At 37.5% G+C, this 90331-nt stretch carries 75 protein-coding genes and 1 rRNA gene (1 of these 76 running past the window's edge); 35 read left to right on the top strand and 41 right to left on the bottom strand.

Annotated features, from left to right (window positions below):
- From arsM to DKG80_RS15720, 3 genes are all read left to right on the top strand, one after another.
- On the top strand, positions 1-928 hold the 3' portion of the coding sequence (arsM, locus tag DKG80_RS15710) for an arsenosugar biosynthesis arsenite methyltransferase ArsM (protein ID WP_109832315.1). The gene continues 44 nt to the left of window position 1, outside the view; 928 of the gene's 972 nt are visible here — the last part of the coding sequence; its start codon lies off the left edge, out of view; it ends in the stop codon at positions 926-928.
- An 82-nt stretch (positions 929-1010) separates the two neighbouring features.
- The gene (locus DKG80_RS15715) at positions 1011-1973 is read left to right on the top strand and encodes a formylglycine-generating enzyme family protein (protein ID WP_109832316.1); all 963 of its coding nucleotides are present in this window, start codon (positions 1011-1013) and stop codon (positions 1971-1973) included.
- A 315-nt stretch (positions 1974-2288) separates the two neighbouring features.
- A complete protein-coding gene (locus DKG80_RS15720; RefSeq protein ID WP_109832317.1) occupies positions 2289-2930 on the top strand; it encodes a peroxiredoxin in 642 nt (213 codons plus the stop codon).
- Between the two features lie 37 nt (positions 2931-2967).
- Here the strand turns inward: DKG80_RS15720 and DKG80_RS15725 are convergent, their stop codons facing one another.
- The 4 genes from DKG80_RS15725 to DKG80_RS15740 form a co-directional block, all read right to left on the bottom strand.
- On the bottom strand, positions 2968-3339 hold the full coding sequence (locus tag DKG80_RS15725; RefSeq protein ID WP_109832318.1) for a CoA-binding protein: 372 nt from the start codon (positions 3337-3339) through the stop codon (positions 2968-2970).
- A gap of 494 nt (positions 3340-3833) precedes the next feature.
- On the bottom strand, positions 3834-5390 hold the full coding sequence (locus DKG80_RS15730; protein ID WP_109832319.1) for an NAD(P)/FAD-dependent oxidoreductase: 1557 nt from the start codon (positions 5388-5390) through the stop codon (positions 3834-3836).
- Positions 5390-7225 (bottom strand): toxin-antitoxin system YwqK family antitoxin, encoded by a 1836-nt coding sequence (locus DKG80_RS15735; protein WP_162555919.1) that lies wholly within the window; start codon positions 7223-7225, stop codon positions 5390-5392. Before DKG80_RS15735 ends, DKG80_RS15730 begins: the two co-directional genes overlap by 1 nt.
- Before the next feature lie 356 nt (positions 7226-7581).
- A complete protein-coding gene (locus DKG80_RS15740; protein ID WP_109832321.1) occupies positions 7582-10341 on the bottom strand; it encodes a TonB-dependent receptor in 2760 nt (919 codons plus the stop codon).
- A 387-nt stretch (positions 10342-10728) separates the two neighbouring features.
- On the opposite strand from DKG80_RS15740, the gene DKG80_RS15745 reads away from it, so the two are divergent.
- Positions 10729-11907, top strand: coding sequence for an acyl-CoA dehydrogenase family protein (locus DKG80_RS15745; protein ID WP_109832322.1), 1179 nt, complete (start codon positions 10729-10731; stop codon positions 11905-11907).
- A gap of 37 nt (positions 11908-11944) precedes the next feature.
- Here DKG80_RS15745 and DKG80_RS15750 read toward each other — a convergent pair whose 3' ends face one another.
- Positions 11945-12478 (bottom strand): DUF2911 domain-containing protein, encoded by a 534-nt coding sequence (locus tag DKG80_RS15750; protein ID WP_109832323.1) that lies wholly within the window; start codon positions 12476-12478, stop codon positions 11945-11947.
- Between the two features lie 367 nt (positions 12479-12845).
- Between DKG80_RS15750 and DKG80_RS15755 the strand changes: the two genes are divergently transcribed.
- From DKG80_RS15755 to DKG80_RS15770, 4 genes are all read left to right on the top strand, one after another.
- Positions 12846-13487, top strand: a complete 642-nt coding sequence (locus DKG80_RS15755; protein WP_109832324.1) for a DUF4290 domain-containing protein — start codon at positions 12846-12848, stop codon at positions 13485-13487.
- A 20-nt stretch (positions 13488-13507) separates the two neighbouring features.
- Positions 13508-14812, top strand: a complete 1305-nt coding sequence (murA, locus tag DKG80_RS15760) for a UDP-N-acetylglucosamine 1-carboxyvinyltransferase (protein WP_109832325.1) — start codon at positions 13508-13510, stop codon at positions 14810-14812.
- 15 nt (positions 14813-14827) lie between these two features.
- Positions 14828-15712: an SdiA-regulated domain-containing protein gene (locus tag DKG80_RS15765; protein ID WP_162555920.1), complete on the top strand. Its 885-nt coding sequence runs from the start codon at positions 14828-14830 to the stop codon at positions 15710-15712.
- A gap of 80 nt (positions 15713-15792) precedes the next feature.
- The gene (locus tag DKG80_RS15770; RefSeq protein WP_109832327.1) at positions 15793-16950 is read left to right on the top strand and encodes a class I SAM-dependent methyltransferase; all 1158 of its coding nucleotides are present in this window, start codon (positions 15793-15795) and stop codon (positions 16948-16950) included.
- Between the two features lie 769 nt (positions 16951-17719).
- On the opposite strand, the gene DKG80_RS15775 is transcribed toward DKG80_RS15770, so the two are convergent.
- A complete protein-coding gene (locus DKG80_RS15775; protein WP_109832328.1) occupies positions 17720-18292 on the bottom strand; it encodes a DinB family protein in 573 nt (190 codons plus the stop codon).
- Between the two features lie 63 nt (positions 18293-18355).
- Positions 18356-18946 carry a Crp/Fnr family transcriptional regulator gene (locus DKG80_RS15780; RefSeq protein WP_245907020.1) on the bottom strand — a complete coding sequence of 197 codons (591 nt, stop codon included), beginning with the start codon at positions 18944-18946 and terminating at the stop codon, positions 18356-18358.
- A gap of 107 nt (positions 18947-19053) precedes the next feature.
- Between DKG80_RS15780 and DKG80_RS15785 the strand changes: the two genes are divergently transcribed.
- The 5 genes from DKG80_RS15785 to DKG80_RS15805 all read left to right on the top strand — a co-directional run bounded on the left by DKG80_RS15785 (position 19054) and on the right by DKG80_RS15805 (position 25637).
- Positions 19054-20721, top strand: coding sequence for an alanine/glycine:cation symporter family protein (locus DKG80_RS15785; protein ID WP_109832330.1), 1668 nt, complete (start codon positions 19054-19056; stop codon positions 20719-20721).
- A 208-nt stretch (positions 20722-20929) separates the two neighbouring features.
- Positions 20930-21448 (top strand): YfiR family protein, encoded by a 519-nt coding sequence (locus DKG80_RS15790; RefSeq protein ID WP_109832331.1) that lies wholly within the window; start codon positions 20930-20932, stop codon positions 21446-21448.
- Positions 21449-21823: 375 nt separating this feature from the next.
- The gene (locus DKG80_RS15795; protein WP_109832332.1) at positions 21824-22291 is read left to right on the top strand and encodes a hypothetical protein; all 468 of its coding nucleotides are present in this window, start codon (positions 21824-21826) and stop codon (positions 22289-22291) included.
- Between the two features lie 282 nt (positions 22292-22573).
- Positions 22574-23083 (top strand): YfiR family protein, encoded by a 510-nt coding sequence (locus DKG80_RS15800; protein ID WP_109832333.1) that lies wholly within the window; start codon positions 22574-22576, stop codon positions 23081-23083.
- Positions 23084-23102: 19 nt separating this feature from the next.
- Positions 23103-25637, top strand: coding sequence for a TonB-dependent receptor plug domain-containing protein (locus tag DKG80_RS15805; RefSeq protein ID WP_109832334.1), 2535 nt, complete (start codon positions 23103-23105; stop codon positions 25635-25637).
- A gap of 184 nt (positions 25638-25821) precedes the next feature.
- On the opposite strand, the gene DKG80_RS15810 is transcribed toward DKG80_RS15805, so the two are convergent.
- Entirely contained in the window at positions 25822-28044 is a 2223-nt protein-coding gene (locus DKG80_RS15810; RefSeq protein ID WP_109832335.1) for an NADP-dependent isocitrate dehydrogenase, read from the bottom strand.
- Positions 28045-28320: 276 nt separating this feature from the next.
- Between DKG80_RS15810 and DKG80_RS15815 the strand changes: the two genes are divergently transcribed.
- Together DKG80_RS15815 and DKG80_RS15820 are read left to right on the top strand one after the other, a co-directional pair.
- Complete coding sequence (locus tag DKG80_RS15815; RefSeq protein WP_109832336.1) at positions 28321-29751, top strand: BspA family leucine-rich repeat surface protein; 1431 nt, start codon at positions 28321-28323, stop codon at positions 29749-29751.
- A gap of 166 nt (positions 29752-29917) precedes the next feature.
- On the top strand, positions 29918-31327 hold the full coding sequence (locus DKG80_RS15820; RefSeq protein WP_109832337.1) for an NHL repeat-containing protein: 1410 nt from the start codon (positions 29918-29920) through the stop codon (positions 31325-31327).
- A gap of 224 nt (positions 31328-31551) precedes the next feature.
- On the opposite strand, the gene DKG80_RS15825 is transcribed toward DKG80_RS15820, so the two are convergent.
- Positions 31552-36396 (bottom strand): T9SS type A sorting domain-containing protein, encoded by a 4845-nt coding sequence (locus DKG80_RS15825; RefSeq protein WP_109832338.1) that lies wholly within the window; start codon positions 36394-36396, stop codon positions 31552-31554.
- A gap of 361 nt (positions 36397-36757) precedes the next feature.
- Complete coding sequence (locus DKG80_RS15830) at positions 36758-38134, bottom strand: SGNH/GDSL hydrolase family protein (protein ID WP_162555921.1); 1377 nt, start codon at positions 38132-38134, stop codon at positions 36758-36760.
- 670 nt (positions 38135-38804) lie between these two features.
- Here DKG80_RS15830 and DKG80_RS15835 point away from each other — a divergent pair.
- Complete coding sequence (locus DKG80_RS15835; RefSeq protein WP_109832340.1) at positions 38805-39158, top strand: hypothetical protein; 354 nt, start codon at positions 38805-38807, stop codon at positions 39156-39158.
- Between the two features lie 98 nt (positions 39159-39256).
- Here the strand turns inward: DKG80_RS15835 and panB are convergent, their stop codons facing one another.
- From panB to sufB, 9 genes are all read right to left on the bottom strand, one after another.
- On the bottom strand, positions 39257-40075 hold the full coding sequence (gene panB / locus DKG80_RS15840) for a 3-methyl-2-oxobutanoate hydroxymethyltransferase (RefSeq protein WP_109832341.1): 819 nt from the start codon (positions 40073-40075) through the stop codon (positions 39257-39259).
- Positions 40076-40135: 60 nt separating this feature from the next.
- Positions 40136-40693, bottom strand: a complete 558-nt coding sequence (locus tag DKG80_RS15845) for a thioredoxin family protein (RefSeq protein ID WP_109832342.1) — start codon at positions 40691-40693, stop codon at positions 40136-40138.
- 90 nt (positions 40694-40783) lie between these two features.
- Positions 40784-41200 (bottom strand): BrxA/BrxB family bacilliredoxin, encoded by a 417-nt coding sequence (locus DKG80_RS15850; RefSeq protein WP_109832343.1) that lies wholly within the window; start codon positions 41198-41200, stop codon positions 40784-40786.
- 80 nt (positions 41201-41280) lie between these two features.
- On the bottom strand, positions 41281-41592 hold the full coding sequence (locus DKG80_RS15855) for an iron-sulfur cluster assembly protein (protein WP_109832344.1): 312 nt from the start codon (positions 41590-41592) through the stop codon (positions 41281-41283).
- A 4-nt stretch (positions 41593-41596) separates the two neighbouring features.
- Positions 41597-42022 (bottom strand): SufE family protein, encoded by a 426-nt coding sequence (locus DKG80_RS15860; protein WP_109832345.1) that lies wholly within the window; start codon positions 42020-42022, stop codon positions 41597-41599.
- A complete protein-coding gene (locus tag DKG80_RS15865; RefSeq protein ID WP_109832346.1) occupies positions 42022-43254 on the bottom strand; it encodes a cysteine desulfurase in 1233 nt (410 codons plus the stop codon). The genes DKG80_RS15860 and DKG80_RS15865 overlap by 1 nt, the downstream gene beginning before the upstream one ends.
- Positions 43255-43261: 7 nt before the next feature.
- Complete coding sequence (gene sufD, locus DKG80_RS15870; protein ID WP_109832347.1) at positions 43262-44560, bottom strand: Fe-S cluster assembly protein SufD; 1299 nt, start codon at positions 44558-44560, stop codon at positions 43262-43264.
- Positions 44560-45315 carry a Fe-S cluster assembly ATPase SufC gene (sufC, locus tag DKG80_RS15875; RefSeq protein WP_109832348.1) on the bottom strand — a complete coding sequence of 252 codons (756 nt, stop codon included), beginning with the start codon at positions 45313-45315 and terminating at the stop codon, positions 44560-44562. The genes sufD and sufC overlap by 1 nt, the downstream gene beginning before the upstream one ends.
- Positions 45316-45365: 50 nt before the next feature.
- Complete coding sequence (gene sufB, locus DKG80_RS15880) at positions 45366-46811, bottom strand: Fe-S cluster assembly protein SufB (protein WP_109832349.1); 1446 nt, start codon at positions 46809-46811, stop codon at positions 45366-45368.
- Positions 46812-46966: 155 nt separating this feature from the next.
- Between sufB and DKG80_RS15885 the strand changes: the two genes are divergently transcribed.
- From DKG80_RS15885 to DKG80_RS15895, 3 genes are all read left to right on the top strand, one after another.
- A complete protein-coding gene (locus tag DKG80_RS15885) occupies positions 46967-47758 on the top strand; it encodes a VOC family protein (protein WP_162555922.1) in 792 nt (263 codons plus the stop codon).
- A gap of 10 nt (positions 47759-47768) precedes the next feature.
- Positions 47769-48956, top strand: a complete 1188-nt coding sequence (locus tag DKG80_RS15890) for a tetratricopeptide repeat protein (RefSeq protein ID WP_109832351.1) — start codon at positions 47769-47771, stop codon at positions 48954-48956.
- 138 nt (positions 48957-49094) lie between these two features.
- Positions 49095-50186 (top strand): AI-2E family transporter, encoded by a 1092-nt coding sequence (locus DKG80_RS15895; RefSeq protein WP_109832352.1) that lies wholly within the window; start codon positions 49095-49097, stop codon positions 50184-50186.
- 106 nt (positions 50187-50292) lie between these two features.
- On the opposite strand, the gene DKG80_RS15900 is transcribed toward DKG80_RS15895, so the two are convergent.
- The 4 genes from DKG80_RS15900 to DKG80_RS15915 form a co-directional block, all read right to left on the bottom strand.
- Positions 50293-50538 (bottom strand): type B 50S ribosomal protein L31, encoded by a 246-nt coding sequence (locus tag DKG80_RS15900; RefSeq protein ID WP_109832353.1) that lies wholly within the window; start codon positions 50536-50538, stop codon positions 50293-50295.
- A 156-nt stretch (positions 50539-50694) separates the two neighbouring features.
- Complete coding sequence (locus DKG80_RS15905; RefSeq protein ID WP_221409144.1) at positions 50695-50877, bottom strand: PspC domain-containing protein; 183 nt, start codon at positions 50875-50877, stop codon at positions 50695-50697.
- Positions 50878-50948: 71 nt separating this feature from the next.
- On the bottom strand, positions 50949-52832 hold the full coding sequence (locus DKG80_RS15910; RefSeq protein ID WP_109832355.1) for an ABC-F family ATP-binding cassette domain-containing protein: 1884 nt from the start codon (positions 52830-52832) through the stop codon (positions 50949-50951).
- 65 nt (positions 52833-52897) lie between these two features.
- Positions 52898-53176: a sll1863 family stress response protein gene (locus tag DKG80_RS15915; protein ID WP_109832356.1), complete on the bottom strand. Its 279-nt coding sequence runs from the start codon at positions 53174-53176 to the stop codon at positions 52898-52900.
- 114 nt (positions 53177-53290) lie between these two features.
- Here DKG80_RS15915 and DKG80_RS15920 point away from each other — a divergent pair, with 114 nt between their 5' ends.
- Positions 53291-53923 carry a uridine kinase family protein gene (locus DKG80_RS15920; protein WP_109832357.1) on the top strand — a complete coding sequence of 211 codons (633 nt, stop codon included), beginning with the start codon at positions 53291-53293 and terminating at the stop codon, positions 53921-53923.
- Here the strand turns inward: DKG80_RS15920 and DKG80_RS15925 are convergent.
- Entirely contained in the window at positions 53920-54756 is an 837-nt protein-coding gene (locus DKG80_RS15925) for a 1,4-dihydroxy-2-naphthoyl-CoA synthase (RefSeq protein ID WP_109832358.1), read from the bottom strand. The two genes, DKG80_RS15920 and DKG80_RS15925, sit on opposite strands and share 4 nt — an antisense overlap.
- 425 nt (positions 54757-55181) lie before the next feature.
- Between DKG80_RS15925 and mfd the strand changes: the two genes are divergently transcribed.
- Genes mfd through DKG80_RS15940 form a run of 3 tightly spaced genes read left to right on the top strand, consistent with a single transcriptional unit; the run spans position 55182 to position 60350 of the window.
- Positions 55182-58541, top strand: coding sequence for a transcription-repair coupling factor (gene mfd / locus DKG80_RS15930; protein ID WP_109832359.1), 3360 nt, complete (start codon positions 55182-55184; stop codon positions 58539-58541).
- The gene (locus tag DKG80_RS15935; RefSeq protein ID WP_109832360.1) at positions 58538-58948 is read left to right on the top strand and encodes a gamma-glutamylcyclotransferase family protein; all 411 of its coding nucleotides are present in this window, start codon (positions 58538-58540) and stop codon (positions 58946-58948) included. The genes mfd and DKG80_RS15935 overlap by 4 nt, the downstream gene beginning before the upstream one ends.
- Before the next feature lies 1 nt (position 58949).
- Positions 58950-60350: a S41 family peptidase gene (locus DKG80_RS15940; RefSeq protein WP_109832361.1), complete on the top strand. Its 1401-nt coding sequence runs from the start codon at positions 58950-58952 to the stop codon at positions 60348-60350.
- A 20-nt stretch (positions 60351-60370) separates the two neighbouring features.
- Here the strand turns inward: DKG80_RS15940 and DKG80_RS15945 are convergent, their stop codons facing one another.
- Positions 60371-60841 (bottom strand): CAP domain-containing protein, encoded by a 471-nt coding sequence (locus tag DKG80_RS15945; RefSeq protein WP_162555923.1) that lies wholly within the window; start codon positions 60839-60841, stop codon positions 60371-60373.
- A gap of 195 nt (positions 60842-61036) precedes the next feature.
- Here DKG80_RS15945 and DKG80_RS15950 point away from each other — a divergent pair, with 195 nt between their 5' ends.
- The gene (locus DKG80_RS15950) at positions 61037-61969 is read left to right on the top strand and encodes a DUF4197 domain-containing protein (RefSeq protein ID WP_109832363.1); all 933 of its coding nucleotides are present in this window, start codon (positions 61037-61039) and stop codon (positions 61967-61969) included.
- Positions 61970-62051: 82 nt separating this feature from the next.
- On the opposite strand, the gene DKG80_RS15955 is transcribed toward DKG80_RS15950, so the two are convergent.
- Together DKG80_RS15955 and DKG80_RS15960 are read right to left on the bottom strand one after the other, a co-directional pair.
- Positions 62052-62861, bottom strand: a complete 810-nt coding sequence (locus DKG80_RS15955) for a hypothetical protein (protein ID WP_109832364.1) — start codon at positions 62859-62861, stop codon at positions 62052-62054.
- A gap of 130 nt (positions 62862-62991) precedes the next feature.
- Complete coding sequence (locus tag DKG80_RS15960) at positions 62992-63618, bottom strand: rhomboid family intramembrane serine protease (RefSeq protein ID WP_109832365.1); 627 nt, start codon at positions 63616-63618, stop codon at positions 62992-62994.
- A gap of 127 nt (positions 63619-63745) precedes the next feature.
- Between DKG80_RS15960 and DKG80_RS21190 the strand changes: the two genes are divergently transcribed.
- The 6 genes from DKG80_RS21190 (at position 63746) to DKG80_RS15985 (ending at position 67886) form a co-directional block, all read left to right on the top strand.
- Positions 63746-63946, top strand: a complete 201-nt coding sequence (locus DKG80_RS21190) for a hypothetical protein (RefSeq protein WP_162555924.1) — start codon at positions 63746-63748, stop codon at positions 63944-63946.
- Positions 63947-64288: 342 nt separating this feature from the next.
- On the top strand, positions 64289-64576 hold the full coding sequence (locus DKG80_RS15965) for a hypothetical protein (RefSeq protein ID WP_109832366.1): 288 nt from the start codon (positions 64289-64291) through the stop codon (positions 64574-64576).
- Positions 64577-65401: 825 nt separating this feature from the next.
- Positions 65402-66298 (top strand): EamA family transporter, encoded by an 897-nt coding sequence (locus tag DKG80_RS15970; protein WP_109832367.1) that lies wholly within the window; start codon positions 65402-65404, stop codon positions 66296-66298.
- Positions 66299-66372: 74 nt separating this feature from the next.
- Positions 66373-66963, top strand: a complete 591-nt coding sequence (locus DKG80_RS15975) for a Crp/Fnr family transcriptional regulator (protein ID WP_109832368.1) — start codon at positions 66373-66375, stop codon at positions 66961-66963.
- Positions 66964-67140: 177 nt separating this feature from the next.
- A complete protein-coding gene (locus DKG80_RS15980; RefSeq protein ID WP_185140175.1) occupies positions 67141-67545 on the top strand; it encodes a group III truncated hemoglobin in 405 nt (134 codons plus the stop codon).
- 11 nt (positions 67546-67556) lie between these two features.
- A complete protein-coding gene (locus DKG80_RS15985) occupies positions 67557-67886 on the top strand; it encodes a cupin domain-containing protein (RefSeq protein ID WP_109832369.1) in 330 nt (109 codons plus the stop codon).
- Positions 67887-67901: 15 nt separating this feature from the next.
- Here DKG80_RS15985 and DKG80_RS15990 read toward each other — a convergent pair whose 3' ends face one another.
- From DKG80_RS15990 to DKG80_RS16010, 5 genes are all read right to left on the bottom strand, one after another.
- Entirely contained in the window at positions 67902-68204 is a 303-nt protein-coding gene (locus DKG80_RS15990) for a DUF1330 domain-containing protein (protein ID WP_109832370.1), read from the bottom strand.
- Positions 68205-68207: 3 nt separating this feature from the next.
- Entirely contained in the window at positions 68208-69185 is a 978-nt protein-coding gene (locus DKG80_RS15995) for a polyprenyl synthetase family protein (RefSeq protein WP_109832371.1), read from the bottom strand.
- A 98-nt stretch (positions 69186-69283) separates the two neighbouring features.
- Positions 69284-71464 carry a ribonuclease R gene (rnr, locus tag DKG80_RS16000; RefSeq protein ID WP_109832372.1) on the bottom strand — a complete coding sequence of 727 codons (2181 nt, stop codon included), beginning with the start codon at positions 71462-71464 and terminating at the stop codon, positions 69284-69286.
- Positions 71465-71745: 281 nt separating this feature from the next.
- Positions 71746-72465 carry a 3'-5' exonuclease gene (locus DKG80_RS16005; protein WP_109832373.1) on the bottom strand — a complete coding sequence of 240 codons (720 nt, stop codon included), beginning with the start codon at positions 72463-72465 and terminating at the stop codon, positions 71746-71748.
- 4 nt (positions 72466-72469) lie between these two features.
- The gene (locus tag DKG80_RS16010; RefSeq protein WP_109832374.1) at positions 72470-73363 is read right to left on the bottom strand and encodes an MBL fold metallo-hydrolase; all 894 of its coding nucleotides are present in this window, start codon (positions 73361-73363) and stop codon (positions 72470-72472) included.
- A gap of 343 nt (positions 73364-73706) precedes the next feature.
- Between DKG80_RS16010 and DKG80_RS16015 the strand changes: the two genes are divergently transcribed.
- Complete coding sequence (locus DKG80_RS16015; RefSeq protein WP_109832375.1) at positions 73707-73955, top strand: hypothetical protein; 249 nt, start codon at positions 73707-73709, stop codon at positions 73953-73955.
- On the opposite strand, the gene DKG80_RS16020 is transcribed toward DKG80_RS16015, so the two are convergent.
- From DKG80_RS16020 to dxs, 4 genes are all read right to left on the bottom strand, one after another.
- Positions 73952-74395 (bottom strand): hypothetical protein, encoded by a 444-nt coding sequence (locus DKG80_RS16020; RefSeq protein ID WP_109832376.1) that lies wholly within the window; start codon positions 74393-74395, stop codon positions 73952-73954. The genes DKG80_RS16015 and DKG80_RS16020 overlap by 4 nt on opposite strands.
- 34 nt (positions 74396-74429) lie before the next feature.
- Positions 74430-75896 (bottom strand): MltF family protein, encoded by a 1467-nt coding sequence (locus DKG80_RS16025; RefSeq protein ID WP_109832377.1) that lies wholly within the window; start codon positions 75894-75896, stop codon positions 74430-74432.
- Between the two features lie 115 nt (positions 75897-76011).
- Complete coding sequence (locus DKG80_RS16030; RefSeq protein WP_109832378.1) at positions 76012-76785, bottom strand: alpha/beta fold hydrolase; 774 nt, start codon at positions 76783-76785, stop codon at positions 76012-76014.
- 6 nt (positions 76786-76791) lie between these two features.
- On the bottom strand, positions 76792-78705 hold the full coding sequence (gene dxs, locus DKG80_RS16035) for a 1-deoxy-D-xylulose-5-phosphate synthase (protein WP_109832379.1): 1914 nt from the start codon (positions 78703-78705) through the stop codon (positions 76792-76794).
- Positions 78706-78827: 122 nt separating this feature from the next.
- Here dxs and DKG80_RS16040 point away from each other — a divergent pair, with 122 nt between their 5' ends.
- Entirely contained in the window at positions 78828-79925 is a 1098-nt protein-coding gene (locus DKG80_RS16040; protein ID WP_109832380.1) for a glycoside hydrolase family 3 protein, read from the top strand.
- Between the two features lie 12 nt (positions 79926-79937).
- On the opposite strand, the gene DKG80_RS16045 is transcribed toward DKG80_RS16040, so the two are convergent.
- On the bottom strand, positions 79938-80654 hold the full coding sequence (locus DKG80_RS16045) for a DUF1223 domain-containing protein (RefSeq protein WP_109832381.1): 717 nt from the start codon (positions 80652-80654) through the stop codon (positions 79938-79940).
- A gap of 128 nt (positions 80655-80782) precedes the next feature.
- Between DKG80_RS16045 and dinB the strand changes: the two genes are divergently transcribed.
- Positions 80783-82000 (top strand): DNA polymerase IV, encoded by a 1218-nt coding sequence (dinB, locus tag DKG80_RS16050; protein WP_109832382.1) that lies wholly within the window; start codon positions 80783-80785, stop codon positions 81998-82000.
- Positions 82001-82051: 51 nt separating this feature from the next.
- Complete coding sequence (locus DKG80_RS16055; protein WP_109832383.1) at positions 82052-85087, top strand: DNA polymerase III subunit alpha; 3036 nt, start codon at positions 82052-82054, stop codon at positions 85085-85087.
- Positions 85088-85120: 33 nt separating this feature from the next.
- On the opposite strand, the gene DKG80_RS16060 is transcribed toward DKG80_RS16055, so the two are convergent.
- Both DKG80_RS16060 and DKG80_RS16065 read right to left on the bottom strand, forming a co-directional pair.
- Positions 85121-85810, bottom strand: coding sequence for a response regulator transcription factor (locus tag DKG80_RS16060; protein ID WP_109832384.1), 690 nt, complete (start codon positions 85808-85810; stop codon positions 85121-85123).
- A gap of 2 nt (positions 85811-85812) precedes the next feature.
- Positions 85813-87051, bottom strand: coding sequence for a sensor histidine kinase (locus tag DKG80_RS16065; RefSeq protein WP_109832385.1), 1239 nt, complete (start codon positions 87049-87051; stop codon positions 85813-85815).
- A 153-nt stretch (positions 87052-87204) separates the two neighbouring features.
- Here DKG80_RS16065 and DKG80_RS16070 point away from each other — a divergent pair, with 153 nt between their 5' ends.
- A complete protein-coding gene (locus tag DKG80_RS16070) occupies positions 87205-87585 on the top strand; it encodes a DUF1573 domain-containing protein (RefSeq protein ID WP_109832386.1) in 381 nt (126 codons plus the stop codon).
- A 79-nt stretch (positions 87586-87664) separates the two neighbouring features.
- On the opposite strand, the gene DKG80_RS16075 is transcribed toward DKG80_RS16070, so the two are convergent.
- Positions 87665-89887 carry a SulP family inorganic anion transporter gene (locus DKG80_RS16075; RefSeq protein WP_109832387.1) on the bottom strand — a complete coding sequence of 741 codons (2223 nt, stop codon included), beginning with the start codon at positions 89885-89887 and terminating at the stop codon, positions 87665-87667.
- 363 nt (positions 89888-90250) lie between these two features.
- Positions 90251-90331, bottom strand: a 5S ribosomal RNA gene (rrf, locus tag DKG80_RS21490); the annotation flags it as partial.

Genomic DNA, 90331 nt, shown 5'->3' on the forward strand with positions numbered 1-90331 from the left:
CGCAATCACTCCTGATGTCGGCTTATGTTGTACGACATCACCCATCTGGCAGCTTCCAGGCTTGAGTATTCCTAATAAAATGCAGCAAATGAATTATGGCTGTGGAACTACAGTTCACCCTAGAGATTTAGCAAACAATCCAAAAGTGCTGTATGTAGGAGTAGGTGGTGGAATGGAGCTTCTTCAGTTTTCTTATTTCAATAGACAAATTCAAGGAGTAATCGGTGTAGATGTAGTAGATGAAATGCTCAAGGCTTCTGCTCAAAACTTTGTAAAGGCAGAAGAAGAAAATGATTGGTTCCAAAAAGACTTTATAGACCTGCGTAAAGGTGATGCTCTCAATTTACCGATTGAAGATAATTCAGTGGATGTTGCTGCTCAGAATTGCCTCTTTAACATTTTCAAAGCAGATGATTTAAAGAAAGCTCTTGATGAAATGTTTAGAGTATTAAAGCCTCATGGTCGTCTGGTGATGTCTGACCCTATCTGCAACCAGTTTATGCCCAAGTATTTAAGAGAAGATGAGAAACTTAGAGCTCTTTGTCTAAGTGGCGCTATTCCTATGGATGATTATATAAAAATGCTAACTGATGCAGGGTTTGGGACGATAGAAGTAAGAGCTAAGCGCCCATATCGAATCTTATCTCCTAATCATTACGACATAGATCACAACATCATCATCGAAAGTCTGGAAGTAGCAGCTATCAAAGACCCTATGCCTGAAGATGGACCTTGTATATTCACTGGTAAAGCGGCAATATTCTATGGTAATGATGAGTATTTCGATGACAAAAAGGGACATGTTTTGATGCAAAACCAACCTTTGGCTGTCTGTGATAAAACGGCTGCTGCGTTGGCTAGCCTTCAAAGAGACGACATACATATCACAGATTCTACCTACTTCTACGATGGCGGTGGTTGTTGTTAATGAAGAAGGTCTAAGTTTTAATTAAAATGTTTAGAAATTTGAAGATGGACAACTTACAAATTAACTCCTTCTTTAGTCTCTTATGAAAAGTATCGCCTTTTGTGTTTTTTTAATAATTCCACTTTCGCTCTCGAGTCAAAAAAGGGGAAAACTTCCTAACCCTCCTAATGGAATCTACCTATACGATAACCTGTTTATTGATCAAACTGAAGTAGCCAATATTCATTGGTTAGAGTTTTTGTATTTCATAAAGCGAGATTCGTCTGAAGAGTACTATGATAAAATGCTTCCAAACAAAATGGTAGAGCAAAGTCTAGTCTACTTAAAGGAAGGTGATTTTGTGATGCATTCTTTCATTGTTAAGGACAATGAAAGAAGGATGACAGAATTTCTTTGTTGTGACTATTTCAAAAATCACTATTTCAGAAACCACCCAATAATTGGTGTTTCAAAATGGCAAGCTGAACAATTCTGTAAATGGAGAAGTACCGTAGTCAACGATCGTTGGAGAAAAAATAGACCTAAGAATCATGAGGCAAAAAAGAAAAAGATTGGTTTTAAAGTAGTTTACAGACTACCTACTAAAGAAGAATGGGAATATTCAGCACAAGCATGCGTAGACAAAGAAACATTTCCATTCGGTATATCAAAGCTACCCAAAACAACTAAATGGCATGAAACCATTCGAAGAAATACACTTTCAAAAAACTCACTAAACAAACAAGAAAAAGAAGCGCTTAAAAAATTCCTCTCTTTGGAAGAGAGTAAATTTAATTTGATGTATGAAAGACCTCAATTTATTAATTATGGCGCTATAACAATTGGCCCTTGGCACACACGTGCTAGTCCACCCAATAATTTTGAAATATACTCTATGCTTGACAACGTCTCAGAATTTGTTCAAGAAGACGAGCTCGTCAAGGGAGGAAGCTGGATTCACAATCGAGATCAAGTCGATATATGCAGAGATTATTCTTTTAAACAAAAGACAGCTCCTTGGGTTGGTTTTAGATGTGTAGCTGAGATAATTAAAATCGATGAATAAGGATCTAACTCCTTTTTATTCAAGATCATCAAGCTATAAAAAACTAGTATTTACAAACATGTTTTCGAGGCAACTTGATTCTTCTTTCAACATTACTAAATGATTTCAAAGAAATTAAAGAGTTCTTTCTCTCAAGAACTGAATTGAAAATCTGGAATTTCAAATAAGCGATTTTCGCGAAGCCATAATAATTCGAAACACCAATATAGCTTTTACGTTTCAACCATTCAACTGAACAACATCTATCCACCTGATAATACCGATGGTATCTCAGGTTGGGTATTTTCAATTACCAACACATAAACAATCAATTAAATGAGTACTATCAGACTAGGTGATATAGCACCTAATTTCACTGCACAAACTACAGAAGGGGAAATCGATTTTCACCAATGGCTAGGAGAAGGGTGGGGAATATTATTTTCTCACCCTGCGGATTACACTCCTGTATGTACTACTGAGCTAGGAACTGTAGCAAAGTATAAGGCAGAATTTGACAAGAGAAATGTAAAAGTAGCAGCACTAAGTGTTGATGGTTTAGAGTCTCACAAAGGCTGGATCAAGGACATCAATGAAACACAGAATACTACTGTAAACTTTCCTATCATCGCCGATGAGAACAGAAAGGTATCTGAGCTTTACGACATGATTCACCCTAATGCAGATGATAAATTGACAGTAAGATCTGTATTTGTAATCGGTAATGATAAGAAGGTGAAATTAATTATCACTTATCCTGCTTCTACCGGTAGAAACTTTGATGAATTATTGAGAGTGATCGACTCACTACAACTTACAGCTTATCACAAAGTAGCTACTCCAGCTAACTGGAACAATGGTGATGATTGTGTAGTAGTTCCAGCTATTGCGACCGCGGACATTCCAGAGATATTTCCAAAAGGTTATACCGAGGTTAAGCCTTACTTAAGACTTACTCCTCAGCCAAATTTGGATTAGTGATATTAAAAAAGGAGCATCGAAAGATGTTCCTTTTTTAATATAACCCGTTACCCAGCATCACTAAGGTACAACCTTCTACTACCTCTATTCCCCGAGCTTCAGCTGCATTTTTTAACCCTTCATGCTCAGTCCCGGGATTCATAATGATTCTTTTTGGAGCTAAATCCAAGATATAGTCCTTCCATTGATCGAGATTCTGAGTACCAACATACAGCGTAACAGTATCTACGTCTTTGATTATAGGCTTTTCTCGAAGGTCTTGAAAAGCCTGACCATGTTGTTCGCCTTTTTTGATACTTACTAAACTGATAGGATGTCCTGCTCCAGCTAACCGCTCCACAGCCATGTGGGCATATCTCGAAGGATTAGTAGACGCTCCGAGTACGACTGTATGTTTTTTATCCACCGTTACTTTTTAAAGATTATTCTATATTTTTTTTCTAATAGTATAGTCTCATTCTTTTACGCATTGCCAGATAGATCGTTTCGTATATTGTTTGATATCAAACAGTCAGATAGACAAGAGCTAACTAGCCAATATTCTCTCATCAATACTCAGATGTAAACTTAAAAGAGTAAAACATTGCCGTAATCTATCGACATCAGAAACTACTTTCTTTGTCGCAACACTGCGACAGCTAAACCAGAATCTTTTTTTCTTGTCGCTATACTTCTGCAACAAAAACGAGAGCTATTTTCCTTGTCGCTGACTGAGGCTAAGAAAACAGCTCTCATTTTTCATGCGGCCGTATGAGGTTAAAAAGACAACGGTCGTTTTTGACGAGGACGCATGAGGCTAAGAAACTGAGGTTCATTTTTCGTCCCACAGTATGAGGCATTAAAAACGAGAAGATTTTTTCCTGTCGCCACTCAGCGACAACAGAACAAACGAGGTATTAGTTATTTTAAATACTGATTAATTAATGCTTCAGCACATTTTTCACCATCAATCGCAGCGGACATGATTCCTCCAGCATATCCAGCCCCTTCTCCACATGGATATAGACGCTTTAGTTCTATATGTTCGAATGTATCTCGATCCCTTGGAATATGAATCGGAGACGAAGTTCTACTTTCGACACCTACTATTAAAGCCTCATTTGTCAAATACCCTTTCGACTTATTACCAAAGTCCTTGAAACCATTCTTGAGACGTTGATTGATACTTTCAGGCAGGAAATCTGAGAATTTTACTGAGTTGAGTCCCGGCTGATAAGAGCACTCTGGTAAATCCTGCGACTGTTTGTTACTCACAAAGTCAGCTAATCTCTGCGCTGGAGCGACTTGAGTCTCTCCACCCGCACGCCAAGCAGCTTTCTCGACATCCGCTTGAAAGTTGAGCGCTCTGAACTCCCCATTATTTTCGTACTTTTCGAGATCTTCATTTTCGATAGCTACTACAATTCCCGAATTGGCATACTTAGAGTCCCGTCTTGAAGGGCTCATGCCATTAACTACCAATTCGCCTGGCTCAGTAGCAGCTGGAACAATAAACCCTCCTGGACACATACAGAACGAAAACACTCCGCGGCGAATTTCTTGGTAATTCGTTTGTGTGACCAAACTATACGCAGCAGCTGGCAAGTATTCTCCCCTAGAATCACAGTGATATTGAATTTTGTCGATGACAGTTTGTGGGTGCTCTACCCTGACGCCTAGAGCAAATGGTTTTGATTCTATTTTGACCTTGTGTCGATCTAGTAGTCTAAATATATCTCGAGCCGAATGTCCGGTAGCTAAGATCACTCCCAGCCCCTCAAAAGTATATCCACTAGCTGTTTTCACTCCTTTCAACACTCCATTTTGAACGATCAAGTCTTCAACTCTAGTATCGAAATGTATCTCACCTCCTCTAGATAATATGGTCTCTCTGATATCAGCTATGACCTTTGGTAATTTATTAGTTCCGATATGAGGATGAGTTTCTACAAGAATTTTCTCCGTAGATCCATAAGTCACCAACATCTCCAAAATACGACGAACATCGCCTCGCTTTTTTGATCTAGTATAGAGCTTACCATCAGAGTATGTCCCTGCTCCTCCTTCACCAAAACAATAATTAGAATCTGGATTGACGACATGGTCCTTATTGATGGCTGCGAGATCTCTTCGACGAGCACGTACGTCCTTTCCTCTTTCGAGAATGATAGGTTTAACCCCCATCTCTAGACACTTCAAGGCTGCAAACATTCCTGCTGGCCCAGCACCTACTATAATAACTTCTGGTTTTCCTGAGACATCCTCTGAAGGCTTTTGATATTCTATTGCCCACGGATCCTCTTGATCATACAAACCAATTTCTACATTAACTTGTACCTTACGAGATCTAGCATCAATCGATCTCTTGAGTAGTTTCCAGTGTGTATCTCCTTTGACTTTGGCAGAAATAAACTGCTCAAATGCCTCCTCATCCAACGCTATCTCTGGCTTGAGCCTATATTTTAAAATCTTCGACATTACTTGCGCGAAGGTACAGGGGTTGTATGGTATTTTTTAAAACCTAGGTAACCAATATTGATCCCAAAGAAAACGGGGACATAAATATTGGTCTGATGGATATCGTTAAAATATCTATCATAGACCAAATCTGAGTATCTCTTTTGATAGTCCTTCACTCCCAAACCAAAACCAAAATACACGTCCAAAGTGATCCCTGCATTTCCCGGGCTTTGTGTCAATCTATCTCCTATTATTAATCCATAGAAATAGTTTCGCACGTCAGCACTTACCACTTCCGAACCTACTTCTGTATCTGGTAGTGCATCATATTTCAGATATTTATAACCTACCAGATGACCGAAATAAAACATACCATAGTTTTCATCTGGAAAATAAAACTTCTGCTTTAGCAGCACTTCAAATCCATTATTGTATAAATCTCCCGGATCTATCCCTGCATGACTTTTATAAAAAGGTTTTCTATAATGAATATATTCCAGCTCATACCCTAAGCGCTCTTGTCTATAATATTCTATACCAATTGGTAAAAGACCAAACAATGAAAACACAGGATTACCTCCTATAATGACACCCTCATACTCATTGACTACTGGTGTAAAAAAACGTGATCTATTGTTTTTGAATTTGTAATCAGGCTTATCATATTCCAGTTTTCTACCCGGAGTCACATCTTCATCATGTTCCCATACATCATTTTCCTCACGGTAGACTGGGTGATATTTACCCGCTATCTCACCATCATGATCATACAGTATCCATTCGCCTACTCTACGGCCGTTTGAGATTCTACCTTCCATCTTTATCGAGCCGTCTAGATAATACCCCTCATAGTCGCCTATTCCTTTTTCAAAATCAGCTATTCCTTCGACATGTCCTTCCTCATCATAGTATGTCCAATGACCGTCATTCTGTCCGTCTTTGAAATGGCCCGTTACTTTTAACTTACCACTTGTATAATACTCCTTATACTCACCCGTTCCTTCATCCAGATCACCAATACCTTTTGTCTCTCCTGTCTCATAAAACATTTTCCAGTAGCCATCCTTCATCCCATTCTTCTTAAGACCCTCAGAGCTTTTAGCACCACTTTCGTAATAATAAATCCAGTTACCTATAGTATTTCCTTTATCAAAACCACCCTCGGCTGATAAGGCTCCGTTCTTATAGTAATACTTCCATGTCCCAGTCTTGATACCATCATCATAGTACCCCTCAGCCATTTTCTCACCTGTCTGATAGTAGTAAGTCCATAAACTATCACTTTTTCCAAGATGATTCAGCCCGACCATTTTAAGGTCTCCAGAAACATAATATTCTTTGTAAAGGCCACTTCCATTGTTAAACTCAGCCTTAGCTTTTATTCCTCCACCTTCATAGTAGTATATCCATGAACTTTCCTTTTCTCCTTCGAAATACTCCCCTTCAGATTTAATATTTCCGTTTTCATAGAAATATGTCCAATGCCCCCCTTTTACACCATCATCCAGAATCCCTTCTGATCGCTTATTACCATTTTCGTAGAAGTACTCCCAGATACCCAAAGTCTTTCCTCTCATGAAAGACCCCGTACTCTTTAAATTACCATTTTCATAGAAATACTCCCAGACACCAGTAGCCTTGTTGAAACCGTAGTCTCCAATGGATTTAATCTTTCCAGAAAGATAGTAGGAAGTAAAAGGTCCATCCAGATGATTGCGTATCGTATCGTAGACATAAAACTCCTCCTTGACCACTGTCTTTTCAGCATCATAATATGTCCTCCTCTTGACAGATTGAGCATTCGCCAATGAAGTAATAATCATGAAAAAACTAAGAACTACGAATCGTCTCACCAGAAGCAATGTGTTTTATAGAAATGGACAACCGTAAAAATGAGCATATTCTATGTATTAGAAAATACTTACGGATTCTAATGCACATTAACTCATCTAAGAAAATGTCCTTCAATACTCAACATCAGGGCTCTTCCTTATGCTTTCGCCAATGAATGGAATTATATGATAAAGTAACATAGCCTCGAGTATGCCTAAACGTTGTTTATTAATCTAATTGAGATTACCACCTTACGGCTTTTTGAAACGATTCATATCTCTAAATAGCAATTGAATGCAAGACAAAAAAAGAGGCCACCAACGATGGCAGCCTCTCTATTCTTGTTTTATGTAAACGTTAACCTATTAAATATTTATCAGAATCTATAGTTAGCTGATAAGCTGAACATAGTACCTAATTGGCTGAAATGATAGCCATCGTAGGTCATCTGAGAATATCTTTGATTGAATGTGATCAAGTTTGAGTTTTCTTTCACCTGATCTGGATCTGCTAGTATTGCTTTTCCAGCATCATTCAACGCAACAAACTTCCACTCTGGTAATACATTGAAGATGTTATTGACATTAAAAGCCAAAGTCAATTTCTCTATTGGATGGTAAGTCACTGCCAAATCAGTTACTACCTTAGGATCAAACTCTGTCTTCAAGTTTTCGTTCAAACCGTCCTGTCTAAATTCAGTCTTTCCAAAATAAGTATTGTTAAGAGCAAACCCGATCTTATCCAACTCATAGTTAATTCCTAAAATCCACTTCGTTACTGGTCTTGAAGTAAAGAATAGTGCTTCCTGAGTAGCATTTGCCACTGACTGTCCAGTTAATTCAGCGAATGCTGGGTTTTTAACACTACCTATTCTCTCATTTTGAAGAGTATAGTTTCCTGATAAGTTAAAATTAAACGTTCCAGGTCCTACTTCTAAATCACTATAACTAATAACGACATCTAAACCTGAAGTACGAGTATCCAATGCATTGACAAAGAAACTAACATCAGACAACCCCTCAAATGCACTACCCGTTGGAGGTGTCAATTCAGTACTCAAAATAATTCTATCTCGCACTTCTATGTTATAATAATCAACTGTGATATTCAAATCACCTAATCGAGATCCAAATCCAAACGTAAAGTTAGTAGACTCTTCAGCATCAAGTTTAGGTACACCTAATAGTCTAGCTTCACGAGACACATTATTGATCAAACCTCCTACTTGTATTCCTTGACCTGGCACGAAAGAATACTGTGCTCTTTGAGTATATATCTGATGTAGTGTAGGTGCTCTGAAACCTGTAGAGTATGATCCTCTTAGGATTAGCCCCTCATCAAATAATTTATATCTAGAACTTGCTTTCCATACAAATGCCTCTCCAAAGTCACTATAGTTCTCAAGACGTACAGTACCATTGATCAAAAAATCTTCTGTGATATCATATAGTACATCTGCATATCCCCCGAAATTATATCTATCAAACTTTCCTGAGTTTTCTGGAGTATTCCCTGCAAAAGAGTCAGCACCACCACCATCATATGAAGCTAATTCTCCTTCTATGATTTCAAAGTTTTCTATTCTGAACTCAGAACCAAAAGCAAGAGCCAATTTATCAGTTACCTGCTTAGAAATATCAATATTACCTACATTGTGAGTGAACTTAGTCCCTCCTGGATCAAATGATACTTTACTATTTTCTCTATACAACTCTACCCCTGCGACAAAGCTGGTGTCTGTTGCTGTAATATCCGCTGTAGGAGGAGACAAAACCGAGTTCCCATTGTGAGAGTTATTTACTCTATAGGTTTGCATATTACCCCCTGTAGTGAAACTCACATCAGTATTCCAGTCATTGATTTTAGACTTGATACCTATCGTTCCATTGTAATCCGATAGATTACCCTCAAAGGTAGGCAGATAACCTACATACTGACCATCAGGACCATTAGGATAGAAAGCTGCTAAATATGGAAACTCATCCAAGGTTCTCCAGTAAGGTGTTCTATAATTGGCAAAACTGTTTACCTTCTTGTAGACATAGGCAGCATTCATATATAGCTCAGTAGATTCATTTAAATCATAACCACTATTCAATGCAAATTTTGAAGCAGTAGTCTCAGGAGAACCATTAACATTACCTGCATCAGGATACTGTGCTAGGAAGTTTTCTACCTCAGCCCTTCTAGATTCATCACCATCAAGGAAATCTTGAAGTTCACCATCAGCATCTACTGTACCTGGTCTGTTTGCCAAACCAACTTGTGAGAAGTCAGCAGTGTAATTGATGAATCCTTTTTCTTTGCCTAATGCAGCACCTCCGTTGATGCTTAAGCCTATCATTTCACCGTCTCCTTCACTAGTGATACCTGTTCTTAGGGTAGCAGAAGTACCTTCAGCATCATCCTTCATGATGATGTTCATCACACCAGCAATCGCATCTGATCCATATTGTGCAGATGCACCGTCTCTTAGGATCTGTACCTGCTTGATAGCGTCTGTAGGAATTGCAGAGATATCAGCACCTGTTTCACCACGTCCCGGAGAAGTTTGTGTATACAGTAATGAACTTAAGTTTTTACGTTTACCATTCACCAATATCAATGTCCTACTGGGTCCCATATTTCGGATCTCATATGGATCTAATAAAGATGTAGCATCGTTTACAGGAGTCTGTACAGTATTGAAAGAAGGTATTTTATACTGGAGAGCCTTATCAAAAGTAGGCTGACCAGTAGCAGTCAATTCTTTGGCTGAAACCTTATCTACCGGAACGGGTGTATCTACGGTACTTCGAGGAATACTCCTCGTACCTACGATCACCATCTCTTCCAATTCAGTTGTAGAGGGATCTAATTTGACATTAATAACTGTTTGACTACCAACTACAACTTCTGTTAAAGTGTAGCCCACAAAAGAGAACACAAGTGTGCTTTTCTCATCTGCATTTATAGAATATTTCCCGTCATAATTGGTAATGGTACCATCAGAGGATCCTTTAATAACAACACTGGTTCCAGGAACAGGCTCACCTGTTTGTGCATCAGTGACCACACCGGAAACTGAATTCCCTTGACCAAAAGCTGATGCAAAGAATCCACAGATATAAATAAATGTAATTAGCGTTTTTCTCATAGAAATTGGGTATTTAGTATTATGTATATATTATGAGGCACAAGTTAACCGATCAACTTGTTGTAAAACAGGCCTATAAACAGATGTTCTAAAGATTAAAGGTAGATAAAAACCTGCGTTTTAACATCTAACGGTTGGATATATTATTTCCTCTTCTTACCAAAATGCTTATGTTCTAACCAGCCTCTTACTCACCCAATGTTAATTTTAAAGGGTCCTATGTTAACATATCATTTTGATTACTAAACCGTTCAAAAGACTGAACACTTAACACACTTATTATTCAAAACGGTTTTATTTCTGTAAATTGAAATTAGCCAGCTCAGAGCACTTTCACCATCCATCCACATAAAAGAGAATACTCCAAGCCCATAATTACTTTGAAATATGAAGACAGACGATTTCAATTCTCCCGACTTTTACCAAATAGATGACCTACTCTCTGATGAACATAAAATAATTCGCTCTTCTATTAGGGATTTCGTAAAAACAGAAATCACTCCACATATAGAAAGCTGGTATGAAGAAGCAATATTCCCTGAACACATTGTTGAAAGGCTTGGAAGTATCGGAGCATTCGGCCCTTATCTCCCAAGTAAATATGGGGGTGCTGGACTCGACTACCTTTCGTACGGACTCATTATGCAAGAAATCGAACGAGGCGACTCAGGCATGAGATCTACTGCCTCTGTTCAAAGCTCATTAGTGATGTATCCCATTTTTAAGTTTGGTTCAGAAGAACAGAAGGGAAAGTATCTCCCAAAACTTGCCTCAGGTGAAATGCTTGGTTGTTTTGGGCTGACTGAACCCGATCATGGGTCAGACCCATCTAGCATGAAGACACATTACAAAGAAGAAGGAGAACACATCATATTAGATGGTTCGAAAATGTGGATCTCGAATGCTGCTTTAGCTGATATCGCAATTGTCTGGGCAAAAAATGAGGCTGGTAGGATTCATGGTATAATTGTAGAACGAGGAATGGAAGGTTTCAGTACTCCATCTACACATGGCAAGTGGTCTCTTCGGGCTAGCAGTACTGGCGAGCTAGTATTCCAAAACGTCAAAGTACCCAAATCAAATATTCTCCCTAACAAATCTGGTTTAGGAGCACCTTTAATGTGTCTTGACTCCGCTCGGTATGGTATCGCTTGGGGAGCAATAGGAGCAGCTATGGACTGCTATGAAGCAGCAAGAAAATATGCTAGTGAGCGAAAACAGTTTGGTAAACCCATCTCAAAATTTCAGTTAACGCAAAAGAAATTAGCAGAGATGCTCACCGAAATTACAAAAGCTCAATTACTAAACTTAAGGCTCGGACAACTGATGAACGACGGCAATGCTTCAACTTATCAAATATCAATGGCCAAAAGAAACAATGTGAATACTGCTCTGAATATAGCCCGAGAATCGAGACAAATTCTTGGAGCAATGGGAATAACCAATCAATTCCCTATCATGAGACACATGATGAACTTAGAATCAGTCGTCACCTATGAGGGAACTCATGATATTCACCTTTTAATATTAGGAAAAGAAATTACTGGTGAGTCTGCCTTCTTTTGATCTCATGCAAGATGACAACACAATAGGTTTGAATGAACTACTCCAACTCTATAGGTACTTCTACCTGAGTATCATCCCACGCAAACCTTAGTTTAATATTATCTCCTTCTTTGAGTAATTCAATGATGAACTGTTCGATTTCTTTCTTTGTCTCAATCACTGGAGCTTTAACTCTAACCACATCTAAAGAGTAATCCGGTTCATAATACCCCCAATTTTCCAATTCGGAATTCAAAGCAACCGTCCAATTATCTTCACCCGGAATAGTATAAAGTCTGTATGTCCCAGCTTTTACACGCTCTCCTCCAAATTTCACATTAGTAGAAAAATTGATTCTAGTAGGTTCATTTGCTCCAGTCCGCCAGTATTCCCCAAAAGGCACTAGTTCTCCGAAAATTTCTCGTCCTTTCTTGTATGGTCTACAATAATCAACTTTGATCGTCGTAGCATTGGAAGTCAGCTTCGAAACCCCTTCTGGGCTATGTGTACGTGTAGTCGATAAAGTGTATCCTGCATATATAAAAAGCCCTACTACTATTCCTAGCAGAGACCAAAGTAAGTACTTAAGCATTTGATTGATTGTCTTGTTAAGGTTTGATTGCGCGAAATTAAGTCATCAAAATTAATCGAGTTATATTTTCTCTTGATTTGATCCTTTTTTATTGTGCGAGATTATAAGTTATTATTCAATATTTAAAGAAGTGTAATTATTCCGGAAACCGCTATAATGAATAGGATTTCTACTAATATACGCTTCAAGTTATATAATTTAAAAATGAGTTATAACGCATTATTGGCCGAAAGGGTTAATTTTGGTGCGCATTATAAAAATATCATACTTTGAGACTTAAGTTTAAAGTATGAATCGACTTAGAAGTTAGACATTAAGGCAGCCTTCTGGAAATACAAATCCAGCATTGCCTATAAAATCACATCACATGCACGATTACAATACCGTAAGAGATAACCTTACCCTAAGAGAATACGGCAGAAATATCCAGAAGCTTGTTCAATACCTGAAAACGATCGAAGATCCTACAGAAAGGAACAAGAAGGCTGAGGTAATGACAGAATTGATGAGACAAATCAATCCATCGATCAAAGACACTCCGGAGATAGCTCAAAAGCTATGGGATGACATGCACATTATTGCTGACTTTGAACTAGAAGTAGAAGGTTCTTTCCCTAAGCCTGATAAGGAGGTTATTTTCAAGAAACCTGAGAGAGTTCCCTATAGTAATAATGAGATTGTCTTCAAGCACTTCGGTAGAAACATCGAACTTCTGGTAGATAAAGCGATCACTCTAGAAGATCCTGAGGAGCAGGAAGCTGCCATTATTCATATTGGTAAACTGATGAAAACTTTCTTCTCTTCGTACAACAAAGATGTGATGGAGGATGATGTCGTTTATGCCAACATCAGAAAGCTATCTAAAAACAGGCTAGACATCGATATGGCTAAAGTGAAAGAAGGTAACCTTTTCGAGCCTCAGAAGAAAGAAAACCGCAACAGAGGTGGCCGAAACCATAGAAACAATAACAACAACCGAAGAGGTAAATTCCAAAAACGTAAGAACTAAATCTTAATAACTACTACCCAATGGCATCATTCAAGGTAACTGGCGGTACTTCGCTCAAAGGAGAACTTACGCCCCAAGGAGCCAAAAACGAAGCACTTCAAATCTTATCTGCCGTATTGTTGACGCCAGAAAAGGTTACTATCCATAAAGTCCCCAATATTCGTGATGTGAACAAGCTCATTGAGCTATTGGGACATATGGGAGTGAAAGTAAACAAGCTTGGCGATGAGTCATATGAATTTCAGGCGGACGATGTAGATATCAATTTCTTAGAATCTGATGAGTACAAGCAAATGGCGTCTTCACTTAGAGGCTCTATAATGCTTCTTGGACCCATGCTTTCAAGATTCAAGAAAGGAATGATTCCCCAGCCAGGTGGTGACAAAATAGGCCGTCGCAGACTAGATACCCACTTCACAGGGTTTCAAAAGCTCGGTGCTAAGTTCAACTACGATAAGAAAACAGGATATTACAATATAGATGCTTCTCACCTAGAAGGATGCTATATGCTCTTAGATGAAGCTTCGGTGACTGGTACTGCCAACATCGTAATGGCGGCTTCTCTTGCTAAGGGAAAGACTACTATTTACAACGCAGCCTGTGAACCTTATCTTCAGCAGCTTTGTAAAATGCTGAATAGCATGGGAGCAAAGATCACTGGAGTAGGCTCAAACCTATTGGAAATAGAAGGTGTAGATCAACTCGGAGGTACTACTCATACTATGCTTCCTGATATGATCGAAATAGGTAGTTTCATCGGGATGGCTGCTATGACCGAGTCTGAAATTACTATCAAAAATGCTGGTATCAAGCACTTGGGAATTATACCTGAGATCTTTGGTAGACTAGGTATTAAGATGGAATTCAAAGGGGACGATATTTATGTCCCTAAACAGAGCAACTACGAAATTGAGACTTTTATCGATGGATCTATTATGACCATTGCGGATGCGATATGGCCTGGCTTTACGCCTGACCTTTTGAGCATTGCACTTGTGGTCGCTACGCAAGCGAAAGGGACTGTCTTGATTCATCAGAAAATGTTCGAGAGTAGGCTATTCTTCGTGGATAAACTAATCGAAATGGGTGCGCAGGTGATTCTTTGTGATCCACATAGAGCTACTGTGATAGGTCTCAATAAGCAGATCAAACTTCGCGGTATCAAAATGACTTCTCCAGATATCAGAGCGGGTGTCTCGCTATTGATCGCAGCGATGTCTGCTGAGGGAGAGAGTATCATCCACAATGTAGAGCAAATAGATAGAGGATATCAAAACATAGATACTCGCCTAAATGCCATTGGAGCTAAAATAGAAAGACTTTAATAAGTCAATTATTCTTTGAAAAGCTGGATATGCATATTGACCATTTTCGTAGGTATATCCAGCTGTAGTCTACCTAACTCCAATTACCCTGAATTAGAATTCATCGAAATTCATCAGTCAGACGCACTTCATGGTGTCATGTTTGATCTCAGTGGTATTGTCTTTATAGAAGACTCTCTCTATGTAGTCGCGGACAAACCATGGAATAAGTTTCTCTACGGAATCCATCTTTCAAAAGGTCAATTTCAAGTTTCTCATAAGAAGGCGATTGAAATTAATGATCCACAACTGGACCTTGAGGGAATTGATTACTGTCACGGGCTGATTTATCTCATCAATGAAAGACCTGGTGACATCATCGCTATGCATCCTGATGGCTCCATTCAAACTCTTGATTTAAAATTTAAAGGTGATAATCCTCCAAGTAATTGGGGCAATGCTGGCTGGGAAGGGATCGCAATAGACTGCCAGAACCAAATAATGTATGGCTTGAAAGAACGTGAACCTAGAGGTATATACGCTATAGATATGACCAACTGGAAGATAAGAAATAGCTTTAATACTCCGCAAATCGAAAGCAATGATTTTGCAGATGCTAAATTTGAGAATGGGTATTTATACGCTATAGAACGAAATGGATGTCACATAGCTAAAATTGATCCTAAAACAGAAAAGGTGGTTTCTAAATATCACTACCAACACATCGCTAATACCGAACAGGGAAAGTTATTTGAACCTACTCCTTTTGGTATGGGGGAAGCCCTCCTACTTACCGATGATGAGATATGGGTAGGACTTGATAACAATGGACTAAAAGCTTCGCCTTACGCTGAGGAAACTTTTGGTATCACGGGGAAAGCTCCAGTAATACTAAGATTCAAACGTCCCGTAGATTTCTAAAACACAAGTCTCAAAAAAACATGCCCTAAGTACGGCTTTCTACCTATCACAAGTAGCGCGGTCTAGTATACCTTTGCCAAATGAACACTTTAGAAGATTTTCTTGAGCTGGTTTCAGCCAGCAGCTCCAATGGAGAATTCAACAAGCTCACCCTTAGTAAAAACAGAGATCGAAGTAGCACTCTTGTCAATATTTATGTGAGATGGGTGGTCATCAAAGAAGAGCCACAATTCAGTTTTACCTATAGATACAAGACACAAGACAAGACTAGTAACTTGCTCAAAGCACAAGGACTGAAGGAAATAGCCAGACTTCTCAAAGAAGAATTTAAAAACGCTAACCTAATTACCACTACTCAAGTCCACTCTTTAATGACCAGTAAGAAAGAAAAAGTCACCATTCAAACTACCAATCAAAAGCAAACAACAACTTCACAATCTCACAATCGTGAAAAAAAGAAGTTTGTAAAGAGTGATGCTCAATATCTGCAAGAACTAAATGTATCCGATTCGAGTGGAAAAGTCATTCCTAAAATGGCTGACAAGTATCGCCAGATCAATAAGTATTTAGAAATCTTCGATAATCTACTCTCTCAGATCAAACTACCCAATCGCCCTATCAAAGTAGTAGATATGGGGTCTGGTAAGGGTTATTTGACATTTGCACTGTATGATTTTCTCAAGAATCAAAAAGGAATCGAGGCTGAAGTGATAGGAATAGAATTGAGAAAAGATCTAGTCGATCTATGTAACAACGCCGCTCGTGAATGCTCTTTCGATAATTTAAGTTTCGTAGACCAAAGGATTGAAAACTACGAAGGTGATTCTATAGATATATTGATAGCACTTCACGCCTGTGATACGGCTACTGATGATGCTATTGGAAAAGGCTTAAAAGACAAAGCGGAACTTATTGTTTGTGCGCCTTGCTGTCATAAGCAGATTCGCCAACAGCTTAAAGGAAAAGAACAATCTGACCCAATCTTGAAATACGGTATATTCAAAGAGCGTCAATATGAAATGGTGACGGATACCATTCGTGCATTGATTCTAGAGCGTGAAGGTTATGAATCTAAAGTCTTTGAGTTTATTTCTGTCGAGCATACTCGCAAGAATGTAATGCTCGTGGGTCTCAACAAACACAAACCCAAATCCGACGCTCAAGATAAAATCACTGCCATCAAGGAACAATATGGTATCGACTTTCATTATCTGGAAAAACAGGTTAATCCAAATTGACAGTGACTGTTGAGAGATTAGTTTGTTTGAAAGTTTTATTGATTGTAAATGAATGATCTTCATCCCAGGAATTATCTAGGACCTCTAAGTGTCTACATATAGGAGCGTTGAGATCTCGGATAGCTTTTCTATTTCTAGAAAACCTTCCGAGATGACGAAGTCATGGGGCTGACAAGATCGGTGTTAATTCAAGAATAAACTAAAAACCTGAGTTCGATTAATATTTTTTCAAACACTCTGCAAAACCTAAATCCATTACACTTAATCAAGCTTTTGCCTTCAAGCCAGGCAGGCTCTTCCTTTTTTCATTGCCAAAAAAGGAAGCAAAAAGTCTAGAAAATTATAAACTCGCTAGCGCTCAAACAGTATAATTTTCATTCTTTTTTGTGAAACGTCAAATAAGTAAGGTTCTTAAATCGAACTGAGGTTAAAAGGACTTTAATACGCTCAATGGGGTACCTCGAAGGTACCCTCCCCCACCTCAAAGCTACATTAGGGTACCTCTGAGGTACCCCCATAGACCTCAAAGATCCGAGCTTGCACCTTTTAACTGGAACGTTGAACCTTTGAGCTTATCGATTGGAGGTCAGAGCTCGGACGTGGAACCTTTTTGGTCCGCGCTTGATAGTAAAAGCTCGGCGATTCGAGCTTTTTGCTCCAAGCTTGTACCTCTAAGTATGAAAGCCGAAGGTTTTAGCTAGCCGTTTGATACTTAGACCTCCAATTGAGATCCTTTTAGGTACTTAGTTTACATATAGAGGTACCTTGTCTATGATGCTAACTCGACGTCGGCATTAATTTCCTTCAGTACATTTCGCATTTGCTGGACATGACGTTGATTGTGACCGATGAGAAAACCAAAGGCATCTCCCAACTTGAACATAATGATAGACCCAATTGCTGAAGGGATTCTGTTTTTATTGATATCTAGGGATGATGCGACTTTCAAATATTCAACTATCCGATCTTGATCAGCTAAGAACTTTTCTACCGTATCCATTTTTACATCTACTTGAGGCCGAAATTTCTTGAACGTCTGCATAGGAGAAGGAATGTCCCCACTTTCTGTTGGCTTGATCATTTTGATGAATTTCTTACCCAGCATTCCAGATTTGAAAGTTTCAATTGAAGATTTTGGAGCTGCGGGTAGTTTGTCTTCAAACTGAAGTAAATAATGTTCATCGGCAATATTGAGATGCTCTACACACTGCAATACGCTCCAATGATCCTCTGCTGGTTGTTTCGAAAGTACTGACAGAGGAAGTTCTGAAAATTCCTTAACTGCAGCTTTGACTTCAAGCGTATCTTGGATGAGTTGATCGATTAGTTCCTGTCTGTTCATTTGAGTAGATAATTAATTCTATTCAAATGTAGAGAGAGGTTTTGTGAACAAAATTGATCTAAATCAATTTCGTTTTTCATCCATTCTTTGACGTCTCAGACGACTAAATGTCTCTGGAGTCATGCCGAGATAAGATGCTAGATGCTTTTGTGGCACCAGCTGAAAAATATGAGGGCTGTCTCGGTAGAGTCTATCAAAACGCTCCTCTGCCGAAAAGTTTCTTACTTCTAACTGCCGACGCCCCATTCCTACTAGCATCTTGGCATTGAAAACCCTACCCCAGCGCTCTATAGATTTATGGTCATCGTACATTTTCATCATGGACTTGAAGCTGATTCTAAGCGTTTCGGTTTTCTGAAGTGCTTCTAGTCCCCAGTCTGCGGGTTTCTGGTCCAAGAATGAATCATACACTCCTGAAAACTCCCCATCATATGTGAATCCAAAACTAATGTCCATACCATCATTGAGTGCATATCCTCTCAATACTCCAGAGTAAACGAAATAAAAATAGCGTTCTATACTACCCATCTCCGTCACGTGTTCTCCTTTTGAAAAAACCATTGCTTCCCAATGGCAAGAAAAATCCTGCCATACCTCATCTTCCAATAAGGAAAATCTTTGAAGAGACTCTTTTAAATGATCTAATGCCTTCACATTCATAAAATAAGCGACATTCTTCCAAAATCAAGTACCCTGTTTCCTTAGATTTGTCGGCTGCAACCTACAAACATTGATGAATAACATTATTTCTTAACAACATTATGCAACAACTGAATGACGCAATGCTCTGGCTCGATAGCTTTATCGGCAGTGCTGCTTGGTTTCCATACGCGCTACTTGGAACGGGTCTATTCTTCACCATCTATCTCAAATTCCCACAAGTCCGATACTTTGGGTTCGCTATTAAAATCCTAAAAGGAAAATATGACAAAGCGGATGCTGAAGGAGATACTTCTCACTTCCAAGCCTTGGCTACAGCGCTGTCTGGTACTGTCGGTACTGGTAATATTGCAGGAGTAGCATTGGCCATTCATTTGGGAGGACCTGCGGCGCTGTTTTGGATGATCATGACCGCGGCAGTGGGTATGTGTACCAAGTTTGTCGAAGTAACGCTGTCTCATAAATACAGAGAAAAGACTGCAGATGGTACAATGGCTGGTGGACCTATGTACTACATGAAGAACAAAATGAATTTAGGTTGGCTAGCTGCCATATTCGCTGCAGCGACAGTTTTCTCTTCATTCGGAACAGGAAGTTTACCACAAGTAAACACCATCGCTAGTTCTCTGAAAGCAACCTTCGATATCAGTGAGTACATCACTGGAGGTGTATTAGCGGTATTATTAGGACTTGTGATCATCGGAGGTATCAAAAGAATCGCTGCCGTCACGGAGAAGTTAGTTCCTTCTATGGCAGTCATATATTTCATAGGCGCTTTTGCTGTGATCTTTTATAATATTGAAAACGTAATCCCTTCTTTCATATCCATTTTCTCACAAGTATTCTCTGGATCAGCAGCATCGGGTGGATTCTTAGGTGCTACACTGAAGTTTGCACTAGAAAAAGGTGTCGGTAGAGGCCTATTCTCCAATGAAGCGGGACAAGGTAGTGCGCCTATTGCTCACGCTGCTGCCAAAGGAGATGAACCTGTATCAGAAGGTTTGGTCGCTATTCTAGAACCATTTATTGATACAATTGTGATTTGTACTATCACTGGGTTGGTACTTCTTTCCAGTGGAGTATGGAATGAAAAAATTCAAAATGACTTCCAAATCACCGACATCACCATACTAGCTGATCAATACAATGAATCAGATAGTGACGACTTAGCTAAGCTAAAAGGCCACTTTGGTGACACACCACTAGCAAGCTACTCAGGAGACCTTACTGTCAATAATGGTATCATTGAAAATAGTCCTAGTATACTTCATGCGAGATCTATCGCAGAAGAAGTCAAAGTATATCAGGGCTCTGAAGTATACACCGGAACACTTACTGTGGTCAACGGTAAACCTAAAGGCAACATAGAACTGAAAGGAAAGTCTCTAGTCCATAGTGCTCCTCTTACTATCGAGGCATTCAAAAGAGGGTTCCTTGGTGACTGGGGTCAATATATCGTATCTATTGGGATATTGTTGTTTGCCTTTAGCACCGCTATCTCTTGGTCATACTATGGAGATAGAGCGATGACCTTCTTATTCGGGGCAGGATCAGTGATCTATTTCCGAATTGTATACATCATTGCATTCTTCTTAGCAGCCATAGTAGACACGACTATAGTCTGGACTTTCTCTGCTTTGACCATCGCATTGATGACTATTCCTAACCTTGTCGGAATACTCGTACTTCACAAAGACATGAAGAATACTATCTCAGATTTCTGGATCAAATTCAAACAAGAATGGCCAGATGAAAAGACACCTGAATAGAATCTAAGATTTGATGATTTTGAAGGCTGACTCACATAATGGGTCAGCCTTTTTCATTTTATCACGTCGGTAATTTTCTTATATCAGCTGTATCCCTCACTGATTACTTTCTACAAGAATGTCCTAAAATCATAATTACGATCTTTCTCTATAGATATAACCCCTTGAATACAAGACCTTTGATATTGAGAAAAATTAATGCAAGCACATGAGAATAATCAATCAACCCAACAGATTTAAGTTTCTGTTGCTGTCATTTTTCCTACTGACCATGTTCAGTAGGTATTCAGGGTACTGCCAAAATTTAGACCAATACAAAGCTCTACTGCTTTACAAAGTTTCTGAATATATTATTTGGCCAAACGAACAATCCAGTAGAACCATTGGCGTATTCGAAACTGCCGGCGTCTACAAAAACCTATCTTCTTTCGCCAAGAATAAGGAAAACTTGAACATCTTACCTTTGACTACCCCTGAAGATGCTAATAAATGCGATATCGTATTTATCACTGAGGAGAATATTGATATCCTTCGTGATTATGCTAGAAGTATAGGTAATAAGAGTATACTCTTAATCAGCGCCACTAAAACTCACATTCATAAGGGAGCTGACTTCGTACTCTATACCGAGGACAAACAACTTAAATACATTTTCAACGAACCGAAAATGACCTATAAAGGAATGACTGCATCTAATAAACTATCGTCTCTGGCACAGAGTCTATAGGTAATACACTTAATCATTCATTGTTAATAAAAAGACCATCTGGAAAGTCGTCATCGCTTATAAGCGTGACGTTCTTTTCAGATAAGAATCTATTGCTATCACATCCTAGTCTATTTATTCCTTACACTTCTTCATCACTCACTTATTGAAATATACTCTCCTCGAATAGTAAAGCACTAAACTCAACAGGCTATTGTCTTTCGATTGTGCATTTGACCGACATTGAGTTTGGAGAAAGTCTTCTAAAGACTTCGGCTGTGTATTGATTATTAAAAATCAATCTTTCATTTCTGAATAGCGTAATTTCATACAAGTTTCTAGAAACCAAACCTGTAGGGGTATAGCCCTAAAATCAGAATTAGAAAAGTAAGTAATATGGCTAGAGCAAATCAAAAACTAATAAACGCACTTCGTCAAGCAGCTATCAAAATCAACGCATCTGATAAATACCAATGGGGACATATGGGCTATTGCAACTGTGGATTTGTAGCTCAAGAATTAACTCAAAAGTCTGCTGCTGAAATTCATCAACTCGCGATGCAAGGACGTGGTGACTGGAATGATCAGTGCACCGATTACTGCGAGACAAGTGGAATGCCGTTTGATGAAGTCATCTCACAACTTACCTCAAATGGACTTTCTCTCGAAGACATCAAGGCCATTGAAAATCTTTCTCATCCAGAAGTATTAGAAACTTTACCTATAGAAAGAAGAAATCTAGAAAGGAACAATAAGCGAGATGCAATATTCTATCTTAATTCACTAGCAGATTACTTAGAAGCAGAATTGATGGTGCAGTCAGAATTAACAAACTCGATCACATCAGAGCTTACCTTGAAGTAGACGAAAAAAAATTCTACTTTGACTTAAATTATTATTTTCCTCTTGTCGCTAATTATCTACCTCTTGATATCCATTCATAATGAATCATTTATTGTCTGATGAGCAATAAATGATTCATCTACAACTTACTCTTTGATAGCGAATTACATACACCGTTAACTATCTGAATATTCTTAATTTCAAATAGATTTCGTAATCTTGAGCTAGAATTAGAACATCCATCTGTCCCGTTCGAAATAACATCATTCATTTATTAAGGAAATCGCTTTTTAAAGCAATCACATGAGGAAAATAACAGCTCTTTTACTGATTGGGATACTGTTTAGTACAACAGACTCTTTCGGTCAAACGGAAAAGCTCAAAACCGTTTTCATTTACAATTTCACTAAGTACATAGATTGGCCTGAGGCTAAGACTAAGTCTGATTTTGAAATAGCTTTCGTAGGTTCTACTCCACTGATTGGAGAGATGCGCCAACTAGCACAAACTCGTAAAGTTGGTGATCAGGCTATCAAAATCAAGGAATACCAGTCGATCAGCGACATTGGTCAGGCTCATATTGTAATTATTAGCCCTAATAAATCATCTCAGCTGCAATCTGTATTGAACGCTACTAAATCTAAAAATACTCTAGTCATCACAGAAGGGGCTGGCTTAGTAAGAAAAGGATCTAGTATCAGTCTGATAGTACAGGGTAACAAGCTTACCTATGAAATCAGTGAATCCAATATTAAAGCTCGCTCGCTGAACGTTAGTGGTCATCTCTTGAAACTTGGTAATCAAATACAATAACAACTAATCCAAAGGTTTAATGAACTTTCAACAAAAAATCTTTTACAGCCTGATTTTTATAGTGCTTGTATTTTCTTTCAACGAAGTATCGGCACAGCAGAAGGATGTAAATAAATTAACTCGCAAAGACATTTTAGCAATGGATTATGACCATTTGCTAGAAATGCCATTTGAAGATGTTCTCAAACTCGCAGAAAAAATGGGGGTTTCGATGGACGAGCTTTACGAACTACTTCTTAACAAAGATGTAACTGCTGCTTCTAAAAAAGCAGAAAGTAGCTTTGAAGCTCCATTATCTACTACTGTACTTACTGGTGAACAGATTTTGGCTTCAGGTGCTAGAAATATAGAAGAAGCTTTTAGACTAGTACCAGGTATGATTGTCAGAGAAAAAACTACTGGTAATTTTGATATTCACATCAGAGGTAATGACAATATTCCGTCAAACAATCTTTTTGTTTATTCTGAAAATTCTATGACTCTAGTCATGATTGACGGTCGTCAAGTGTACAACTATGTCAATGGAGGTACTTTCTGGGAAACATTACCGGTTGACATCATCGACATCGATAGAATCGAAATAGTAAGAGGTGCTGCAAGTGCTTTGTACGGTGCCAATGCCGCTACAGGGGTGATCAACATTATTACTAAAAGACCTGAGAACTCTAAACTAGAAGTCAACGGAAATGTCCAAGGCGGTAGTTTGAATACCAAAATTGCTAATCTAAGTACTGGTCAAGCTATCAATGATAAGCTCTCTTATAGAGTATCTGGAAACTATCAGTATATGGATCGTACTACTGATAAGCTTTTAGCGCTGGACCCTCTTGATTCTTTGTTTAGAAACTCTACTGTTCCTGGGCTTTATGATGCGTATTCAGGTATTTTAAACCCTGAGGAATTATACAAGGTTGAGGATCTCTTCAGCTTGCCAGACCCGTCTTTACCTTGGTTAAAATATGTTAACCCAAAAGATGGAGATGGCTCTGCTAAATATCAAAGACCTGAGATGGCACGTGATCGATACGGAGTCAACGGATTTCTTTTTTATGACTATTCCGATGACATCAATACTAGAGTGTCTCTAGGTTCACAGTACTCTGAAGTAATATCTAGTACCTATGGTGATCAAGTAACTCCATTAAGTACGAGGTATAGTCAGACTTCTTACATTGATCTATACACTAAGATCTATGGCCTTTCACTTCAGGCAAATTACAACTTTGGATGGCAAGATATAGTCGTAGGAGATGATGGATTCAAACTGGATCTTGATGTTTTCAATGCTCAAGCAGAATATGATTTTGAATTTGGAGGATTGAACTTACGCCCAGGGATCTATTATCAACAAGCTTCGCAAAATGACAAACCGCATTTGGATGAAATCGGTAATGGATACCTTAATGCTAAGAGGACAATCAATGCTGTATCAGGAAGTTTCAGAGCTGATTATTCAATTAATGATTTCAGATTCATTGGTGCACTAAGAGCTGAAAAGTACAATGTCAACGATGATGTGTATTTGCCATTTCAGTTTACGGCAAGTTATAACTTGGATAATGCTCACTTCTTCAGAGCGAACTATGCTAGAGCCAATCGCTCGCCATTCGCAGTTGACTCATACTCTAATTATGATTGGGACAGGACAGCTCGAAGCTTCCCTAACTCAATCAAATTCGTAGGGTCTGAAAACTTAGATTTAGCCGTCTTAGACAACTTTGAAATCGGTTACAGAATGAAACCTACAAAGAACATCCAGATCGATATCGAGGCTTTCTATTCTATAGCTAGGGACTTTGGTTATTTATCTCCTGACTCTGTCGTAGGTAATTTCGCAGCAGTTCAATCTACGCAATTCAACTTCACTGATCCTAATAGTGGTTCAGTTGTCAAAATAGAAAGACCAGTACCTGCAGCAGGAATTCCTGAGTTCGTACAAATGGCTTATCAGAATATCGAAGTTGAGTCTCATCAATTGGGCGTCACAGCTAATGTTTCATGGGTAGCTAATGAGAATCTTGTAATTACGGCATATGGAACTTATCAGCAAACTACACTCAAGAACTACTATCCTTTGACTACTAACGAGATCATCGGACAAATGACACAAGACGCTGGGGCAAGACTTCAAACTAACGGAGACAATGCACTAGGTGTAACTGAGACTTCCTTCTTTGAAGGTGCTGGATACGATGCTTATCCTTCTGTACTTGCTTATTCTGCTAACAGACCTGATGTTACTAAGGATGAGGTTGACCATGAAGCTACTCCTTCTTTCTACGGTGGAGCAAGCTTAGACTGGAAAGGGTTACAAGATAAGCTTGGTGTTTTTGTGAGTACTTATTTCTTTACAGAACAAGTAATGAGAACTCAATACGGAACAGATAGAACTTCTCCTAAAGGAATAGTTAATACTAAAGTGAGTTACAAAATCTACAAGGATAATGCTGTATTTGTCAACGCTCGAAATGTGCTAGACAACTCTTCTAAGGAACTTGGATGGATGGACGAAACTAGTGGAGTTTATATGGCTGGACTACAGTTTAACTTCTGATAAACTTATTGTCAATCTAAAAATCTATAAGCGTCAGTTTCAAACCTGATGTTTATAGATTTCTAATATAAGTCTAGAAAGAACTCATATTTATAGAATAAAAAAGCTCCTTTATCTGATAAAGGAGCTTTTTATATATAATGACTTCAACAGGGAAAACCTGTTCCGAAGTATAAAATTATATTTAGTTCAATGAAGCCAAAGCAGCGTTCAATGTTTCAGAAGGCCTCATAGCTTTGGAAGCTTTCTCAAAATCTGGCTGATAGTATCCACCGATTTCTTGAGGAGTACCTTGAGCAGCAATTAACTCTTCGTTGATCTTTGCTTCCTGAGCGGTCAATTTCTCAGCCAAAGAACCGAATGCCGTTTTCAAGTCTGCATCTTTATCCTGACCCGCTAATTCTTGTGCCCAGTAAAGTGCTAAATAGAAGTGAGAACCTCTGTTGTCAATTCCTCCTACTCTTCTCGATGGAGATTTGTTCTCCGCCAAGAACTTAGTGTTAGCCTCATCAAGTGCTTCAGCTAAAATCTGAGCCTTAGCGTTATCTGTTGAACTTGCTACTTGCTCTAAAGAAGGAACTAATGCCATGAATTCACCTAAAGAATCCCATCTTAAGTATCCTTCAGATTCGAACTGCTGTACGTGCTTAGGAGCAGACCCTCCAGCACCCGTTTCAAATAATCCTCCTCCATTCATCAATGGAACTATTGAAAGCATTTTAGCAGAAGTACCAACTTCCAAAATTGGGAATAAGTCAGTCAAGTAATCTCTCAATACATTTCCTGTAACAGAGATAGTATCTTCACCTTTTCTGATTCTCTCTACAGAGAATTTAGTCGCGTCTACTGGAGATTTAATCAATAGCTCAAGACCAGTTGTATCATGATCTCCTAAGTATTGATTTACCTTCTTAATCAACTCAGCATCGTGTGCTCTTTCTTCGTTCAACCAGAATACAGCTGGAACACCAGTTGCTTTAGCTCTGTTAACAGCAAGTTTTACCCAGTCTTGGATAGGAGCATCTTTCACTTGACACATTCTGAAAATGTCTCCAGCTTCTACTGACTGCTCTAATAATACCGCTCCTGAAGCATCTACTACTTTTACAGTACCAGCAGCTTCCATTTGGAAAGTCTTATCGTGCGAACCGTATTCTTCAGCCTTCTTAGCCATCAATCCTACGTTAGGAACAGATCCCATAGAAGCAGGATCGTAAGCGCCATTTGCTTTACAATCTTCGATTACAGCTTGATATACACCTGCGTAACTTCTGTCTGGAATTACAGCTTTAGTATCTTGTTGATTACCTTCTTTGTTCCACATCTGACCGGAAGTTCTGATCATAGCTGGCATAGAAGCATCAATAATAACATCAGAAGGAACATGAAGGTTAGTGATTCCTTTGTCAGAATTCACCATTGCCAAATCTGGAGCATTTTCATACACAGCCTCGATCGCAGCTTTTACTTCTGCCTCTTTGTCGTGTCCTGCAATCTTAGCGTAGACGTCACCCAAACCATTGTTGGTATCTACTCCTAGCTCAGCAAACAACTCACCATACTTTTCGAACACTTCCTTATAAAATACAGATACCACAGCGCCGAAAATGATAGGGTCAGAAACCTTCATCATCGTAGCTTTCATATGAAGCGAGAAAAGTATTCCTTGTGCTTTAGCATCTTCGATTTGCTCAGCTATGAATTTTTTCAATGCAGCCATGTTCATTACTGAACAATCGATAATCTCTTTATCCTCTAGAGGAATAGATGGCTTCAATACTTTCGAAGTACCATCAGCTCCTACAAACTCTATCTTAGCTTCTGTGACTCCAGAAATAGTGGTCGACTTTTCACTGCCAAAGAAATCACTATCACTCATACTAGCTACATGAGACTTCGAGTCTGAAGACCAAGCTCCCATTGAATGAGGATTATTTTTAGCATACGTTTTTACAGCTTTCGGTGCTCTTCTGTCAGAGTTACCTTCTCTTAAGACTGGGTTTACCGCTGATCCTAAAACCTTCGCATATCTAGCTTTGACTTCTTTTTCTTCTTCATTCTTAGGCTCCTCTGGATAATCAGGAAGATTATACCCTTGACCTTGTAGTTCCTTTATTGCAGCCTGTAACTGTGGAATAGAAGCTGAGATATTTGGCAACTTAATGATATTGGCTTCAGGAGTTTTAGCTAATTCTCCTAACTCCGCAAGTGCATCCCCGATTTTCTGATCTTCCGTCAAGTTGTCTGGGAAATTAGCAATAATCCTACCTGCTAAAGAAATATCCCTAGTTTCTACGTCTACTCCTGCGGCAGAAGTAAATGCTTTCACGATTGGAAGAAATGAGTAAGTAGCTAAAGCCGGTGCTTCATCCGTCTTAGTGTAAATAATTTTAGATGTGTTTGCCATTGTTGTTTTTACAATAATTTTTTCGACCCGAGACTTAAATAGTATTGCTGCATGCTTAGGCCTTGAATATCAAACTGCGAAGTTATACAAAGTCTCACTAGGAGTGAAAGGTAATATCTAATACTACCATCTCCACCCTCCGAGTTTTCGATTAGTTCTATGAAGCTTTTCAAGCTTGATATCAAGAATCTGAACCAAAAAATACCAAATTAGGGGACTATCATTTGAGTGATTTACTTAAGATTTTTGCAATTAAAAATCATCAAAGTACAAATCATGAAAATCAAATATCTATTAATACTCCTATGTCTAACCACATTTTCAATACTCTCATGCAACGATTCCGAGACTGCAATAGATGAACAACAAAATGAGGATGAAAAAGAACAAGAGCAAGAAGATGAAATTAATCTAACACTTGAAATCAGCGACTTATCAATAGAGTTTCCAGAAAACCCTGAAGATGAAGCCGAAATCGGAAAAATCACGGTTAGTTCAGAGAATCTTACTGAAGCTGTTTCTTTTGAAATCTCTGAGCAATCTGTTAGCGGAGCTGTAAGTATCAACTCTGACGGAACCTTATTAGTAGCAGATGCAACTGCATTTGACTACGAGTCTGTTCAAAGTATTACTGGTAAAGTATCTGCAAGTGCTGATGGATTGACTGACGAGGCTTCTTTTACTATTACACTAACAAACATCGTTGATATACCTTTTATTACAAAATGGAAAACAACCACTGCAGGCGAAGATATATCTATCTATACGCATTTGGGCACTGAACGATCTTTCTCAATAACTGAAGATGATTCTGATTACCAATACAACTACACTGTGGATTGGGGCGATGGTGAAACAACAAGTCATACAGAGGATGCAACTCACACATATAGCATAGCTGGTGAATACACGATCAAAATTCTAGGACATTTTCCAGGCATACTAAACGGTGCTGACGATACCAATTCTGAAAAGCTATTAACTATAGAACAATGGGGAGACATTGAATGGAGAACTATGGAAGAAGCTTTTGCTTACTGCTCAAACTTGACATATAATGCAACTGATGCACCTGACCTGAGCAGAGTTAAATCCATGTATAGAATGTTTGTAAAAGCATATCTATTCAATGGAGATATCAGCAATTGGGATGTCAGTAAAGTCGAAAATATGGGTAGCTTGTTTAGCCGTGCGAAAGCATTTAATCAGGACATTAGTAAATGGGATGTTAGCAATATAATTGACATGTCAGGCATGTTTGATGGAGCTATAGCTTTTAATCAGAACATAAGTAAATGGGATGTTAGCAATGTAACCAGCATGTCAAGCATGTTTAGAGGTGCGGAAGCTTTTAATCAGGATATTAGTAAATGGGATATTAGCAGCGTAACTAGCATGCCATACATGTTTTCTTATGCAACAACTTTCAGTCAGGATATTAGTGAATGGGATGTTAGCAATGTAACTAACATATCATATATGTTTGAAAATGCATCTGCTTTCAACCAAGACATTAGTAAGTGGGAAGTGGGAAAGGTAATTTATATGAGCAGTACGTTTAAAAACGCCATTGCTTTCAAACAGGACCTGAGTAAATGGAATACAATAAATGTTACTTCATGCACCGGTTTTGATGATAATTCTGGATTGAGCTCTGAACAATTACCAACCAAAGGTTGTTTTGCCCCCATCTTGATTGAGAAATAATATAGTCTAAAAATTATGAACTGTGTTAGATAAATAATCTACACAGTTCATCTTTCCAACCACTTTTCTAAGAAACTATAAGTCAACATAGACATACATTTTGTGTAACCTGCTACCTATCCTAATTAAGCATTTAGAAGAAAAATTATCATATCAATCGAAAATTATGAAAATCAAATATCTATTAATACTCCTATGTCTAACCACATTAACTATGTTTTCGTGTGGTGGCTCCGAGACTGAAGAAGAGGAACTACAACAAGATCAAGGAGACGAGGAGATAAGTCTAACACTAGAAATTAGCGACCTATTAGTAGAGTTTCCAGAAAATCCTGCTAATGAAGCTGAAATCGGAAAAATCACTTTTAGTTCTGAAAACTTAACCGAAGATGTGACTTTTGAAATCACTGAACTTTCGGTCAATGGTGCAGTAAGTATTAACTCAGATGGCGCCCTAATAGTATCCGACGCTAGTGCATTTGACTACGAATCTGTTCAGAGCATTACTGGTAAAGTATCTGCAAGCGCAGATGATCTAACAGATGAAGCTTCTTTTACGATCACCATCACCAATGTTCTGGAAGTAGTATCAGTAAGCACATTTGCTGGCAATGGGAATGGCGGTTTCATCAATGGTCCTGCTGCCAATGCCGAATTTAACAACTCTATCGACGGTATTGTTGCTGATAATGATGGAAACATATTCGTGGCAGACCTATTTAATTATGTTGTTCGAAAAATTACACCTGATGGAGTAGTATCTACTTATTCTGGTAGCGGAACAAGAGGCAGTAGCAATGGAGCTTCTAATGTTGCTGAATTTTCTTATATCATTAGTATAGAAATTGATCAACAAGGAAACCTATACGTTGGAGATGGTGGATCTAATCATGTGATTAGAAAAATCACTCCAGATGGAACAGTAAGCACGTTTGCCGGTGTGATGGGCACAGAAGGATATAAGGATAGCGACGATCGACTGACTGCTGAATTTGATTTCCCTACGTCCCTTACATTTGATCAAAACGGAGATTTATATGTCTGTGACAACGATTTCAATAATAGGATTAGAAAAGTTTCAACTGAAGGAATAGTAAGTACTATAGCAGGTGGTGATGTTAAAGACTTTAAGGACGGTAATGTCTCTGAAGCTCAATTCAACAACCCAAGAGGAATTGCAATAGATGACAATGGCAATCTTTATGTATGTGATATTGGGAATAACAGAATCCGAAAAATTAGCCCGGATGGAGAAGTATCTACAGTAGCTGGAAGTGGAGATGCTGGTTACAAAGACTGTCAAGGAACATCTGCTCAATTTAATTTACCACTAGATATTGAGATCAACTCAGAGGGGGACTTCTATATACTAGACTCTAGAAATAATGCTGTTAGAAAAATGACTCCAGACGGAGTAGTTACGACAATCGCTGGAGATGGCACAAGTGGTTACAAAGATGGAGACCCAAAAACAGCAAACTTTAATGGTCCTCGTCAAATGACCATAGATCAGCTTGGCAATTTATATATCACTGATAGAGGTAATGTTAGAATTAGAAAAATAACAATCGAGTAAAAACGCTGTCAAAATTTTATCAATTCATTAATTATTTGAATACTCTACTTTAATAAATGGGTCATGTGACTTTAACTAAAATCAAATACCTCTAAACAAAAAAGAAGCGGTTTTTAATCGCTTCTTTTTTATAACCCCAATCATTTAAGTTTTCTATATCTGTTTATAAATACCTCCTATTAAAAGACTGGTTGGATTATTTTATCAGACTAATAAACTTAAAATCATTGCTTAATTAGCTTAATCTCTTTTTCATAGCCATTGGCGATAATAGTTGCATAGTAGATTCCTGGCACCACAGACGAGAGGTCAATATCTATGATACTATCATTTATTTTAGAAATGGAAGATTGAATGAGCCTTCCAGTCATATCTACTACAGAAACATCCACACTAGACAATTCGATTTTTTGATTGAATTGTACAGTCGCTTTATCATGAATTGGGTTTGGATAAATATTCAAAGATAAATCCAGCATATTTTGCACCACTACCACTTCCGAATAGCTATATTCTCCATCAAAATCGGTTTGTTTTAACCTATAGTAAGATTTACCGCCAAAAGGATACTGGTCGATATATTGATAACTCAGAAGCTCACTGCTATTTCCTGCTCCAGATACTTTTCCTAATTCTGTAAATCCAACCCCATCAGAACTTTTTTCGATTGTAAAAAAGTCATTATTTGTTTCAGAAGCGGTCTCCCAAGTAAGTAGTACTTGATAGCCTTCACTTTCAGCGTTAAAAGACACTAAGTTGATAGGTAGAGGCGCACTTGGATCATCGGAATCTGTCCCTGCATAAAATTCTGAAAACGAGTTTACGTCTATTTCGGCAGCAATGCCAGTAGAACCATGTGAGGTAATAGTTGGAGTAAAGACATCAAGACTCATAGTCACTCCAGTCAAGTCGAGACTACTTCCATCCCGTTTGGTCACTCTAAAAAAGTCTCTGTAATATTCGTCCCAGTCTGCTCCATTTGATCTGCCATCTGCTGCTAACTGAGTTCGAATATCCGAAACTTCATCATTTAAAAAATAAAGTCGAACAGTTACTGGGGAAGTAGGTGCATTTGTAGGAGTAATGTAAAAGTTTCTATCTATAAAGTAATCTTCATTTGATACATCTACCACGTTGTCGCCGGATGTACGAATTCTTACTCCCCAGCATGTTTCTCCTAAATCATTGCCGTTAGGATTAACTTCTGCCACTATCCTTCCACTAGCATCCCTTAGCATTACAAAAGAAGCCCCGTTCAAAGTAGGGCAACCTGTAGAAACTTCATAGTCACCAACAGCACTTGAAATTTCAGTGAGTGCACTACTAACACCTGTAGCCAATGTAAAAAACGCACCATCATTTAGATCAACACTATTGAATGTAACAATATTTGAAGCAAAACTACTGGCATTCGTAATAACAGTACCTGATGTAAAATCTGCATCCGTATCTGTAATTAATGCGAAATCCTCAGCAACTGTACCTATCCCTCCGATACTAGAAACATCAAACGTAACCGTAACAGCTCCTACATCTCCTGTTTCTTCTACTCTCCATTTTCTGGTTAGCATATCTGTTATACCTGATGGTACATTAACGGTAGTTTCACTCAACGCGCCATTGTCATTTCCCCAAATAAGATACTCTGCATCGCCTAAATCACTAGGCGTACCCATGGTTAAAATAGCATCTGCGTTTTCACTTTTTGACTGTGTTTGCGAGAGCAATTCACTATCATCCCTTCCTATTCCTGCTATATCATTTGAATAAGTTGATACATCGTAAATAGTAGTCGAAGCCGCATTAGATCCATTATAAGTAGAACTATAATAATTATGACCTAATGTAATTCCATATTTCACACCAAAATAGGACTCTATTTTTTGACGGTCAGAAACAGACAAAGTCCCCTCATATGCCACTAATTCAGCTATATTCCCATTTAATTCATTGCCTCCTGTATCATCATCCCCCAAGACATAATCATAAGTTCCAGCCGGCGAAACTGAATAGTTAGTCGCATTACTCAATTGAAAAGCAATACCATTTTCGTAAATATTTGCGACCCTACCAGAAGGATGATCAATAGACCAAAGACCCGATGAATTCTTCTGAATATTTGAAGTATAAGTAGTTGTACTAGCGTACCTATTATCTTCAAACCAATTCCTTCCATCTTGATCAGCTACAGCATTATTTCTAAATTCAAAAAATGCATCTGTCGAATTAGCAGCATCGTTGTGCGTACCTACAATAAAAAAAGTCAGGCCAGCAGTCGTAGTTGTTATACTTCCTTGCAGGGATAAGTCCAAATTTGCAAATGTTACAACAGGATTATCATTAATTACAGACGTATTGAAACGAGGCTTCCTAAAATTAATAGTCTCCACAGCATCATTGCTATTTGCAGATTGGTCTCTCCAATATTCAACCGTCTGCCCATCTGTAGCAGGTACTCCAAAACTATTCTCTACTCCTGTACCTGCTCTTAACCATAAATTAAGATTAGTCGAAACACCTGCAGGGGCAGAATCAACATTTGATCCTAATACCACATAATTACCTTCATCTAAGTTTATACCACTAAACGTAATTACATTACCTGTCACATATGTTGGTTTAATATTAGTAATAGGACTTGACATGTCCTCATTGTCATCAACAACAAGTGTATACTGTGCTAATGCACGCCCTGAAACAGCATTTACGCCATTTAAATTAAATGATATATCAACCGTACCCGTCTCACCTGTCTCTGTTACTCTCCATTTTCTGTCCAAAGTCATTGAAACTCCTAAGATAGAAGAAGCTGACTCTGTCAATGAAGCCAAAGCTGTTTCGTTATTACTACCCCAAAATAAATACTCCCCATCAGTCAAATCAGTAGGGTTTCCTATGGTTATTATAGCATTAGTATTGACATTCTTAGACTCTTGTTGGATCAACCCTTGAGCATCAACACCCATATCCGCATTAGCTCTTCCTATACCCGAAATGATACTACTGTAACTACTAAAGGCTGTTCTATCTAAAATAGTTGCTCCACTACCATTAAGATAATCTTGCGAAGATATATCTAGCGTAATTCCATATTTTACTGCCAAATATGTCTCTACTTGCCTTCTTTCTGAATCATTTAAAGAATTGGAATAATATACGGCTTCAGCTACATCGCCAGTATAATCTGTGAAAAAATTATAATCATCACTAGCGGCTATTGTCACAAAACCAGTATTGGTTGATTCCAAATCTCCATTTACAAAAATCTGGTGGTTATTGGAATTATTATTTATTAATTCTACAATATGCCAATCACCTGTACCAGTAGTCGAAGTAAATGCACCTCCGTTGACTCTATACACTCCTCCATTTATCTCTAATCTTGGATTGGTATTATTATCAACTTCAAATAAATCAACACCATTTGTACTTCCTCTGACAACTGTAATAAAGGAATTAGCATTCGAAGTAGCGTTAAGTGTCGCTTGTCCCATGTTGTCTCCTGAAAAAACAAGATAATTATTACCATTGACTTGAGCAGACGTTTCCAAGACAGGGCGGTCAAACAACATTGATTCTAAGTTATTACTGAATCCACTTTGATCAGTCCATTGATCAACATCACTATCTTCAGCATCAGTAACTACACTTTCAGGACTTACCCACAATAACATGTTAGCCGAAATGGCTCCAGGAGCACCAACTGAAGATACAGCTAGTGATAAATAATCACCATCCGCAATAGAAACATTGGTAAACGTAATCACGTCATCAACGATATTTACACCGTTGGTGAAAGGAGTAACACCTGCAAAGATTGGAGAAGCATTATTAATTAATAGAGCATAATCGTCTGGATTCCTAGATCTTTTACCTAACTGTTTTAAATCAAATCTTATAGTAACCGTCCCTACTTCTCCTACTTCTTCAAAGTACCAAATTCTATTTAATCTTTCATCATACCCTGCAGGTAGGTCAGCAGAACTACCCGTATTACCATTGTTTCCCCAGACGAGATAATCATTATCATCTAAACTAGTAGCACCAGTCACTGTCATAGATGCGTCATCATTAATACTTTTTGAGGTAGTTTGGTTTAGTCCCTGAATATCATCACGACCTATTCCGGCTATATCATTACCATATCCATTACTTATATCATACAACGTTGTAGATGCTGCATTCGTACCATCGTACGCTACTGTAAAGTAGTCATGGCCCATAGTCACGCCATATTTGATAGCAAGATAAGTTTCCAGTCTTTCTCTCTGTGCATCTGTTAGAGTCCCTTCGAAAATAATAAGCTCTGAAATGGTAGCATCAATAAATTCTTGAGGAGTCCACCCAAAATCATGCGTACTATGTGCACCCATCAGTATACCAAAGGAGGTTCCTCGGCCAAAAGTTTCTAAAGCACCTGTAGTCACAATTTGAGTTCCATCTCTTCTAGCGTCTTGTATACCTTTAGTAGCACTAGAGCGAAAAGACCAGATTCTACTTTCTACTACTGTCTGACCTAACCCAAAATTCAACCTACCATTTCCACCATCGATATCTCCATAGTCCCAATAAAGATTATTATCATCCCACGGCAAATGAATTCCAAATCTATCATTTTGATCATGGGGAAAATTGAAAAACATGGTTCCTGGTTTGATTTCATCAACTTTAGTTATTACAAACATATTTATATCAGGAACAGAAGCTGTAGAAAAAATATTTCCCGATGCTATCTCTAATGTTTCTCTGTCTACATCATCAAAATCAATACCTGGATTGAAATTCAAAACATTTTCAACATAAGAAGGATCATTTCCGAAAACATCCCCCGAACCAATATCCACGCTTACAGCAGTACTTCTAACTGCATCATTATTATAATCGCTTTGATCCTGCCAATCATTTACATCGGCCCCACCTACAGTAGTATTCGTTCCTGCATCCGCTTTAAGCCATACTCTAAGATTAGTTCTTCCGACGCCTCCAGGACTTACCTGTCCATAAACGGTAAATTGAGTAAAAAAACATACTATAAACGCATAAAACAGGTTAATCTTCATACTCCTCATATCCTCTTATTTCTTTCCAAAGTTTTCTTTACAAAATGCAACGTAAAACTACCATATTACTTTTAAAGTGATATATTGAACTATTTAATTTCTATGTTAAATTTTTAATAATTTATCAAAGTAAAATCGTTTGAAATTAAGACTTAACTCACAGCATATGAATTATTAGAAATAAGATATCTCAACTTCATAAAAATTATGATACACCGTTATTCTGATCAAAAAAGCGTTTTTTTTATTTCAGTTTTATAAATAAAATAAATTTTTAGTTTATTATTTCCACTTAACGTTTTATAACAACTCTCTTATTAAAATACTAGGATAAACGCACTTTATTTTTTCAACCTCCTTATAACAAGGATCAAATTTTACTGAGTTGATAAACTCTAGTTTTTGGTTTATTGGTATTAAAAATTTTATCTCTAAAATGATCAATCTCCTTCCAATAGGACTCCTCGTTTGGCAAATACTCAAAATACTGTTTAGTCACTTTTTTTAAATAAGGGTACCATGGTTTACCTTCAGCCTCCAAGACAAGCTTATTTAAATAAGCTCGTTTAGACTCTAAATCATCAGCACCTTTATAATCTCTAAGCTTACTAAACTCAACCAGTTTTATTACTCTAACTTTGCCCATTACTTGGTGATATTTCAAACATAGATCGAATACCTGCTTAGCTTGGATATACTGTGGAGTCAAAGTATTATTCGCAAGATTAATCCCATTAACTAGCTCAGTTGAGGATAAAGTGTCAACAGGTATTTCGTCTATTTTTAAAAGATAATTTCCACGTTTAAGCCCCATTACCTTCAAGACTTCATTATTAAACTGTTTTTGGAATGGAACCAAATCAGCCCCTTCTTGATACTCTTCTGTAACTGGAAAAGGAAGAGCATTCGCCGCCAATTGAAACCCCAATAACCGCTCACCACTACTCAAATTAACCTTACAGTTCTGCGCTTCAACAACTGATTTATTCTTAAAGTCTATTACTACTTTTGAAACATATTTGGGAGCATTAAGAGTCTCAAGAATTTTATAAGCCATAGTAAAATGGCCAGTATGTTTCGGGTGAACTCTATCCTGACTTACAATCGTTTGAGTAGGATCTTGCTCTTGTACTTTCTCGTTTAATACTAACATAAACGAATTTAGATCAACAACAGGAGCTTGAATTTTATCTGCTAGCTTTCTGATATGAATAGCACATTTTACTAATGCATCATTCTTTCCATAAGCAGCAGGAGTCTTTAATTCGGCAGTCTGGTCATATATTGATGGCGTCATTAATATAGGCTTGATTCCAGATTCTAAAATTAGATCAACTAGTTTTTCTGTTTGTTGCTTATAAATATCCAAAGCTTCTTCTCGCTGTGCAGAAATAGTTCTACTAACCTCTATTCCTGATTTAAATAAATTCCCTCGCATGTCATTCATTCCTGTCATTAAAAGCGAGTAATCAGGATTATAAACTAACACATCCTTTTCAAAGCGATTGATCATTCCTCCCGCTACATCTCCAGAAACTCCTGCATTAATAAATTTCACTTTTTGTGAAGGAAATCTAGTTGCATGAAACGCATGAATTAGCATATGATACCTTCCATCCTGAGTTATACTATTTCCTATAAAACTAACTGTTTGCCCATCTTGAAAAATAGGTTTTAGCTGGGCTATTACCTGACTAGAACAAATAGTAACTAATACTATTGGGATAATTTTCTTAATACCTCGCATTGACATTATGTTTTAAACAAAGATATCTCTGACAAACATCTCTATAAAGTCAATATTATCATGATTAGCATGGCTTTTTTGGAAAAACAAGTTGCAAATCTTCCCTAGAATTTTTTCAACATAACAACCCTCTTATATCCAATGATTTAGCTAAGAATCGCAAAAACAAATGACTTCCAAACTTTTTCTAAATGAAACCGTACTCATTTTGTAGTTTCTTTTAACACATTAGCTTTATGGATAAAATAATGTATTTAGGTTAAGAATTTTATTTGGCACTATTTTAAAACTTCTCAAAAATAAAACTCACCCTCATGTTAATTCTATTTTTCTTCGTCATAGCATTTTTAGTGGGATTATTCTTTTAAAAAATCCTTTATCCGATTTCGAAAACTGTCTTACATAGTCAATAGATCATTTTTTATATAAAGCAGTGTGTACGTGCACGAAGGGTTTAGTAAGTACTTATTTGACTATTAGAGCATTATACGTTGTCTTTACCCTTTTTCTTTTACACAATTAGATTTATTTTAGTGATATCTAATCACTGGAAGCTCCCAACGAGCTAACACACCAATCTCTCACTAGACCTTACAAGCGACTTAAAGGACTAGAAAATAATCAATAATTAACCCGACTAAGACACTACTATATATGATGATAAACTACTATGACTAAACTACTGTTAATCACAGGATTGGTATCGGTATCCGCGCTTGGGATATCGCGTATCGAAGTCTTGAGAAATCAAGACGAGGTTGCACGGGAGTTCGCTGACAATGCAGCGAAAAGTTTTGACTTAACAACAAGTCAAAAAGATCTGGTCTATAATATGAAGCTCTATGAACTTCAAGAGATCAATCAGCTCAGCAAAGAAAATTTCACAGATCAAGAACTAGACATTCGCAGTGAAGATTACCATCGCAGACAAATAATTCGATTGGTAGAAATTACTGGAACAAGTTTACGTGAAGTGAATGAATTCTTAGCTCGTCACACGCCCCCTGAACCAACTGCCAATTGAAAACATTAGATGTATATGAATGATTAAACTACTACTTCGAAATGTTTGAACCAAGAGCAACCTCTCATTAGAAGTTGCTCTTTTTTTATCTTTTCAACTTAATAGCTTTCTTTATCGCTAGGGAACTCCCTTGCTTTAACATCGGAAATATAATTTTCGACAGCGCCAGTCATTACTTCTGACAAGTTAGCATACTGCCGTAAAAACCTAGGTTTAAACTCTTGAGTAATCCCTAGCATATCATGCACTACCAATACCTGTCCATCTGTATCCTGGCCTGCACCTATGCCAATAGTAGGAATCGTGATAGATTCAGAAACTATTTTAGCCAAAGAACTAGGAATCTTTTCAAGAACTATAGCATAACATCCCGTTTCTTCTAACAGCTTCGCATCATCAATTAACTTTTCTGCCTCAGCCTCTTCCTTAGCCCTAACAGTGTAGGTACCAAATTTATATATTGATTGTGGGGTTAAACCAAGATGTCCCATTACAGGTATACCAGCACTCAATACTCTCTCAATACTTTCTTTAATCTCTGCTCCACCTTCCATTTTTACACTATGGGCACCAGACTCTTTCATTACTCTAATGCTTGACTCCAACGCTAACTTCGAATTACCTTGATAGCTACCAAAAGGAATATCTACCACTACAAACGCTCTATCTGCGGCTCGCACTACAGAAGATGCGTGGTATATCATCTGATCAAGCGTTATAGGAAGAGTCGTTTCATGCCCAGCCATTACATTAGAAGCTGAATCTCCCACTAACATAACATCAACACCTGCCTGATCTAAGATTTTGGCCATAGAATAATCATAAGCAGTCAACATGGAAATCTTCTCTCCACGGTTCTTCATTTCTTGTAGTTGATGAGTAGTAACTCTTTTTATATTAGACTTATGAACGCTCATTATAATTCGATATTAGAGTTTTTAAATTAGAGTAAAAATGGATGACGTCTTTTGATCTCTTTATCGTTTCCATTTGATATTACACCCCATACTTGGGGCCTGTTTCTCATTTATTTCTTCAAGGTTTATAAGTTGGCTAAGGGCATTTCTTAAATCTTCCCCTGTGACGGGAATACCATTACCTGGAGTAGAGGCATCCATTCTACCTCGATAAACACAAACATCATTCTCATCAAAAAGATAAAAATCTGGCGTACATGCAGCTTTATATGACTTTGCGACTTCTTGAGACTCATCATATAGATATGGAAAGTTAAAACCATACTTTTCTGCATGAATTTTCATCAATTCAGGAGAATCTAGAGGGTATTTATCTACATCATTTGAGCTTATTGCAATAAAATCTATTCCCTGATCAGAAAACTCATGGGAAATTTTAACTACCTCATCTTGGATGTGAATCACATATGGACAGTGATTACAAATAAACATAACTACAGTTCCTTTCTGACCTCTTCTATCAGCGAAACTTAACTCTTTACCTGTAATAGTATCATAAAGAGTAAAAGAAGGAGCAACGGTACCAAGCGGCATCATATTAGATTCAGTAAGAGCCATATTTCTTATTTTTTGAACTAAAACAAAAAAGAGCAAAGACTTTAAGTTAGTCTTTGCTCATTATCTAATTTTTTAACTCTTTAATACTAATTAACAGAATTCGTCAAACACATTTACTAAGTGATCTGCGATCATTTCAGCGCTTCTTCCTTCTATATGATGCCTCTCTACAAAATGTGCTAATTCCCCATCTTTGAATAAAGCAATTGCTGGAGACGAAGGAGGGTAAGGCATAGTATACTCTCTTGCCTTTTGAACAGCCTCTTTATCCACACCAGCAAAAACAGTTGCTAAAGCATCAGGCTTCTTTTCAGCACCCGAAACAGCCATCTTAACTCCTGGTCTAGCTGAACCTGCTGCACAACCGCATACTGAATTTATTACTAATAAAGTAGTGCCTTTGTGATCTGTCATGTGTTGCTCTACTTCATTGGCTGTTTTAAATTCATCGAACCCTACAGACGTCAAGTCTGTTCTCATTGGTGCTACTAATTCTTCTGGATACATTTTTTATCTATTTTATAGTCCATAGTCAAAATCGATAGTTCAAATTATTTACCATCGTCTTTTGGATATCGACCGATTATTTACATAAATCCTAATTCTAACTTCGCTGCCTCAGACATCATATCTGTCTCATAAGGCGGGTCAAAAGTCACCTCTACATCTACTTTACCAACACCATCAATTGCTTCAATATTGGTTTTGATTTCATCTGGTATTTGTTCGGCAGATGGACAAGCAGGAGAGGTTAAGGTCATTAGTACATAGACATTATTGACTGGAAAAACGTTGATCTCGTAGATTAACCCTAACTCATACACGTCTACAGGAATCTCTGGGTCATAAACCTTTTTGATCGCCTCTAATACTTTTTCTCTTAATTCGTTCTGCTCCATTTTCTTAAGCTTTTGCTTTCATCGCTAATGCGTAAATCTGCATTTGCTTGATCATCGCTGCAAAACCATTTGATCTTTGCGTCCCGATGAATCTGTTCATTCCGATCTTTTCTTTAAAGTAAAGATCAGCACTTAAAATATCGTCAGGGTCTTGCCCTGAGAGAATAGTTAACAAAAGACTTACTAACCCTTTTGTAATAGCAGTATTACTATCGGCTTTGTATACGACTTTTCCATCTATAAGGTCAGCACTCAACCAAACTTTTGATTGACAGCCTTTCACTATATTCTCGTCTGTCTTTAGTTCCTCTGGGAATTCAGGTAATTTAGAACCCAATTCCATGATATAACCAATGGTCATTTCCATATCCCCATCGAACATGGAGAAATTTTCAATGATCTCTTCCTGAGCCTCCTTGATATTTGCCATTAGGCTTTAAACATTTTCACTGCTGATTTCAGCGCTTCAACAAATTCTTTTATTTCTTCCTTGGTGTTATATACCGAGAATGATGCTCTTACTGTTCCTTCTATTTCAAACCTTTCCATTAAAGGTTGTGCACAATGATGACCCGTTCTTACAGCGATACCTTTAGCATCTAAAATCTGGCCCAAATCAAAAGGATGAACTCCATCTATTAAAAAAGATACAACACTTGCCTTATTTTTTGCAGTACCTACGGGCTGAAAACCATCGACATCTTTAAGCAATTCATTAGCATATTCTAATAATTCATGCTCATGCTCTGCAATTGCTTCAGGAGTTAAATCATTTACAAAATCTAATGCTGCCTTTAATGCAATCACTTCTCCAATATTTGGAGTTCCTGCCTCAAACTTGTAAGGGATATCATTATAGGTAGTTCCAGAAAAACTCACATCTTTGATCATTTCTCCTCCACCTTGATATGGCGGCATTTTTTCTAACAACTCCCTTTTGCCGTAAAGAGCTCCAACTCCAGTGGGTCCATAAACTTTGTGACCTGAAAAAGCTAAAAAATCACAATTCATAGACTGAACATCTAGTCTCACGTGTGGGGCAGCTTGTGCAGCATCAATCAATACTTTAGCTCCTACCTCATGTGATTTGTTAATAATGTCTTGAACAGGATTAATAGTTCCTAATGCATTAGAGATATAATTCACCGAAACGAACTTGGTTTTGTCTGACAACAACTTGTCAAACTCTTCCATAATTAATTCACCTTGATTATTCACTGGGATAACCTTCAATACACAACCTTTCTCTTCACAGAGAAGTTGCCAAGGCACAATATTCGAATGATGTTCAAGATTAGAAACAACTATTTCGTCTCCTTCACTGATGAATTTTCGACCAAATGTAGATGCTACCAAATTAATACCTTCTGTCGTTCCTTTGGTAAAAATAATTTCTTCCACCTCATTGGCATTCAGGAATTTCGCTACAGCTTTACGAGAATCTTCAAAAGCTGTAGTGGAACGCTCAGCAAGTGTGTGAATACCTCTATGTATATTGGCGTTGTCCGAATCATAATAATGTGTCAAAGCATCAATTACAGATTGCGGTTTCTGCGATGTTGCAGCATTATCAAAGTAAATTAGCGGCTTACCATTTACTTCCTGATGCAAAATCGGAAACTGCTTTCTTATTGATTCTATATCTAATTCGGTACTTACCATATAGTTCTTAAACTTCTAATCTTTCAACAACCTTATCTGTCACTTCCATCTTTAACCATCCCAGTTTAATTTTTTCAATTACCTCAGATGCATTGGCTAAAAGAATCATAGACTTTGCTTTTTCTAAACTGATCCCTCTTGCTCTCAAATAGAATATAGCCTCTTCGTCTAACTGACCGGTTGTACATCCGTGAGAACACTTCACATCATCGGCCCAAATTTCTAACTGAGGCTTGGTGTTTATTACGGCTTTGTCAGACAAAAGGATATTACCATTTGACTGAAAAGCATTGGTTTTTTGAGCTGCTTGTCGAACAAAAATTTTACCGTTGAAAACCGCTCTAGATTCATCGTCGATAATTCCTTTATAAAGTTCGTTACTATTTGTGTTTGGTTGTGTATGATCAACAGTAGTATGATTGTCAACATGGCTCTTACCTTTAGTCAGATATAATCCATACATGTTACTCTCAACCCCCTCACCATTGACTGAGATATTCAAGTTATTCCTCACAATATCTCCATCGAAAGTGAATACATATGATGAAAATACACTATCTCTTTCTTGACTTACGTTTGTGTTACCTACATAAATCGCATTAGACGACTCTTCTTGAACTTTATATAAACTAATGTTTGCATTAGCCTTTACAATGTAATTCTTAGTTTCATTACAGAATGTCCGACCTTCCCCTTCTGAATAATGGAAATGCACAAAATCCGCTTGGCTGTTTTCGTGAGCCAAATAAATATTTTTTACGAAACCTACGTTAGAACCACTTTCTACAGAGATGTAATAACAAATCACGGGTGCAGAAACAACCTTTGATTTTTTGACTTCAATTACCACACCTGAATTAACAAACACTTTATTCTGAATAGCAAAAGCATCATTGGTTTCTGACATTAAATTAGTAGCATCAGCTCTATTATTCAAAGGCTCAATCGTAATCTCTGACTCAGGAGAAACTACTTTTGAATGCTCCTGATCAAACTCTCCATTGACAAAAAACAAAACATTAGCACCTTCATGCTTACGAGCGATCTCCTTCATCTTTTCTGAAGGTTTCTGGGTAACTGATTTTACATTAGCAAAATCGAACTTACCCTCGATTGCCTTAGTCAATTTTGTAAATTTATATTCTTCAGCCTTAGGACCTGGAAAACCTGCGTCTTTCAACTGAGTAAGCGCTTCATCTCTTTGCGCTTTTAGATGAGCAATCGAACTACCATTCAGGTTGCTTACATACGATTCTGCCTGATTGATGAGTTCCTGCCCGAAAATCTTCTTCTCTACAGTACTCATTATGCTTCTTGCAAATCGTTGATAATCCAATCGTAACCTTTTTCTTCAAGCTCCAAAGCCAACTCTTTTGGCCCTGACTTAACTATCTTACCTTTGTACAAAACATGTACAAAATCAGGAACGATATAATCTAAAAGTCTTTGATAGTGAGTCACAACTATAGTCGCGTTGTCTTTAGATTTAAGAGCATTAACTCCATTGGAAACAATTCTCAAGGCATCAATGTCAAGTCCTGAATCCGTTTCATCTAACAATGCCAACTTAGGCTCCAGCATAGCCATTTGGAAGATCTCGTTTCTTTTCTTCTCTCCACCTGAGAAACCTTCGTTCAAAGATCTACTTAATAGAGACTGATCGATCTCCACAAGCTTCATTTTCTCTTTCATCAACTTCAAGAACTCAACAGCGTCAAGGGCATCTTGTCCTCTGTGCTCTCTTACTTGGTTGATAGCCGTTTTCATGAAGTTAGTAGTAGTCACACCTGGAATCTCTACTGGATATTGAAAGGCCAAGAAAACACCTTCACGAGCTCTTTCCTCAGCTGCCATTTCCAATAAGTCTTCCCCCATAAACTCAACAGAACCACCTGTCACTTCATAGTCATCACGACCTGCCAAAACTGACGCTAAAGTACTCTTACCTGAACCATTTGGTCCCATGATCGCGTGAACCTCGCCAGCTTTAACTTCAAGATTGATTCCTTTTAAAATTTCTTTTTCCTCAACTCGAGCTTGTAGATTGTTAATCTTAAGCATTGCTATATCTGATTTATTTTGGCGATATGCCAATGTGATTTTCTAAATAATTACCCTACGGATCCCTCTAACGTCAGTGCCAAAAGTTTCTGAGCTTCAACAGCAAACTCCATAGGAAGCTTGTTTAAAACTTCTTTAGCATAACCATTTACAATAAGAGCCACTGCATTCTCCTCATCGATTCCTCTTTGAGTACAGTAAAATATTTGATCCTCTCCTATTTTTGACGTAGTTGCTTCATGTTCTACTTGAGCAGAAGAATTCTCAATATCTATATATGGAAAAGTGTGAGCACCACACTGATCTCCAATCAATAATGAATCACATTGAGAGAAATTTCTTGCTCCAGAAGCTCTTTTCATTACTTGAACTTGGCCTCTATAAGAATTCTGAGACTTACCTGCAGAAATACCTTTTGATACGATTCTAGACTTAGTGCCTTTACCAATATGTATCATTTTTGTTCCTGTATCTGCTTGCTGATAGTTATTAGTAACAGCTACTGAATAAAACTCACCAACAGAATAATCTCCTTTCAAGATACAAGAAGGGTACTTCCATGTAACAGCAGATCCAGTCTCAACCTGAGTCCAAGAGATCTTGGATCTATCACCAGCACATATGCCTCTCTTAGTTACGAAGTTGTAAATACCTCCTTTCCCATCTTTATCGCCAGGATACCAATTCTGTACGGTAGAATACTTTACTTCAGCATCGGTATTAGCTATAATTTCAACAACCGCCGCATGAAGCTGATTCTCATCTCTCATAGGAGCTGTACATCCCTCTAAGTAGCTTACGTAAGACCCTTCTTCCGCTACAATCAACGTTCTTTCAAATTGGCCTGTATTAGCCGCATTAATCCTGAAATACGTAGATAATTCCATCGGACACCTTACTCCCTTGGGAATATAACAGAAAGATCCATCAGAAAATACAGCAGAGTTCAAAGCACTGAAATAATTATCAGAAACTGGAACTACACTTCCTAGATGTTTTCTTACTAATTCTGGATGCTCTTGAACAGCTTCGCTAAAAGAACAGAAAATGATTCCTAATTCACCAAGTGTCTCCTTAAATGTGGTCGCAACAGAAACCGAATCAATCACTGCATCCACTGCCACTCCAGTTAATCGCTTTTGCTCAGTCAACGAAATCCCCAATTTCTCAAACGTTTCAATCAATTCTGGATCTACATCATCTAAGCTCTCTACAGCCTTTTTCTGCTTTGGTGCAGAATAATATTTTATCGCTTGATAATCGGTTTTTGGATATTTTACATTAGCCCATTCAGGCTCTTCCATATTGGACCACTTATCAAATGCTTTTAATCGCCACTCCAATAACCATTCTGGTTCATTTTTCTTAGCGGAAATAAATCGCACGATATCTTCGTTCAATCCTTCAGGAGCTTCATCAGCTTCTAAATCAACCGACCACCCATGCTCATACTCCTTTGAAGTAAACTCTTCTAATATTTGCTCGTCGCTACTCATCGATAGGATTTATTTGGACATACTTTCTAAAATGGATACAAAAGTACTACGGTTAACGGATTAGAGAGGTTTTGAGGTTATAATTTTTTTTGAAAGGCTCATCAAGTGAATTTATCAAGCACGATGACTATTTTAGGTTTTTCAATAAGTATGATATGAAAAAAGGGATTTTATTACTGCTAACAACACTATTTGCTTGCCTTGACGCCTCTGCTCAAAACGACCCCAACAAGCTTGCAATGACTAGTGTGACTGTAGTTTGTAGTGATATAAAAACATCCGCCACTTGGTATCGTCGGTATATGAAATTCAAAATGATGGAATATCGACCCGAAAAATATGCAAAAATGATCAAGGGAGGATTCCGACTCAACCTAATGCAAGGTCAAAATACCATTGTATTAAATCAAATCAACTTTTCAAAAGGCAAAAAGTACGTAAATGGAATCGATAAAATAGGTTTTACGGTCAATCAATTTGACAGCTTAAAACTTTACTTAGAACGATATGAGGAAACATTCGTACAGAAAGACACTATGGATGTGAACATAGGTTATCGAACTATGACTGTATTGGACCCTGACGGTAATAAAATCCAATTTTTGGAAGCAGCTAGCAGCTCAAAAAATTACATTGTCCTTCCCAAATTATTTGCAATTAGCTCTTCGGACTACATTATGTCTCTAAAATGGTATAAGGCTAAAATGGGATTCAAGGAATTGAAGTTAAATGATGAAAAAAACATTCATTTTCAAAACTATTTGCGAAAAGACGACATTCTACTTGAGCTCATTCATCTTCCTTATGAATCTTTAGAAACTACAGAATTCATGCCTGTAGAAAGGGATTTGGCTTCTTTCGATGCTCTTTCATTTAAAATAGGTCTGGCTAAGACCAATGCTTTTAAGCTTGACAATAATGGCAACAAAATTGTATTAAAGCATTAAATATCTTTTTATGCATCGATTATTTGTTGTTCTTATACTATTTCTCTCTACCTCATTGGCATTAGCCAATCATTCTTCCCATTATGTCCCTGACTCTATTCCTCAGTTATTACTTGACCTAGAAGTACAGATAGAATGTACTGACGGCATCAATTATATGTACAATTATGATTTTACCAGAGCAGACTCTCAATTTAGATGGTTGAGAAATCAGTATGCTTGGCATCCATTACCACATTTCTTACTAGGGCTGAGCCAGTGGTGGAGGATTGTTCCAGACATACATAATGAAGAATATGACGAAGCTTTTCTAAGCTACATGGACACTTCAATACTAGTCGCTAAAAATATCTTTGAGCATGGTAGTACTATAGAAGGAGGTTTTTTCTTATCAGCTGCTCACGCTTTCAAAGGCAGATTATACGCAGAGCGGAAGCAATGGACCAAAGCGGCTTCTGAAGGAAAACAGGCTCTTAAATATTTGGAATATTGTCGTGATCGACCAGACTATGGTGCTGAAGTACTTTTTGGAGATGCTTTATATAATTACTATTCTGTATGGATACCTGAAAACTATAAAATCCTCAAACCTATGATGGTATTCTTCAGAGATGGTGATAAAGAACTGGGGAGAAAACAACTTCAGAACGTAGCCAACAATGCTTTCTATACACGTACCGAAGCACAATACTGGTTAATGAAAATTGAAAACGGAGAAGGAAATACTCAAAAGGCAATGTTTCTTTCTGACTATCTGCACAAAACATTTCCGAACAATGCCTATTTCCATCGCTATTATGTTCGAATGCTGTATCAAAAGGGTCAGTTCTATAAACTCAAACCCGAATGCCTACGCATGATGAATAGAATAGATAGTGGATATGTAGGTTACGAACCTAACAGCGGAAGATATGCCTCATACTTTCTTGGACAAATATATGCTTATCAAAAAAACGATTTGAAGGCAAAAGAATACTACTTAAGAAGTGTAGAATTTGGAGAAGAGTTAGAAGCTCAAGAAAAAGGCTACCATCTGATGTCTCTCTATGAACTTGGAAGAATAGAGATGAAGGATAAGAACTATGATAATGCAAAAGCATACTTCAAGAAAGTCAAAAAGTATGCTTCCAGAAAATCTACTCATTACAAGCGAGCTAACATGGGGTTGGATCGGCTAAAGGAAGAAAAGAAAAAGTAGCCACTATTCTAATTTTTAAGAAATTAAACGAAGCACTACAACAAATAGCAGAACCTTTTGCACACCTAGAGTTTTCGGGTTTATTTTATCATACCGACTTGATAATACATCATACCTAAAACTAGAATTATACTCACTATGATTAATGAGGAAAACAGCGTATCTACTAATAGCCTTGCTCGCGTAACTTATATTCTTTTCATTTTTATCGGTGCAGTTGCTATTCTGGTATATACCGAAGAATATTTAGTGCCATTCATAGTGGCGCTAATTATCTGGTTTATCATTCACGAGCTACGCGAAAATTTTCAAATGATACCTTGGGTGAGGAAGAATGTACCTGTTTGGATACAAAGTACTGCGGCATTTATTGTTATAAATATAGTGATTGCCGGTATAGTTGAGTTGATTTACTATAATCTCAATTCGATGTATGCCAACTTCGATACTTATGCAGCTAATTTTCAAATTGTCTTATTACAACTAAGTGACATACTGGGATACGATGTAGCAAGTCAAGTCAATGAGTATTTTGCGAAATACGATATGGGAGAATTAGCGGCTTCAACCTTTGATTATGTTTCTATAATTTTCTCTGATGGTTTCCTTATTCTAATTTATGTAGCATTTCTATTGGTAGAAGAGGCCGTTTTCCCATATAAATTAAAAGCTTTCTATCCTGATGATGACGAAAGAGATAAGAAAGAGGACCTTTTCTATAAAATGGATCAAAACATAGGTCGCTACTTGAGACTAAAGTCGCTTGTGAGCTTTATTACAGGAGCATTGAGCTATATTGTTTTATTGATATTTGGAGTAGAAGCAGCACTTTTCTGGTCTTTCTTGATATTCATCTTGAATTTTATTCCAACTATAGGTTCACTAGTTGCTACTGCGTTTCCGGCTGTGTTTACAATCTTTCAGATGGCAGAATTAGCACCATTTATTTATGTGCTTCTATCTGTTGGGCTAGTACAAGTGGTAGTTGGAAATATTGTAGAGCCCAAATTGATGGGTAGCTCTCTTAACATGAGTTCACTAGTAGTGATTTTATCCCTGACTATCTGGGGTGGGATATGGGGCATCATGGGCATGATCCTTTCGGTACCTATCACCGTGATGATGATCATCGTATTTGAAGAAATCCCCAGTTTAAGATTTATTGCTGTTGCACTATCTGAAAATGGCAAATTGAGTGCTCCAATTACCAGACCTAAACCAAAAGATTAATCGAGAAAGCTTTTATGTATTACTAAAGGGCTCTAAACTAAAAAAGTCTTCAATTCCGAATTCATCGTTATTGAAGACTTTTGGTCTCTGTAATGAGATATAAAAATTACTTTTTCTTGTATCTCTTGTTGAATTTCTCAACTCTACCAGCAGTATCCACAAATAGTTTTTTACCTGTGTAGAATGGGTGAGAAGCAGAACTAACTTCGACTTTGATTACTGGGTACTCGTTACCGTCTTCCCATTTCATAGTCTCTCCTGAAGAGATCGTAGACTTAGTCAAGAATTTAAAATCACTTGACGTGTCAAAAAAGATGACCTCTTTGTATTCTGGATGAATATCTTGTTTCATTTTTCTATTGTTTTAAGATATCGCCATGGTTTTTGCCATAGCATGATTTATGATGATCCTTCCGAAAAAGGATCGCAAAGGTATTAAAACCCAATAAGGAAGCAAAGCATAGAATGTAATTAGTTGAAAATAAGACTTCTAATTAAAGTTCAAACGCTAATCAGGCATTATTATCCAAAGAATTACATAAATCAGGAGTCCTGGAAAAGCTGCAGATAACAGTGAAATCAACACATAGCCTATTCTGACCAATGTAAGGTCTAGACCAAAATATTCGGCTAGTCCACCACATACACCTGCTAATACTTTGTCATGGGATTTTTTAAGTACTTTGTTCATAATCGTGTAGATTCTTATTATTCGTTTAGATTAAGTTCTAGATAAAGTAAGTGATTTCAGCATTGGTTTTATTACAAGTACTCAGACAATTCTAGCCAGCGCATTTCCATCTCATCAAGGTCATTTTGTAAATTTTCTATTTCCTGTGACCATTCTGTAAGTTTAACGTGATCGGTTTCACCAGAATTCAGTAACTGATTCAGTTCTTCTTTTCGCGTCTCTAACTTTGGCATTTGATCTTCGATCTTCTTGAATTCCTGTTGTTCTTTATAGGTCAGCTTTTTCTTTTCAGATTCTCTAGTTTTAGTATTGGTCTTTTCCTGAGACACATTCGAGCTAGACTGAGCCTCCTTTTTCTTTTCTTTCTGTTCTACTCGATAGTCAGTGTAGTTTCCTGGGAAATCACGAATTACATCACTATGGTCAAACACAAATAAGTGATCAACCAACTTATCCATGAAATACCTGTCGTGAGATACTATCAACAAACACCCTGAAAAATTTTGAAGGTAGTCTTCTAGAATATTCAAAGTGACTATATCCAAGTCATTCGTTGGCTCATCGAGAATAAGGAAATTAGGATTGGCCATCAAAACCTTTAAAAGCTGCAACCTTCGCTTCTCTCCCCCACTTAGTTTTGCTATGTGCGAATGCTGAACTTTTGGATCAAATAAAAACTGATTAAGTAATTGTGATGCCGTGACGACACTACCATCATCTAGTGTAATAACTTCTGCCACCTCTTGAATACTCTCCAACACAGTCTTACCTGGTTCCTCCTGTATTGTATCTTGCTTGTAATAACCAAAAAGTGTATTTACCCCTAGATCTATTTCTCCAGCATCAGGAGTAATTGTTTGGGTCACTACATTAAGGAATGTAGACTTTCCAGTACCATTATATCCTACTATCCCCACCTTCTCTCCTCGAGTAAAGATGTGTGAAAAGTCTTTGAACATATTTTTACCTTCCCACGCCTTTGCAATTTTGTTAAGCTCCAGAATTTTCTTTCCTTGACGTTTACCTGAAATTTTGATCTCAAGCTCTGAAGTGCTCAAATCAACTTTAGCTTTCTTCTTCGTATCATGAAAGGCGTCAATTCGGTATTTGGCCTTAGTTCCACGAGCCTTTGGCTGACGACGCATCCACTCTAATTCTTTACTTAATAAGTTTCTAGCTTTATCACGTACAGTCTTCGCATTTTCCAGTGCCTCACCCTTTTTTTCAAGATAGTCTGCATAAGTCCCTTTGTACCTAAATAAATTCCCTTTGTCTATTTCGATGATTTCATTGCACACTTTATCTAAGAAGTAACGATCATGTGTCACCATCAAAAGTCCAAGGTTTTGTGCAGCTAAGTATTCTTCCAGCCATTCTATAATATCAAGGTCAAGATGGTTTGTTGGCTCATCGAGGATTAAGAAATCAGGCTCTCCAAGCATCGCTTTTGCCAAAGCAATTCGTTTTTGTTGCCCTCCTGAAAGTTCTACAATTGGCCTCTCAAGATTATTAATTCCAAGTTTACCTAATATTTCTTTGAGTCTAAACTCATAATCCCAGGCATTCAGTCCATCTATCTGAGTGATTAACTCTTGAAGCTTTTCTTGATCAGCTTCAGTAGGACTTGATTTTTCTACCAACTTCCAATATTCGTTTAGAAGCTTAGCTTCAGGATGAGAAGCGTCAAAAATTGAATCAAGAATAGTATGAAATTCACTAAGATCTGGAGCCTGATCTAGGTATGCGATTTTCAGATCTTTCTGAAAAGAAACGATTCCAGCATCCTGCTGTTCTTGCCCTGCTATGACATTTAACAATGTGGACTTGCCACAACCATTCACACCTACTAAGGCTACTTTTTGCCCCTGATCAATTCCAAAGGTTATATCATTGAACAGTTGCTTTTCATTGAAGCTTTTAGTGAGTTTTTCTACAGAAAGTGCTATCGCCGCCATATTTCATTCTACTTGTGACAGCAAAACTAGTACAACAGATGCTTTAGTCAACAGCGATCTTGCTGTTAGCTTTTCTTAAATGCCGCTTCCGCTGCCAACTTAATTTCAGCAGCGGCACTACTCAAGTGATCTTTTACTTCAGCCCACTTATCCTCGTTTTTTTCTTTGAAGTCATAATATTCATCCTCTAGGTCTTTTTTACGACTTTTCAGGACGGTAATTTTTTTATCAATATCATCTCTCACTTCATCCTTGGCAGTTTTTGCTTTCTCGATCAATTCATCAATCTTCCTACCCAAGTCTTTTAAAATATCTTCGATTTGTCCTTTGTGTTGTTCGCTCATAGAGAAGGGATCTTTAGTTTTTTCTAATTTACTCAAATAGATTGAATGATATGATGCTTTGAACTATGACTTTATTACAGTTGAGAATAGATTAGCCGTCCGAAAAGAAAAATCATGAATAGACCAATAATAATTGGACTTACTGGAGGAAGTGGATCAGGCAAGACGTTTATTTTACATCTGCTGAAGCAAGCTCTTGGAGAAGAAAAGGTGACAGTTTTGTCTCAAGACAATTACTATAAGCCTATTGAGGAACAAACTAAAGATGATCAAGGAATCGAAAACTTTGACCTCCCCTCTGCAATCAATCACGATGCATTCGCTAATGACCTCAAAAAGCTCATCAAGGGAGAGCCTGTTATACTAGAAGAATATACATTCAATAACAAAGAGAGTAAACCTAATCACATACACATCTCATCAAAGCCAATCATTATAGTTGAAGGTTTGTTTGTATTCTATCATACCCAGATAAGTAAACAAATGGACATAACAGTCTATATAGACTGCCCTAAGAATGTGATGGTCGAACGTAGAATAAAACGTGATGCAGTAGAGCGTGGGTATGATTTAAACGATGTCAAATACAGATTTGAGCATCATGTATGGCCTACTTATGAAAAATATGTGCTCCCAAGCAGAGAATCAGCAGATATCGTGATCGATAATAGTGAAAATGACAACAAAATAGATTTCAGTTCATCTCTAGACAAACTGAAATCTCAATTAGAGTTGTTGGAAGTTTAGCAAGGTGCCCACTGATCGTCTCCAAAGTTTGGCTTTCTCTTTTCGAGAAAGGCATTACGACCTTCTTTAGCCTCATCCGTCATATATGCTAATCTGGTAGCTTCACCAGCGAAAACTTGCTGACCTACCATACCATCATCCGTCAAGTTCATAGCAAACTTTAGCATCTTTATAGAAGTAGGTGATTTTGCTAAGATTTCTTGTGCCCATTCATAGGCAGTATCTTCCAGTTCAGCATGTGGAATTACGGCATTGACCATTCCCATTTCATAGGCTTCCTGAGCAGAATAGTTTCTTCCAAGAAAGAATATCTCACGAGCTTTCTTCTGACCTACCATTTTAGCCAAGTATGCCGATCCATACCCTCCATCGAATGAGGTAACATCCGCATCTGTCTGCTTGAAAATTGCATGCTCTTTGCTGGCCAATGTCAAGTCACAAACAACGTGCAAACTATGACCTCCTCCTACAGCCCATCCTGGAACCACGGCAATCACAACCTTGGGCATAAAACGTATCAATCTCTGAACTTCTAGAATATTCAAACGATGTCTTCCGTCCTCTCCGACGTATCCTTTATGCCCACGAGCCTTCTGATCACCTCCACTACAGAATGAATAAACACCATCTTTGGTAGATGGCCCTTCTGCGCTAAGTAAAACTACCCCAATAGAAGTGTCTTCGTATGCGTCATAAAAAGCATCGTACAGCTCAGAAGTTGTCTTTGGTCGAAATGCATTTCTAACGTTGGGCCTGTTAAATGCAATTCTTGCTACACCGTTAGACTTTTTATAAGTGATGTCTTCAAATTCTTTGACGGTTTCCCAATTCATATGTAAAGTTTTTTAAGGTTTAATCTCAGAGCGAATGCCTGCTTAACCCTCCAGCTTAAATAAAATTCCGAAGACTCCTCGTGCCTCAGAGACCGAGAGCTTCATTCGCAAATGTATAAGGAATGGTGGAATAGAAGTGAAAGTATATTACAGCTAAGAAATTAATTTTGATTTGCCTAAAAATGACTCGCCCCGCTGGTACCAACAGCGGGGCGAGCTCACTAACCTAACCTTAACTTAATTTTGACTTGCCCGATTGGCTCGTCAAGAATTGTACTAACTAAAACATTATTACTAATTGATTGTATTAACTGAATGTTAAGCGAAAAGTTGCCATATCCGACAAAAAGTTTTTTGATAGTCAAAACATTAGTCAAAATCGTCGTGAATTGACATAGTTTTGCCGCAAATAGTGCAGAAAGGAAGTGAACACCAAAGAATTACTATCGATCTATAAGGCTGAAGCGGAAATTAAAAGCCTAGCAGAACTCATTAAACCTAATGAGCATACGAACTTGAGAATAAAAGGATTATTGGGTAGTCTAGATGCTATCGTGGCAGCCTCAATCTATCAGCTCAATCATCAAAATCATATCTTTATTCTTCATGAGAAAGAAGAGGCGGCATATTTTCATAATGATCTACAAAACCTTGTAGGTGATAAAGAAGTCTTATTGTTCCCTTCATCCTACAAGCGCCCCTATCAGTTTGAAGAGACTGAAAATGCCAACATTCTGATGCGGGCTGAGATTCTTAACCGAATCAACAATAAGTCTTCTAATGGAGAACTCATTGTGACATATCCAGAAGCACTTACGGAGAAGGTGATCAACAAAAAGTCACTTGTCAAAAATACGTTCACAGCGAAAGTGGGCGAAAGTGTAGATACAGCCTTTCTTACTGACCTTTTGCATGAATATGATTTCGTTCAAGACGATTTCGTATATGAACCAGGTCAATTTGCCATTCGTGGTGGCATCGTCGATGTATATTCTTATGCTGGAGAACTACCTTACAGGCTTGAGTTATTTGGAGACGAAATAGAAAGTATCAGAACTTTCGATCCTGACACACAATTGTCGAAGGATTCTCTGAAAGTAGTTCATATCATCCCTAATGTCCAGACAAAACTACTAGAGGAAGAACGCCAATCATTCATGGATTATATTCCCAATAATTCAAAAGTTTGGGTGAAAGACCTTCAAAACACGCTAGATATAATTGACAAATCCTTCGAACAAGCCAATGCAAGTTTCGATGAAATAATGGAAGCTAGTGGTGACTCAAATATCTCCATGAAGCCTGAACAACTGTTTGAGACTTCTAAAACCTTTACTAACTCGATTGAGGCTTATGTTAAAATAGAATTTGGAAATCGGTTCTACACCAAAGGTGGGACTGAGATCCCATTCGATACTGCTGCCCAACCTTCTTTCAATAAGAATTTTGAGCTAATAGCTGAGGATTTAGAAAAACATCAAGAGCAGGGTTTTACTACCGTTGTTGCTTCTGAATCAGAAAAGCCTATTGGTCAATTAACGTCTATTTTTGAAGAAGTTAATCCTTTTATCAAGTTTGGTAGCTTGATAGCTGGACTCAGAGAAGGGTTTATTGATAAGAAGACTCGAATGCTATGCTACACTGATCATCAGCTCTTTGAAAGGTTTCACAGATACAAAATCCGACGTAAACATTCAAAATCAAAAGCACTTACTCTTAAAGAGCTTCGATCACTGAACCCAGGAGATTTTGTCACCCATATAGATCATGGTATTGGAAGATTTGCAGGTCTTGACACCATCGATGTCAATGGTAATCAACAAGAAGCTATCAGGCTGATCTATCGAGATGATGACTTGCTATACGTAAGTATTCATTCCTTGCATAAAATATCTAAATATAGTGGCAAAGAATCCATTCCGCCACAAGTGAGCAAGCTTGGTTCTCCAGAATGGGAAAACAAGAAGAAAAAAGTAAAGAGTAAAGTCAAGGACATTGCCAAGGAGTTGATTGCTTTATATGCGAAAAGAAAAGCAGCTCCTGGATTTGCTTTTGGAGAAGATAGTTACCTTCAAGCGGAGCTAGAGACATCCTTCATGTATGAAGATACACCTGATCAAGGTAAGGCATCTGAGGACGTCAAAATAGACATGCAAAAGGCTCACCCAATGGATCGATTGGTTTGTGGTGATGTAGGATTTGGTAAAACAGAAGTGGCTATGCGTGCAGCTTTCAAAGCTGCTGACAATGGCAAACAGGTAGCAGTATTAGTACCTACGACCATCTTAGCAATGCAGCACTATAAATCCTTCAAAGACAGAATGTCTAATCTTCCTATAAGGGTGGAGTACATCAATCGATTTAGAACTACCAAGGATATTAAAAGTGTACTTGCCGACGTCAAAGAAGGTAAGGTAGACATCTTAGTAGGAACTCATAGAATTGTCAATAAAGATGTTCAATTCAAAGACCTTGGTTTATTAGTAATCGATGAAGAGCAAAAGTTTGGTGTAAAAATCAAGGATAAGCTGAAAGAAATAAAAGTGAACGTGGATACTCTTACACTGACAGCGACTCCGATTCCTAGAACATTACACTTCTCTCTGATGGGAGCAAGAGATTTAAGTATAATATCTACTCCTCCTCCGAACAGACAACCTGTCACGACTGAACTTCATGTATTTAGTGAAGAGTTTACAAGAGACGCTATCAGCTTTGAACTGCGTAGAGGTGGACAGGTTTTCTTTGTACACAACCGTGTTAATGACATTGATAGTATAGCCAATATCATTCATAGACTTGTGCCTGATTCAAGAGTCGGTGTCGCACATGGACAAATGGATGGTCAACAGCTTGAAAAGACAATGCTTAAGTTCATCGAAGGTGAATACGATGTATTGGTATCTACCAATATCATAGAGTCTGGCCTAGATATTCCAAATGCGAATACGATTATCATCAACAATGCGCAGAACTTCGGATTATCAGACCTCCATCAGATGAGAGGGCGTGTAGGACGATCTAATAAAAAGGCATTCTGTTACTTGATCACTCCTCCTACCTCTCACTTATCGTCAGACTCGCGCAAAAGACTGAGTGCTCTTGAAGAGTTTTCGGATCTAGGAGACGGGTTCAAGGTAGCGATGAGAGATCTTGACATACGAGGAGCTGGAAACCTTCTAGGTGGCGAGCAAAGTGGGTTTATTTCAGACATTGGATTTGATATGTATCATAAAATACTCGATGAAGCTGTCCAAGACTTAAAAGGAAACGAATTCAAAGAATTATTTGCAGATGAAGAAGATACTTTACCTAAAGCATTTGTAAATGACTGTGTGATCGAGACCGACCTTGAAATATTGATTCCTGAAGACTATGTCAAAAACATCACTGAAAGACTCGCTCTATATACTCAAATTGATGAAATCAAGAATGAAGGAGAATTGAAGATGTTCATGATATCTGTAGAGGATCGATTTGGTAAACTCCCACAACCAGTTGTTGACTTATTCAAAACAGTTAGGCTCCGTTGGGTGGCAATAGAACTTGGCTTTGAACGTTTAATAATGAAAAATAATAGGATGAGGTGTTATTTCCCTCCTCAAACAAATGACTCTTACTATACTTCTCCGGTATTTGGCCAACTAATGACGTACGTACAGGGTCACCCTAAGTCATACCAGCTCAAAGAGATGAAAAACAAGCTAATGCTTATAATTGCTGATGTAGAGGGAATCGAGATGGGAACTACTCAACTTTCCAATATCAAGGAATCATTTAAATGACAGATTTGTTATTCATATATGGATCACTACTACAAGACAATGAGAACGAATATGCTCTTTATTTAAAGGAACGATCTGAATTAGTAGGTCCAGCCACCATTTTGGGTAAGCTATATGAGATCTCTTGGTATCCTGGGGTAATCCCAACGGACGATACTAAGAACGTAGTTCATGGTCAAGTGGTAAGACTCACAGGAGATATGACGACTACTCTTGAGAAGTTAGATGAGTACGAAGGATATTATGAAGACAATCTTGATGCCTCTGAATTCGTTCGTAAAAGAGTTAGAGTATCTTTGAATTCACAAACGACCGAATCGTGGGTGTATTTTTTCAACCAGCCGACTATTGGTATGTATCAAATAGAGTCGGGGGATTATTTAAGTTACATTGAAAATAAAAAGTAGTATGAAGTATCTGATAAAAAACCTACTAGGCCTTTTGGTTCTAGTAACTCTATTCACATCATGTAGTGAAGATGAAAGTTTGACTGCTGAAGAAATTGCAGCACAAGAGCAACTAGAAGCTGAACAAAAGCAAAAAGATCTTAATGAAGACATAAACGAATGGATCTACGATGTGATGGATGAAGTGTATTACTGGACAGATAACCTTCCATCTTACAAGGCTTCAACAAGTGACCCTGAAGAATATTTTGAAACGTTGATCGATTCAGAAGATAGATTTTCATATATCGCTCCCAACTATGATGAATTAATTAATGGTCTAAATGGAGTCACAAAGGAGGGTGGATATGAATTCATTCTTAGTAGAACCAGCTCGACCAGCGAACAGGTAGTTGGAATTATCACTTACATCAAACCAAATTCTCCAGCAGAAACTTCCGCTCTCAAACGAGGGGATGTTTTCATTGAGATTAACGATAAGGAAATGAATTTGGATAATTATTCCGAATTGCTTGGTGAGACATCTGAAGCTCATACTTTGACCGTATCTAGATGGAACGGAAGTCAATATGCTGTACGAGGGACGTTTTCTGTAAGTACTGTAGAATACGCCGAAAACCCTATTTTCATGAACAAAGTGATCACTGATGGTGATCATAAAATTGGTTATTTGGTATATAACTTCTTTTCAAACGGAGGACAGGGTGACAACTATGATGATCAGGTAGATGCTGTATTTGGAGAATTTAATAGTGAAGGCATTACCGATCTAGTTTTAGATTTAAGATACAATAGTGGTGGATCTATTTCTTCTGCTACCAATTTAGCTAGTTTGATTGCCCCAGGTGTGACTGACAAAAGTGTATTTTATCACAATCAATTCAACGATCTATTAGAAGCATTCTTTAAACAAGAAAATGAAGAGACAAGAGGCTTTTTCACAGTCGAGGCTAACAATATTGGAATTGAAAGACTCTATATTATTACAGGTAGGAGAACAGCCTCTGCCAGTGAACTAATGATCAATGGTTTACTTCCATATATGGATATAACTTTAATAGGAGAAACGACAGTTGGGAAAAACGTAGGTTCAATCCCGATAGAGGATACTGAGAATGATGAAAATGACTACGGACTTTTGCCTATCGTGCTGAAGATTGCAAATTCTAATGGAAACTCAGACTATGCTGATGGTTTTACTCCTAAGTCTGAAAATATCCTTAAAGAGTTTTCTGACTTCGATTACTTAGTAAAATTAGGTGACGAATCTGAGCCTCTTCTGTCTAGAGCTATCCAACTAATCACTGGAAATGCGACATCAACAAGAAGACTTGATGCTGGCAGGGATATCGAAGTCCTTCCGTACTTCGCTCCACATGAAGGGCACTTGATTGTTGACTAAGATCTTTTTACTATAAGTTATTACTCCTTTTTATTGAATAAAATGAAGGAGTAATAACTCTCTCCCTCCTCATTCTGATATATACCTGTACCTCCGTGGGTAAACTGCCCCAATAGAATATTCTTTTGGCGAATGTTGGTAGTCCATGCGGTAGTGACTTCGGAAATCACAAATGCTCCCTTTTGATGAATATCCTCCACTTCACCAGTCCCTAGCTCCTGATTGATTCTGATGACTAACTCGTCATAACCTGCAGCACGAAATCCAGAATATCTAATTTGCCCGAGCGCCATTTCCTGACTTTGAATTCTTGCTTCTATAGAGAGATACCTTTCTGACTTCAAAGGCTCCAAGCTGTTTTGACTGCGGAAGTTATTTATGGCAGTGAATAGCTCCTCTTCCTTAGCTGACTGATCTCCTAGGTCTTCAGTGTCGCAACCAATGAGCAAAATACAAACAACGATGAACGAATAAAAAAATGAAAATTTCAAAACTTGTGATTTGATAAACTCTATTCTTGTAGATGCAAATATTTTCTATTTACTTCAGTTATTATATTGAACAGAAAAATTCTTTGTTTAGATATAGAGGTTTTAGTTTTTCTTATCCGCCTTATTTGATAATTAGTATATAAAAGGTCTCAGCCATTAAACACGCATTTAAATAAGAGTATAAAATACAAACACATGAAAAAGTACTTCACACTATTAATCCTACCTTTTTTATTAGCATCATGTGATGTACTTGAAGACATCATCAATGAATCGTCCAATGGTCTTTCTGACGAAGAAATCATTCTAGGACTCAAAGAAGCCCTTGAAGTAGGTACCGATAATTCTGTAGTCTCAGCTTCCGCAGTCAATGGATATTATAAGAATGAAATCATCAAAATTTTACTTCCTACAGAAGTGAAAAAACTGCAAAATACAATTGAAACGGGCTCTCTTAAGCTATCAGATGTAGATGAACTTTCAGGGGTAAGTAAATTCATTGGAGATGTATCTATTCCATACAGTGCGATCTGGGATACATACCTTACTGCCAATAGTGTGGAAGGCGAACCATTCGAAGATCTGATACAAGCAATGAACAGAGGTGCTGAATCTGCTGCTACTAAAGCAAAGCCAATCTTCGTAAATGCTATCGTAAACATGTCCATAGTGGATGGCTTGAATATTCTTCAAGGAGACTCTACGGCTGCGACGGCTTACTTTCAAGACAATACCAGTACAGCGTTAGTTTCAGCTTTTCAACCAGATGTACGATCAGCACTAGAACAAACGCAAGCACTAGGTATATATGAAGATGTAGAGGGTGTTGTGAATTTCATGATCGATGAGGATTTTCTTATAGATCAACTGAACATAGATAGTTTTTTTGAAACACAGGCATTTAAACTTGCCTATTCCGCTGCGGGAATAGAACCCATTTCAATCAGCAACTACATAGGTGTCACTCTTCCTGAGTCGATAGACGGTTATGCTACTGAGAAAGCAGTTGGAGGACTTTTTCATCTAGTAGGTGAGGAAGAAAAGAAAATAAGAAAAAACCCATTCGCATGGGCAAGCGATATTATTGAGAAGGTGTTCTCAAGTGTTGAGGCTAATTGGGGAGCTTAGATATTGCTCACTTTACTTCATAAAAAAGGCGAATCTCGATCGAGATTCGCCTTTTTAGTATATAGTAGCCTAAGTAATTTGATTACATCACATTTAAATCTTCATCAAGCCTAACTTTTTTCCCATCCTGATAGGTCACTTCATATACTGTAGGCTTATCCTTTTGCTCTACTTTATTGATCGCTCCGAAAGTATCAAGTCCACCATTATCATTGACATACATGAGTAGTTCCAATGGAAGTCTAAAATAGTCTTTCAAGTAATAGTTGGTCCTAGACCATTCACCATCTGGAGTATATATGATCATGCCAGGGTTATAATGACCATTGGCAGTTTTAGCAACAATACTAAACTGATACAGTTCTAAGTTACCCTTGCTTTTTCTTCCTGAGATAATCTGAGCATCATTAAGTCTGCTGTAGATATCCTTCTTTATGTGATGTGTCAATACGACATCATCCTCCATCTCTCCTACTTCTACTGGCTTCAACTTTTCATTGAACAAAGAATATTGACCGTTTTTATGCTGAATTCTATAATTGCCTCTACCTGATCCATTATCTGTATAAGTGCACCATCCGATAGGTGAATCTATCTTGATTTTATTCAGTATTTTCTCGGGCACTTTATTGGTGATCGTATACATATTTCCTGTGATTTTTATATCTAAATCATATGTTACTCTCAGTGTGATTCCATCACCAAATTGACAATCAATCTTGGTGTATACCCAATATACTCCCCAAGGCTTCTTTTCAATTTTCTTAATCGTGACGTTAGAATATTTAGATTTTACATCTTTTCGGATTAGTTCTTCTACATCTTCACAAAAGGCACTGAATGCAAATGAACTTAGGAGAAAGGTTAGAATTAGTGTGTAATGCTTAAACATATCATCATTGTTTTTTTATGGTTAAATAAGTCGGGATGATAAGGGGAGGTCGGAATATGTAATTCTACATATCCCAACGTTGAATGTATTCAAAATATTACACAAAGAGATTGATAATCAACCTTTTTTATCAAAACCCTGCAAATGGCCTCCAAACAGAGATTTCATCAACAAACCGAGATAGCACTTCTGGATCGACCAAAACACTAAAAATTAATCCAAAAATAGCTCCGTATAAATGTGCATCATGATTGATATTATCTGAAAGCGAATCGCTTTTCATATAGGAATAAACAATATAAATACCTCCTAAGATGAAGCCTGGCAAACATATAAAACCGTAAAGACATATGTTATCTGTTGGAAAAAACATAATACTACAAAACACAATTGCAGAAACTCCTCCAGAGGCTCCGAGCGAGTTGTAGCCAGGATTATTACTTTGCTTAAATACCGTGATGAGGTCAGAGACTACGATTGCCATTAGATAAAATGCAACAAAGTATATAGCGCCCAGACTTCCTTGAGTGAATTGAAATATGTACTCTACATTACTCCCGAAGAAATAGAAGGTAAACATATTAAATCCAAGATGTGCCCAGCTACCATGAACAAATCCTGAGGTCAACATTCGATACCACTGGCCTTGACGCACTGCCACCGGATTCATGACCAGCCGATGAGCTAAAGAAGGGTTTTTAAAAGCGGAGTAGCTGACTACCACGGTCACTATGATCAAAATAACGGTCAAAGACATATCTATAAATTATAATAACAAGTTCCGAAGATACGGATTCTATTGACAAAGGAATGGAGGGATTATCATCAAAAAGACAACCAAAAGCTAGACGTAAACTTTATGGAAAGGTCATATAAACTTACAATTGATCAACCAAGGGTTACATGCGATCAACCAGACGTTACATTTCATCAACCATGCATTACATGTGATCAACCAGACGTTACATTTCATCAACCATGCATTACATGTGATCAACCAGATGTTACATTTCATTAACCAAGCATTACATGCGATCAACCAGACGTTACATTTCATCAACCATGCATTACATGTGACCAACTAAGGACTACGTGTGATTGACCTGACGTTACATCTGACCTTCAATTGACCTTATTGTTTGAAGTCTGAGAGTGATTTTAACCTTAATGAAATCCTTGTATCACTGTACTTGCGCTTAAAATAAGTAAGTGTTTTAGCATCTATTATCAGCTTTCCCTTTCTAGTAAATTCATATCTTTGAAATGCAAACACATTTTAATTTATCAGATGCATAATTCGGAAATACGTCTTAAACAGAAAATCTTGGGAGAGCATACGGGTGAAAGTCCCGAGACCTATCTGAGCATCGCTTGGAATGTGTTTGCAGTGACTCTCCCTCTTTTTGTTCAATTAAACCCATTTCAAAATGCAAACACAGAATGGTCAAAGTATTTGTCAGAACGGAAGCTCGGCAGTTACTTCGGTTGATACACGTCAAGTATCGGAAAGTTCAAGCTCTTTAACCCCAGCTCAAATTGAGTTTATCGGTTACGTTACATTTCATGGTATTGAAGATTTTATTAAGTCTTTAAAGATGATTCATGACTTTGCTCTGTATCATACGGACCTGTGCTTTGATACAAATGAAAAGTCTGCTCTTTTTGATTTGAAAATTCTCTGGGAAGGATTTGAACGAATTAGTGAAGAGTCTTAAAACTTTAGGGGGACTAATCAGTAGTCCTCCTTTTTCAATGAGATTTAGTCTAGAAGTTATTGGATAGGCATACGGGTGCAAGTCCCGAAGACCATTCAAGGCATTGCTTTGATACGTTTCGCAGTGACCTATCTTCTTTTTATTCATTTCATCATTTAAGTTATGCGAAACGTAAATGGTCTATGTGTTCACACAAATAATAATTTGAAAAGCACATCAGTTGATACACGTCAAGTATCGGAAAATTCAAGCTCTTTAACCCCTGCTCAAATTGAGTTTATCGGTTACGTTACATTTCATGGTATTGAAGAGTCTTAAAGCTTTGGGAGGACTAATCTGTAGTCCTCCTTTTTCTATTTTTTGAAGTCTTCCCGTAAATAAACAAATACAGTTTTCAAGAAGATAACTTCTGCTTACCAAGCACAGCCATCTCTGACTCAAACACAAGTCTCTCTATTTCAAACATAGTACTCTCCAATTTAAGCAAAGACCTCTCTCAGCCAAACATAGACTCCTTGATTTCAAACATAGAGCCATCTACCTCAAACATAGGCCTCTTGACTCCAAACATAATGGGGTTGAAGTCAAACACAGCATACTCTCAGACAAACACAGGCTTCTTAATAGTAAACACTGCGTACTTGAACCTAAACAATGATCTATAAAGAGAATAGTATGCCATTACAAATGAATCGCCATGCGCTTAAATAGGTAATACGATATCATTCGAATTAGCTATAAGAATTATAACTATTCCTAAGCGATCAATTCTAAATACAGTCTAGAAGATATTTCGACTAGATTGCGAGCTCAAACTGATTCAATATGTGGATACTTCTTGGAATCGTATCACTCGTAGGGCTCGGGATCTATGATATCCTCAAAAAGCAGTCTCTCAATGACAATGCCGTATTGCCTGTATTGTTCTTTTCTACTGTCGCATCCGCCTTACTTTTCCTACCTCCATGGATTATGTCTATGACAGTGAAAGGCTTTGACCAGTATCCTAACTTCTACATCCCTTCTGGCAACTTCCAGTTTCACATTCATATTCTGATCAAGACTTTTATTGTCATTTCGTCCTGGATACTATCCTATATGGCTCTGAAGAACCTCCCGATCAGTATAGTGTCTCCGATACGTGCTACTGGACCAGTATGGACACTGATAGGTGCTATCACTATCTTCGGAGAATCTCTCAGCACATTGCAATGGATAGGAATGACTATTGCCCTCGTGTTTTTCTATATTTTCTCATCAGCAGGCAAAAGTGAAGGAATTCACTTCCGATCGAATAAATGGGTGTGGTTCATCATGCTAGCCACACTAATCGGCACATTCAGTACCCTTTATGATAAATACTTGATTGGCTTATACAATCGAGTGGCGATTCAGGCCTACTTCTCCTTTTATCAAGTACCTGTGATGGCTATTGTACTAGGAGTTTTTTGGTATCCAAAACGTAAGGAGCTGACTAAGTTTACTTGGCGCAATACAATTCCTTGGATTGGGATCGTACTAGTACTTGGTGACTTTGCATACTTCTATGCCTTGTCCTATGAGGAGTCTTTAGTTTCTATTCTCTCACTACTGAGACGGAGTAGCGTAATCATTTCATTTGGCGTAGGAGCAATTATCTTCAAAGAGAAAAACAAACGAAAGAAGGCATTGATTTTACTAGGAATAATTGCTGGTATCTATCTGATTATGCTTGGTAGTTGAGTTTATTCTCAAGATGAGACTAAAGGATTGAAATCGATGATAAAAAAGCTAAGACCATCAGTCAGCGACAAAAAATGATCCCTTCAGATATAATAGAACAATACAGCCCTTCAAAAATTGAATTAGCTAAAGACACTTTTATCTTTCAAGAAGGTGATCAGGCTAGATTCTATTACCAGATCATATCAGGTGGCGTGAAAATGATCAATATCAATGAAGAAGGGAAAGAGTTCGTACAGGGTACATTCCAAGACGAACAGAGTTTTGGGGAGCCTCCATTATTTCATGACGCCAGATATCCTGCCTCTGCTAAAACTGAGAAAGCTTCTATTCTCTACAAACTAGGAAAGGAGAAATTATTCCTCCTACTCAAAGAGTATCCAGAGGTGCATCTGACATTTACATCGATGCTTTCCAAAAGGCTGATGTACAAATCAATGATCATGAAAGAGATTTCTAGCCACGATGCTAGGCACCGACTCTTAACATTTTTTGACCATCTAAAGGCTGAATATGGACAAGTAAACACCCCTTTCCATATCAAACTCACACGTCAGCAACTATCAAACCTTCTTGGTATACGAGTAGAAACTGTCATCAGAACTGTCAAAACATTGGCGGACTCTGGCGAAATAAAACTGGAAGGCAGGAAAATACTTCGCTGATGCTCTAGATTATTTTTAATCGCAGAGCGATAGCTCATTGGGTTTAATTCCCCGATCTTTTAAATAAAATTCCGAAGATATTCCGTACCCTTGGGTCGGAGAACTTCATTAGTAAACTTCTTTTATGACATAAGTCATAAAGGAGTCATCCTATAAAGTGTAGAATTGCTAATACAAATGGAAAACGCCGTGAAATCAATCAAAAACGATATTTCAACTGAAGAAGACATCAAGCTCATGGTGGATTCTTTTTATGCTAGGGTCAATGAGAATCCTCTTCTTTCCGATGTATTCAATGGTTTTGCAAAAGTAGACTGGGACTCGCATTTGCCTAGAATGTATCAGTTCTGGGAAGGTTTGATTTTAGGTAAGCAGGGTTTTAAAGGAAATCCTTTCGCTGTGCACCAGCCTCTACCAATCAACAAGGAGCATTTCGAGCAATGGATAGGTTTATTTGTCGAAAATATAGATGCACTATTCGAGGGAGAAGTGACTGAACAAACTAAACTCAGGGCTAGGTCTATTGCACACATCTTTGAGTCCAAATTATCCGCTTTGTCTTCTATGAAGAATGACATTTAAACTGTATCTCTATGAATAAAAGCACCATAAATCATTCTGAAACCTTCCTTCTCAAAAACTTAATTTCCTACTCTGAAGAGGCTACTGTCAGTAAAATTTTGACAAAAAGTCAAGGTGGCAATACAACACTATTTGCATTTGACAAAGGACAAAGTTTAAGTGAGCATACAGCCCCATTTGATGCTACAGTTTACATAGTGGATGGCTGTTGTAAAGTGACAATAGATAGCAAAGAATATCAACTGACAGCAGGTGAACTGATCGTGATGCCGGCCAATATCCCACATGCTCTTGAGGCTACTGAGTCTTTTAAGATGCTACTCATCATGATAAAAAGCTAAGAATCTACAGAGCAATCAAACTTTCTCTCCCATAAACATCAATATCTCTGACACGGACTCATCTTTCAGGTGTATGAAGTCTTGTCTCCGAGGATCATTAGCAAATTCCTTAAGCCTGTCCTTTGACTCCATTGATACTATATGAATCTCGTAGGGACGCAATTCTTCTCCTTCTATAAAGGAATCTGCTGTAGGCCGAATGCGCTGAATAACCTTCCCTCCGTATTCTTGAAGTAATGGTATTGCCTTAGACTCAAACTCCAAAAAAGCTTCTTCGCAGTTGTCTTTGATATAAATCAGCTGAGTGATATAAAGCATAAATTAATGATCTCTGTCAATCAAAGCCTGTGTAAATGCAATCAACGGGTCAAGGTTCAGATCTTCATCCTTTAATTCCACCAACTGCTTAAAACCTAGATCGAAATAATACTTCATTTTTTCCTCTGCTATTTCCTTAATCCCTAGCTGTGCGTAAATAGCCTTGACTGAATCGACTTTCTTCACGGGATCAAAATCAGTAGCAGCAATCAGATCATCGAGGTCTTCCTTAGTTTTTTCATCTGCCAGTTCAAGAGCCTTGAGTAGGAGCATTGTTTTCTTGTTGGAGATAATATCTCCGCCTATTTGTTTACCAACTTTAGCCGTATCTCCATAGACGTCTAGCAAATCATCCTTTAGCTGAAACCCTATACCGATATTTATCCCAAACTCTCTCAACTTCAAGGCTTGCTCCTTAGTCATTCCCGCTAAAAGAGCTCCCATTTCTAAACTATAGCCGAGTAATACCGAAGTCTTTAACTTGATCATTTCGATATAATCCTCCTCAGGCACAGTATCTATAGTCTCAAAATTCATATCCATCTGCTGGCCTTCACAAACTTCTACTACACACCTATTGAAGAGCTTAATTAGATATTTGATATCATCATAGTCGGCTTCTAGCATCAAATCGTATGCTAAAATCATCAAAGCATCACCTGATAAAATTGCGATGTTGCTATCCCACTTTTTATATACTGTTTCCTTTCCTCGACGCAGTGGCGCTTCGTCCATGATATCATCATGAATCAAAGTAAAGTTGTGAAACAATTCGATAGAAAGTGCTGGAGCAATAATAGACTCCCAATCCTGTTTTTTGGTCAAGTAAGCCATGACAGCCAGTATCGGTCTCATACGCTTACCTCCTTGTCGAAGAGTATATCTGAGTGGTTCGTATAACTCGGTTGGTTTTTTACCGAATTCCATTTTGGCTAATTCGGCATTAAGCTTTTCTTGAAATAATTTAATTTGATCAGTCATTCAAATTGTTTGTTTTCGGATTGGTAAACTGTGGGGAGGAATATTAAAAAACGGGAACCTACCTAGTAGAAATTAAGGAGAGTCAAAACGAGCCCACTCTAAAAGTCATACTCGTCATCCTTCATACCTACAAACTCTAGGTCTATAGTCCTTCTATCAATATTAGTATCCACTACGGTAACATTGACAGAATCGCCCAAAGTAAACATTCTTTTATTTCGTCTACCAATCATACGATAGTTCTTTTCATCAAATTCATAGTAGTCATCTGTCAAGCTCGCAGCACGAACCATCCCTTCACACTTGGTCTCTGTGATTTCTACGAATATCCCCCATTCTGTCACACCTGAGATTACTCCTTCGAACTCTTTACCTTCTACAGATTGCATGTATTCTACCTGTTTGTATTTGATCGAAGCTCTCTCTGCATCTGCTGCTCGTTTCTCCCTACTTGAAGAATGCGAACAAAGCTCTTTGTATTCCTCTGGCTTTGGGGATCTTTTATTGTCTAAATAGTGCAGAAGCAATCTATGCACCATTACATCTGGATATCGACGAATCGGTGAAGTAAAGTGTGTATAATGAGGAAATGCCAATCCAAAATGTCCTTTTGGTTCGGTAGTATAGACAGCCTTAGACATAGCCCGAATCGCCAAAGATTCTAGAACGTTTTGCTCAGGCTTGCCTTGAATATCATCCATCAAACTATTCAACTCTGAGGAAAGCTCTCCATGGACATTCACTTTATGCCCGAACTTCACTGCAAATTTTGAAAATGAATCTAGCTTCTCTGGATCTGGGTCATCATGGGTACGATAGACAAATGTATCCTCCCCCTTATTCCTATTAAATACTTCTGTTGCTACAAAACGATTAGCTAGAAGCATAAATTCCTCCACTAGTTTATGAGCATCTTTTCTTTCCTTTGGGATAATCCCTAATGGCTTTCCATCTTCATCCAGTTTGAATTTGACCTCCACTGTTTCAAAATTGATCGCTCCCTTTTTGAACCTATTGGCTTTAAACTTCTTCGCTAACTGGTTGAGTGTATTGATCTCTTCCTGAAAATCTCCCTCTCCTGATTCAATTCGCTCTTGAGCTTCTTCATAGGTAAACCTTCGGTCTGAGTGAATCACCGTTCTACCAAACCAATGTCCTTTGACCTTAGCATTATTATCTATCTCAAATACTGCTGAGAAAGTCAGTTTATCTTCATTTGGACGAAGGGAGCAAACTCCATTGGACAACTTCTCTGGCAACATAGGAATCGTACGGTCTACCAAATAAACAGAAGTTGCTCGCTCTATCGCTTCATCATCCAATGTACTGTCTGGAGTCACATAATGAGATACATCTGCGATATGTACGCCTATTTCGTACAAATCTTTTTTAATCTCTCTAAACGAAATAGCATCATCAAAATCCTTTGCATCAAGAGGGTCAATAGTGAAGGTCGTAATCTCACGCATATCTCGACGCTTCTCTATTTCAGACTTAGGTACTTCGATATCAATTTCTTCTGCAGCAGCTTCGACATTATGCGGAAACTCAAATGGCAAGTCGAACTCTGCCATGATAGAATGGATTTCGGCTTCATTTTCTCCTGCTTGACCTAAAACCTTTACCACATGACCTATCGGACTCTTATCCCGTCCACCGTGCCACTTATCTATTTTGACGAGTACCTTGTCATTGGGCTTGGCGTCCGCTATTTTTTCTGGATATACGAATACATCTACATGTATCTTTCTATTATCTGGAGTAACGAACGAAAACTTTGGTAGAATATCAATCTTCCCTACAAACTCAGTCTTATTACGCTCTATTATATTGATGACCTTCCCTTCTGGTTTGGCGCCATGTTTACGACCTCGCTTCTTGATGACCTCAACAGTATCACCATCTATAGCAGACATCAAGTCATCAGTCTTTACCCAGATATCTTCATCCTCTCCATCTATGATCACATAGGCAAATCGAGAATTGACATGATCAACAGTTCCAATGAGCTTATTAGTGCTTTTTTCCTCTTTCGTTCGGAAAGAACCATTGCGATTCTGAATCAATACACCAGCATGTTCAAGATCTAAAACATAACTAAGCACCTCACGTTTGCTGTTCTTATCTCTGGTTCCGGTTTTTGTAAAAATTTGCTTGACGGTAAAAGAATCGCCAGCATGTTCGTCGAATAATTCACTGACTGCTCTCTGCAATGCTTTGATATCCGTTGGCCTACCAAAGCCTCCTTGTTTTCTTTTACCTTTTTTCTTTTTCGCCATATAATCAGGGAAGTGGAATTTTGGGGGTAAAGATAGGACGAAGTAATTGGTATAAGATATTGAATTGTCTTTTAGAGAGATAGAAAGTAACCAAATACACAAATTCAGATACTTTTAATCTTAGAGCGACTATCCATTGTGCGGGCAATACTTAATCCCATAAGGTCTGGTTAAGAAAAATGTGAACCTAATTCTATGTCCTCCAAAAACAAAAATTTGTACACCTATCATCATATAAATTCCATATTGATAGATGAATAATGAGCTTTAGAAGATAATAATTAAGAATAAAACACATCATTTATATTCAAATTGGCATACCCTTTCAATCTCAAATAAACCTGTGCCGTGGCTAATACATCTTGACTACAGTACTTAGCAATCCTATTTAAATCTTCATCTTCGTAATAAACTCGATTAACATCCGAGCCATCGATATCATCTTTAGGAGATTCTATACCAAAAACTTGAGTTAACAATTCTAATGAGGTGTAGTTTTTCCAATCTCCAAACTTCCAAAGTTGCATCGTGTCAATATGTTGAACTTCCCAAGGCTTCTTACCCGATAGTTCAAGGTATGGAGGTAGTGGCAAACCATTGATTAATAACCTTCGTGAGATATATGGAAAATCAAACTCCTTACCATTGTGGGCGCATAACTGAATTTTAGTTTCATCGAGCTTACTACCAAGTGTTTCTATCAACTCCTTTAATAAGGCTTTTTCATCATGATTGACAATCGCCTTGATTTTCATAGATAGTTTTTCTTCCTGATCATAGTATAGAAAACCCACAGATATACAGATGATTTTCCCAAACTCAGCATAGATACCAGCTCTTTGAAAGTACAATTCCTGCGGAGATAATTCTTCATCTCGAGAGAGCATTTGAGACTTTTTCACCCATTGCTCTTGTATATTATCGGGTAGTTCTTCGAACATTGATTCTTGAGAAGCAGTCTCAATATCAATGAAAATCAAATGGCTAAATGGGGTTTTCATATGGCTAATTAGTATTCATTTTCTTAGTCCAATATCTGACTAAACCTGCTACACTCATCCAAGATGGGTTTGCTGCTTGATATTGATCTATTTCATTTTGGGATAACCCTTTGGCTTTTAATTGATCATTAGTGTAATTAATAAACAATGGGACTATTGCTTCATTAGTCATACCACCTTCCCATTTTACTTTGACGAAATCTGACCAGTCAGAAAGTATCTCTTCCAATTCGTCAAAGTGACCATCAACATTGGAGATACTTCCATAATGAGTTAAGTAAAGAAGAGATGGTTTTGCTTTTCGTAAAATATTAATCGATGCAAGCCAATATTCAATATTAATATCGGGAGGTGGACATGGTGGTTGAACTGGACCATTTGCTATTTTCACTCCCGCTACATCCCCAGAGAAGATAACGCCATCGATTTGCCATGCTATATGATGTTTAGCATGACCTGGAGTATGTAGACTCTTTATTTCAACATCGCCTACTTTGATGGTTTCTTTATCTCCGACTTGAATTAATTGACTTTCAGGTATGGGCTCCATCTGCCCCCAGAGTCTATCCATATCATCCTTATAAATCATTTTGGCAGAAGCCATCAACCTAGAAGGATCAGCCATATGTTTTACTCCTAATGGATGCAAATAAATATTAGCTCCTTCCTTAGCAAAAGCCCAAGCAGCACCAGCATGATCTAAATGAATATGAGTTATAAATACATGTTTGAAATCTGAAATTTTATATCCTAAAGCATTTATTTGTTCCACTAAATACGGATAGGTTGAATATGGTCCCGTCTCTATTAGAATTGGCCCTTCTGAGTTTTCGATAATGTATGAAGCAATCGCGTGTTCTAATCCAAGAAAATGTAGATCAACAGTGGTGATAGTCATCTATATAGCTGTGTTGTTTTAAGTATAAGTCTTGAGTTACTACAGGGTGTACATAAGCAATTTACTTATTACCTAAGCAATCCACATATCGAACTACTTAGAAATAGTGATAGTAACCGATACGTAAAACATACCCTGATTACTATCATGAAACAAATTATTAAAATAATACAATTAACTCATAATTAGGCAACGACCAATTCCTCTGTCTACCTAAATTAATTTATACGGCATTCCTCTATTTCTAGCTGATACATGATCATCTAATTTTGAAACAAGAAAACAAGGCTACAGACTATTTAAAACAGTCTCGGCGAATTATCAAATTAAAATTAATAATGCCATGAGAGTTGATTCGTTTATCAAGATGCCATTGAATGATCAGATCAATCATCTGTACAGATATGGCTCTTTTGTCACTGACATCAGATACTACGCCCACAAGGTGAATTTGTATTTGATCAAAGATGAATACTATGAAGTATTCGTCAGTCAAAAATCTCTGGTGATTGAAAATATTACTCCCTTAGATTTTCAATCAAATAGATTAGACCTCTATCTAGATCAGATAGAACTATCCATAGCCAGTTAAAATTTGATTTCGAGCCTAGTAGCCAACTCGTGAATAGCTTGTTCCTCTTCGTCTGATATCCCATCAGCGATATTGGCGAAGAGATACATAGTTTCTATAATAAACTCTTGATCCAGTGGATTCTCTTGAACATAATGATGCAAAGCATGTAAAAACTTCTTCTTCCACTTGTCAACATTATCTATAAGATATCTCATCTCAGTACGAATCGACATGGCAATTGCATCTCTATTGCTTGCTGATGAAGAAACGAATTCAGCTGCAAGTCCGCGAGTAGCCATCACAATACTATCCCACTCTTCCTTATCAAGAACCCCATCACTCAAACAAACCAATAAAGCTGGATATAACTTTGCTATATAAATGAATTGATCCTCGGGAAGCTTGACACGACGAGCCTTTATATATTCAATATAAAGTAGATGTAAATGATCACTCATGACTGTAAAATAATCAGTTTATAATAAAACACACTTATTCAGTAGAATCAGTAATCCCCATCTGAATGTATCGTCCATATCTGTAAAGGATATCCTTCACATACTGCACTGGCTCATTTCCCCTACAATACCCGAATTGAACAACAGGATCTTCATAATATTTACTCTGAGATTTTAAAAGCAAGTACTTCTCCACATTATCATCCCACACATTCGGATCTGCTCCATACTTTTTAGCCAATTTTACGGCATCGCGTACATGACCATCTCCTACATTATAAGATGCCAAAACAAATTTTTCTCTCTCGACAGAATCTTCTAGGTATTTCCATTTTTTTTGAAGCCACTGAATATGCATTGTACCTGCTTTGATACTATGATAAGGGTCTTCTAGATTTTTTATTCCATAACTCTTAGCTGTCTTCGGCATAACTTGCATAAGACCTTTCGCCCCTACCCAAGATTTGGCCTTCGGATCAAAACGTGATTCTCGAGAAATTTGTGCGGCTAACAACCTCCAATCCCAACCAACACTATCTGCCCCTATTTTGATTAACGAATCATAGGGAGAGATCTTATCCCCAGTATTAGAGAAAAAATCACTCTTCAGCACCTCTCTTGCCCTAGAAGTAGAAGCTTTAAAATATTTATTGTAGAGAGAATTGTATTCTGACCCTCGTTTTATTTGCTTGAGCCAGGTGTTTATTGATAGCTTCAATGAGTCTGCGTTATCACGAACTCCCCATGCTATTTGCTGAGGGAAACTTACTGGAGTTTTAACATCAAGTATAGGATGTTTTTTAGCTATCAATTTTGCCAAATTCTCATCTGCAACTGTATATTCAATTGTTCCATCAGCTACTAATTCGATAATAGATTCCGTCTCCAAGTCTTCAAAATCCTCAACTACTAAAATTTCGCCTCCTATTTCATCACTCAGATTTCTTAATCGCGAGCCAAAAGCCGAATGTTTTCGAACATAAACCTCTTTACCTATAAGGTCAATAACACTTCGAATAAGTACTTCATCAATTTCATGAAGTTTCATATCTCTCCATTTCTCTGGTTTTCGCTGAATCAATACTTGACGAATGTGGTAATGAGAATTTGTAAATCCGATCTTTTCTTTTCTTTCTTTGGTGACGGTCAAATTGTGAGCTAAAATATCTCCATCACCTTTATTGATCAATTCAAAGCCCTCTTCGATACTTCGCGCAATTTTAAACTCTAAATCAAGCCCCGTATATTCAGCATACTTTGAAATAAGCTCATACTCAAATCCTAAAGGCTCTCCTCTATATAGAAACATACCCGTGGAGCTGTTGTCCACGATGGCCGTAAGCTTACCTTCTCTTTTGATCGCTCCTAAATCCCGATCTATTGGCTTGAAAGATTTTTTGACACTTTTAGATTCAACATCTACAGTCTTTGAAGATTCTGGTCCCCTACAAGAAAAAAGAAAAACGGCTAGGAAAAAAAATAAATTGATTATCAGACGCATAGGCGAAAATTAAACAGATTCCATGAGACTACGACAAAAAAAGACACTCCAACATTATAAGTACTTTATTTTGAATCACTGTTCAATCAAAAATTACCTTGAAAGCAGTACAAACCTATAGGTTAATGCTATTTCTCAACAAGAACTCTTTAATATAGGTAATAGAGTCAACTTGTGCTTCGAGAAAACCATTGTGTCCTGTATCCTTTAAAATAAGACTATCAGACTCTGGAATGAAAGTCATCATCTCTTTAGAGGATTCAATTTTAACAGCCATATCTCTATCTCCAGCAATAATAAACTTCGGTTTATCTATGCTAAGCTGTTTAGTTCTATCAGGACGAACTTTCATCGCCTGAGAATAACCTACAATACTTTCCGTAGAAGTGAGGTAAGCGTTTTTCTTCAACGTTTCAATTTCTTCTACAAAAGTTCTTCTATTCTCTGGAGTAAATAGATTAGGTACAAATGAATCAATAAACTCCTTGTGACCATGCTCTGCTATGAAGCCACCCACTTTATCCCTGACTTTTCTCTTCTCATCATCATCAGGAAAAGTAGTAGATGAAAACAATCCAAAACCCGTCACAGCATCAGGATATAATTCACTCAATGCAAGGCTAATATAGCCCCCTAAAGAATGTCCAATCACAAAAAACTTCCCAACTGCCAGAGAGTTCATCTCTTCGATCACTAGATCTGCTATATCCTCGATTGTAAACTGTGAAGTAACTAATGATGTTTTACCATGACCTGGCAGATCAATAGAAATTACTTTATAATTCTCCTTTAGAGCCTCAACATATGGTTTCCAAATATTAAGAGTCTCACAAAAACCATGGATGAAGAGTATAACTTTTGAAGAAGAGCCTTGTATAGAAAGGTTCATATTAGATTAGACTAGTGCTGTTTCGAGAATTTTCTTTGCTGACTTATAAATACCTTCAGGATCAAACCCACATTCTTTATGAAGCTCTTCTTGAGTACCATGCTCAATATATTGATCTGGAATACCTAGTCTTACTACCTTAGAAGTATAATCATTGTCTACCATAAACTCAAGGATAGAGCTCCCAAAACCACCTTGCAAACAGCCATCTTCAACCGTAATCACATACTTATGATTTTTGAAAATATCATGTAGCATTGATTCATCTAGCGGCTTAGCAAACCTCATATCATAGTGTGCTGCTTTAATATTTTCCAACTGAAGTTTGTTACAAACCTCTACAGCATAGTTTCCTATATGTCCTATGGTAACGAAAGCCAACTCATCACCATCAACAATCTTCCTACCCGTACCTATCTCGATTTCTTCCATCGGAGTTCTCCAATCAGGCATTACTCCTTTACCTCTTGGGTAACGAATAGAGAATGGTCCTTGATCTGGTAGTTGAGCCGTAAACATCATATTACGAAGTTCAGCTTCATTCATTGGTGCAGCTACTATCAGATTAGGAATACATCTAAAGTATGCTATATCATATGCTCCATGATGGGTGGGTCCATCAGCTCCTGCAAACCCTGCTCGATCTAGACAAAAAACTACATTCAAATTCTGAAGTGCGACATCATGGATTACTTGATCATATGCACGCTGCATGAAAGTAGAATATATATTACAGAAAGGAACTAGGCCTTGTGTAGCCAAACCTGCCGAAAAAGTCACAGCATGCTGTTCTGCAATACCTACATCATAGGTTCTATCTGGCATCTCCTTCATCATGATATTCATAGAGGATCCAGAGGGCATCGCAGGAGTAACTCCCATTATCTTTTCATTCTCTTTGGCTAATTCCACTATTGTGTGACCAAAAACTTCTTGATATTTAGGAGCTTGAGGCGTATCGTATACTTTCTTATGAATTTCACCTGTCACCTTATCAAAGGTACCTGGTGCATGCCATTTGGTTTGATTTTCTTCTGCTAGTGTGTAACCTTTTCCCTTTTTAGTAATACAGTGAAGAATTTTAGGACCTGGAATGTCTTTTAGGTCATTCAAAACATGAACTAAATGGTTGATATCATGACCATCAATCGGACCGAAATACCTAATATTAAAAGACTCAAACATATTACTCTGCTTGAGCAAGAAAGATTTGATACTCGCTTCGAACTTACCTGCAATCTCTCTAGCATTAGTCCCAAACTTGCTAATCTTACCCAAGATCTTCCATGCCTCATCTCTTAACTTGTTGTAAGTATGAGAAGTAGTGATATCTGTAAGGTAATCTCTAAGCGCGCCTACATTAGGATCAATTGACATGCAATTATCATTGAGAATGATCAACATGTTAGAGTTTGAAACTCCTGCATGATTCATAGCTTCGAAAACCATACCCCCAGTCATAGCTCCATCACCAATGACTGCAATATGTTGTCTATCTTTTTCTTGTTTATACTTCGAAGCTTCAGCCATTCCTAGGGCTGCCGATATCGAAGTGGAAGAGTGTCCAACACCAAAAGCATCATACTCACTTTCTTTTCTTTTTGGAAAACCTGATAGTCCTCCATAGAACCTATTCGTATGAAACTGCTCACGACGTCCTGTCAAAATTTTGTGACCGTAGGCTTGATGTCCTACATCCCAAATCAACTGATCATCAGGTGTGTTGAAAACGTGGTGTAATGCCACTGTTAACTCTACCACACCCAAACTAGCTCCGAAGTGCCCTCCGTAAACAGAAACTGTATCAATAATGTATTGACGCAACTCGTCACATAACTGTACCAATTGCACAGTATCCAAGTCGTTCATATCCGAAGGAGAATTGATCTTGGCGAGAAGTTTGCCTGGTTCTATCTGCATAGTTTTCTAAATGTACCTCAATCAGGGTTAAGCACCAAAAATCAATTGGCGGTTTTCTTTATACGGTGGCAAAACTAAACAGATTTACTTTTTTAAATTGCAAACTATCAACACAAGACATTATGAAGCTTTTTTTAGCAGTATTATCCACTATAATCTTTTCATTTCAAATCGCATATGGACAATTAGACTCCTTAGATGTCATGATTGGACAAATGATAATGACAGGAATAGGAGATTATCCTGGCATTGACCAGAACGAGCAACTTAAAAAAGAAATCAAAAAAGGGTATATCGGCGGCGTAATTCTGTTTGAGAAAAATATAGCCAAGTCAAATTCCAAAACTGAATTAATAAAACTCACGACAGAACTCCAATCAATAGATGAATCAAAGCTATTAATAGGAATTGATCAAGAAGGGGGAAGGGTCAATCGACTCAAACAAAAATATGGTTTTCCAAAAACTGTCACTGCTCAATACTTAGGACAAATTGATAATATTGACTCTACTAGGTTCTATGCCCAACAAACTTCCAGTATTCTCAATCAATTAGGTATCAATGTTAATTTTGCTCCAGATGTAGATGTAGCTGTTTATCCAGAAAACCCTGTAATTACTAAACTTGGAAGAAGCTTTAGTGACAATGAAAAAGTGGTCGTTCGTCACGCTAGACAAGTCATCAAAGGACATCGTGAATATGGTGTTGTGACAACACTCAAACATTTTCCTGGACATGGTAGTTCTCACGCGGATTCTCACCTTGGTATGGCTGATGTAACAAAGTACTGGGAATATCGTGAATTGACGCCTTATAGACGACTCATCCAAGAAGAGCAAGTAGATGCTATCATGTCTGCACATATAGTTAATAAGCACCTTGACCCTTCAGGGTATCCTGCAACATTATCACCTTACATTATTAATGAAATCCTTCGTGACACATATGGATATCAAGGAGTAGTTTTCTCCGACGATATGCAGATGCATGCGATCAGCAGTGAATATGGGTTTGAAGAATCTATAGTACTAGCAATCAATGCAGGGATTGATATCTTAATGTTCTGTAACAATGTACCTGGTAATGAGCGTAGATCCGCAACAGAAATTCACTCTGTAATCAAGCGAGCTATAGAGGATAATAAGGTTTCAACAGATAGAATATCCCAATCTTACGGTAGAATACAAAAACTCAAAAAGCAGATAGATTCTCAAGAATAATTATTTCCTTTTTTACAATTTCACTTCGCTTACTGCTTCAAGAGCCAAAGTACTAGTGTCCTGTGTATAAATAATTAACATTAAATCTTCGTCTGTATCTGGTAAAGGCAAAGTCATATAACTAGACTTTTGAAAAGGAATACTTTGAAAATACCGTACCACATTAGAATGAGTAAGTGTTCTGCTTCGGTTCTCTCCACGAGGTACATAATTCGAGGCTTGTTTTTGTACAATTGCAAAATTTATTACATCATGATTTCCCTCAAAACAGTCAAATTTAAAAGTGACTTGACCACTCTCTACTTTAAGGTTTGAAATCATAATGCTTTCCTTCTCATTTTCAAAAGATTTTAAAACGGCAGATTTCAAACGGGATCTATTCGATCCTACAAACTCTTCTCTACCATCTACGATCATCTGTGGTGTATACATAGAGCTAAGTCGCATTTCTCTGGCATACCAACGTTGACGGTCTGTATATTTTTGATCACTATAAGGGTCTTTCCACCCTAGACGGTTCCAATATTCTACATGAAACGAAAGGCCTATTACTCTTCCTTTTTCACTTTTATTACCTACAACTTCCTGTAAAAGCTTATCAGCACTAGGACAACTGGAACAGCCTTGAGATGTAAATAACTCTACCACTGCGATAGGCTGTGCCTGAACTGACATTCCCAAAAATAAACATACTATAGATATCCACTTCATGATTCCACAAACACTCATATCTAATAATTGATTCCATAATTATTAAAGTATTGACATTTCGTCTGTTTATAACATGTTGATTTTTAAAACTAAAATTATTAGTTATTACTAAATAAAGTAGTTTTAATTTGTGAAAATAGAAATATATGAATCCACAAAAGTCTATCGTTCATATGGACTTGGATACCTTTTTTGTCTCATGTGAACGACTATTTGATAAGAGACTACTTGGTAAACCCGTCTTAATAGGAGGTACCTCTGACCGAGGTGTGGTAGCATCTTGTAGTTATGAAGCACGTTCATTTGGCATCCATTCGGCTATGCCGATGAAAGTAGCTAGACAACTGTGTCCAGAAGCAATTATCATCAGAGGCAACTCTCAGCTGTATTCAGAAAAATCAAAGGAAGTCACTGATATCATTCGTGACCATGTACCACTTTTCGAAAAGTCTTCTATCGACGAATTCTATTTAGACCTTAGTGGAATGGACCAGTTCTTCGGCTGTATGCAATGGGCATCAGAGCTGAGACAAAAAATCATTCACAATACCAAACTACCTATCTCATTCGGGCTATCTCAAAATAAAACTGTCTCTAAAATCGCTACAGGTGAAGCCAAACCTGATAATGAAATACAGATTCCCTATGGATACGAAAAGACGTTTTTAGCTCCTTTATCTGTAAAGAAAATTCCCATGGTGGGAGAAAAAACCTACCAAACACTAAGACAGCTAGGAATTAGGCACATTCATCAACTACAAGAAATGCCAGTAGAATTGATCGAGCGTGCTTTTGGCATCAATGGCATTAAAATGTGGAAAAAAGCAAACGGTATTGATAACAGTCCAGTTATTGCCTATCAAGAACGAAAGTCCATTTCTACAGAGAGAACTTTTGACAGAGACACAATAGATATTGTAAAACTGAAGAGTATACTACTCGCTATGGCGGAAAACCTTGCTTTTCAACTACGAAGAGGAAATAAATTGACTTCTTGTGTGACAGTGAAAGTTCGCTACTCAGACTTCAATACCCATACGCTACAAAAGAAAGTTCCTCATACCTCTGCGGATCATCTTTTGATACCGAAGGCACTAGAGATGTTTGACAAGCTGTATAACAAACGGCTTCTGATAAGGTTAATTGGCGTTCGATATAGTGATCTAGCAGAAGGTAATTATCAAATTGACCTCTTCGAGGATTCCGAAGAAATTATCAGTCTATATCAGGCAATGGATAAAATCCGTGACAAGTATGGAGACCGCAAGATCATGCGTGCTTCTGGTATCACTGCTAAAACAATCAGCAGATTTAACCCCTTCACTGGTGAAGCGCCTCCATTACTCGCAAATAGAAGAACATGACATAATTACGTCCATATAACATCTGATTATTTTCTATGAACCAGAACTGCTATGTATCTCAATACCCATTCTTTCTTTAGCTTCAAGTATGGCGTCATGTCTACTGACCAACTTCTCACCGAAGCGAAAAATAAAAACCTTAGCTCATTCGTACTCACTGACATCAACAGTACTGCAGGGTGCATGCGATTCATTCGTGATGCTCATAAGTTTGGTATTCGTCCAATAGTTGGTGTAGACTTCAGAAATGACACTGAACAAAAATTTGTCCTCATTGCACAAAACAATACTGGTTTCCAAAATATCAATGTTTATCTATCTAAACATCTTCATCAAGAAGAACCATTTCCAGATCAGGCTCCTCAACTTGATAATACTTATACCATTTACCCTTATTTATCATGTCAACCTGATCAACTCCAACATCACGAATATGTTGGTATTGACCCTAATGATATCCTCAAACTTCCTTTTTCAAAATGGAAAAATCATATAGACAAAATAGTCATCCTCAGAACTGTCACTATTAGAAAAACACATAACCATCCGAATCGAAAACAACCTGACTTCAATGTACACCGACTACTACGTGCCATTCATTACAACACTCTCCTTACAAAACTGACGTCTAAAGATCTATGTGCTACACATGAATATATGCTCTCAAAAAAAGAACTCCTCGATACCTTCGAAGACTATCCTGAGATCATCCTAAATACAAAGGCAATCATAGATAATAGCTCAATACAGTTTGAATTCGGAGATGAATACCCTCACAAGAACATTCAGACATTTACTGGTTCTGAAAAAGAAGACTATCAGAAAATCCGCAGTCTATGTCTTAAAAAACTAAACTACCGCTACCCTAACCCAACCATTAAAATCTACCGAAGGTTAGCATTGGAACTGAATATGATCAAGCAAAAAGGATTCGTATCATATTTCTTAGTCAATTGGGATATCATCGAATATGCGATTCGCAAAAAATACTTCTATATCGGTCGTGGCAGTGGAGCTAATAGTATAGTTGCATATATCCTACGAATCACAGATGTAGACCCTATTGGTTTAGACTTATATTTTGAAAGGTTCATTAATCTCTACCGTCGAAATCCACCTGATTTTGATATTGATTTTTCTTGGCGAGATCGAGATGATATTACTAAATACATATTTGAAACTTATGGTTATGACCACGTAGCCTTACTTGCGACATACAATACTTTCAAAGTAAAAGCTGCAATAAGAGAAATCAGTAAAGCATGCGGACTACCACCACATGAAATCACACGTCTCACCGAGACACTCAAAGCTGATGACTCTCAAAAAGCGATCCATAGACTAGACAAGCTTTCTATGTCTATACTCAACTACGCCGTAAAACTCGAAAAAATCCCTAGCCACTTAAGCATACATGCTAGCGGCATTATCATCTCTGACAAACCTATTTATCACTTTACTGCTACTAACATGCCCCCTAAAGGCTTTCCTATCACGCATTTTGATATGACAGAAGCAGAAGATGCTGGTTTATACAAATTTGATATTCTTAGCCAACGAGGTCTCAGTAAAATCAAAGAGACTCTAGAGATCATAAGATATAACCAACCACAAGCTCCACGGATAGACATCCATGACACTAAGCGTTTTTTTAAAGATGAAAAAATAAAACACCTATTAAGAACTGGGCAAGCTATTGGATGTTTCTATGTCGAATCTCCTGCTATGCGCATGCTACTTAAAAAACTTAAGGTTGACCATTATGAAGGTTTAGTAGCTGCTAGCTCTATTATCAGACCAGGAGTAGCCAAATCTGGTATGATGCGACAATATATCATTCGATTTAGAAAACCTGAAAAGAGAAAGGAAGCACATCCTACCATGAAAAAGATCATGCCAGACACGTTTGGAATCATGGTTTATCAGGAAGATGTTATTAAAGTCGCTCATTATTTTGCTGGCCTCACACTAGCAGAGTCTGATAAACTCCGTCGAGGCATGTCTGGTAAATATCGCTCTAGAGCAGAATTTAAAGAAGTGGAAAGAAGATATTTTGAAGAGTGTCGCAAAAAGGGACATTCAGAAAAATTAATCCATGAAGTATGGCATCAGATCATGAGTTTTGCAGGCTATGCCTTCGCCAAAGGTCATTCTGCCTCTTACGCTATAGAAAGTTACCAATGCTTATTTCTAAAAGCTTACTATCCACTAGAGTACATGGTAAGTATCATCAACAATGGGGGCGGTTTTTATCGACCTGAACTCTATATTCATGAGGCTAAAATGCTAGGAGCAATCATAGAACCCCCATGTATCAATACCTCAAGGCAAGAAACTACTATTGATGATAAAACCATATACCTAGGTTTTCATATTGTCCAAGACCTAGACCATAATAGCATCATTGAAATCCTCGAAAAAAGAGATTACTACTTTGAATTCAAAAGTCTTGAAGAATTTGTTAATAGAGTTAATATAGGTATAGAGCAACTGCAAATTCTCATTCGGATCGGAGCTTTTCGCACAATAGACTCTAACAAGAAAAAACTACTTTGGGAATCATTCATGCTACTTAACAAAAGCAAGTATACCCCTCCAAGTTTATTTAAAACAAGAGTTAAAAAATTCAATATCCCAAACCTTTATATCGACCCAAGAGAGAAAGGATTTGATGAAATTGAAATTTTAGGCTTTCCTCTAGAAAACCCATTCAATTTAACTCTGCCTTATGGTAAACCATACAGTTTATCAGCTGAACTGTCTCAATTCAAAAACAAAAAGATCACCATGCTCGGCTATCTCATAGCTACTAAAAACACTGGTACATCTAAAGGGCAAAGAATGTTTTTTGGTACTTTCATTGATGAGGCAGGGCATTTTATTGATACTGTTCACTTTCCTCCTATTGCATCAAAATACCCTATCAGAGGTCAAGGTATATACGAAATCAAAGGTACCGTAACAGATGAATTTGACTTTTTATCGGTAGAAGTATCCTCATTAATCAAAGTCCATTATATCAACATGGAAGACATTCCTTTTTCTTCCTCTTCTTCAAAAGGAATAAAAGAACCTTCAAGTGAATAATTATCAAATATTATCCCCTTCTATGAACTAAAATCATCTTAATACAATCAGTCGAAAACCGACGCTATGAATATTCTCAAGCAATATATTTCGATCTTCCCTGAGGTACTTTCTCAGTCTTGAAATAAAGACGTCCAAACTTCTACCTTTAAAGTAATCATCCTCTCCCCAAAGTTTTGTCAAAATATTGGACCGATTCACAATTTCCCCATCTCCCATTATTAACATTTCAAGTAAATCTGCCTCACGCCTAGTCAGATTCCTAATAGACTTTCCATAAGCCAAAGTCAATCTCTTACTGTCCAGCTCGTAATGCCCTATTCTATACTTATCCAGAGACTTAGTTTTTGTTCCATTTCTTCTCAAGAACACTTCCATTCTACATATCAGCTCATCCACTGAAAATGGCTTTGTCAAATAGTCGTCCCCTCCCATTTCAAACCCTCTCAATTTATCCTCCTGCATACTCCTCGCTGTAAGAAAAATAATCGGAATATTTTGATCTAATTCCCTTATTCTTCTGCTTAGTGTAAAACCGTCCATTCTCGGCATCATTACATCCAAAATGCATAGATCAAACCCCTCTCCTCCAAACTCATCCCAAGCCCTATGCCCATCTTCTATCCAACGCACATCGTAATCATTATTTGACAAAACATCCTTGATCATAAAGCCAAGACTTACATCATCTTCAACTAATAAAACTTTGGGCTGAGATTTCATTTTTACAACGTGATTAAAAATGTCGATCCTGACAAGTTACTTTCGACTTCAATACTGCCTCCATGTGCTTCGACAATTGTCTTCGCATAATATAATCCCAAACCAAAGCCTTTTACGCTATACAAATCATTATTTGTCACTCGATAAAATTTCTTGAATATTCGTCTATTCACACCTTCATCCATCCCAATACCATTATCAATCACTTTGATAAGTACCTTATTTTTTCTCTGTTCTAACTCGACTCTAATCAAGGGCTGCTTGACGCAATATTTAATCGCATTATCTAAAATATTGACCAAGACATTCTCAAAATGAAATTTGTCTACATTAATATTGATCTTCTTATCACTCTCAATGACCTTGACATTTCCATTACTTTGATCCAGCAAAGCTGAAACTCTTTGAATGGCTTCATCAATTAATTGTATAAGATCACAACTTTCATATTTTAAATCAATAACCTTCCCTTCCAAACTTGTAATATCTAAGACTCGGTCTACTTGATTTTTCAACCTTTCTGACTCCAGTTGAATAATACTAGCATACTGCTTAAACCTATTTTCATTACTCAAACTCTCAGATATTGCATAAGACGCCAATTGAATCGAAGCAATTGGTGTTTTGAATTCATGCGTCATATTGTTCACAAAATCTTTCTGTATCTCTGACAATTGTCTTTGACGAAATATCGCAAATAAGGCATAAGAGAAGAAAGCAATTACTAAAACCAATACTATGCTTGAAAACCACCATATATCCATTTCCCCAGAAACATAAGATCGCATTCGTGGAAAACGAACACCGAAGTAATATTCATCTTTATCTAAAACTGGAAAATCATCAGTCCTTACTCTCATTTCGTCTGTACTCAAATAAGATCCATAAACCATAGTTTGATCCGTACAATCAAAAATTGCATATTCAAATGCCTGATCCATCTCCCTCTTTGTAAATTCTTCCAAAAGAATCAACTCAAGTACTCGCGGTGATATGCTATTATTTAGATTCACAATAAAATAATTGGAAGACAGCTTCTCTATCGGATCATCAGGTAATTCTGACTGGTTGATTTCACATAATCTATCTGTCACATTAAGCAACGCCACACTCACCTCGTATTCAAATTGTTGCTGCTTCAAGTTAAATGCCTTGTTAAGCCAAAATGTTTGAACAGCAACTATTCCTAGAATAGAACATACTGCCAAAAACAAAACCGTATAAAATACTCGCTTACTCATGTATTAACCGTAAACAAACTTCATTGAAAACAATTTCCTGCACTCAGATCGTGTTTAACATTTCATTAACAATTGATAAGTTTTCATTATGAGTCATTAGCCCCCACTATTCTGACTTTTACGTAAATAATTTTCAATTAAAACTTTATCACGATGAAAACCTTAAGTGTATTGGTGGTCTTAGTTACCACTTCATTTCAATTTTTACTAGCTGAAAAGCCTTCTAACAGTTCCCTCATTTGGGAAAGTAAAACTCATAATTTTGGCAAAATAGTAAAGGGGAATCCTGTCACTAAAACCTTCAATTTTGTTAATGAGAATAACCAATCAATCCAGATTACTAAATCTAAAGGATCTTGTGGATGTACTGTGACTAGTCATACTACAAATGAGATATTACCTGGTGAATCAGGACAAGTAACTGCCAAATACAATGCTGCTAAAATTGGCACATTCAATAAGTCGATTTTAGTCTACACAAATATCAATAACGAACCTATAAAGTTAATTATCAGTGGAGAAGTAACCGATTAACAATCTCAGGCTTTAAAACAAAAAAGGCTCCTGATTACAACTTTGTGATCAGGAGCCTCATCTTTATTAAAACTTTTAATTAGTGAATTAACGCTAATATTTTACCGAACCTTATTAGTTCATTTAAAGATACTTTCTCTTCTTCCTCTTCAAAACTGTAAAGAATAATAGCCTTGCCATTACTCTCAATATGAAAATGAGGGTTCTCTTCAATTTTTCTAATCAGTCCCCTATGAAAGAAATCTCGAATTTCTTCCTCATTTGGCCCTTTCAACACAAACTTATTCGAGAAAACAGGATACTCGTCAAAGTCAATATCTTGTTGATATGCTAAATCTGTTACTTTATCAAAGAAATCTTCCTTCTCTACAGTAAACACTGGTAAATTCTTTTCACTTTGAATTAACAAAGCCGACAATCTGGAATCTGCAGATTTTGTATCGAGTGTCTTATCATAAATAATCTCAGAATAAATAATTCTTTCCCCTTCATATTCTCCTGATATAATATTTTGAGCGTAAACGATCTTACTACTATTACTGAAACTAAACCCCTCAAAATCTTCAAAAGATATGGTTTTCCCAGGTAAGAATCTCCAGTGATTCATATCAGCAATTTTATTCAAATACTGCTGATGCTTTGTTAATTTTCGACCTTGTTCTTCCGATAAATCACCTTTGATTTTTGTTGCCAACGGGTGATCAGATACAGGTATTAAATGATCTACATTGGTAAATTTAAGTTTCTTACCTTGTCCTTCCCACTCTTTTTGTAAGTCATGTAAGTGCGTTCTAAATGTGTGATCTATAATATTCACATTGCTAAAATCTAATACCAACTCACCGTACTCTCTATGCTTTTCTATCTCTGACTTAAGTGAAATATAATTCGAAAAAATAGCTGAATGATGAAGAGAGATGACCCTTTGATTCTTATCCTCGTGCTCTGTATAATCAAACTTAGACTTGAAGAGAAATCTTAAAGGTGCTCCATAATACAGGTGTATGATCACCTGCATTAATATTCCTGCCAGTACACCTATAATCAAATCTGTTGCTAATACTGTCAGAAGGGTCGTTATGAAAATCAACAACTGCTCCTTACCTATTTCATAGATATGTTTAAATTCTGTAGGAGATGCTAATCTAAAACCTACATGAATCAACATTGCAGCCAATGCTGCTAAAGGAATTTGCTCAATTATTGGCTTTCCAAATAGCAGAAACAATAATAAAAACCCTCCATGAAAAAAATTCGCCCATTGTGTCTTACCACCGTTAGTTATGTTCGCGGTACTTCTCACTATTTCCGAAATCATAGGTAGACCTCCAATCATGGCAGATAAAGCACTACCACCCCCCATTGAAGATACATCTCTATTCAAATTAGACTTACGATAATGTGGATCTAAAGTGTCTACAGCAGATGCACTCAACAGCGATTCAATACTTGAAACCAAAGCAACACTGATGACTGCGACCCAAAAAACTCCTGTGAAAGCCATATCAAAATCTGGTAAGACGAATCCCTCTACAATTTTCTCAGGAAGATGAACCAAATTCTTAGGACCTAAATGATATTTATGACCTACAAGTTTATAATCATGCTCATGAAATAAATCAAAAATATGAGAGAATGGAATTGAACAAATAATTACCCACATCGGTGCAGGAATCATCTTAACTGGCTTAAACTTAATGTGGGGATGAATAACGAGTATAAAAATACTTGACAAAGCAATTATAGCGATCTCAGGATTCATGTTGACAAAAGCATCTGGGATTTGTAACATTGACCCAATGATCCCATGCCCCCCTTTTTCTGGAGTATAATCCAGAGCAACAAAGAGTTGCTTAACTATTATTATTACACCTATTGCAGCCAACATACCGTGAACGGCCGCAGTGGGGAAAAAATCTCCAAATTTACCCACCTTAAGAAAACCAAAAATCAATTGAATTATACCTGCCACTACAAAGGCAGCCAATGCATATTTATATCCCAGTAACATGTCTACACTACCGTCTGGCATTGCCCCTAAAGACTCAACTGCACCTAGATTAACTACAATTAAACCAGCTGCAGGACCACTAATCGTCACATAGGATCCTGTCACCCTTGACATAAAAAGTCCTCCAACTATAGCTGCTATGAGTCCAGCCATAGGGGGCACACCCGAAGCTAGTGCGATTCCTAAACATAGTGGTAAAGCAATAAGTGAGACCATAAAACCTGAAAGCACATCTTGCTTCCAGTACTTTTTTAGGCTTATTAGGCCATTAGAGTATAGTTCTGAAGCCATATAGTTTTATTCATTAGTAGTCAGTAATCGTCTAAAGACGACTTCAAATCTATGTAGAATAGAGGTCAAAACACCGTAAAAAGTCATGTAATAAATCACCTAATATTGTGAGAAACAGAATAATTCAGAGAAGATGATTTTTTATATAGCTTGGAAACTATTGCATTAATTATTGATCTCAAAAGGTATGTGTCCTTTCCTTGAATTAGGTTTGATTAATTGTCTTAAAACAGGTCGTTACCATAACCAGTATCTAGCCTATATTAGTTTGTGAGAAGAGTTATTAGGTTGAGGTGTATAGATTATAAAAATATAGGGGTATAAAAAAAGGGTTAATGAATTCTCACTAACCCCTTTGATAAAATCTGGCGATGACCTACTCTCCCGCATTTTACTGAAGTACCATCGGCGCTGAGTGGCTTAACTGCTCTGTTCGGAATGGGA

The sequence above is a fragment of the Reichenbachiella versicolor genome (genome assembly GCF_003171675.1).
Taxonomy (GTDB): domain Bacteria; phylum Bacteroidota; class Bacteroidia; order Cytophagales; family Cyclobacteriaceae; genus Reichenbachiella; species Reichenbachiella versicolor.

Excerpts from the sequence above, each read along its gene's own strand:
- DKG80_RS16060 (WP_109832384.1), bottom strand. The coding sequence starts at position 85,810 with ATGAAATCTCAGCCCAAAGTTTTATTAGTTGAAGATGATGTAAGTCTT.
- DKG80_RS15990 (WP_109832370.1), bottom strand. The coding sequence starts at position 68,204 with ATGCTTTATATCACTCAGCTGATTTATATCAAAGACAACTGCGAAGAA.
- DKG80_RS15755 (WP_109832324.1), top strand. The coding sequence starts at position 12,846 with ATGCACGATTACAATACCGTAAGAGATAACCTTACCCTAAGAGAATAC.
- DKG80_RS15835 (WP_109832340.1), top strand. The coding sequence starts at position 38,805 with ATGACTAAACTACTGTTAATCACAGGATTGGTATCGGTATCCGCGCTT.
- DKG80_RS15850 (WP_109832343.1), bottom strand. The coding sequence starts at position 41,200 with ATGTATCCAGAAGAATTAGTAGCACCAATGAGAACAGACTTGACGTCT.
- DKG80_RS15740 (WP_109832321.1), bottom strand. The coding sequence starts at position 10,341 with ATGAGAAAAACGCTAATTACATTTATTTATATCTGTGGATTCTTTGCA.
- DKG80_RS15860 (WP_109832345.1), bottom strand. The coding sequence starts at position 42,022 with ATGGCAAATATCAAGGAGGCTCAGGAAGAGATCATTGAAAATTTCTCC.
- DKG80_RS15775 (WP_109832328.1), bottom strand. The coding sequence starts at position 18,292 with ATGAACAGACAGGAACTAATCGATCAACTCATCCAAGATACGCTTGAA.
- DKG80_RS16040 (WP_109832380.1), top strand. The coding sequence starts at position 78,828 with ATGAAGCTTTTTTTAGCAGTATTATCCACTATAATCTTTTCATTTCAA.
- DKG80_RS15885 (WP_162555922.1), top strand. The coding sequence starts at position 46,967 with ATGAAAAAAGGGATTTTATTACTGCTAACAACACTATTTGCTTGCCTT.
- DKG80_RS15960 (WP_109832365.1), bottom strand. The coding sequence starts at position 63,618 with ATGTCTTTGACCGTTATTTTGATCATAGTGACCGTGGTAGTCAGCTAC.
- DKG80_RS15790 (WP_109832331.1), top strand. The coding sequence starts at position 20,930 with ATGAGAATAATCAATCAACCCAACAGATTTAAGTTTCTGTTGCTGTCA.
- DKG80_RS15925 (WP_109832358.1), bottom strand. The coding sequence starts at position 54,756 with ATGAATTGGGAAACCGTCAAAGAATTTGAAGACATCACTTATAAAAAG.
- DKG80_RS15715 (WP_109832316.1), top strand. The coding sequence starts at position 1,011 with ATGAAAAGTATCGCCTTTTGTGTTTTTTTAATAATTCCACTTTCGCTC.
- sufD (WP_109832347.1), bottom strand. The coding sequence starts at position 44,560 with ATGAGTACTGTAGAGAAGAAGATTTTCGGGCAGGAACTCATCAATCAG.
- DKG80_RS15985 (WP_109832369.1), top strand. The coding sequence starts at position 67,557 with ATGAATAAAAGCACCATAAATCATTCTGAAACCTTCCTTCTCAAAAAC.
- sufB (WP_109832349.1), bottom strand. The coding sequence starts at position 46,811 with ATGAGTAGCGACGAGCAAATATTAGAAGAGTTTACTTCAAAGGAGTAT.
- DKG80_RS15940 (WP_109832361.1), top strand. The coding sequence starts at position 58,950 with ATGAAGTATCTGATAAAAAACCTACTAGGCCTTTTGGTTCTAGTAACT.
- DKG80_RS16045 (WP_109832381.1), bottom strand. The coding sequence starts at position 80,654 with ATGAGTGTTTGTGGAATCATGAAGTGGATATCTATAGTATGTTTATTT.
- DKG80_RS15955 (WP_109832364.1), bottom strand. The coding sequence starts at position 62,861 with ATGTTTAAGCATTACACACTAATTCTAACCTTTCTCCTAAGTTCATTT.
- DKG80_RS15745 (WP_109832322.1), top strand. The coding sequence starts at position 10,729 with ATGAAGACAGACGATTTCAATTCTCCCGACTTTTACCAAATAGATGAC.
- dxs (WP_109832379.1), bottom strand. The coding sequence starts at position 78,705 with ATGCAGATAGAACCAGGCAAACTTCTCGCCAAGATCAATTCTCCTTCG.
- DKG80_RS15970 (WP_109832367.1), top strand. The coding sequence starts at position 65,402 with ATGTGGATACTTCTTGGAATCGTATCACTCGTAGGGCTCGGGATCTAT.
- dinB (WP_109832382.1), top strand. The coding sequence starts at position 80,783 with ATGAATCCACAAAAGTCTATCGTTCATATGGACTTGGATACCTTTTTT.
- DKG80_RS15845 (WP_109832342.1), bottom strand. The coding sequence starts at position 40,693 with ATGGCTCTTACTGAATCTAATATGATGCCGCTTGGTACCGTTGCTCCT.
- DKG80_RS15800 (WP_109832333.1), top strand. The coding sequence starts at position 22,574 with ATGAGGAAAATAACAGCTCTTTTACTGATTGGGATACTGTTTAGTACA.
- DKG80_RS15815 (WP_109832336.1), top strand. The coding sequence starts at position 28,321 with ATGAAAATCAAATATCTATTAATACTCCTATGTCTAACCACATTTTCA.
- DKG80_RS15895 (WP_109832352.1), top strand. The coding sequence starts at position 49,095 with ATGATTAATGAGGAAAACAGCGTATCTACTAATAGCCTTGCTCGCGTA.
- DKG80_RS16020 (WP_109832376.1), bottom strand. The coding sequence starts at position 74,395 with ATGAGTGATCATTTACATCTACTTTATATTGAATATATAAAGGCTCGT.
- DKG80_RS15910 (WP_109832355.1), bottom strand. The coding sequence starts at position 52,832 with ATGGCGGCGATAGCACTTTCTGTAGAAAAACTCACTAAAAGCTTCAAT.
- DKG80_RS15965 (WP_109832366.1), top strand. The coding sequence starts at position 64,289 with ATGCAAACACAGAATGGTCAAAGTATTTGTCAGAACGGAAGCTCGGCA.
- DKG80_RS15810 (WP_109832335.1), bottom strand. The coding sequence starts at position 28,044 with ATGGCAAACACATCTAAAATTATTTACACTAAGACGGATGAAGCACCG.
- DKG80_RS15830 (WP_162555921.1), bottom strand. The coding sequence starts at position 38,134 with ATGCGAGGTATTAAGAAAATTATCCCAATAGTATTAGTTACTATTTGT.
- DKG80_RS15995 (WP_109832371.1), bottom strand. The coding sequence starts at position 69,185 with ATGACTGATCAAATTAAATTATTTCAAGAAAAGCTTAATGCCGAATTA.
- DKG80_RS15950 (WP_109832363.1), top strand. The coding sequence starts at position 61,037 with ATGAAAAAGTACTTCACACTATTAATCCTACCTTTTTTATTAGCATCA.
- DKG80_RS16005 (WP_109832373.1), bottom strand. The coding sequence starts at position 72,465 with ATGAAAACCCCATTTAGCCATTTGATTTTCATTGATATTGAGACTGCT.
- DKG80_RS15720 (WP_109832317.1), top strand. The coding sequence starts at position 2,289 with ATGAGTACTATCAGACTAGGTGATATAGCACCTAATTTCACTGCACAA.
- DKG80_RS15820 (WP_109832337.1), top strand. The coding sequence starts at position 29,918 with ATGAAAATCAAATATCTATTAATACTCCTATGTCTAACCACATTAACT.
- panB (WP_109832341.1), bottom strand. The coding sequence starts at position 40,075 with ATGAGCGTTCATAAGTCTAATATAAAAAGAGTTACTACTCATCAACTA.
- murA (WP_109832325.1), top strand. The coding sequence starts at position 13,508 with ATGGCATCATTCAAGGTAACTGGCGGTACTTCGCTCAAAGGAGAACTT.
- DKG80_RS16055 (WP_109832383.1), top strand. The coding sequence starts at position 82,052 with ATGTATCTCAATACCCATTCTTTCTTTAGCTTCAAGTATGGCGTCATG.
- DKG80_RS16075 (WP_109832387.1), bottom strand. The coding sequence starts at position 89,887 with ATGGCTTCAGAACTATACTCTAATGGCCTAATAAGCCTAAAAAAGTAC.
- DKG80_RS15805 (WP_109832334.1), top strand. The coding sequence starts at position 23,103 with ATGAACTTTCAACAAAAAATCTTTTACAGCCTGATTTTTATAGTGCTT.
- DKG80_RS15865 (WP_109832346.1), bottom strand. The coding sequence starts at position 43,254 with ATGGTAAGTACCGAATTAGATATAGAATCAATAAGAAAGCAGTTTCCG.
- DKG80_RS15795 (WP_109832332.1), top strand. The coding sequence starts at position 21,824 with ATGGCTAGAGCAAATCAAAAACTAATAAACGCACTTCGTCAAGCAGCT.
- DKG80_RS15785 (WP_109832330.1), top strand. The coding sequence starts at position 19,054 with ATGCAACAACTGAATGACGCAATGCTCTGGCTCGATAGCTTTATCGGC.
- sufC (WP_109832348.1), bottom strand. The coding sequence starts at position 45,315 with ATGCTTAAGATTAACAATCTACAAGCTCGAGTTGAGGAAAAAGAAATT.
- DKG80_RS15920 (WP_109832357.1), top strand. The coding sequence starts at position 53,291 with ATGAATAGACCAATAATAATTGGACTTACTGGAGGAAGTGGATCAGGC.
- DKG80_RS16030 (WP_109832378.1), bottom strand. The coding sequence starts at position 76,785 with ATGAACCTTTCTATACAAGGCTCTTCTTCAAAAGTTATACTCTTCATC.
- DKG80_RS16025 (WP_109832377.1), bottom strand. The coding sequence starts at position 75,896 with ATGCGTCTGATAATCAATTTATTTTTTTTCCTAGCCGTTTTTCTTTTT.
- DKG80_RS15905 (WP_221409144.1), bottom strand. The coding sequence starts at position 50,877 with ATGAACAAAGTACTTAAAAAATCCCATGACAAAGTATTAGCAGGTGTA.
- DKG80_RS16070 (WP_109832386.1), top strand. The coding sequence starts at position 87,205 with ATGAAAACCTTAAGTGTATTGGTGGTCTTAGTTACCACTTCATTTCAA.
- DKG80_RS15980 (WP_185140175.1), top strand. The coding sequence starts at position 67,141 with ATGGAAAACGCCGTGAAATCAATCAAAAACGATATTTCAACTGAAGAA.
- DKG80_RS15730 (WP_109832319.1), bottom strand. The coding sequence starts at position 5,390 with ATGTCGAAGATTTTAAAATATAGGCTCAAGCCAGAGATAGCGTTGGAT.
- DKG80_RS16015 (WP_109832375.1), top strand. The coding sequence starts at position 73,707 with ATGAGAGTTGATTCGTTTATCAAGATGCCATTGAATGATCAGATCAAT.
- DKG80_RS15770 (WP_109832327.1), top strand. The coding sequence starts at position 15,793 with ATGAACACTTTAGAAGATTTTCTTGAGCTGGTTTCAGCCAGCAGCTCC.
- DKG80_RS15975 (WP_109832368.1), top strand. The coding sequence starts at position 66,373 with ATGATCCCTTCAGATATAATAGAACAATACAGCCCTTCAAAAATTGAA.
- DKG80_RS15750 (WP_109832323.1), bottom strand. The coding sequence starts at position 12,478 with ATGCTTAAGTACTTACTTTGGTCTCTGCTAGGAATAGTAGTAGGGCTT.
- DKG80_RS16065 (WP_109832385.1), bottom strand. The coding sequence starts at position 87,051 with ATGAGTAAGCGAGTATTTTATACGGTTTTGTTTTTGGCAGTATGTTCT.
- DKG80_RS15890 (WP_109832351.1), top strand. The coding sequence starts at position 47,769 with ATGCATCGATTATTTGTTGTTCTTATACTATTTCTCTCTACCTCATTG.
- DKG80_RS15855 (WP_109832344.1), bottom strand. The coding sequence starts at position 41,592 with ATGGAGCAGAACGAATTAAGAGAAAAAGTATTAGAGGCGATCAAAAAG.
- DKG80_RS15900 (WP_109832353.1), bottom strand. The coding sequence starts at position 50,538 with ATGAAACAAGATATTCATCCAGAATACAAAGAGGTCATCTTTTTTGAC.
- DKG80_RS16010 (WP_109832374.1), bottom strand. The coding sequence starts at position 73,363 with ATGACTATCACCACTGTTGATCTACATTTTCTTGGATTAGAACACGCG.
- rnr (WP_109832372.1), bottom strand. The coding sequence starts at position 71,464 with ATGGCGAAAAAGAAAAAAGGTAAAAGAAAACAAGGAGGCTTTGGTAGG.
- DKG80_RS15915 (WP_109832356.1), bottom strand. The coding sequence starts at position 53,176 with ATGAGCGAACAACACAAAGGACAAATCGAAGATATTTTAAAAGACTTG.
- DKG80_RS15935 (WP_109832360.1), top strand. The coding sequence starts at position 58,538 with ATGACAGATTTGTTATTCATATATGGATCACTACTACAAGACAATGAG.
- DKG80_RS15825 (WP_109832338.1), bottom strand. The coding sequence starts at position 36,396 with ATGAGGAGTATGAAGATTAACCTGTTTTATGCGTTTATAGTATGTTTT.